The 115,343-nt window shown below is 46.8% G+C and carries 84 protein-coding genes and 2 pseudogenes (1 of these 86 running past the window's edge); 47 read left to right on the forward strand and 39 right to left on the reverse strand.

The genetic code is table 11. The annotated features are described in order from the left end of the window. The first annotated feature begins 172 nt into the window (after positions 1-172). Positions 173-1,264, forward strand: coding sequence for an IS630 family transposase (locus H6F73_RS15555; protein ID WP_190759684.1), 1,092 nt, complete (start codon positions 173-175; stop codon positions 1,262-1,264). A 152-nt stretch (positions 1,265-1,416) separates the two neighbouring features. Here the strand turns inward: H6F73_RS15555 and H6F73_RS15560 are convergent, their stop codons facing one another. From H6F73_RS15560 to H6F73_RS15590, 7 genes are all read right to left on the reverse strand, one after another. Beyond that, on the reverse strand, positions 1,417-7,623 hold the full coding sequence (locus H6F73_RS15560; protein WP_199330614.1) for a CHAT domain-containing protein: 6,207 nt from the start codon (positions 7,621-7,623) through the stop codon (positions 1,417-1,419). A 193-nt stretch (positions 7,624-7,816) separates the two neighbouring features. Further along, a complete protein-coding gene (locus H6F73_RS15565; RefSeq protein WP_190759686.1) occupies positions 7,817-9,994 on the reverse strand; it encodes a caspase family protein in 2,178 nt (725 codons plus the stop codon). A gap of 29 nt (positions 9,995-10,023) precedes the next feature. Further along, positions 10,024-12,453, reverse strand: coding sequence for a CHAT domain-containing tetratricopeptide repeat protein (locus H6F73_RS15570; protein WP_190759687.1), 2,430 nt, complete (start codon positions 12,451-12,453; stop codon positions 10,024-10,026). Between the two features lie 92 nt (positions 12,454-12,545). Next, the gene (locus H6F73_RS15575) at positions 12,546-13,292 is read right to left on the reverse strand and encodes a DUF928 domain-containing protein (protein ID WP_147682478.1); all 747 of its coding nucleotides are present in this window, start codon (positions 13,290-13,292) and stop codon (positions 12,546-12,548) included. After that, positions 13,289-15,745, reverse strand: a complete 2,457-nt coding sequence (locus tag H6F73_RS15580; RefSeq protein WP_190759688.1) for a CHASE2 domain-containing protein — start codon at positions 15,743-15,745, stop codon at positions 13,289-13,291. Before H6F73_RS15580 ends, H6F73_RS15575 begins: the two co-directional genes overlap by 4 nt. Before the next feature lie 51 nt (positions 15,746-15,796). Next, entirely contained in the window at positions 15,797-17,140 is a 1,344-nt protein-coding gene (locus H6F73_RS15585) for a DUF1822 family protein (RefSeq protein WP_190759689.1), read from the reverse strand. Continuing rightward, positions 17,137-18,579 (reverse strand): hypothetical protein, encoded by a 1,443-nt coding sequence (locus H6F73_RS15590; protein WP_190759690.1) that lies wholly within the window; start codon positions 18,577-18,579, stop codon positions 17,137-17,139. Before H6F73_RS15590 ends, H6F73_RS15585 begins: the two co-directional genes overlap by 4 nt. A gap of 529 nt (positions 18,580-19,108) precedes the next feature. Between H6F73_RS15590 and H6F73_RS15595 the strand changes: the two genes are divergently transcribed. Then, positions 19,109-21,523, forward strand: a complete 2,415-nt coding sequence (locus H6F73_RS15595) for a PAS domain S-box protein (RefSeq protein ID WP_190759691.1) — start codon at positions 19,109-19,111, stop codon at positions 21,521-21,523. 140 nt (positions 21,524-21,663) lie between these two features. Here the strand turns inward: H6F73_RS15595 and H6F73_RS15600 are convergent, their stop codons facing one another. After that, positions 21,664-21,999: a KGK domain-containing protein gene (locus H6F73_RS15600; protein ID WP_190759692.1), complete on the reverse strand. Its 336-nt coding sequence runs from the start codon at positions 21,997-21,999 to the stop codon at positions 21,664-21,666. A gap of 54 nt (positions 22,000-22,053) precedes the next feature. On the opposite strand from H6F73_RS15600, the gene H6F73_RS15605 reads away from it, so the two are divergent. The 3 genes and pseudogenes from H6F73_RS15605 to H6F73_RS15615 all read left to right on the forward strand — a co-directional run bounded on the left by H6F73_RS15605 (position 22,054) and on the right by H6F73_RS15615 (position 24,073). Beyond that, positions 22,054-22,905 (forward strand): DUF72 domain-containing protein, encoded by an 852-nt coding sequence (locus tag H6F73_RS15605; protein WP_190759693.1) that lies wholly within the window; start codon positions 22,054-22,056, stop codon positions 22,903-22,905. Positions 22,906-22,929: 24 nt separating this feature from the next. Beyond that, positions 22,930-23,121, forward strand: coding sequence for a hypothetical protein (locus H6F73_RS15610; protein ID WP_190760062.1), 192 nt, complete (start codon positions 22,930-22,932; stop codon positions 23,119-23,121). A gap of 69 nt (positions 23,122-23,190) precedes the next feature. Then, positions 23,191-24,073 (forward strand): annotated as a pseudogene (locus H6F73_RS15615) (IS982 family transposase). 127 nt (positions 24,074-24,200) lie between these two features. On the opposite strand, the gene H6F73_RS15620 reads toward H6F73_RS15615, so the two are convergent. The 8 genes from H6F73_RS15620 to H6F73_RS15655 form a co-directional block, all read right to left on the reverse strand. Beyond that, positions 24,201-25,295: a T3SS effector HopA1 family protein gene (locus H6F73_RS15620; RefSeq protein ID WP_190759694.1), complete on the reverse strand. Its 1,095-nt coding sequence runs from the start codon at positions 25,293-25,295 to the stop codon at positions 24,201-24,203. 55 nt (positions 25,296-25,350) lie between these two features. Then, positions 25,351-26,496 (reverse strand): hypothetical protein, encoded by a 1,146-nt coding sequence (locus H6F73_RS15625; protein WP_190759695.1) that lies wholly within the window; start codon positions 26,494-26,496, stop codon positions 25,351-25,353. A gap of 150 nt (positions 26,497-26,646) precedes the next feature. After that, positions 26,647-26,838: a bacteriocin gene (locus H6F73_RS15630; RefSeq protein WP_190759696.1), complete on the reverse strand. Its 192-nt coding sequence runs from the start codon at positions 26,836-26,838 to the stop codon at positions 26,647-26,649. Positions 26,839-26,928: 90 nt separating this feature from the next. Continuing rightward, a complete protein-coding gene (locus tag H6F73_RS15635; RefSeq protein ID WP_190759697.1) occupies positions 26,929-28,050 on the reverse strand; it encodes a T3SS effector HopA1 family protein in 1,122 nt (373 codons plus the stop codon). 38 nt (positions 28,051-28,088) lie between these two features. Next, positions 28,089-29,234, reverse strand: coding sequence for a phosphotransferase (locus H6F73_RS15640; RefSeq protein WP_190759698.1), 1,146 nt, complete (start codon positions 29,232-29,234; stop codon positions 28,089-28,091). A 763-nt stretch (positions 29,235-29,997) separates the two neighbouring features. Continuing rightward, positions 29,998-32,907: a glycerol-3-phosphate acyltransferase gene (locus H6F73_RS15645; RefSeq protein WP_190759699.1), complete on the reverse strand. Its 2,910-nt coding sequence runs from the start codon at positions 32,905-32,907 to the stop codon at positions 29,998-30,000. 105 nt (positions 32,908-33,012) lie between these two features. Beyond that, entirely contained in the window at positions 33,013-33,834 is an 822-nt protein-coding gene (locus H6F73_RS15650; protein WP_190759700.1) for a protein-glutamate O-methyltransferase CheR, read from the reverse strand. A 203-nt stretch (positions 33,835-34,037) separates the two neighbouring features. Then, positions 34,038-35,336: an NACHT domain-containing protein gene (locus H6F73_RS15655; protein WP_190759701.1), complete on the reverse strand. Its 1,299-nt coding sequence runs from the start codon at positions 35,334-35,336 to the stop codon at positions 34,038-34,040. A 330-nt stretch (positions 35,337-35,666) separates the two neighbouring features. Here H6F73_RS15655 and H6F73_RS15660 point away from each other — a divergent pair, with 330 nt between their 5' ends. From H6F73_RS15660 to H6F73_RS15680, 5 genes are all read left to right on the forward strand, one after another. Then, positions 35,667-36,329 carry a TIGR00266 family protein gene (locus tag H6F73_RS15660; RefSeq protein WP_190759702.1) on the forward strand — a complete coding sequence of 221 codons (663 nt, stop codon included), beginning with the start codon at positions 35,667-35,669 and terminating at the stop codon, positions 36,327-36,329. 60 nt (positions 36,330-36,389) lie between these two features. Next, entirely contained in the window at positions 36,390-37,067 is a 678-nt protein-coding gene (locus tag H6F73_RS15665; RefSeq protein WP_190759703.1) for a TIGR00266 family protein, read from the forward strand. 58 nt (positions 37,068-37,125) lie between these two features. Then, entirely contained in the window at positions 37,126-37,827 is a 702-nt protein-coding gene (locus tag H6F73_RS15670) for a TIGR00266 family protein (protein WP_190759704.1), read from the forward strand. A 107-nt stretch (positions 37,828-37,934) separates the two neighbouring features. After that, positions 37,935-38,759: a M48 family metallopeptidase gene (locus H6F73_RS15675; RefSeq protein WP_190759705.1), complete on the forward strand. Its 825-nt coding sequence runs from the start codon at positions 37,935-37,937 to the stop codon at positions 38,757-38,759. Positions 38,760-38,869: 110 nt separating this feature from the next. Beyond that, a complete protein-coding gene (locus H6F73_RS15680) occupies positions 38,870-39,643 on the forward strand; it encodes an SH3 domain-containing protein (protein ID WP_190759706.1) in 774 nt (257 codons plus the stop codon). 133 nt (positions 39,644-39,776) lie between these two features. On the opposite strand, the gene H6F73_RS15685 is transcribed toward H6F73_RS15680, so the two are convergent. Then, a complete protein-coding gene (locus H6F73_RS15685) occupies positions 39,777-40,427 on the reverse strand; it encodes a M15 family metallopeptidase (RefSeq protein ID WP_242072503.1) in 651 nt (216 codons plus the stop codon). Positions 40,428-40,693: 266 nt separating this feature from the next. Between H6F73_RS15685 and H6F73_RS15690 the strand changes: the two genes are divergently transcribed. Then, positions 40,694-41,455 (forward strand): SH3 domain-containing protein, encoded by a 762-nt coding sequence (locus tag H6F73_RS15690; RefSeq protein ID WP_190759708.1) that lies wholly within the window; start codon positions 40,694-40,696, stop codon positions 41,453-41,455. A gap of 44 nt (positions 41,456-41,499) precedes the next feature. Here H6F73_RS15690 and purB read toward each other — a convergent pair whose 3' ends face one another. Then, positions 41,500-42,795, reverse strand: coding sequence for an adenylosuccinate lyase (purB, locus tag H6F73_RS15695; protein ID WP_190760036.1), 1,296 nt, complete (start codon positions 42,793-42,795; stop codon positions 41,500-41,502). Positions 42,796-43,004: 209 nt separating this feature from the next. Between purB and H6F73_RS15700 the strand changes: the two genes are divergently transcribed. Both H6F73_RS15700 and H6F73_RS15705 read left to right on the forward strand, forming a co-directional pair. After that, positions 43,005-43,472 carry a helix-turn-helix domain-containing protein gene (locus H6F73_RS15700; RefSeq protein ID WP_190759709.1) on the forward strand — a complete coding sequence of 156 codons (468 nt, stop codon included), beginning with the start codon at positions 43,005-43,007 and terminating at the stop codon, positions 43,470-43,472. Between the two features lies 1 nt (position 43,473). Continuing rightward, positions 43,474-44,034: a PIN domain-containing protein gene (locus tag H6F73_RS15705; RefSeq protein WP_190759710.1), complete on the forward strand. Its 561-nt coding sequence runs from the start codon at positions 43,474-43,476 to the stop codon at positions 44,032-44,034. Positions 44,035-44,167: 133 nt separating this feature from the next. On the opposite strand, the gene H6F73_RS15710 is transcribed toward H6F73_RS15705, so the two are convergent. After that, the gene (locus H6F73_RS15710) at positions 44,168-45,580 is read right to left on the reverse strand and encodes an alpha/beta fold hydrolase (RefSeq protein ID WP_199330616.1); all 1,413 of its coding nucleotides are present in this window, start codon (positions 45,578-45,580) and stop codon (positions 44,168-44,170) included. A gap of 731 nt (positions 45,581-46,311) precedes the next feature. Here H6F73_RS15710 and H6F73_RS26615 point away from each other — a divergent pair. Further along, positions 46,312-50,748, forward strand: coding sequence for a PAS domain S-box protein (locus tag H6F73_RS26615; RefSeq protein WP_242072504.1), 4,437 nt, complete (start codon positions 46,312-46,314; stop codon positions 50,746-50,748). Positions 50,749-50,977: 229 nt separating this feature from the next. Here H6F73_RS26615 and H6F73_RS15740 read toward each other — a convergent pair whose 3' ends face one another. The 3 genes from H6F73_RS15740 to H6F73_RS15750 form a co-directional block, all read right to left on the reverse strand. After that, positions 50,978-51,544: a hypothetical protein gene (locus H6F73_RS15740; RefSeq protein ID WP_190759711.1), complete on the reverse strand. Its 567-nt coding sequence runs from the start codon at positions 51,542-51,544 to the stop codon at positions 50,978-50,980. Positions 51,545-51,705: 161 nt separating this feature from the next. Next, positions 51,706-52,953 carry a DUF4912 domain-containing protein gene (locus tag H6F73_RS15745; protein WP_190759712.1) on the reverse strand — a complete coding sequence of 416 codons (1,248 nt, stop codon included), beginning with the start codon at positions 52,951-52,953 and terminating at the stop codon, positions 51,706-51,708. Between the two features lie 819 nt (positions 52,954-53,772). Next, a complete protein-coding gene (locus H6F73_RS15750; RefSeq protein ID WP_190759713.1) occupies positions 53,773-56,103 on the reverse strand; it encodes an IMS domain-containing protein in 2,331 nt (776 codons plus the stop codon). A gap of 448 nt (positions 56,104-56,551) precedes the next feature. Between H6F73_RS15750 and pdhA the strand changes: the two genes are divergently transcribed. Continuing rightward, positions 56,552-57,586, forward strand: coding sequence for a pyruvate dehydrogenase (acetyl-transferring) E1 component subunit alpha (gene pdhA / locus H6F73_RS15755; RefSeq protein ID WP_190759714.1), 1,035 nt, complete (start codon positions 56,552-56,554; stop codon positions 57,584-57,586). A gap of 181 nt (positions 57,587-57,767) precedes the next feature. Here pdhA and H6F73_RS15760 read toward each other — a convergent pair whose 3' ends face one another. Continuing rightward, entirely contained in the window at positions 57,768-59,405 is a 1,638-nt protein-coding gene (locus H6F73_RS15760) for a M48 family metallopeptidase (protein ID WP_190759715.1), read from the reverse strand. Positions 59,406-59,702: 297 nt separating this feature from the next. On the opposite strand from H6F73_RS15760, the gene H6F73_RS15765 reads away from it, so the two are divergent. Continuing rightward, positions 59,703-59,858, forward strand: a complete 156-nt coding sequence (locus tag H6F73_RS15765) for a hypothetical protein (RefSeq protein WP_190665369.1) — start codon at positions 59,703-59,705, stop codon at positions 59,856-59,858. Positions 59,859-60,415: 557 nt separating this feature from the next. On the opposite strand, the gene H6F73_RS15770 is transcribed toward H6F73_RS15765, so the two are convergent. Next, the gene (locus H6F73_RS15770) at positions 60,416-60,688 is read right to left on the reverse strand and encodes a hypothetical protein (RefSeq protein WP_190759716.1); all 273 of its coding nucleotides are present in this window, start codon (positions 60,686-60,688) and stop codon (positions 60,416-60,418) included. Positions 60,689-60,806: 118 nt separating this feature from the next. Here H6F73_RS15770 and H6F73_RS15775 point away from each other — a divergent pair, with 118 nt between their 5' ends. Both H6F73_RS15775 and H6F73_RS15780 read left to right on the forward strand, forming a co-directional pair. Then, entirely contained in the window at positions 60,807-64,181 is a 3,375-nt protein-coding gene (locus H6F73_RS15775; protein ID WP_242072505.1) for a DUF1574 domain-containing protein, read from the forward strand. Positions 64,182-64,232: 51 nt separating this feature from the next. Continuing rightward, positions 64,233-65,753 carry an MBOAT family protein gene (locus H6F73_RS15780; RefSeq protein WP_190759717.1) on the forward strand — a complete coding sequence of 507 codons (1,521 nt, stop codon included), beginning with the start codon at positions 64,233-64,235 and terminating at the stop codon, positions 65,751-65,753. 381 nt (positions 65,754-66,134) lie between these two features. On the opposite strand, the gene H6F73_RS15785 is transcribed toward H6F73_RS15780, so the two are convergent. Both H6F73_RS15785 and H6F73_RS15790 read right to left on the reverse strand, forming a co-directional pair. After that, positions 66,135-66,959 carry a sulfurtransferase gene (locus H6F73_RS15785; RefSeq protein ID WP_190759718.1) on the reverse strand — a complete coding sequence of 275 codons (825 nt, stop codon included), beginning with the start codon at positions 66,957-66,959 and terminating at the stop codon, positions 66,135-66,137. Positions 66,960-67,081: 122 nt separating this feature from the next. Then, complete coding sequence (locus H6F73_RS15790; RefSeq protein ID WP_190759719.1) at positions 67,082-68,530, reverse strand: hypothetical protein; 1,449 nt, start codon at positions 68,528-68,530, stop codon at positions 67,082-67,084. Between the two features lie 341 nt (positions 68,531-68,871). On the opposite strand from H6F73_RS15790, the gene H6F73_RS15795 reads away from it, so the two are divergent. The 4 genes from H6F73_RS15795 to H6F73_RS26045 all read left to right on the forward strand — a co-directional run bounded on the left by H6F73_RS15795 (position 68,872) and on the right by H6F73_RS26045 (position 72,924). After that, a complete protein-coding gene (locus H6F73_RS15795; RefSeq protein WP_190759720.1) occupies positions 68,872-69,765 on the forward strand; it encodes an MnmC family methyltransferase in 894 nt (297 codons plus the stop codon). Positions 69,766-70,102: 337 nt separating this feature from the next. Continuing rightward, positions 70,103-71,134: an HD domain-containing phosphohydrolase gene (locus H6F73_RS27290; RefSeq protein WP_190759721.1), complete on the forward strand. Its 1,032-nt coding sequence runs from the start codon at positions 70,103-70,105 to the stop codon at positions 71,132-71,134. 158 nt (positions 71,135-71,292) lie between these two features. Beyond that, positions 71,293-72,675, forward strand: a complete 1,383-nt coding sequence (gene glmU / locus H6F73_RS15805) for a bifunctional UDP-N-acetylglucosamine diphosphorylase/glucosamine-1-phosphate N-acetyltransferase GlmU (protein WP_190759722.1) — start codon at positions 71,293-71,295, stop codon at positions 72,673-72,675. Between the two features lie 21 nt (positions 72,676-72,696). Then, complete coding sequence (locus H6F73_RS26045) at positions 72,697-72,924, forward strand: hypothetical protein (protein WP_199330617.1); 228 nt, start codon at positions 72,697-72,699, stop codon at positions 72,922-72,924. Positions 72,925-73,211: 287 nt separating this feature from the next. Here H6F73_RS26045 and H6F73_RS15815 read toward each other — a convergent pair whose 3' ends face one another. Together H6F73_RS15815 and H6F73_RS15820 are read right to left on the reverse strand one after the other, a co-directional pair. After that, positions 73,212-74,168, reverse strand: coding sequence for an isoaspartyl peptidase/L-asparaginase (locus H6F73_RS15815; protein WP_190759723.1), 957 nt, complete (start codon positions 74,166-74,168; stop codon positions 73,212-73,214). A 59-nt stretch (positions 74,169-74,227) separates the two neighbouring features. After that, positions 74,228-74,395 carry a DUF2256 domain-containing protein gene (locus H6F73_RS15820; protein WP_190760040.1) on the reverse strand — a complete coding sequence of 56 codons (168 nt, stop codon included), beginning with the start codon at positions 74,393-74,395 and terminating at the stop codon, positions 74,228-74,230. 206 nt (positions 74,396-74,601) lie between these two features. Here H6F73_RS15820 and H6F73_RS15825 point away from each other — a divergent pair, with 206 nt between their 5' ends. Together H6F73_RS15825 and H6F73_RS15830 are read left to right on the forward strand one after the other, a co-directional pair. Further along, a complete protein-coding gene (locus H6F73_RS15825; RefSeq protein ID WP_190759724.1) occupies positions 74,602-75,531 on the forward strand; it encodes an RNA methyltransferase in 930 nt (309 codons plus the stop codon). Between the two features lie 121 nt (positions 75,532-75,652). Further along, a complete protein-coding gene (locus H6F73_RS15830; RefSeq protein WP_190759725.1) occupies positions 75,653-77,335 on the forward strand; it encodes a serine hydrolase in 1,683 nt (560 codons plus the stop codon). 72 nt (positions 77,336-77,407) lie between these two features. On the opposite strand, the gene obgE is transcribed toward H6F73_RS15830, so the two are convergent. After that, the gene (obgE, locus tag H6F73_RS15835; protein ID WP_190759726.1) at positions 77,408-78,436 is read right to left on the reverse strand and encodes a GTPase ObgE; all 1,029 of its coding nucleotides are present in this window, start codon (positions 78,434-78,436) and stop codon (positions 77,408-77,410) included. Positions 78,437-78,565: 129 nt separating this feature from the next. After that, positions 78,566-79,276: a Mo-dependent nitrogenase C-terminal domain-containing protein gene (locus tag H6F73_RS15840; protein WP_190759727.1), complete on the reverse strand. Its 711-nt coding sequence runs from the start codon at positions 79,274-79,276 to the stop codon at positions 78,566-78,568. A 102-nt stretch (positions 79,277-79,378) separates the two neighbouring features. Here H6F73_RS15840 and H6F73_RS15845 point away from each other — a divergent pair, with 102 nt between their 5' ends. From H6F73_RS15845 to H6F73_RS15865, 5 genes are all read left to right on the forward strand, one after another. Continuing rightward, entirely contained in the window at positions 79,379-79,747 is a 369-nt protein-coding gene (locus H6F73_RS15845; protein ID WP_190759728.1) for an EamA family transporter, read from the forward strand. A gap of 99 nt (positions 79,748-79,846) precedes the next feature. Further along, a complete protein-coding gene (locus H6F73_RS15850) occupies positions 79,847-80,857 on the forward strand; it encodes a phytanoyl-CoA dioxygenase family protein (protein WP_190759729.1) in 1,011 nt (336 codons plus the stop codon). A 475-nt stretch (positions 80,858-81,332) separates the two neighbouring features. After that, positions 81,333-81,665, forward strand: coding sequence for a CU044_2847 family protein (locus tag H6F73_RS15855; protein WP_190759730.1), 333 nt, complete (start codon positions 81,333-81,335; stop codon positions 81,663-81,665). After that, a complete protein-coding gene (locus H6F73_RS15860) occupies positions 81,649-84,750 on the forward strand; it encodes a trypsin-like peptidase domain-containing protein (RefSeq protein WP_190759731.1) in 3,102 nt (1,033 codons plus the stop codon). Before H6F73_RS15855 ends, H6F73_RS15860 begins: the two co-directional genes overlap by 17 nt. 51 nt (positions 84,751-84,801) lie before the next feature. After that, positions 84,802-85,446, forward strand: coding sequence for a hypothetical protein (locus H6F73_RS15865; protein WP_190759732.1), 645 nt, complete (start codon positions 84,802-84,804; stop codon positions 85,444-85,446). 23 nt (positions 85,447-85,469) lie between these two features. On the opposite strand, the gene H6F73_RS15870 is transcribed toward H6F73_RS15865, so the two are convergent. Both H6F73_RS15870 and H6F73_RS15875 read right to left on the reverse strand, forming a co-directional pair. Further along, positions 85,470-85,676, reverse strand: a complete 207-nt coding sequence (locus tag H6F73_RS15870) for a type II toxin-antitoxin system RelE/ParE family toxin (protein ID WP_190759733.1) — start codon at positions 85,674-85,676, stop codon at positions 85,470-85,472. Next, complete coding sequence (locus H6F73_RS15875; RefSeq protein ID WP_347239552.1) at positions 85,673-85,954, reverse strand: type II toxin-antitoxin system ParD family antitoxin; 282 nt, start codon at positions 85,952-85,954, stop codon at positions 85,673-85,675. Before H6F73_RS15875 ends, H6F73_RS15870 begins: the two co-directional genes overlap by 4 nt. Before the next feature lie 277 nt (positions 85,955-86,231). Between H6F73_RS15875 and H6F73_RS15880 the strand changes: the two genes are divergently transcribed. Continuing rightward, a complete protein-coding gene (locus tag H6F73_RS15880) occupies positions 86,232-86,540 on the forward strand; it encodes a nucleotidyltransferase domain-containing protein (protein ID WP_347239559.1) in 309 nt (102 codons plus the stop codon). Positions 86,541-86,588: 48 nt separating this feature from the next. Here H6F73_RS15880 and H6F73_RS15885 read toward each other — a convergent pair whose 3' ends face one another. Continuing rightward, a complete protein-coding gene (locus H6F73_RS15885; protein ID WP_190759734.1) occupies positions 86,589-87,671 on the reverse strand; it encodes a class I SAM-dependent methyltransferase in 1,083 nt (360 codons plus the stop codon). Between the two features lie 175 nt (positions 87,672-87,846). Continuing rightward, a complete protein-coding gene (locus H6F73_RS15890) occupies positions 87,847-88,146 on the reverse strand; it encodes a 30S ribosomal protein PSRP-3 (RefSeq protein WP_190665385.1) in 300 nt (99 codons plus the stop codon). A 177-nt stretch (positions 88,147-88,323) separates the two neighbouring features. Here H6F73_RS15890 and H6F73_RS15895 point away from each other — a divergent pair, with 177 nt between their 5' ends. After that, positions 88,324-89,151 carry a TIGR01548 family HAD-type hydrolase gene (locus H6F73_RS15895; RefSeq protein WP_190759735.1) on the forward strand — a complete coding sequence of 276 codons (828 nt, stop codon included), beginning with the start codon at positions 88,324-88,326 and terminating at the stop codon, positions 89,149-89,151. A gap of 63 nt (positions 89,152-89,214) precedes the next feature. On the opposite strand, the gene H6F73_RS15900 is transcribed toward H6F73_RS15895, so the two are convergent. Both H6F73_RS15900 and ruvB read right to left on the reverse strand, forming a co-directional pair. Next, positions 89,215-90,015, reverse strand: coding sequence for a tetratricopeptide repeat protein (locus H6F73_RS15900; protein ID WP_190760042.1), 801 nt, complete (start codon positions 90,013-90,015; stop codon positions 89,215-89,217). A 192-nt stretch (positions 90,016-90,207) separates the two neighbouring features. Next, positions 90,208-91,320 (reverse strand): Holliday junction branch migration DNA helicase RuvB, encoded by a 1,113-nt coding sequence (gene ruvB / locus H6F73_RS15905; protein WP_190759736.1) that lies wholly within the window; start codon positions 91,318-91,320, stop codon positions 90,208-90,210. A gap of 251 nt (positions 91,321-91,571) precedes the next feature. Between ruvB and H6F73_RS15910 the strand changes: the two genes are divergently transcribed. From H6F73_RS15910 to H6F73_RS15960, 11 genes and pseudogenes are all read left to right on the forward strand, one after another. Further along, positions 91,572-92,138: a hypothetical protein gene (locus H6F73_RS15910; protein ID WP_190759737.1), complete on the forward strand. Its 567-nt coding sequence runs from the start codon at positions 91,572-91,574 to the stop codon at positions 92,136-92,138. Between the two features lie 269 nt (positions 92,139-92,407). Next, the gene (locus H6F73_RS15915; protein ID WP_190759738.1) at positions 92,408-93,253 is read left to right on the forward strand and encodes an ABC transporter permease; all 846 of its coding nucleotides are present in this window, start codon (positions 92,408-92,410) and stop codon (positions 93,251-93,253) included. Between the two features lie 54 nt (positions 93,254-93,307). Then, positions 93,308-94,708: an ABC transporter ATP-binding protein gene (locus H6F73_RS15920; protein ID WP_190759739.1), complete on the forward strand. Its 1,401-nt coding sequence runs from the start codon at positions 93,308-93,310 to the stop codon at positions 94,706-94,708. A gap of 80 nt (positions 94,709-94,788) precedes the next feature. Then, on the forward strand, positions 94,789-95,667 hold the full coding sequence (locus H6F73_RS15925) for a class I SAM-dependent methyltransferase (RefSeq protein WP_190759740.1): 879 nt from the start codon (positions 94,789-94,791) through the stop codon (positions 95,665-95,667). Positions 95,668-95,729: 62 nt separating this feature from the next. After that, positions 95,730-96,761 (forward strand): sulfotransferase, encoded by a 1,032-nt coding sequence (locus H6F73_RS15930; RefSeq protein ID WP_242072507.1) that lies wholly within the window; start codon positions 95,730-95,732, stop codon positions 96,759-96,761. Between the two features lie 37 nt (positions 96,762-96,798). After that, positions 96,799-98,061: a glycosyltransferase family A protein gene (locus H6F73_RS15935; protein ID WP_199330620.1), complete on the forward strand. Its 1,263-nt coding sequence runs from the start codon at positions 96,799-96,801 to the stop codon at positions 98,059-98,061. Between the two features lie 63 nt (positions 98,062-98,124). Continuing rightward, entirely contained in the window at positions 98,125-99,999 is a 1,875-nt protein-coding gene (locus H6F73_RS15940) for a glycosyltransferase family 2 protein (RefSeq protein WP_190759741.1), read from the forward strand. Beyond that, on the forward strand, positions 99,996-100,742 hold the full coding sequence (locus H6F73_RS15945) for a sulfotransferase domain-containing protein (RefSeq protein ID WP_347239553.1): 747 nt from the start codon (positions 99,996-99,998) through the stop codon (positions 100,740-100,742). Before H6F73_RS15940 ends, H6F73_RS15945 begins: the two co-directional genes overlap by 4 nt. A 99-nt stretch (positions 100,743-100,841) precedes the next feature. Beyond that, positions 100,842-102,143, forward strand: a complete 1,302-nt coding sequence (locus H6F73_RS15950; RefSeq protein WP_190759742.1) for a glycosyltransferase family 4 protein — start codon at positions 100,842-100,844, stop codon at positions 102,141-102,143. A 268-nt stretch (positions 102,144-102,411) separates the two neighbouring features. Beyond that, positions 102,412-102,687, forward strand: a pseudogene (locus tag H6F73_RS15955) (glycosyltransferase); the annotation flags it as partial. Positions 102,688-102,762: 75 nt separating this feature from the next. Further along, positions 102,763-103,914 (forward strand): hypothetical protein, encoded by a 1,152-nt coding sequence (locus tag H6F73_RS15960; protein ID WP_190759743.1) that lies wholly within the window; start codon positions 102,763-102,765, stop codon positions 103,912-103,914. Between the two features lie 106 nt (positions 103,915-104,020). Here the strand turns inward: H6F73_RS15960 and H6F73_RS15965 are convergent, their stop codons facing one another. Beyond that, positions 104,021-106,330, reverse strand: coding sequence for a tetratricopeptide repeat protein (locus H6F73_RS15965; protein ID WP_190759744.1), 2,310 nt, complete (start codon positions 106,328-106,330; stop codon positions 104,021-104,023). On the opposite strand from H6F73_RS15965, the gene H6F73_RS26620 reads away from it, so the two are divergent. Next, positions 106,320-106,739, forward strand: coding sequence for a hypothetical protein (locus H6F73_RS26620; protein ID WP_190759745.1), 420 nt, complete (start codon positions 106,320-106,322; stop codon positions 106,737-106,739). The genes H6F73_RS15965 and H6F73_RS26620 overlap by 11 nt on opposite strands. 429 nt (positions 106,740-107,168) lie before the next feature. Further along, positions 107,169-108,701 (forward strand): calcium-binding protein, encoded by a 1,533-nt coding sequence (locus tag H6F73_RS15975; RefSeq protein WP_190759746.1) that lies wholly within the window; start codon positions 107,169-107,171, stop codon positions 108,699-108,701. Positions 108,702-108,830: 129 nt separating this feature from the next. Here H6F73_RS15975 and H6F73_RS15980 read toward each other — a convergent pair whose 3' ends face one another. Further along, positions 108,831-109,700: a calcium-binding protein gene (locus H6F73_RS15980; RefSeq protein ID WP_190759747.1), complete on the reverse strand. Its 870-nt coding sequence runs from the start codon at positions 109,698-109,700 to the stop codon at positions 108,831-108,833. Positions 109,701-109,910: 210 nt separating this feature from the next. Between H6F73_RS15980 and H6F73_RS15985 the strand changes: the two genes are divergently transcribed. Further along, the gene (locus H6F73_RS15985; protein ID WP_190760047.1) at positions 109,911-110,663 is read left to right on the forward strand and encodes a peptidylprolyl isomerase; all 753 of its coding nucleotides are present in this window, start codon (positions 109,911-109,913) and stop codon (positions 110,661-110,663) included. 112 nt (positions 110,664-110,775) lie between these two features. Here H6F73_RS15985 and H6F73_RS15990 read toward each other — a convergent pair whose 3' ends face one another. Beyond that, positions 110,776-110,922 (reverse strand): hypothetical protein, encoded by a 147-nt coding sequence (locus H6F73_RS15990; RefSeq protein ID WP_190759748.1) that lies wholly within the window; start codon positions 110,920-110,922, stop codon positions 110,776-110,778. Positions 110,923-111,039: 117 nt separating this feature from the next. Here H6F73_RS15990 and H6F73_RS15995 point away from each other — a divergent pair, with 117 nt between their 5' ends. Both H6F73_RS15995 and H6F73_RS16000 read left to right on the forward strand, forming a co-directional pair. After that, positions 111,040-114,051: a peptidase domain-containing ABC transporter gene (locus H6F73_RS15995; RefSeq protein WP_190759749.1), complete on the forward strand. Its 3,012-nt coding sequence runs from the start codon at positions 111,040-111,042 to the stop codon at positions 114,049-114,051. Further along, on the forward strand, positions 114,048-115,343 hold the 5' portion of the coding sequence (locus tag H6F73_RS16000) for an HlyD family efflux transporter periplasmic adaptor subunit (protein ID WP_190759750.1). 357 nt of this gene lie beyond the right edge of the window; the window shows 1,296 of its 1,653 coding nt (coding positions 1-1,296); the start codon lies at positions 114,048-114,050; its stop codon lies off the right edge, out of view. The genes H6F73_RS15995 and H6F73_RS16000 overlap by 4 nt, the downstream gene beginning before the upstream one ends.

Genomic DNA, 115,343 nt, shown 5'->3' on the forward strand with positions numbered 1-115,343 from the left:
AGCTCACAAATATTCTTTTTTTCCACTTTTGCCTACTTGTGCCACGCCTAAACTTGGGATTCTCAGTCTCTTCGTTGCTTTTCTCTTGGGTTTTCGGCTGCTTGAACTATTAATACCAAATCCGTTTATGATAAGGTACTTATAATTCAGTCCGGCAAAAAAGTAAAAAGCAATGCCCAGAAAAGCGCATCTAGCCAATCATCTCAAAGAAGATGAACTGAAACAAAAGTATATAACAAGTCAAGACCCAGTGGAAGCAAGGAGATGGCACGTCATCTGGCTCGTAGCTATAGGATGGACAATCAAAAACAGTGCCCTAGCCGTAGGACTAGATTACCAATACGCCAAAAAGATGATTAAAAGATATAACGAGCTAGGAGCCGAAGGAGTTAAAAATCAGCGGAAAAAAGCCCAGAAACATCTGCGAGGAAAAGCGCCATTATTAAATGAGCAACAACTGCAAAAGTTAGTCGCCCAACTGCGCTCAAGACCCGCAGATGGAGGAATTTGGACTGGGCCAAAAGTAGCGAGGTGGATAGAAAAAGAAACCAGGCGGCCAAAAGTTGCCAATCAAAGAGGGTGGGATTATCTAAAAAAGTGCAATCACTCCTGGCAAAGGCCAAGACCGAAGCATCGACAGGGGGATGAACAAGCCCAGGAGGAATTTAAACAACAGTTGCCCCTCAAAGTTAAACAACTGCAACAGAAACATCCCCAAGCCCAAATAGAAGTCTGGTTTTTTGATGAGCATAGGGTGGGTCTCAAGCCCATACTGAGAAAGGTGTGGTCGCCCAGAGGAGAAAGACCCATAGCCCTAGTACAGCCTCGGTATGAATGGCTATATGTTTATGGATTTGTGGAGCCAAAAACAGGCCGAACTTTTTGGTATTTGATTCCCAGAGTCAATACCAAGTGGTTCAACCTTGTCTTGAAGACATTTGCCGTCGAAGCTGGGGCCTCAAACGAAAAAATTATTCTCTTAGTTGAAGATAGAGCCGGATGGCATACCAGTCCAAAAGTTCAGTTACCAACTGGTCTTATTGGAGAATTTCTGCCTCCCTATTCTCCGGAATTGCAAAGAGCCGAAAGATTATGGTCTTTAGTAGATGAACCTTTAGTGAATCAGCATTTTGAAAGTCTTGAGCAGTTAGAAGATGTATTAGCTACCAGATGTTGTGTGCTTCAACAAATGACTGAGGAAATCAAACATCTGACCCATTATCATTGGTTGAATTATAGTGACGCTATTAGTAGTCCAACATAACCGGATTTGGTATAAGTGGCTTAATCCCAAAGTGGCTAAACTTGAGCCGGCAAATTCTCAGAAATAACGATGTTTCATTATCTTTCTTCCTTCTTTTATTTTAAAATCGTCAGGAAACACCCTTGCGTTTGCCCTCTTCATCTTACGTTCAATTAATCGGCTTCTCCTATTAAGGTAAAAGCCGCCCAAGCTCTGGGGTTATTTGGGTATTTTTCTATCATTTTGAGCATGGCTTGACGTAAAGCTTGGGCTTTATCGAGTTGCTTTTGATTGAGATTGATATAAAATTCGCTCATTAATTCAGCCGTGGGTGCATCGGGAACTGCCCAGAGGGAGACAATGACACTAGGGATGCCGGCAGTAATAAATGAGCGAGATAAACCGATGACACCATCGCCCGTGATGCGCCCACTTCCGGTGTTGCAAGCACTCAGGACAACTAATGAGGCATTGAGCTTGAGTTCAAGAATTTCTTGTGCCGTGAGCAATCCGTTATCAGTGTCGGTGGGAGCAAGCGCGATCGCACTTTTCAATCCTTGGACGTTATCGAGTATTCCATGCGTTGCCAGGTGGATAATTCGGGCAGAAGGGAGCTTGGGCAAAATCGCAGCTTTTGTGGCGCTAGAGCCTGTCAGCGCTTGAGTGTTCAACAGAGTTGCTATGGCTTTTGCTTCCTTTTCTGCACCTTGTAAAGGCGGTAATTGTTGCGGTAGTTCCCCAATGGTAAGCGCCGCCTTGGGCATCGTTGGATTGCCCACCACTAATGCATCGTTGCCTCGTGTCGCTACCTGTTGGCGTTGCTGGTGGGTTAGTTGCAATACCTGAATGGAGGGGGCAGTAACAATAGTGTGTTTCTCAATCAAGTATTTGCCTGATTCATCTTGCAGTGCAGCAAAGGGAACCAGGAACAGTTCTTGATGCGGGATGAAGATAACGCGATCGTTCGCGTCGGTGGGCAGAAGATCGGCGATGGGTTTGATAACTAGGTTGTGGAGTTGCTGCAAGCGTTGAGTTTGGTCGGGTTCTGGCTTGGCAACTACTTTCATCTCAATTATGCTACTACCCCTGCTAACACCAATGGCTTCACGGCTAATGGTAACGAACTCTGTAAGCGTTAGATTCTCTTTCTGCCATAGGGGTTTAAGGTCGCTGCGACGAAATGTTATTTCACCTGTTGGTTTGATGACCCAGATATAGAGTTCTGATTCTTTGGTTTGTTCTTTACCTTGAACTTTGAAAGTATCGGAAATAATCGAATATTCAACGAGAGTAGCCTTTTGGTCTTTGGCAATTTGTTTAAGAAGCTCAATATTGGGTGGAGTAATGGGTTGCTCTTTTTGGTCAGGAGATATTCGAGAATTTAGTAATTCCACAAAAGCTCGCGCCCTTCCTCGTTCGGCAATTTCCAGAGCTTCTTTGGGTTTATTTTGAGCAATCAAAATTTCTTGCAGCAGGCGGTAAGTCCGAGCTTGCTTTTCAAAGATTGATACTTTATTGGCATCATCTAATTTAGTTCGCAGATTTTCCCAAATCTCAATGGCCCTGCGTAGGTGTTGTTCGGCTTCTGGGAGATTGCCAGCTTGACGCAGAGCATTAGCAAGATTATTTAAAGCATTGGCTTCGCCTTCTTTGTCTTCCTGTTGCCGTGCTTTTTCTAAGCTCTGCTGGTGTAATTCGATTGCCTTTGCCGTGTCGCCAAGAGCTAGGTAAGTATTTCCTAAACCTGCCAGGGCTTCAATTGGGCTAAATTCTTCAGTCTCTTTGTAGTATTGAAGGGCTTTGTTATAGTCACCCAAGGACTGGTAAATTCTGGCCAAATTTACTTTATTTTCTGTTATGCCGGAACCGTTTTTCTGGGATTCGTCAATGGCTAATGCTTGCAAGTAGTCTTTAATTGCTTCGTTAGATTTGCCTTGGGCATTGTAAGCATTGCCTCGACCTCGAAGAACCTCTGCTTGGCTTTTTGTGTCTGGGTTCTGCTCTAAGATTTTTAAGGCGTCGTTGTAGTACTGAATGGCTTTGTCATAGTCAGCTAAGGTATTGTAAACACTTCCCAGATTTGAGAGATTCTTTACCTGCCTTTCGGGGTAATTGAATTCTTTAGCGACTTGCAAAGCTTTGGAGTAGGAGTCAATGGCATTGGTATAGTCGCCGAGGCAATAGTAAGCATTACCCAGTTTTTGCAGAATATAAGCTTCGTTTTCCTTGTCGGCGATTTCTCGGTAGATTTTTAATGCTTGTTGCCAAGGTGATAATGCTGTAGAACAATTGGGGGCGTAAAATTCTAAATCTCGCAGTTTGTCTGCTTCCACTTGTGGGGAGGTAAGGGATTGTGTAACTAACTCTAGGCTGGCTATTTGCTTGCCAGATAAGTTCCACACACGGGCAGTGCCATCATCAGATGCAGTGACAATACGCTGTCCATCTGAGCTAAAACTGACACTGTTGACCCTGTCCTGATGCCCTTTGAGTTCTAGTATCAAGTTGCCAGACAAATCCCATACACGGGCTATGCCGTCATCAGATGCACTGACAAGGCGTTGTCCATCCGGGCTAAAACTAGCGACAGTCTGCTGTCTATCCGGCTCAAAAGGGGGAATGTCGATATAGGTATTACGCCCAGTAAGTGTTGTTTTGCCCGAAATATCCCAAATACGGGCGCTGCCGTCATCAGATGCAGTGACAATGTGCTTGCCATCTGGGCTAAAACTCGCACTGAAGACATGTAACTGATGCCCTCTGAGTTCCGCTAGCAACTTGCCGGAAGTATCCCACACATAGGCATTGTCATCCCAGGAAGCAGTGACAATCAGCTTGCCATCCGGGCTAAAACTCGCACTGTTGAAATCACTTCCATGCCCTTTAAGTTCCCTTAGCAGTTTACCGGAGGTATCCCACACACGGGCGGTTTTGTCCTTGGATGCAGTGACAATCAGCTTGCCATCTGGGCTAAAACTCGCGCTTCTGACAGGATCAGTATGCCCTTTGAGTTCGGAGAGCAGCTTGCCCGAAGTATCCCACACACGAGCGGTGTTGTCCCAGGATGCAGTGACAATCAGCTTGCTATCCGGGCTAAAACTGGCACTTTCGACACCGTGCTGATGCCCCTTGAGTTCGGAGAGCAACTTACCGGAAGTATCCCACACATGGGCAATTAAGCCAGAGGCGGTGACAATCAGCTTACTATCCGGGCTAAAACTGGCACTTGTGACATTGGGCGGCACCTCCTTGAATTCTGCCAGCAGTTTGCCGGAAGTATCCCACACACGAATGATGCCACCAGTGTCTGTGGTGAGAATCCGTTGTCCATCCGAACTAAAACTGGCATTGATGACACTCTCATTACCCTTGAGTTCCACCAGCAGCTTGCCGGAAGTATCCCAGATACGGGCAGTACGAGATGCAATGAGAATCCGCTGTTCATCTGGACTAAAACTGACACTCAGAACAGCGCCAGTATGCCCCTTGAATTCTGCAAGTAGCTTGCCATAGGTGTTCCACATACGAGCAGTGCCGCTGCTCCTCTTTGCGCCATTGTCTGCGGTGAGAATCCGTTGTCCATCCCGACTAAAACTGACTCTGATTACACTGCCGTCATGTCCCTTGAGTTCGGAGAGCAGCTTACCGGAAGTATCCCATACACGGGCGATTTTCCAGGAGCCAGTGACAATGCGCTGTCCATCCGGGCTAAAACTGGCACTGTTGACACGATACTGATGCCCTTTAAGTTCTGCAAGTAGCTTGCCGTTTATATCCCACACACGGGCAGTACCATCAGAGGATGCAGTGACAATCCGCTTACCATCCGGGCTGAAACTAGAACTGTCGAAGTCCAATTGCCCGTTGAGTTTTGCCAAGAGCTTGCCGGAAGTATCCCACACATAAGTAGCACCGTCAGCAGATGAGGTGGCAATATGTTGTCCATCTGGGCTAAAAGTAGCTCTCCAAACCCTATTCTGATGCCCTTTAAGTTCTGCTAGCAGCTTGCCGGAAGTATCCCACACACGAGCGGTGCCATCATCAGATGCAGTGACAATTCGCTTGCCATCCGGGCTGAAATTAGCACTATTGACACTGCTAGTATGCCCTTTGAGTTCCGCCAACATTTTGCCGTTTGTATCCCACACACGGGCTATGCCATCATCAGATGCAGTGACAATCCGTTGTCCATCTGGGCTAAAACTGGCACTGTTGACACTGTCAGTATGCTCTCTTAGCTCGACCAATACCTTGCCGTTTGTATCCCACACACGGGCTATACAATCAGAGGATGTAGTGAGAATTCGTTGTCCATCTGGGCTAAAGCTCGCTCTTTGGATAGTGCTATTCCTGTTTGTCTGAGATCGCTTTTCTTTTGTTATGGGGGAAGAAGGGGTTTCAATCGGTCTGAATTGAGCTAACAGCTCGTCTGAAACATACCACACACGGGCAGTTTTGTCAGATGATGTGGTAACAATCCGTTGTCCATCTGGGCTAAAACTGACACTTTCGACAATTCCTTGATGCCCTTTGAGTTCCGCCAGCAGCTTGCCCGAAGTATTCCACACACGGGCAGTGCCATCATAAGATGCAGTAACAATCCGTTGTCCATCTGGGCTAAAACTAGCACTTTCGCCAAGTCCCTGATTCCCAGTAAGTTTTGCTAGCAGCCTGCCTGAACTATCCCACACACGGGCTGTACCATCAGAGGATGCAGAGGATGTGGTGACAATCCGTTGTCCATCCGGACTAAAACTGGCACGGTCAACACTTCCCTGATGCCCAGTAAGTTCTGCTAGCAGCTTGCCCGAAATATCCCACACACGGGCGGTTTTGTCATAGGAGGCGGTGACAATCTGTTGTCCATCCGGGCTAAAACTGGCACTCACGACAAAGTCCTGATGTCCTTTAAGTTCTGCTAGCAGTTTTCCCGAAATATCCCATATGCGGGCGGTGCCGTCATAGGATGAGGTGACAATCCGCTTGCCATCTGGGCTAAATCTGGCAGTTGTGACGTTGTCAGTATGCCCTTTGAGTTCAAAGAGCAGCTTGCCCGAAATATCCCACACACGGGCGGTTCTGTCATAGGATGAAGTGACAATCCGCTTACCATCCGGGCTAAAACTGGCACTGTTGAGGTCTCCCTGATGTCCTTTGAGGACAGCTACCAGCTTGCCCGAAATATCCCACACACGAGCTGTGGTATCCCAGGAAGCAGTGACAACTAGCTTGCCATCTGGGCTAAAACTGACATTACTAATAAACTCCTTATGCCCAGTAAATTCTGCTAGCAAGTTACCCGAAGTGTTCCACACACGGGTTTTGTCAGCAGATGTGGTAACAATCCGCTTGCCATCCGGGCTAAAGCTAGCCCTGGATACAGAAACTTGATGCCCATGAACTTCAGTTACCAGCTTGCTTGACAAATTCCACACACGGGCTGTGCTGTCATTAGATACGGTAACAATCCGCTTGCCATCCGGGCTAAAACTGGCACTGTTAACACCGTCCTCATGCTGTTGGAGTTTGGCTAGCAGCTTGCCCGAAACGCTCCACATCAGAGCTATTCTGTCAACGGATGCAGTGACGATTCGTTGCCCATCCGCGCTAAAACTAGCACTCAAAACACTGTCAGTATGCCCCTTAAGTTTCACCAACTGCTTACCCGACAAATTCCAGACACGGGCAGTTTTATCATCCGATGCCGTAACAATCCGCTGCCCATCCGGACTAAAACTCGCACTCCAGACGGTATCAGTATGCCCAGTCAGTTCCGCTAATGGCTTGCCAGATAAGTCCCACACGCGAGCAGTTTTGTCAGCCGATGCCGTGACTATCCGCAAGCCATCTGGACTAAAACTCGCACTGTAGACACTCCCCTCATGTCCTTTGATTTCCACCAACTGCTTGCCCGAAGCATCCCATATCCGCACAATTTGGTCAGCACCGGCAGTGACAATACGCTCTCCATCGGGACTAAAACAGGCACTATATACATTACCTTGATGCCCAGTCAGTTCCAGAAGCTGTTTGCCCAACAAATCCCACACACGGGCAGTCCCGTCAAACGATGCAGTGACAATGCGCTGTCCATCCGGACTAAAACCGGCACTCCTGACACTCGCTGAATGCCCTCGTAGTTCGGCTATTGGCTTGCCTGAGATATCCCACACACGGGCTGTACCATCCGTGCCGGCGGTGACAACCAGCTTGCCATCCGGGCTAAAACTGGCGCTGTTGACACTGCCCTCATGCCCAGTCAGTTGAGCTTCCTCTGCGATGTAATCAACAAAGCTACCTGACACAGCAGAATTGGTGGCAGGATTTTGGTCTACATTCTGGTCATTGGGGGTTTGCGCGATCGCCTTTTGTGTAGTCAATAGTGTTAGCGAATTGACAGGCACAGGGATTGAGACACTTAAGGCGAACAAGGGGAGAAACAATAGACTAATTTTCTGTAGACGCATGAATCTCAACTTGGGAGAGTGTGGGCGGGATTATCTTCTGGAAACCTATATCTTCACAGCCTTGAACTTATGCACTCTTCAAGCCTACAGTTAGCACTCTGCTCCCTCAGCTCACCTCAAAAGTAATTGACAAAGTAGCCATATCAGAAGCACTCACGGGTTTTGCTGCTACTGCACCGAGGCCGCGATCGCGACTCAAATCATTGAGCAAATCGCCAATCACATCAACTGGCTCTCTCAGTTCCATCGGTCCCTCACTTCGCTTCAGTTCAGCCGCTAGAGATGCTAATGTTTTGGCAGCATTTTTTAGGGGCGAACGGCTGGCAATGACCAGTGCTTCCCCAGTTCCTTTTTGTATCGCTTTCAACTGAAGTTGTTCTGGGTCACCAATCAGCAGCGTTTGATTTGGCTCCAATCGCATCGACTCTTCAGAAGCCGGCCACTGATAGGGAAATACCACCACTAACCCTCCAGTGGAATCAATCAGTAGCGTGGTGAAGTAGAGAGCGCTATTCTCGCGGTTGGTAACCCGAAATTGAAATAGTTGGTTGAGTGGTAACTTTTTAGAATAACTTTGTCCTGACTCTCGACGATCATTCCTCGCTCGCCCTGTAGAAGTCCTGGCAAGGGGTTGATTCGGTTGCCCCACCAAGTTCATCGAAACTTCCATATCCAGTTCGGAGGCACCGGCATTGAGAGTCATCTTGATAATGCGAGCAGCCAAGAGAGCTTTGAGTTTGGATTCGAGACGCTCAACCGCCTTTGTTACGGTTTCCCCCGGTTCGCCAAAGGATTCCGGCACGGGTTCGAGTCCTTCTGTAAATAAACCGATACTGTCTGTTGCCGGCAGGTTGGCTACTTGTTGCTGCTGCAATTTTCGCTCGTAAGGAACCGTCATGCGACTGAAGATATATTGCACCCCTCCCGGATAAGGTACGTTTCCCGGTTCTGCGGGTATGGCTTCCAAGCGATTGATGCTCAAGAGCGCCTGTTTAGCGGTATTCGTCTCGCCTGCCAGGGAAGGGTCGAGTCCGATGCTTAATTTCAAAGAAGCTGGTATGATTCGACTTGCTTCTTGTAAGAGCATTCCTGGTTGTAGAGATGCGATCGCACCCTTCTCCACTAGCTTGGCTTCCCCCCTTAAGCCGGTACGGGGAGACACCAATTCCAATTGTCCCGATGGTTGCCCTTTGTCATTGATGATCGCAAACGTAGCACCAGGTTGGAAAGCTTCCAGACTTTCTTTATCTACTCCCCCCAACCACAAGGTTGCCTTATCGCCTTCTACTTTAGTAATTACGGCATCGGTGGGTGGAACGGGTTTGTTGATAAAGTAGACTGGCTGATTGAGACTGCCATCGGCTTGAGGGGCTTGAGGGGAAAGCGATTTTATGCTGTTAGTTAGCTGAGCGATTGCACTCTCCACATTATCCGTTTGCTGCCAGAGATACTGCGTCATTAGGTAGGTAAACGCACCGGCAGAAAAGTCACCCAAATTGGCATCCAAAGCTTCTTCATCGCGTTGAGCAGAAGCAAAGACAACTCCTTTAGCTACCCCCGCACAGCGCCGACGGGCGAGTTCTTCAGGAGAAAGTTGCAACTGTTCCATCCAGCGTTTTTGATAGGCAATTTCTTCAGGACTGGGTTTGAGTCCATCGCCAGGTATAGAGCGAACTCGAAAGTTACCACGAGTGCCGCCGCCAGAGTAACAACTATCCAACACTGCCGTGACATTTTCTGTTTTTAAAGCGGACATCAACAGAAACAGCGTGCGTCCCATAATATCCTGTGCGACGCCATTTTTTCCGTCATTGGCTGGCACTAAGGTGCTGTTAAAATTATCATTTCTGCACGTTTGGATGGGGTCGGGTTCGGGGAGTCGGGAACCGTGACCGGAAAAATGGAAAACAACTACATCTCCCGGTTTTGCCTGCTCAATTAAGTGTTTTTCAAAGGTAGTTAAAATGTTTTGGCGAGTAGGCTGCTTGTCTGGGGTTTCATTGCTGGTTAATTTGAGAATATCGTTGGGTTTGAAGCCAAAACAGTGAATAAGAAGTTCTTGCTGTAAGTCCACATCAGTGACGCACCCCTGTAGATTGGCGAATCTCTGGCTGTTTGGATACTGATTAATTCCTACCAAGAGTGCCAGCTTGCGAGGAGTGTTTTGTGCGAGAACTTTAGCGTAGCGATTTCCTTTGTTGATAATATCCAATTGGCTGAAACCGAGGGTCGCTAAGGTTGAGCCAGCAAATTGTAAGAAATGACGGCGAGAAATGCGGGACATAATTAACTTCTCCTCTAATGGCCAAATGCTTACTCGGCTTCACCGATGAGGGTAAAAGCTGCCCAAGCTCTAGGGTTGTTGCGGTGTTTTTCCATCATTTTGAGCATGGCTTGGCGCAAGGCTTGGGCTTTATCGAGTTTCTTTTGGTAGAGATTAGTATAAAACTCGGTCATTAACTCGGCAGTGGGAGCATCGGGAACTGCCCAGAGGGAGACAATGACGCTGGGGATGCCGGCAGTAATAAATGAACGAGATAAACCGATGACTCCATCGCCGGTGATTTTTCCTCTGCCGGTGTTACAAGCACTTAGAACTAATAATTCAGCATTGAGCCGGCGATCTAGATTGAAGATTTCTTCAGCAGTGAGCAGTCCGTTGTTTTGGCTATTATTACCGGCTGCTGCTAAGGCAATAGCACCTTCTAATGGCTGCTGTTCGTTAAAAATACCGTGGGTGGCTAGATGAATGATTCGTGCGTTCGATAGCTGTTGCAAAACAGCAGGCTCGGTAGCTCCAGAGCCAATGAGCGGTTGAGTATTCAGCAGTTGAGCAACTTGTTTTGCTTCTTTTTCTGCACCGAATAGAGGTGAAAATCCAGCCGGCATGGGACTAGGATTGCCCACGACTAGCGCTCCTTGTCCTGAACGGGAAACGTTTTGCCGTTGCTGGTGGGTTAACTCCAGCATTTGAATTGAAGGTGCGGTGAGAATTGTATGTTTTTCGACTAAATACTTGCCCTCTGAGTCCATCAGCGCTGGAAAGGGAACGCGGAACAGCTCTTGATGAGGAATAAAGATGACGTGCGAGTTGGGTTCAGTGGGCAACACGTCGGCAATCGGCTGAATTAAGAGTTGATGTAGTTCTTTTAAGGATTTAATTTGACGTTGAGGATCGGCTGTTGGATTGGCGACAGTGACTTCAAAAATGCCGTTGCGATCTTCGCCGACTCCCAAAGATTCGAGGGTTTGGGCAACGAGTTTTTGTAGTTGTGTACTCCCTCCTGTTGCTTCTAGAGATTTGAGGTCAAGCTGACGAAATGTTACTTTGCCGTTAGGCGAGATGACCCAAATATAGAGTTCTGATTTTTCTTCGTCTGTGAAATTAAAAATCGAATATTCAACGAGTGTGGTGTTTTGCTGTTGGGCATTTTTTTTAAGGTGATCAAGGCTAGGAGGCTTGATAATGGTTGGTGTATCTGGTTGCGGAGATAACCTCTTAGTTAATAATTCCACAAAGGCACGGGCGCGTCCCCGCTCGGAAATTTCCAGAGCTTTATCAGTTTTAGTCTGGGAGATGAGGACTTTTTGCAACCAGAGGTAGGTGTTACGTTGCGTCTCAAAAAACGACACTTTATTTCTATCGTCTAAATCGCGGCTTCGTTGAGATTCCTTCACATTCATTGCTGCAATTAGAGTTTGCTCTGCCGCAGCAACATTGCCTTGTTTGAAGTAAGCAATCCCTAAATTGTTCAGCGCATGGCCCTCAATTCGACGGTCATCAATTACCCGCACGATTGCCAAACTCTGCTGATAATACTCAATCGCTTTGGCATAGTCTCCCAGGAACTCGTAAGCAATACCCAGATTGCCCAGCGCTGCTCCCTGACTTTGAGAGTCTCTAATCTCATTTGCGATCACCAACAGTTGCTGATAATACTCAATCGCTCTGGTGTAATCTCCCAGGTTGTTGTAAACAAGACCTAGGTTACCCAGGACCGCGCCCTCAGTTTCACGGTCACCAATTGCTCGTGCGATGGTCAAACTCTGCTGATAATGCTTAATTGCTTGGGCATAGTCTCCCAGGGAATCGTAAGCAACACCTAGCATATTCAGCGCCTTGCCCTCAGTTTGACGGTCACGAATCGCCCGTGCGATGGTCAAACTCTGCTGATAATACTCAATCGCTTTCGGGTAGTCTCCCAGGTTATTGTAAGCAATACCCAGATTGCCTAGCGGCCCTACCTCTCTGTTACGGTCAGGAATCGCCCGCGCAATGATCAAACTCTGCTGGAGATACTCAATCGCTTTCGGGTAGTCTCCTAGGTTGTTGTAAGCAAAACCCAGAATGTTCAGCGCCCATGCCTCAGTTTGACGGTCACGAATCGCCCGCACGATGGTCAAACTTTGCTGGAGATACTCAATTGCTTTGGCGTTGTCTCTTAGCTTTAGGTAACCAAGACCCAGATTGACCAGCGCTGCCGCCTCGCCTTGACGGTTTTTGATTCCCCGGTAGATACTCAACGCCTGTTGCCATGACTGTAGTGCAGCTTCAAATTCACTTGCATTTAACTGCTCACCACCTTGGTCTAACAGGTTGTCAGCTTGCGCCTTCCGTGCCTCCGACGTTTGAGCTACTACAGGAGACGTCGCGAATCGCTCCGGAAAACCGAGTCGCAAAGTTTGTGAGGCAAGGAGAAATACAGTGGTAGAGGCACTCAGTAAAAATTTTTTCAATCGCATAGCTTTTAGGGTTCAATTGCACCGTGGAATACAATTACCGACATATATCTTTGAGCAGGGGGAACTTATGCAAAAACTCAAGCAGTCGCCTATCAAGATGCAGAGTCATTTGGCTCATTTTTTGGACAGAAGTTCTGAGATTGAATTTGCTTGATCGCTGCGGTTAGTGCCGGCGAAGGATTGGAGACTGAATAGAGTTCCTGTAGTGCATCTGCCCAAAGTTCTTGCTTTGCAAAGTAGTTAGCTTTCTCTAAGGCAATGGTTTCCTCTGAGGCACCTTGAAGTTGCTCTTGGAGTTGGGTTAACTCGGCTGAGATGCGATCGCGCTTTTGCGGTTCCATGATTTGAAATGCCGGCTGTTTAATGGGAAACGGAGCAGTTAATCGCCATTCATAGGTTTGTCCGGGTTGCAACGGTTCCCCATCATAAAGAAGGCCGGTGGCTTCTTCTGGAATGTCGCGACTCCACAATGACTCGGTACTTCCCTCAACAAATAGCTCAATTTGTTTTGGTGTTCCTCCTTGCCAGAGAAACAGGGGACGATCAGTCCAAATCTTTGGAGTTTCTTGACTTTCCTCCTGATTAGCATCAAAATTAACTAATTTTATAGGAGCAAACACACAAATTTCTCCCTCATTTCCCCGTGAACCTTTGCCCCTTCTTTTTGGTCGGATTTCGTCCACAATGTCTCCTACTGATGTAGCCAAAACATTTCTTTTGATTGCTGTGACGGATGGGTGAGGTTGTGGAATAGCAGCTTGAAGCGGTAAAGCCGGCAAACTTAGCAAAACAAGGAAGGTTTTTAAAAGAGTAAATTGGATCGAATTCAATTGATTCATGATGCTTTCTCCTGTTGGTTAGCTTTAATATACTTCCAAAATAATATCGTGGGTAAAAACCAAGGCAATAAAATTCCTGCTGAGATATAAATTTGCAAGGAAGCGATAAAATAAATGAGTGTAGCTCCTCTTAACTTCCACAACCACTGCTGCCGTTGTTGGGGACGATCTTGTAAGATTAAGGTTGTCCATTTTCCGAATAATGCTAATAGTAAAATTATCCAACTATCCGGAATCGGAATCACTAATCTTTTTGTGAGAAAATGATGCAGCATATAAGCATGGGCTTCCCCGCCGGCAAATCTTTCTTCTTGCCAGCCTCGCCAAAATCCAATCGCTAAAGGAATGGCATAATTATCTTCATTTTTTCCTTCTAAACCCGCACCTTTATATCCGCCAGGAATAATCAGAACAATTTGATTCTTAAAGGTTTCAGGAACGGTTCCTTTTCCTTCACAATCTCCTAGTAATTTACAGGCGGAAACTCTTTGATAGGCAGCAGTAGGGGGAATTGAAAAATCTAGAATTGGATAGAACCATAATTGCAGAAAATTGTGCGAAAACTCAGCCAACGGATGCAAGCGTAGTTGCTGTAAAAATTTAACGGATTGATTATTAAGATTTTTGCGCTCAAGATAGTTCATAAGGGAAGCATGAAAGAGCGTTTGATTTTTTAAACTAGGTGCCGGCATCCCAGGAGGGGGTTCTTGATTTAAACGATAAGTTAAGGCTAAAAGATAAGCAAACGGATAAATATGATTACTCTCAACGTTTGCCGGCAACAGTTCCATGTACCAATTGAATGACGAGATATCTCCTTCTAAACTCCAATTAAGGCTGGCAATCTCTCGACTGACTCGGCTTCTCCTTGTATACTCACCTTCTCCTGAAGCAAAGACAAACCAAGTCTTTTGCTTAACCGCATTTTCAATCGTTTTTTTTAATTTAAAATGATTGTTCTGTTGTTTTTTATCATCTAAAATATAATCAATTCCAATAACTTGAGCTTCTAACTGAGTGAGCCGTTCTAATAGGGCTGCTAAATAACTATAATCAAGAGGATAAACTTGATCGCTTGGATAGGTATTTGCCTGAAGCGATTCCTCATCGATTTGAATCACTTGGATAGGAGAGTTGCCTGTTGCCGGCACTTGCCAGGTAACTTGGCGATAGACAGCCTGAAGCCAAATGCGCGACTCTAATAGTAAGCTTTGAACAGGCGGTAATAAACTCAAAAACATGATGGCAGCTAGCCAGCGGGCTTCTTTTGGCGTTGGCAACCAGCGTTTTAGAGAATCAAAAAGACCAAAAGGTTTAATACAAAATAGCTCGGCTTCTGGATGAAGGAATAGGGAGGGAACGAGGTAAGCGGAAGGATAAGAAAGACGCTTTTCTTCTTTCTTTAAAAATTGACAAGCATCTCCTAAAGCTTCATGAACATCTTTGTATTCAGCCAAGCTTTTGAGAAACTGCATCAAAAATTCTTGCGCCACCTGATTGTGGATGGGTTCTCGCATCACAGCCACTTGACTTAACCCTAAGTTAATTAGGGATTCGGCAATATTAATGCCACTACAGGAGTTAAAAATTGCAAACTGAAGCCCTCGTTTTTTCGCCTGTTTGAGAGAGTCTTCAATTTCAGTTATCGAAATAGAGGTGTGAGGTGCAATGCCTAATTCTCCACCCGTTAGGGCCGTTTCATTACTGTGGCCGGCAAAAAATAAGATATCCCAACCTCGCTCATCTGTAATCGCACGAGCTATTTCATTCTTGAGTAAATTAGCCTCAAAAAATTCAGTTTCTATACGATGGATATTAAATTCAGTGTTCTCTTCATTCTTTTTCCAACCAATAATCTTTATCTCTGCAACATTATAGAGAGATCGCAGTGCTTCTTTGTCCTGTTCAAAATTTAAGCCGGTATCATCTCCTAAAATCGCTAAAATTCTGGCTTTACGGCGAATCGGACGGACAGTTTCGCTGAGAATATTGGCGGGAGTGCGAGCAATACGGATTCTTTGAGACGCACCCAAATCTGTACCAATTTTCCAAGTTTCCCACGGCAACCGCGCCAATTCTAGGGGAGTACAAGTTAGGAATATTTCAACCCAGTGAGGTGCCGGTTTATGCGTTGCTTTAGCAATTTCACCGCGAATGCTAACCAATTCAGGACTTAGCAACCAACCTTGAAATTCCTCCACCAACTGAGCTTCTGCTTCCACCAGTTCCTGACGCCAATCAATAGGGCTAGAACCCTTGCCGCTGATGACTTTTCGCCCGCGCAGCCGCTTATAATAGTTGAGGTAGGCGTTTTGCCACTTTTCGTAACTTCTCATCAATGAGGAAGGATAATTCAGGGTTACAGAGATAATCTTCCCTTTACCCCAAGACAACTCAAAGTCGCAAATTGTACCGGCTTGCCTCACCCTGATCTTAAAAACTGTTTTATCCATTATCGAATTTTGGATTTTAGATTTAAGAGCGTCCCTTTATTTCTATCTCTGTTACTCTCTGGAAAATTCAAACGGGGGCAAGGTTTGCATTTCCCCAATTTCCGAAGTGATAGTTGCTATAAATTTATCTTCATAACTCCCCACCACTTGCGTAAAAATATAATCCTGATTCCCGTCAGGTTCCAGCAATTCTTCTGCCAAAATTTCTGTCTGATCACTCACTTGCAACGTAATGCTATGGTGTGGTTGAGTGCCGGCAATTACTTTTAATATTAGTAACAACGTCCACTCATCCTCTGGAAGAGACCAAACAACAGCAAAAAGTCGCAACCGGCATCCGAAGGTTAAGTCTCTATAAGCGCGACCGGCACTTGCTGGAATTTCTAACTGATGACTACGACTAATTTCTATGAGAATTGCTTCTAAATCTTGGGCGGGGATTTCTTCAGTTCTGCTAAGAGAAACTGAGATTGACTCACTTCCGCGCAAGGGTGAGGCTGCCGGCAACACTTGCCAATACAAATTTTGCATCACTTCATTCACCCGATTGCCTAACCACTCTCTTACATTTACAGCTTGCTGAGTTAAATTTTGCAATAATTCTGATAAATGCTCGGTAACATTTATTGTATTTTCTGTTAAAAATTGGTAAAGCCAATGAAGTAAAGCCGGCGTTGTTAGCACTGCTACTCCTTGTTCCCACGTCAAAACGTCCCATAAAGGCCGGTTACGCATTTGGGGTAATAATGTTAATAGTGTTGCCTGCATCTGAGCTAAAGTAGCTTGACGATTCGCTGGCATTTCAGGTAAAGGAATTGCAGTTGGATCTAAACATTGCAAATAAAGCAACAGTTCATCAGATTCCCGATTAAACCAAGCTAAGGGAAGTTGATAAGTCCAGTCGGCTTCCGGTTGTAATTGAGATTGATAATTTATTAGTTGATCATATCTTAAGAAACCTAAAATTGAAGCCAATTCTAATTTCTCTTCAACTCCAATAATCACATAAAAATGGGAAATAAATTCCGGTAAATCTACGATGACTCTGGAAACCGTTACTTCTTCGTCAGCAAAAGAAATAGTTGGAATCAGGCAAACTTTAAATTTAGCAACTTTTAAATTGCAAATAGCATCAATCACTTGTGTGTATTGAGGTTGCCAAACTGAAGCTTGTTCGCTCTCTATGGCAATTCCTGGCTCTCTTTTCTGTAGCCATTCTTCAAAACTAAACAGAGACAAGGCTTGCAGGTAAATCGACCACTTTCTGCTGTCATTAATTGCCTGTTCGCTCAGTTCTAAAGCTTGCTCATATTGCGCCGGCTCTAGAGAAATTGTCTCAGTCAATCCTTCAAATTCCACCCAATCATCTGTTAAATCGCTCAAGTCGTTCATCATTTTTCTTCATTCCTGGTTTCAAGATATTGGCAAATTTTTTGAGCCAAGGGACTATTAATAATTCGATTTTGTCCCCTGTAGGCTTCTTTTTGAGCGCTCTCAATGATTGTGAAAACCTCTTCACCCAAAGCTGCTTGCACTTTTGAGTCTAAGTCTTGAAGTTGCATTGGGGTGGCGTAGAATTTAGCTAGCTCTAAAACGCAGTCTCGCAAACACAATAACGTTCTACGTCCGACATCGGTACGCAAGTTTTTAAGTTCTAGCAACCGGCTCACTTGCGGTTGATCTTTCAAACCCAATCTGGGAGCAATTTCTTTCATAGCAACTCCCTGACAGTGAAACAAGTGGAGTGCTAACAAGAAGTTTTGCGCTTTCTGGTCTTTTTTGCGTTGCCAATAGGTAAAGCGAGCTTGAATTACCTGTTTGACAGATTGAGCTAAACAGTTGTTAAATTGCTGACGATAGCCGGCTAAAAATTCCGACTGCTCATCAGAAGAATCATCTCTACTATTAGCCGCGCTTTGCAGAGAATTCTCAGATATTTTAAAAGATTCTGCCGGCACGCTTCCCCCCCTAGCGCGAACGCGATCAGCTCGGATTAGCTGAGCCAGATTTTGCAATTCTTCCAGAACCTTTTCAGGAGATATTGTTCGACTAGCTGATAACTGCTCAGCCATTTGATGCAATTGCGAAGCCGTTGGATCTGGATACCGGCTCTTATCTCCAGACTTGCGCTGAGAAAGAACTTGGGTGCGATAAACATTGTGATAGCTATGGAGTAATTGGAGTGCTTGGCTAATTTCCGTGGGAGTCCGGTCAAATTCCGATAAAATTCGCTTTAACCGTCCGGGGTTCATGTAGTTTAAAACCATCCAGTTCGTGAGCTGTTCAATTCCGTGTTCCAGCAGGAATCTTTTAAGCATCGAATCGCTTTTTACCATCCTGACTGTCCAAGTTGATAAGTTGCTTTTTTCTGGATCAAAAGAGTGCAACGTTCGATTAGTGACAGATGAATCGGTTGTTTGATTTTCGTCTATTTCCTGACGCGTTGAAATAAGGGTAGATTGAGCAATTTTATCTAAGCTAGGTAGAGACGATACGGATAAAGCCGTGCCTGCATCTAGTACCAATGGCAACAAATCCGCGCTGGTGAAGTCATGGTTTTCGCCAAATTTTTGTTCGAGTTGCAGGCAAAATTCCTTAATTTGATGAGAGATAAAGCAGCGCAAACAAACACCTGCCATTTGACGACGAGGATCATCACTGCGGAACCATTCTATGAGTTGGCGTTGGAGTTGCCGGTGTGGCACATCTTCTCGTTCAGCTAGGCTGGGAAATTGCTCGTGAAAAAAAGCTTTTGCCTCCTCAACTTCTTCAGTTCGGCACTTGCCGAGACGATCAATCCTCACCAAGAGCCAATATTTCGATGCCGTACCCATCGCTATTTCACCCAACTGTGCTTTGCTGACCTGAAATTTTTCCTAATTCTCTCACCGGCTGGGTTGTTATTGGCTGACTCGCTCTGCAGTTGGTTCACATACAGCAGTTAGGCTAGATCAGGCCCGATGTGAGTGGGAAACAGAACCTCTCAAATAAAGAAGTGATCTGCGCTGCGGCGGTTGGTACTGGGCAATTTGAGCTGATAAATTGGCATTTGAATGAGGGTTAGCGGCAACTTGGTTGAGACTGACTTGATTAGCAACAGTTGCAACAATGATGCCAATCCTCAGCATCCTCAGGCGCACAGAGCAGAGTGGTTAGAAATCTTTTCATTTTAATAGCCTTCCTGTGTGTTCTACTGGGCTATATCTTCAGTCAGGCTGAGGATATGTATTTTTTAATCCACAATGGGGTATCTCATATCTTGCGACAGACTGAAGTCATGTCTGTGTCAGTCATGATATGACAGAGTTATCGAGCGTATTGATCAATTTTTGAATTCGTGTCTCACCGGCAAGGAAACTTTTGATGAAGGAACTGGAGCGGCAAACAGCCTCACAAACAGCGGAGGAGGCAGCAGTTGAGCGAGGCATTGCTGAAGCCCGCGAACACTTCCTTGAGCTTGTGCGGGGACTCGATGCCATTGTGTGGGAGATGGATGCTGCTACATGGAAGTTCACCTTCGTCAGTGATCGTGCCGAAGCAATTCTTGGCTACCCTATCAGTCAGTGGGATGAGGAACCCAATTTCTGGCAACACCGGCTCCTCCATCCAGAAGATCGCAACGGGTGCGTTGAGTTGTTTATGTGCGCCATCAGTGAAGGGCTAGATCGCCAATTTCAATACCGGGCAATTGCCGCTGATGGACGCACTGTCTGGCTCAAAGATTGCCTGCAAGTTGTGCGCGACAAAAGCGGCTGCGTCAAGCTGTTGCGCGGTGTGGCAGTCGATATTACCCAAGAAAAACTCACTGAAGAAGAAAATCAGCAACTTTTGCAAGAACGCGCCGCACGAGTTGAAGTTGAGAAAGTTCAAGAAGCCCTTTGCAAAAGTGAAGAACGCTATCGCCGCCTTGTTGAAGCGATCTGTCAAATCATTTGGGACACCAAAGCTGAGGGTGAATTCGTTAACCCTCAGCCCGGTTGGAGTGCTTTCACCGGCCAAAGTTTTGACGAGTTGAAAGGCTGGGGCTGGCTCAATGCGATTCACCCTGATGATCAAGCGCACACTGCCGCCGTGTGGGGTGCTGCCCTTGCCAACCGCACCCTCTACGAGGTTGAACACCGGCTGTTGCGTTACGATGGCGAATACCGAGATATGAGCGTGCGGGCAGTGCCGGTGTTAGAAGCCGACGGCAGCGTTCGAGAGTGGGTTGGCGTTCACACCGATATTACCGACCGCAAACGCGCTGAAAATGCCCTCAAGGAAAGTGAACACCGCTACGCACAGATCCTTGATTCATTGCAAGATATGGTGTTTTGTAAAGCTGCCAACTCAGTCGTCGTCTACGCCAATAAAGCCGCTTGTAACTACTATGGAAAAACTCAGGAGGAGCTTCGCGGCATCACAGACGTACCTTTCAATGAACTCGATTATACCCAACAGTACCTTAAAGACGACTTGCAAGTTTTCACCACCGGCCAGCCGGTTGAAATATTAGAAGAACCCAACGTTCGCGCAGACGGTCAAACGCGTTTCTTTCACACAATTAAATGCCCCATCTTTGATACAAACGGCAATGTTGTTGAAATTGTAGGTGTTTCTCGCGACATCACCGACCGTAAGCAAGAGGGGGAGGTGCGAGAGCGAGCTTTAGCTGAAGCCGAAGCAGCACGTGCTGAACTGCAACGGGTATTTATGCAAGCGCCGGCAGCCATTGCAACCACGCGTGGGCCAAGCCATATTACAGAAACGTTGAACCCGCTATATATGCAGATTTTGGGTAATCGCAATATCATCGGCAAGCCGGTTCGTGAGGCATTTCCAGACTTGGAAGGGCAAGGTTTCTTTGAGTTATTAGATCAAGTTTATGCCACTGGAATCGCCTTTGTCGGCAACGAAATGCCGTCAGTTTTCGACCGTAAAGGGGATGGCGTTTTAGAAGAAAGCTTTTGGAATTTTGTCTACCAACCGTTATTCGATGTTGACAATCAAGTTTATGGCATTATGACCCACGCAGTCGAAGTCACTGACCAAGTACGAGCCAGACAAGAAATTGAGAAAAAAGCCGAGGAACTTGCTCGTTTAAGTGAAGCCTTGGAGCGCAGCAATCAAGAATTAGAGCAGTTTGCTTATGTCACTTCTCATGATTTAAAAGCACCCTTGCGAGGCATTGCAAGTTTATCGGAATGGATAGAAGAAGACATGGGAGAACACCTCACTAGAGAATCCCGCAAACACATGATTTTGCTGCGTGGGCGAGTTCACCGCATGGAAGCTTTGATTGAGGGAATTTTGCAATATTCTCGTGCCGGTCGCCTGCAAGTTACCGAGACGGTGAATGTTAAAACTTTGTTATCTGAATCAATCGATTTGCTCGCACCGCCCCCTGAAGCAAAGATTATCGTTGAGCCGGAAATGCCCATCCTAAAGACTGAGCGGGTGCCATTGCAGCAAGTATTTATGAACTTAATTAACAATGCGATCAAGCACGCACAAAAATCTGATATTTGTGTGCGAGTGGGAGGACGCAAAGTTGGAAAATATTATGAGTTCTGTGTCTCTGATAATGGCCCTGGAATTGCGCCTGAGTATCATCAAAAAATTTGGGTAATCTTTCAAAGGTTAGAATCACGAGATAAGCACGAAGGCACCGGCATTGGTCTTTCAGTGGTGAAGAAAATTATTGAAAGCCGAGGCGGCAAGGTTTGGATTGAGTCTGAAGTGGGTGCCGGCGCAGCTTTCTATTTTACATGGCCCAAAGACTTATCCGGGAAATTATAATTTATTGATATAGCAATCCTAAATTGGTTGTAATTTTTATAGCGAGCAAGATGCCGGCACTCCAGCTTTTTCGGGTGATGAGCCTTAACCAATCACAGAGAATTGCTATAGTTTATTAAAAGTAAAATACGCTTAAATTATTAGACAGAGTCTTGCTGAGGGTTATCTTTAATCATTTGCCGAATATCATCTAGCGGTGATTCGGGTTCATCTGGATAAAATTCTAAAACTAATTTAACTTTTAATCTGCCTTTCCGCCATTTTGAAGAACCTAATTTTAATAACTCGCAGGGAATCCCTTCATTTAGAAAAATTTCTCGTGAATTTAACGCACTAAGCAAATATTTATGCAAAATCTCTGAGATACTAGAAAGTTTAACTATAGGATATGGCCAGCAAGCGGTAGTATCATTCTTATTTACTAAATTCAAAAGATCTTCAGCTTTATCATTTAATACTTCAAATTCATCTGTCATGTTAACCTCCAACAGTTTTAGTTAGAATTGATAAAAATATTCTACTATAAAAGCATGAACTTCTTTATTGGGTGCGCGGTTTGGGCTTATAAAGGCTGGGTGGGAGAACTTTATCCACCGGCATCTAAACCAAAAGACTTTTTGCAACTATATAGCCGGCGATTTACAACTGTTGAAGGCAACACCACATTTTACGCGATTCCAGATAAAGAAACCGTTGCACGATGGAAAGCAGAAACACCGAAAGGTTTTGAATTTTGTCTCAAATTGCCGCGAGATTTAACCCATAACGGTTTGCTGCAATCTTCCATACCGGCAGCTTTAAAATTTTTAGAACAAATGCAAGAATTGGGCAATCGTCTCGGCCCGATCTTCGCCCAACTTCCCCCCAGCTACAGCCCAGAATTACTCGACGATCTCACCGGCTTTCTTGAAGCTTGGCCGCGAAATGCCCCCTTAGCCTTAGAAGTGCGTCATGCTGACTGGTTCAAAGAACCTCACATCGGCAAATTAAATGCAGTTTTGCAAGACTTAGGCATTGGGCGAGTATTGCTAGATACTAGACCTGTTTATAGCAGTCCAGAGGACGCCCAGTTGCATTTATACCGGCGCAAACCCCAACTGCCGGTGCAACCCACGATCACAGCACCCTTTAGCCTGATCCGCTTTATCAGCCATCCCAGCCGGCAGTACAACCAAGAATTTTTAGAGGAATGGGTTTCCTTAGTTGATGGATACTTGCGTCAAGGCATCCGGGTTTATTTCTTTGTCCACTGCCCAGTTGATGAAAAATCACCCGGAACCGCCCGTTATTTCCAACAGTTACTTGAACAGCAGAATGCGCCGGTGCCGGCACTTCCTTGGGACACGATTGAGCAGACACCGACTCAGTTAAATTTGTTTTGAAGTTGTAATAGAGGGGGATTGGGCATGGGGGATTGGGCATGGGGCATGGGGCATGGGGCATGGGGGATTGGGCAAGGCTTCGCCAACAAGAACGGTAGGGGCATGGTGCATGGGGCATGGGGGATTGGGCATGGGGCATTGAAAACTCAGAACTCCATATCCCCACTCATTCCTCAAAACTTCTCTTCCCAACTCAAAACTCACTCCTCAACCTGAGTTCGGGATAAGGAAGGGACAAGCAAGTAAGCTAGAAGTCATCACACAACAGCAATACTTGCTCGTCCCATGCCCCGTCTAGAAGAACTATTTTGCGCTGTCGATGATTTCTGTCTTCTTTTTGAACCTATGTGGCATAAACAACTGATGGGGGATGGACTCAAACACCGTCACCGCCCTCGTCGGCTATGCCTAAGTGAAATCATGACCATCATGATTGCATTTCATCAATCCCATTACCGGAACTTCAAAGCGTTTTACCTCCATCAAGTCATGGGACAGTGGCATCAAGCCTTTCCCGGCGTTGGTCAGTTATCAACGCTTTGTAGAATGGATGCCCTCCACAAGTCATGCCTTTGAGTATCTATCTCCACACTTGTTTTGGTGAGTGGAAAGGGGTGTCTGTAATGGACTCTACCAAGATTGGGGTGTGTCACAACCGACGGATTAAAAAGCACAAAGTCTTCAAGGATATCGGCAGGCGGGGCAAGACTTCTGTGGATTGGTTCAAAGGTTTTAAGCGACATCTGGTTTGTAATGACCTTGGGGAACTACTGAATATCGCTGTGACTCCTGGGAATTGCATTTGACCGTCAACCTGTCCTCAATCTGCTCAAAGGGTTATCTGGTAAGGTGGTGGCTGAGCGAGGCTATATATCTCAGAAGTTGTTTGAGCAACTGTTAACCAATGTGGGGATTCAACTGATTACCAAGCCGAAACGCAATATGAAAAATAAGCTGATCACACTGATGGATAAGCTGCTCACTCGTAAACGCTCGATGATTGAGACAATTACCCTTCCAACTGAAAAACATTTCTCAGATTGAGCATTCCAGGCATCGCAGTCCGGTCAACTTCTTGGTCAATTTGGTCTGTGGATTGATTGCCTATTGCCATCAGCCCAAGAAGCCCTCTCTCAATATCAATGCGTTTTTCCTCCCTTCGGCTTAACCCGAACTCAGGTTAAAAATAAACAGGGTTGTTTTTTAACAGAATAATGAGCAAAAAAAAACAGAATCATGCTGAAATCTTTGCTATGTAATTTTTAACCTGTCACGAATCAACTCACACCGCTGGACTAGCCCAATGGTGTGTAGATATCTTCCGAGTTAGGATTGAGATAGGGACGCTCTGGGTCAAGCCCCAAGCGCTCAAAGTGTTGGATGATATATTTCATCCGAGCTTCTTTTGATTCATCACCGTTTTGATGAGCTTCAAGCATTGCATTGGCAACAATTTCGCAGCGGTTTTCTCCAAACTGTTGTTGCAGTCCGAACTGTAGTTCAGAAGCAGGATGCTCGGCTAACCCAATACCAGGCGCGAGTGCTTTGGTAAATATGGGAACCTGCTTCTGAAAATGGCATTTATTTTCTGCATAAATCGCTTGTAAGACTGGTAAAAGAATTTCTTTGTATTGGTAAGACTCGTCTGGGTTAAAAGGAAACTTGAGGAATCCTGAGTTATACAATCTGTAGTTCAAAGGGTTGTGTAATACCTCGAAGGCGAAGGGGATTTTTACTTCATTCAATTTTGTAGTTACGCACTTCATAGCCCAAACAGCAGCTTCAGGGCTGAAGTTGAAATAAACAACTATTCCGTCACTGTAAAACTTTAGAGGGGGTACACCACCTATGCCATCGCCATTTGCTCTATACCTATTTCCATTAATAAAGCTAGAAGGTAACGATATTGCTACTGGCTCGCTTACAGTAGCTGATTGCAAGGCTAAAGGAAGATGACGCTCTCGCTGGATGTGTAGCATCACACCATCGAATTCTACGGCAAGGCTACCATCAACTTCCTGTCTTATGATGCGGTATCCTGGATGAAACCAACCTCTCCCTTTATTGTTCTTGTCCAGTTGTTCATAAAATTCCCAGTCTATTTCTCGGGAATCTATTTCTTGTATAATTTGTTCGTTCGTCTTAATTCCTGGGCTTACTTCTCTGATACGCGAACCTTCAAAGTAAATGCTATGTATAAATTTTAATAACTCCGAGTTTAAATACTTATCCTGAATTTCCCTCGGCATTTTTTGCAGTTGTGCCACAGTAGCAGCAGGAGTTTCTATAGGAAGATAGTAAGAATGACTGATGCGGAATTCGGAGGATTCTATTTGAATATTGTCAGCAATATCATGTAAAGTCTCCTGTAAAGTGGGTGGGAATTGCATGATAGATACTCCTACATCCTGTTGTAACAGGATATTGAATCAAAAATTATAAAATTTAAATTGACAGGAATTTTTCTGGTTTGCATAGTAATTGTGCAGCAATGAAAAAATAGAGGTTCTGGTGATTTAAAGCAATCTGTGGCTGAAGTTGAAACTCTGTTAAGAGTTGATAAATTAAACCAAGCCCAGCAAACTGAATAACCCGTTTGATAAATTCCGGATAATCTTCTAAAACTTTTGGGTAAGTATTGATATAAGCTTTGGTCATGGCTACAATTGAAGGACGAACGACTTCTAGAGGGATTGTGGCTAGCTGTATAGATTTTTTTATTTCAATAGCAGGATGCACAATCATACTATCTATCCATAAGAGAAAATAGCCAAGAATTGCTTTTCCTAAATCGCAAGCCGGATCGCCCCAACTATATGCTTCCCAATCACTAAGCTTAATTATGCTCTTATCAGAATGCTGAATTTCCGATACACAATTCTCCCAATTCTGGGGTATGAAAATTTTATGAAATTGAATATTATTGTGTGTTAAGCAGCAGTGGCGATGATTCAACACCAGCTCTGTAACTACTTCCCTCACAGCTTCAGATTTTTGAAAAATACCAAGAAATCTCCAACAAACAGCTTGAGTCTTCTTTAAACTCTCAGGTTCAATCCGGCTGACAAGATAGTCAGAAAGATAATCAGGATAAGGAAGTTGGTAGTGAAGTTGGCTTTCTGAAACCTCAGACACAAAAGTGTGGCACTGCTGAGAATTTATTGTTTCAGAATGGAGTTTTGCTAAAGTAGTTCCAACTAATTCGGCTAGAAAATTTGGCAAAGATTCCTGATTTTTGTAGTATTTTTTTAGCGAAATATAATCAAATGGAAATTTGTATATTAGTATCAAATTGCTTTCATCAAAATAAAGTAATTCTGGAGTTAGTGACGAGACGTAATCTAAACTCTTATCAGACTGCAAAAAGTTATAAATGTGCCACTCTTTCCAAATTCTAATATCCTTATAAAGCCCGCTATAATGAGGAGTCTGTTTAACAAATAGCTTTCCTAGATTTCTCGGCAGCTCAATGACCCAATTAGAAGCTTTGCTACTAAGGTCAATTGTTAGATACTCTAAATCATCTTTCTGACATATAGCAGCATCTACTAAGTAATGGAATAAGTTTTTATAGTTTAGATTGATAGTCACGAAAAGCTTTTTTGTGCTGAGCGGGCGAGTATACTTTATAACTTCTTAATTTCCCAAAACAAGTATAGAGCGAGTATTAACCCGCCCTATATTTATTCAGACCAAATTCAATTTATATAACAAATGTCAAGTTTTGAACAGGAAATTGAATTAACCACACAATAGTAAGCTAAGGTTGCTTGGTTGAGGAGCCGGCCCACCACAATTTCTTTGAACTCCACCTCTTACTTGCTGTAATTCATCATCGGTCAGTTCATTCAAGAAGCTTTCGGAATCGGCAAAGAAGTCAGTTCCGGCGATTGTCACGTCATTATTTTCGTCATTATTTTTGGGATTAATCATTTGAGTTTCCTTTCAATGTGTAGTTGATTGCTATTATACGGTACAGTATTCTCCCGTAGGAAGTTCTTCTGCCATAAGAGCTAATCTTCATCAAAACTTCATATTCGTAGTATATATATCAAGAGAATTAGCATTCAGGTAGGGACGCAGCAATTCAACTCCCAAAAGTGAAAATTGCTGGAGGATAGAGGTCATCCGCGCCTCTGGGGAGTCATCAAGCGAGTGCCAAGCCTCGAGCAAGCCATTGGCAACTATTTGGCAGCGGTTCATCCCAAAGCTTTCTTGGTCGGCAAATTTGTGGTCTGGTTCCTCAGCTAGACCAACGCCTGGTGCCAGGAACTTGGTGAATAAGGGGACATCTGTGTTAAAGTGCGCTTTTGTTTGTGCATAAACACTCTCAAGAACCTGCCCGATGGCTTCATAGTGACTCTTCTCGAAATAGAGGACGCCTGAGTCATAGCGCTGATAGTCACCTGGGTTGTATAGCGTCTTAAAATGAAAGGGAATCGAGATGTTGTTTAACTGCTGCGTCAGACTGTCCATGACTGCTACAGCACCTTCTGGGTTGAAATTGAAGTAAATTCGCACAATTTCTGGTTCGCGCGTAGGATGACTCTCACTCCGCAGTCCTGCATTGCCAACTGCCACGTAGAACCCGTTTTGCACTAAATTACGAGGCATCCGGATCGCTACCAAGTCACCGATAGCGGCATTTTCGGCGAGTTGCAGATGCTTCTGTGGGTTAATGTGTAAAGTCAAACCGCCCTTAGTCACAGCAAGAGTACGGTCACTTGCTTGCCTCACTACAGACCAACCTGGGTCGAAATAGCCAGTACCCCGATTGCACTCGTGCAACCGATCGTAAAATGCTATGTCTACTCCTAAGCGGGTGTTGTTTTCTAAATCCTGGTGCAGTGGCAAACGATCTGAATCGGTATCGAGTGCGAAAAGCGAGCGCATAGAGCCGTTGTAATAGATACCGTAGAGAAACGATCGCAGTTGCAGGCTCAAATACTTATTCTGAATATCCGCAGGCATTCGCTGGAACCGGACGACCACTTCATCTGGTAATTCTAAGGGTTTGTAATTGGGATGGCGAATACAGAAGTTGGAGTGGATTTGCACATTGTTAACAATGTCTTGCAAACTCTCCAGTAGCTGTTGTGAAGCAAAATCTGGCTCTTGAGTTTGTGAAAAATTTTGTAGTTGCATGATAGTTTTGTCGTGGCTAAAAATTAATAGCAGTAGGTCTAAAATTGAGTTAATTCTGTAGCTGCGGTTCCGAAAACAGTTGCTAAGGATTGTTCCGGGCGACATAACAAACTCTTGGCAACCTGAAGCATACAAATCCCCTGATTTCCAAATGATTTTTGGTACTGAATCATTGCCTGAATTCGTTGAATTAAGGCTAAACCAGCAAATTGCACGACTTGCAGCAAGAAATTGGGGCGATGCTCTAAAATATCCGGGAAGTTACAGAAATAAGCGCTAGTCAGAGCAGCAATGGAAGGTTGAAGCTGTTCCAGGGGTGTCATTGCCAGACGCAGAGATTCTTCGATAGTCAAAGACTTACTGATGACTAAGCTACTCAGCCAGATTTGCAGGTAGCTCGCAATAAGCGTTCCCAAATCAAAGGCAGGGTCTCCCCAAGCGGAACTCTCCCAATCTATCAACCGCACGATATTAAGATTTTCTTGCTCCCAATTAGTGTGTAAAAGGATGTTGTTGAGCTTGAGGTCATTGTGAGTCAGGCAACAGGGGTGGAAAGCATCGGCAAGTTCTCTCATTGCTTGCCCCAAGCTTTCGTATCGCTGATAGAGCTTAAAGAATTTCAGCCCATCGGCGGGAACGATACCAAAAATTTCAGGCCCTATCTGTTCTATACTGCGAATCCAGTTAGGCACATGAGCAGGGCTGAGATTATCATGTTTGGCTGAAAAGAATTCTTGATAGTCTTGGCGGTTAAAAGTGGAGTGATGGATGGTGGCAAGGATGGTGGTGATCGCTATAGCGATTTCACTGTTAAAACGATTTTCCTTTTGGTAAAAATCCGCTAAATTCTGATATTCATCTAAATATTTATGGACAATAATAGAATTCTCTCGATCAAAATGCAGTACATCAGGGAAAAATTGGCATAGGTAATTTAGTTCTGAAAATTCCTGTAAGAAGTCTTTGATCCGCCACTCTCCAAAAAGCTCTCCTGCTGCTTGCCCCGAATAATTATGCCGCTCTTGCTTAATTAATAGCTTACGACTATCAGGGAAAGTCACTAATAAGTTAAAGTTTTTAGCGGCAACTAGCTCTATCTTAATTAGTGCTGGTTCCAAATTATTGCCTAAGTTATGCTCGACTAAATAATTGAAAACATTATGAGAATTTAACAGAAATGGCATAAGCAACTCTTTTTAAAGATGAATTAAGCTATGTTTGCGGGGGTTATTTGCCAGACAAAGTAGCATCAAAAAATCCTCAATACATAAATCATGTCATCGTAATTTTCTGGCGACACCTCATAGTCGCGACCGGAAATACGAACACTTTACCGTCCACGAAAAGTATATTTGCATAAGTGAGATACTCCCATTTAATACTCTGCAATGGCCTTTTTTATCAATTATGCAATTTGTCTTGATTCGGAAAATTTTACAGCACACTAAATCCAATTGCCCTCGCACTCCTACAATGCAAATGGAAGCTGTAGAATATGCTGCATATGCTTTGGGAATTATTCTCAGCTATTATAACTGCATACATAAATCATCGACACAGCAAAATAGTTCTTCTAAACTAAGCATGGGACGAGCCTGTAAAGCTATGGTGTGATGACTTTTAGCTTACTCGCTTGTCCCTTCCTTATCCCGAACTCAGGTTCCTCAACACTCAAAACTCCTCATTCCTCAACACTCATTCCTCACTCAGAACTCAGCACTCAGGACTTAGGACTTAATCGCGCCGGCAGCAAAAACAAAAAAACGCCCCCAAAAGAGTGGGCGTTCCAGTTTTTTTTGTCACAATCAGGATGCATGAGATTAAATTACCATGCTGGGGGGTTAGACCCCTCACTGTTTTACAAAGTGTGACATTTCGCCATAGTCTGAAATAAAAAAAATACATTTCTAGCAGTATTTTTCTGGCCGGCAGCCCGAAAAAGCTGGTTTAAAGCAGTTCAACCAGACCCGTAGATCCGTCAATTCGCACCGGCTGCCCGTCATGCAACAGATGGGTTGCATTGTGAATATCCATCACCGCAGGAATACCATATTCACGGGCAACAATCGCACCGTGAGAAAGACGCCCCCCCACTTCAGCAATCAAGCCGCCGGCACGCGCCAAAACAGGTGCCCAACCAGAATCGGTGTAAGGCACGACTAAAATTGTCTGCCGGTTAATCTCTGGAATTGCCTGCAAACCACGCAAAACCTTGACCCTGCCCTCAATTTGCCCAGGACTAGCACCAATGCCTTGCAGCTTAGATTTAGGCTTTTGCGCGGTAAATTGTGGCTGGAGGCGGGGCGCGTTGCCATAAACCACTCGCGCCACAGTTAGTTGCCGGTGTTGTTCAAGTTGCGATCGCCGGTGGCTAATTAACTGAGACAGCCGGTTAATGATTTGCGGATTGCCGGCAATGATCTGGCGAACCTCATCAAACTCCAAAAAGAAAATATCCCCAGCTTCAGAAAGTAACCCCGACTGCAACCACAGCGCCTCCAACGCCACAAAACTCCATCGCAACTGTGCCAATAGCTGACTGTAAACTTCAGTTACCCGTCCCTTCAAATTAACGCGACGCTGTAGCGAGTTTTGAGCTTTGAGTTTTGAGTTCTGAGTTTTGAGTTCTGAATTTTGAGTTAAGAATTGGGTAAATAGTTCGCGCACCGGCACAGGGTTTTCCTGCCATCGCGGCACTGCAATATCCGTCGCCACCTCGCTTAAATAGCCGTAGCGGTTGAGTAACTGGTCAAACTCTGCCAAAATTGTCTGACCTTCGGGAATTTCTGCCAGCCTTGCCAAGAAATCTGGACTTTGAGGATTTAATTCCTCAAGATTGGGCAGTTGCCGGCGCGTCTTATCGGCTAATTCTTGAAGTGCTCGCAACGCCGCAACTTCTGGCAAATAGCTATTATCCAAATCTGTCTCACTCACCTTAAACACAGCCTGCCGCACCGCTAAACTCAGGGGTGCCAGGATGCTGTAATAAGTTGCTCGCTTCAGCGCTTCTAAAATTGAGTCTATTTGCTGTAATAAGGCTGAGGGGGAAAGCGCAACAGAGGAAGCAGGCGAAAGAGGGAGATTGGCTAAAGTTGGGGCAAAATAACGCCGGCTATCCTGCTGGAAATCTTCTTCCAATCGCCACTCACGGCCTAGCAAACGCGCTAAACCGGGTAATTGCTTCAAAGTTGAGGTAATCGGCGGTTTACTGAATTTAGCGCCCCGCGTCAAAAATTCTAAACTTTCGGGAGGAAGACCCATGCGGAGGAAAATTTCACCGAGTAGGGAAGCATTGAAATAGGCGTGAGAATAGTGAAGTGTGGCGGTTTCGTTGAAATCTAAACCGGCAGCACCGGCACCCAAAACAACGGTAAAAATCTCTCCCCAAACGCCGCAGGTAAGAGGGCGATTAATCGACCAAGTCAAGGGGCGAATTAGTCCGGGAATCACTTCAGCGGCAATTTTGCGCGTCCAAATTGGGAGTAACGTGGTAACGGGACGGGATTGTAATAGCCACAGGGTTTGGCCGTCGTAAGTCCATTCAATATCTTGCGGGATGCTGTGGAATCGGGCTTCTAGATGCCGCGCTAAGAAAGCCACTTGCCGGATTAGTTGTGGCGGCAGATCGCCGGTTTCCCCTTCAATTTCTAACTCTAAACCGGCAGGCATTACCCAGTCGGGGGCATTACTCACCTCGGCATCTGGGACAAAAACGCGATATTGTTCTGGGGTAACTTGCCCGGAAACTACCCGCGAAGCGTTTCCCGGTAAGGCTTCAATGACAACAGCATCGCCTTGTCGATCAATGGGATCGCGGCTGAAGGCAACGCCGGAGAAAACGCCCTGAATTTGCTGCTGAACGAGTACCGCCATTGACGCTTCCGGGAGGTTGCGATCTTGGCGGTAAGTTTGCGCTGCCGGCCGGTTATAGGATTCCTGACATTGGGCAATCGCATCGTACAATTGCTCTCGGCTTCTGACGTTCAAAATGCTTTGATATTGACCGGCAGCGGAGGCTTGTTCCGAGTCTTCCCCAACCGCTGAGGAACGCACCACAAGCGGCTGATTTTCGGAGGGTTGCAGGAAGTCTACCAAGATTTGAGGGTCATCGCCTGCCGGCAGCACCCACCCCACCGGCACAGGATAACCCCAGCGCTTTAATTGAGAGAGGGTTGCGGCTTTTTGACCGACTTTACCAGACTCTAGCTTTTGCTCTAGGGAAACAATCGCGCGATCTCCTCGAAAAAAGCGAAACACTTTTTGAGAATCCTCCTGTGCAGATGCCGGTGTTAAGTCTAAATCATCGGGAATTTTTTCATAGATCCAGCCTAGCAGCCCACTGAGGGTAATCGCTGCCAGGATTCGCGCCCCATTGTAGGGGTGCAGCAGTGCCAGGGTGAAGGGAAATAGCACCAAAAATGCCAGCCGTCCCAACTTGCGCTCTCGCAGGATTGTAAAGCTAATGCCGCCAATTAAAAATACGAAGCCGGCGACTCGCGGATCATGGACAACGACACCCCAAACTAAATTCGTGGTGCCGGCACCTTTGGCGATCCAGAACCTGCCGAGAATCAGGGCGATGAGGGCAATTAACTCCCACTCTGGGTTTGAGGGAAAGAAGTATCTCGCCAGTAAAACCGCTGCAATGCCTTTACCGGCTTCTGAGAGTACCGCCAGAATGCCGACTACGTTGCCCCCGTGATAGAAAGCGGCAGAGACTCCCACATTGCCGGTGCCAATTCTGGCCAATTGCCTGCCGGTGAGGGCGCGGGTAATCCAGGCAATCAAAGGCAATCCGCCTAAAAGCGGGCAAAGCGTGAAAATAAGTAGAGCTCCCAAAACCTGCGTCAGCGTCATATTAAATTTTGATGGGTGAATTTTGGATGCAATACCAATCTAGAATTTAAACTCACTTTGCCTGGTGAAAAACTGATAATTTTAATGGCTGCCCTTCAAGATGCTTCACCGGCGCAAACGGTAACACAGCGCTTTGTCGAAGTACACCGGCTCAAACGAATTATCAAGCGTGATCGTTGTCTCACTGGCACCTAGGAACAGATAGCCATCGGGACTAAGTACCTGCCGCAGTTTTGCCAAAATGGCTTTTTTGGTTGCCACGTCAAAATAAATTAAAACGTTACGCATAAAGATGATATCCATCAGAGGTAAGGTCGGCCAACCGGCAGCTAGGTTGATTTGGCGAAATTCAACCATCTGGCGGATCTGTTGTTTGAGTTGCCACTCATTATCCTGTTGCTGAAAATATCTCAGTTGTTGTGCCGCTGTGAGTCCGCGATGGATTTCTAATTGAGTGTAACGACCTTCGCGAGCGCGGGTTAAGATTTCTCCTGAGATATCACTGGCAATGAACCGCACATTCCAGCCTGCAAAAATTGGAAAATACTGGTGCAGCAGCATCGCTATACTATAAGGTTCTTGGCCGGTGGAGCAGGCGGCACTCCAAATATTGAGGCTTCGCTCGCTCAAACGCTGTTTCAAAAATTGGGGCAGTAAGACTTTTTTCAGAGCTTCAAAGGGATAATTATCGCGAAAAAACGAGGTTTCACTTAACAGCATCGCCTCGATCACTTGGATATGAAGTTCGTTAGGCTGCTGAGTTCGTAGCAGCGCCACCAATTCTTCTATTGAACTGAAACCGGCTTGCTGAGCAATTGGGGCTAACTGTCTCTCTACGCGGATCGCCTTATCCGCCTCTAGCGAAATTGCAGTTTGATCGCGAAGCAACTGGCAAATATAATTAAAATCATCACTGCTAATAGACATTTTACAATATTTTTGCGGTAAATTCTGTTACACTTAAGAAACTTTTAAAGCCTAATTTTTTAAAGGATTGGCTAATTATTCTAAAACTTATCAATGATAAAATTTTGAAAAGTCAGTATTAAATTTAGATTTAATTTAAACTGGGGTTCACTTTTTTTGCTGGCTGAGCAAATAATTGAGCCGGCTATGCGATTAAATTACAGTTAAATATCAGACATCAGCGCGAAATGCTCTTGCAACAACTTGTGGGTAAATCGATAACGTTTGCCGGCACGCTGCAAAAATAGTTGCTTTGTCGCGTAGTCGAGAAAACGAGCGTAATTCCAAGGAATATATCCATGCCTCCAAAGAATAAAACGCAGCACAAACTGCCGTACCCCAGAAAAACCTGGAATAAACCCACCCATCAGTCCCGCCCCAATTTTATAGAGTCGCTGCTGATCAGCAGTTTTTAACCAATTTGGCTGCATTTTTTCTAAGGAAAATTCTGTCTGATTTTCTTCTTCCAACCTTTTTGCCAGCCACATTAGCCAATACCGGCTTTGTTCCGGGGTGGGTTGTTTTCGCAGGTTAATGTCGCGTCCGAGTTGCTGGCGAATATAGGCATTAAACAAATACTGACGCCGTTCTTTATTGGATGTCAGGCGTTTCCAAGAATGAATGAGAATTTCTTCATAGGCTAAAGCCATCATATTCAAAAATAAAGGCGTTTTTGCCAATGCCATCAAGGGCGGATCGGTTTCAATGTTGTACCATAGCTCTCGACTTCTGGCAGCCATTAAATAATTACGGATTTGAGATGAATTAAAAGGTCGTAAAAAAATTGCTCCTTTAAGTCTCAGTCGGCAATTACACTTTTTGTAATCTTCAAAGCGCGTGCAAACAATAAATTGTGATAGGGTTGAGTTTTTTTCTACCAGTTGATTGATTGCCCTAATACAATCTTCTTGCTGGCTTAATTCTAGTTCATTTAACCCATCAAATAGCAATAATAACTGACCGATTTCTAGCCAATTTTGAGCAATTTCAACTCGAACGCCATACTTAGATTTCAGTTCGCTAACCAGCCAGCCGGCAAGGGGTTGTTGGTTATTGTTCCAACCGGATAAATTGAACAACACCGGCACCTTCGCAGCGCTATCTTGTTCAGCGAGATCGCACAATTCCTTGGCTAACTGTAGTTGAGTGGTGGTTTTGCCCGATCCAGGTGCGCCTAAAATCAGCAGTTTGCCGCCGGCTTGATCGAAGGCTGTCAGGATGCTGTCAGAAGGCTGTAGCCGGAAACGAGGCTGTTTAGCAATTTTTACATCCACATCTGGGCGAACTGGCTGGGGTTGTTGATCTTCGCCCAGGTTAACCAAAACTGCGTTGTGCAAGGACTGCTGCAGCCGCGCTGTGACTTCATTCTTAACAGCCGTCAACAACTGCTGCCGGTTCCGAAAGCTTTGCTTGTCGGCAGCAGGTGCCGGTGGGGTAGATGCCAATTCACTGTTAGATTGCATGGAACGCAGGGGAGAGGGAGAGGTAGCGAAAAGGGAAGCGTGGGAGAAGCCCAACAAGCATCAGTAATTTTGTCTTAAAAAGCAAGTCTTCTGAAAAACCCAGACCCGAACGCAGCCATAATACCAGTGCAAGGGCAAGTTTTAGCATGAAAGATGCTTGCAAGTCAGCAGAGGCTAGTTTGCCAATATACAGGTGGATTGCAACGCTGTGTAATCGTTGCCGCAATTGTCAGCAGGGACGTATTGCATTTTTTGAAGAAAACTTGACGACCGTAAAACTCCTGCCAAACTTGTAGATATTTATAGAATCTTGTTGCAGGAGTTTGGTCAGTGAAACATGAAATTCGCTACAAGCCATCGTTTGCTGCGATTTTTATTACTCTGAATCCCGGCGATAGCATTACCGCTGAAGCCGGCGCGATGACGAGTATGGATGCTCGCATTACGATGAAAACTCAATTTTCTGGGGGGTTCTTCTCCGGCTTCTTGAAAGCAATATTTGGCGGGGAATCTTGGTTTGTTAATACTTTTACAAATGAAACTCAGCAGCCTTTGCAGTTGGTTTTGACACAATCTACCATTGGCGATATTGCTTGTATTGATTTGAGAGGAAATGGGATTTGTTTTGAACCGGGTGCTTATATTGCCCACACGCCTGGGATTGGTATGGGAGTACAGTGGGCTGGGTTTTCTAGCTTTTTTGCCGGCGAGGGGCTATTTAAACTGAAATTAACCGGCACGGGTCAAGTATTTTTTGGTGCTTATGGTGGCATTACAGAAAAACGCATCAGTGGTGAATTTGTGGTTGATAGCGGTCATTTAGTGGCTTACGATCCAGGAATTCAAATGAAGGTGGGTTTAGCCGGCGGTTTAATTGGATCGGTTACATCTGGGGAAGGATTAATTAACCGGCTTTCTGGCCAAGGAGTAATTTATTTGCAGTCTCGGAGTGTTGACGGATTAGTTCGATTTTTAAGTTCAAAGGTTTTTTAAAGAGTGAGTGATATCTGTTAATCAGATATTTTAACGTTTAATTTAGGAGATTTTGAGCAGATGGATTTCAAAATTTTGCAGCAACCAGATAGTGCAGTTGCCCACATTCGTTTGAATGCCGGTGAAGAGTTAATTGCAGAAGCCGGTGCGATGATTGCAATGAGCGGTTATATTAACACCAGCACGACTTTGAGACAAGGCAAAGGCGGCGGCATTATGGGCGGACTAAAACGGATGTTAGCGGGAGAATCGCTATTTTTAAGTGTGTTTCGTTCTCCTACGGACGGCGGAGAGGTGTTTTTATCTCCGAAATTGCTAGGCGATATTTTGCATTATCAAGTATCCGATCCAGGCTTAGTTGTGCAAGCGACTTCTTACTTAGCGAGTGAGTCAGATGTTGAGATTAATTTAGGCTGGCAAGGCTTCAAGTCTATGTTTTCTGGAGAAAATATTTTTTGGGTCGATATTACCGGAAATGGTTCTTTGTTATTGAGTTCATTCGGGGCAATTTATGAAATTTCAGTGGATGGTGAATATATTGTAGATACCGGCCATATTGTTGCCTTTGAAAAAAGCCTGACCTTTGAGATAAAGAAAGCCGGTTCTAGTTGGATCGGCGCTTTTTTAGGCGGCGAGGGATTAGTGTGCCGGTTTAAAGGACGAGGCCGGATTTTTTGCCAAACTCATAATGCCAACGCTTTCGGTCAGTTGGTTGGGAGTCAGATGCCGGCGAAATAAGCATAGTTTCCGTTTCCTACCAAGGCTAATGATCAATTATTTTTAAGGAGTTAGAATCATGGATAATGAATTTGCCTACGAAATTGAACATTCTCCTTCTTACGCTTCATTGCGGTTAAATCTTCAGGCGAATCAAACCGTTTTTGTTGAATCGGGCGCAATGGCAGCGATGGACGCTTGCATCAAAATGAAATCTAAAATGCAAGGGGGTTTCATGAAAGGAATTGGTCGCATGGTTAGCGGTGAGTCGCTGTTTATTAGTGAGTTTACGGCTGAAGGAAGACCGGGAGAATTATATATTTCGCCGGCAGTCCCTGGAGAGATTACCCATTATCATCTGGCCGGCAATGGATTAATGGTTCAATCTTCCGGGTTTGTTGCCTGCAGTCCTACGGTGCAAATTGATACAAAATTTCAAGGATTTAAAGGATTTTTTAGTGGTGAATCTCTATTCTTGATCCGGGCAACAGGTCAAGGTGATTTGTGGTTCAGTTCTTATGGCGCAATTTTAGAAATTCCGGTTGCCGGTGATTATGTAGTAGATACCGGCTACATCGTTGCCTTTGAAGATACGCTCAATTACAAGGTAGAAATGTTGGGTGGCTTGTCATTTAAAGGACTCAAAACCGGCATTCTCGGCGGAGAAGGTTTAGTTTGTCGTTTTAGTGGAACAGGCCGGCTGTGGGTGCAGTCGCGCAATCTCTATCCCCTGCTGAATTTCTTAGATGCTTTTCGTCCAGTTAAGAGTAGTAATAATTAAGCCGGCTGCTTGAGTCGTACGGGCATCTTGCAGGCTGGCTGTCATCAAAATAATTGCAATTAAACCCTCGCCCATAGAAAAATTTCTCTGTTGGTACAATATTGCCCATGAACGAAGAATTTAGTTCTAGAAATCCTCCTCCAAGCAACCGGCAACTACTGATTCTCCTGGCTATTTTTGTCGGATTTATCACCGCTATTATTTACATAATTTGGCTATTGGTGAGTAATTTAGTTTGGTTAATTCCGCCACAAGTTGAACAACAACTCGCTGCCGTTGTCACACCGGCTTATGAACAACTCGCCCAACCATCGCCGGCACAAGATAGCCTCAATCAACTGCTAGATCGGCTGGAAACCAAACTGCCGGTGGCAAATAACACAAAACGGAATTACAGAGTTTTGTATATCCCACAAAATACCGTGAATGCATTAGCGCTACCCGGCGATCTCATCGTGGTTTATGCCGGCTTAATTTCCCACGTCAAGTCTGAAAATGAACTGATGATGATTTTAGGACATGAACTTGGCCATTTTACCAATCGAGATCACTTACGGGGCATCGGACAAGCGTTGCTGCTCAAATTCACCCTTGCGACTATTTTTGGGGAAAATGGCAGATTGTCAGGAATTATAGCATCAGCCGTTGAATCAGTATCTAGTGCCCAATATTCTCAAGCGCAGGAACGCAAAGCCGATGATTTTGGCTTAATGTTATTGCAGGCAACCTATGAACACGTAGCCGGCGCAACAGACTTTTTTGCGCGAATTGATCGCCAGCCTGGAATGGATTTTGCTTTTTTAGCCTCCCATCCTTCTCCCCGAAATCGTGTAGATAGATTAAACCGGCTGATTAAAGAACACCGATATCAAATGGGCAAAACTAATCCCCTGCCGGCAGCCTTAACTAACTTAGACAGTCTCACGCGTTAAAAATTTCCCCCCGCCAAAATAAGTTTATTCTCTAGTTTTATTTGGGTTAAATTGAAATCTCATAACTCCAGCTAAGTTCTAATCTTAATCTATATCAACACGAGGTAAAAATGAAAAACTCACAATGGATTGTCGTCGGCCTAACTGGAATCGCCACCGCAGTTGGAGTCGCTTATGCAGCCGTTCAAATAAAAACAGCAGCACCCGATATCGACACCTCAAATAATATCTCAAATCCCACACAACCACAACCGATTCAACCTGCCACTTCTCCCTCTCCTAAACCAACGGTTACCCCTGCACAAATACCCAACTCAGTTAATACGGCAAAACCCGATCCAATCGTTATCACCCCAGCAAAAGATGGATGCAAAATTAGCACAGCAGTTGTTGCAGATCCCAATCCGCCCTTAAACGTCCGATCCAGTCCCCAGATAACCGACGGTAATATAATTGGCCAACTTAAAAATGGCGCATTTGTTGGTGTAATTGAAGAAAAAGACGGCTGGCTTAAGATTAGTGAACCCGAAGGCTGGATCTCTAAAAATCGGACAAAAAGCACTTGTCCCGTTGTCACTGAGCAAATTAGTTTTCCGCCAAAAGGCGACTCTGCAATTGTGAAAGGCGAGATTATCGGCGGCGGCAGCCACTCTTACAAGCTTAAAGCAGCTAAGGGTCAAACAATGACCGTTAGGAAATTAAATTCTGCCGGAGTTTTCCCCACAATTATTGACCCCACAGGACAACTTTTAGCCGGCAATCCTTACACAGACGGCAACCGAACTGAGTGGACGGGGCAACTTCCCCTTGCCGGTGACTACTCCCTAGAAATGGACTCAAATTTTAAGGGATTTGTCTATGAATTTTTAGTGGAAGTGAAGTAATCAGTCGATTCGTTTGTATAGCTGCGTTAGCGTTGCGCCAGCAATTTTCAATCGCCTGGGAGTGATGGGTTGAGCGAAAGCGAAACCCATCCTACTATAATTTCTGATGGGTTTCGGTCTCGCTCTACACGTCCTACTGTAAAGGATAGTTATATTTTGGTTTAGAAATTGCGCCGAAACCAACATCGAGAATCGCAAAATTTTGCCAATCTGTTGCATCGAAATGCCACCATTCGCTAGAGATGGGAGCAAAGCCATGTTTTCGCATCACATCCTCAAGCAGTTGGCTGTTTTTCTGCGCTTGTTCACTAACATCTGTACCTTGATAATCTCTACCGGCTCGTTCTGTAAAATCATCAAAGGCAGTCGGCATTTCTAGTTCTTTTCCATCGCGATCCACTAAAGTGACATCAACAGCCGCCCCGCGATTATGACGGGAACCTCTAGCAGGATTCGCCACATAACGTGCATCAGGCAACACTTCCCACATTTGTTTTGTCACCGCTAAAGGGCGATAGCAATCAAAGACTTTCAACCCTAGTCCTCTTGCTTGCAAATCTTCTTGAACCCGCGATAGTTTTTGTGCCACACCGGCTCTCAAAATACATCTAGCTTCCGGATACAGCTTTCGCTTTAAGAAATTATTAGTTGTGGCATAGCGAATATCCAGCTTAATATTGCGATTCACGGACTGAAGATCAACCAACCGCGCCCGATTCGGCAGTTGATAAGCAACCACGTTCTGGGAGGAAATAGAGTTAGGTTCAGGGAGTGAGGATGACATAGCAACGGCGGCTGGTTGAGAAAATGTAAAATTTTGCCATATCACCGCTAGGAATACCAGCAGCATGACCGTCAAAAAATTTCTCGGACGACTTATCTTCATGAAGTTAAATTTTGGCGACAACTGAATTATTCCGCTTAATTGTCTTGCGATCAGGCTGGCGAAATAATTATATTTGGGAAAAGATGTGGTAAGCGCAAATCCGGACTAAAATCGATGCGTCCTCAGCATCTGTCATTAATAATGAAAAATAGGATGATTTTGCTATGAAAGACAATAGACGGCAGAAAATTTCATTTCAAGCTTCCTGGCTGAAGAATGTCGGCTTGGCGTGTTTCGCCGGCTTGCTGGCTGCTGCCTGCACATCCCCAACCGATTCACCACCACCCTCAACTTCTGAGGTGCCGGCGCAGACACCCGCGCAGACATCCACCCAGCCGGCTCAAACAACACCCGTAAAAGCTGCTCCTGCCAATGTACCACCGGCTGCCGGTCAACGCCCAGCCTCAACCCCAAAGTGCGAAATCTCCTACGCGAAAATTAACGATCCCAACCCACCCACAAATATCCGATCTAGTCCGGAAGTCAAACCAAACAACATTGTGGGGAAAGTTGAAAACGGCAGAGTCGTGTTTGTTCAAAGTGAGAAAAACGGCTGGTTGCAAATTGAAGAACCGATTAAAGGTTGGGTTTCTAAAACAGTTACTGAAACCGAATGTAGCGAAAAAACTCAATCAATTACCATTCCTGCCAATCGCAATTCAACCACAATTTCAGGTCGTTTTATCGGCACCGGCACCCATAAATACACCCTCAAAGCCAATCAGGGTCAAACCCTCACTGTCACCAGCCTTAAAGGTGCTTTTCCCACAATTTATGGCCCAGATGGTAAACGCCTCGGTGGCGATCCGAATATCGCAAATAGCCCTCCTTGGACAGGCAAATTGCCGGCTACTGGCGAGTACAGCCTCGTCGTAGAGTCGAATTTCAAAGGATATGACTATCAGTTTTCAGTGCAGTTAAAGTAGAGAGTTTGGTGGGTGGGCGAGTATTGCGTCCACCCAGATCAAACTCAAATACCCAGCCGTTGGTAAACTTGGTCAAGGTGCCGCAATTGGTGCTGCGGATCGAAACAAGCTTCAATTGCTTCAGGCGACAGTTGTGCCGTTACCCGCGCATCTTTGGCAATTAAATCGTGGAAATTCCCATCAGGTTGGTTCCAAGCTTGATGTGCACACGACTGAACAATTGCATAAGCTTCTTCGCGACTTAACCCCTTTTCCACCAAGGTCAGCATCACCCGCTGGCTGAAAACTACGCCCCCGTAAAGATTCATGTTCCGTTCCATGTTTTGGGGGTAGACGAGCAGGTGTTTCACCAAATCGGTGATTTCCGCCAGCATAAAATGGGTTAAAGTGCAACTATCTGGGAAAATCATCCGCTCAACGGAACTATGCGAGATGTCTCGCTCGTGCCAGAGGGCAACGTTTTCCAAGGCAGCAACGGCATGACCCCGCACAATTCTCGCCATGCCGGTTAACCGTTCCGAGCGAATCGGGTTACGCTTATGGGGCATTGCGGAAGAACCTTTTTGCCCTTTCGAGAAAAATTCTTCAACTTCTAGAACATCTGTGCGCTGCAAGTTACGGATCTCGACGGCAAACCGCTCGATGGAAGCCGCCAAGAGTGCCAGATGTTGCGCGTAATTCGCGTGGCGATCGCGTGATATCACCTGAGTTGAGGCGGTATCGGGTTCGAGTCCGAGTTTCTGACAAGCGAGCGCTTCCACACGCGGGTCAATATTGGCGTACGTGCCAACCGCGCCGGAAATCTTGCCGGTGGCAATTTCTTGACGAAGATTGCATAGGCGTTCGCGGTGCCGCAATACTTCCGCTAACCAGCCAGCAAGTTTAAAGCCAAAGGTGATCGGTTCGGCGTGAATGCCGTGAGAGCGACCGATCATGACGGTGTGCCGGTGTTGCTGAGCCTGATAGCGAATCGCCTGAATTAAATCCTCCAGGCGTTCCATCAGCACATCCAAACTCGCCACCAGTTGCAGTGCTAAAGCTGTATCCAGCACATCCGAACTCGTCAGCCCCAAGTGAATGTAGCGACCGGCTTCCCCCACATACTCGTTGACATTTGTCAAGAATGCGATCATGTCGTGGCGAACTTCAGCCTCAATTTCTAGCACCCGCTTTGGGTCAAAATTCGCCTTTGCCTTAATTTCTTCAACCGCCTCAGATGGGATATAACCCAATTCAGCCTGAGCTTCACAGACTGCGATTTCTACTTGGAGCCAGGTCTTCAGCTTATAAGTATCTGTCCACAGTTCGCCCATTTCGGGCAGAGTATACCGCTCGATCACAGTCGGCCACAAACTACAACTGTCCTATTGTACAACCGCTCGGCATCCACACCTTAAGCGATTGGGCAGATTGCAGTGCCGGCAATCCCCCTTGTTTTGAATATTTCGCTTGTTTCGGATATTTCGTTTAATCCAAAAAGCGTGTTATATTTTTATTAGTAGTTAACATAAACATCCATTTCTTAAAAAGAAATGGACATAAAAGTAAAATGTCCAAACAAAGAGCGCAACTTGAGTCAGTTGTCGTGCCACAACAAGATGCCGAAACGATCCAGCAATTGGAGCAGCTACTCAGTAAAGAAACTGCACAAGCAAAATTAGTGGGAAGCGATGGAGAAGAAGTTTTAATTCCTGAGCCGGTTTACCATCTGCTACGCGATATCGTTCACATGATGGCATCAGGTCAAGCTATACACTTGATTCCCCAAAATCACGAACTAAGCACCCAGGAAGCCGCTGATATTTTGAATGTATCACGGCCTTTTCTGGTCAAGTTATTGGAGCAAGGCGAAATTCCTCATACTAAAGTTGGAAAGCACCGGCGTATTCGTTTGGAAGATTTAATGGCTTACAAAGAACAGCGAGACATTAAGCGCCGGCAAGGACTGAAAGAACTCACCCAATTTCTTCAAGATGAGGGGTTTTACGAAGAAAAAGTATCCGAAATTGAGCAGTAGTATGGCAATTTATCCTATTATTCTAGACTCCTGTGTAATCTTCCCGATGCCTTTATGCGATACGCTGTTGCGTGCTGCTGAAGCTAACCTTTATCGTGTTTACTTTTCACAGGAAATTTTAGATGGTGCGACGCGAAATCTTGTCAAGAAGGGAAGAATGACAAAGGAGAAGGAAAAACGTTTTCAAGCCATGCTCAAAAATACCTTTCCTGAAGCAATGGTCGAAGTGCCGGCCAGGCTGGTTGAGTCCATGACAAATCATCTTGGAGATCGCCATGTTTTGGCCGCTGCAATTGTTGCAAAAGCTGAAGTCATCGTCACTTATAATCTCAAACATTTCACGGCAGATGCTTTAGCGCCTTATGGCATTGAGGTACAGCATCCTGATGTTTTTCTGACTCAGCTTTTCGATAATGACCCAGACTCAATGGTTGAGGTAATTCGGAAGCAATTCGAGGATCTAAAGCCACCCCCTCATACTGTTGACGAACTTCTTGAAAACTTAGATAAAAATAATAAAGTGCCAGAATTCGCTAGTAGAGTTCGCTTTTATAAGTCGTAAAAGCCTTGAGTAAGTGCGGAACAACGGCACCAGAAAAAAGCCAATTTCTTGAGAGAGAAAAGTATCGCCAGCTTTGCTTTAGGTTTAGATTAAATGCTGGAAACAGCCGGCTTATCTAAATCTAGTTTATAGACTATTTTTTAATCCATTCCGCAATATCATTAATAACCGGCTCCGCTACATAACCGGCACTTTGATATTCAGCCGGCACACTCTTACCCGTTCCTTCAATGAAAAGATGATTAAGTTGCGGATAACTTTTAAAGGTCACATTTTGCCGCGAAGACAAGGCTTGTTGCCAACCTTGAAAATCTTCCATCGTAACTTGATAATCTCGCTCGCCTTGCAAAATTAACATTCGCTGTGTTAATTGTTGAGCAACCGTGGGTGGATGATAACCGCGTAAATCCAGCCAGTATGAGGCCGGAATGCCAAAGAGTAATTCAGCAGCCGGCACCTTTTTGGATAGCTGCGGATCTTTCACTCTGGCAGCTTGTTGGGTTAGCGCCTCAATTTCTGCTTGTTCCTCTGGAGATATTACACCATCCAAAGCGGCAATATAATTGACTTGATCGAGAACCGTATCTTCTAAAAATCGGGTTAAACCGGCCATGACAATAAACCCAGCAATCTTAGCATCCGCTTTGCCAATTCTGGGAATTAACATTCCCCCCAAACTGTGGCCCAAAACATAAATTTTTTGCGCCTCAATTTTATCAATTTGACGTAGCAGAGAAACTGCCGCTAACGCATCATCCGTGGTTTCTTCCCTAACTGTAAAGCTGCCGGCAAATTGATTTGGATAAACTCTTGTCCGCTTTTCATAGCGCAGCACCGCAATACCCCTAGAAGCCAGCCCCCAAGCCAGATCGCGGAACGGTTTATTTGGGCCAACACTTTCATCCCGGTCATTCGGGCCAGATCCATGCACCAGCACAATGGCAGGAAAAGGACCATCACCCACCGGCAGCGTTAAAGTAGCCGGCAACGCTATTTCCCCGCTTCCCACCACCACGGCTTGCTCTTGAAAAGTATTGACATTAACATAAGCCGGTGGCTGGTATTCAGCAGCCGGTTGAGTGGGGGTCACAAATAAGCCGGCGATCTGCTGGTTACTATTAAAAATAATTTTGATATCTAAGGTTGCCTTTTCAAATTCACTCGTCACGAAGACAATGTCATACTCCCCATCTTTTTCACTACGGATGCCGGCTGTTTTCTCAAATTTTCCGACTTGGCCGGTGATGGCAGTCCAAGTTTCTCGTAACTTATCTGGAGGGAAACTGGCTTGCATCTGGCTGTCAAAATTTCCTGTAGCGCCGGCAAAATCTTCTTGAACTAATAATTCAACAAATTGCAGGGCCAATGTTTGTAAATTACTCATATCTGAAACTTCTTGATTTGATAAGGTTGAGACAACTACATAGGCATCTCTGTTAGGGGCTTGTGCGCCGAAAGCAATTGTGTCAGCTAATCCCTGATGCACAGCTAATTTAACAGAGATCCAGAAAAAAATAATTAATAACCAACTTATAGAAAAGTACATAATTACATCCTTCGTCAAGGCTTGCTGACTAGATGTTTAAGCCGTTTTCTTAAAGATTTTTTCCTAAATTCATAAATATTAACGATTTGACCAATACTGATAAAATTTATTTGAGCCGTCAGTTTGTGTTATAGTTATCACAATTTCCCCTCAATTTCAGCCATTAATCACAAAGCAAAAAATTGAAGGGAAAATAAATGATTAGCACATATCAGCCTTAGTGACCGTTAGGGCGAGAAGGTTTATGACTAGCTGTTAAGATCATATAAGCTTTGTAAAAATCGAGAGAAATGCCAACAAAGCCAGCAAACAGGTAAATACACTCGCGGAGAAATCTGTATTTCATTAGATTTTTTGCGGTCTGGCTTTGGAGAAAATCAACTTTGTGACTCAAATTAGTCATGGCCTTTGGGCCTCCAGCAAAACCCCAATCAACTGCCTTTAATTTCATTGTCGCTCTTATTATTAGCTCCAGCCATCCTGCTATCAGGTGAATCAATTGGAGGAGCGCTTAAAGCAAGACTTGTTCCAGATACCGACTTAGCCAACGATCCCTTGTGTGTTGCCGGCAGGTAAACGCATCCCTTCGTTCTCCTTGAACAAGACAAAAGCGTGCTGCACGGGGGAACCAGGCGGTGATTTTATAGGCGATAATCAAATTTAGGCCATCAAGCAATAGCGGTAGAGAGATGCCACACCCTCAAGCCGTTGAGAGGAATAGAGAACGGAATATGTTCAGAGTAACTCGCCCCCAGATTCGGCACTACACAGTAGCCGGTTTGAGTGTTGCTAGCATTACGCTACTAACCCAGCTGCTATTGCCGCTAATCAAGCCAAACATTGTCATCTTGTTTCTTGCTGCCGTGGCGTTTAGCGTCTGGTATGGGGGCTTTGAGGCAGGATTGTTGGCTACTCTCTTATCGACTTTAGCCATCGCCTACTTTTTTATCTCGCCCAACTATTCCCTCACCATTACTTGGGAAGTCATGCTGCGGCTAGGCATCTTCTGGCTAGTGGCACTACTGATCTGCTCGCTTAGTGCCGAACTGCGAACCGCCAAACAGCGAACTGAGGAAAATCTCGCCAAACTAAAAGCAAGCGAAGAACAGTACCGTCGGATTGTCGAAACAGCCAACGAAGCTATCTGGTTAGTTAACGCAGAATGGCGCACAGAATACGTCAACCAGCGCATGGCAGAGATGTTTGGTTACAGCATTGAAGAAATGCTGGGGCGCTCCATTTTCGACTTTATGGATACTTCCGCTCGCCTGGAAGCTCAGCAGCAGATTGATCGCCGGCAGGAAGGCATTAAAGAGCGATTTCACTTTTGTTACCGCCGCAAAGATGGTTCGGATCTTTGGGCATTCGTTTCTGCTAACCCAATTTTAGATGAACGCGGCAATTTTACAGGCAGACTCGCCATGCTTGTCGATGTCACAGAACACCAGCAAGCACAGAAGGAACTGCAAGAATCAGAGAAGCGCCACCGCGCTTTTGTGGAGCAAAGTTCAGAAGGAATCTGGTGTTTTGAACTCGAACAGCCGATTTCAATCGAGTCTTCGGCAGATGAGCAAATACAACTTTTTTACCAATACGGATATCTTGCAGAGTGCAACGATATCATGGCACAGATGTATGGGTTTTCTGTAGCCCAAGACATTATCGGCTTAAGACTCAACGACTTCATTCCTCGTTCAGACGACCATAATATCGAGTATTTGCGTGCTTTTATTGGTTCGGGCTATCGGCTTATTGATGCCGAATCCCATGAAGTTGACAGCAACGGAAACCCGAAACACTTCTTGAACAATCTTGTGGGAACGGTAGAAAATGGCTTTGTAGTAAGAGCTTGGGGAACTCAACGCGACATCACAGAGCGCAAGCGATTAGTAGAAGAGCTGCAAGAAAGTGAAAACCGATTTCAAATCATGGCAGATACCGCGCCGGTTTTGATTTGGATGTCGGGGCTTGACAAGCTTTATTATTACTTCAATAAAGTCTGGCTAGACTTCACCGGCAGGACAATGGAGGAAGAAGCCGGCAACGGCTGGGCTGAGGGTGTCCATCCTGACGATTTCCAGCACTGTCTCGATACCTACATGACAGCATTTGACGCCCGCCAAAGCTTCCAAATGGAATACCGGCTCAAGCGTTTTGATGGAGAATACCGCTGGCTTTTAGATACCGGCATTCCACGCCTCACACCAGACGGCAGCTTCCTTGGTTATATCGGCTCCTGTGTAGACATTACTGAGCGCAAGCAAGCTGAAGATGCCCTAAGAGAAAGCGAAGAGCAAACCCGATTGATCGCTGACTCTCTGCCGACACTTATAGCCTATATTGATTCACAAGAGCGCTATCTCTTCAATAATAAAACTTATGAAACCTGGTTTAGCAATGAACTCACAGAAATTACTGGAAAGTCAGTGAAAGATGTTTTAGGTGAGGCAGTTTATGGCGAAGTTCGCCCTTACATCGAATTAGCCTTATCCGGTCAAACTGTAAGTTATGAAACCGCGATTCCCTATAAAAATTGGGAGCGTTATGTGCGAGTTAATTACGTTCCTCATTTGGGAGGGCGAGGAGAAGTCCAAGGATTTGTTGCCTTAGTCAGCGATATCAGCGACCACCATCAAAACGAAGAAAAAATTAGAAACCTGAATAAAGAGCTACAGCGACGCATTACCGAGCTAGAAACCTTACTAAGGGTAATTCCCATTGGAATAGGGATGGCCGAAGATGCTCAATGCCAGCGGCTCAAAGTCAATCCCTATTTGGCAAAATGGTTAAGAATTTCCCACGAGACTGCATCTCTGAGCGCTCTTGTCGAACCGAAATCCAGGCAATTTAAAGCCTACAAATCTGGAAGAGAACAGGCTACAGAGCAATTGCCTATGCAGTATTGTGCCGCTAACGGCGTTGAAGTTCTCGATGAAGAAATTGAGGTCTTTCATGAAAATGGGACAATCATCAAGCTGTTAGTGTCTGCGGCTCCGCTGTTTGACGAAGATGGCAACAGCAGAGGATGCGTAGCTGCGTTTTCTGATATTACGGAACGTAAGCGCAATGAAGAGGAATTGCAAAGCTTAATTAAAGATTTATCTGACATTAAATTTGCCATAGATCAAGCAGCACTTGTGGTGGTCACTGACTCCAAGGGCGTGATCAATTATGTTAACGATAAATTTTGTGAGATTTCCCAGTATTCCCAAGAAGAATTAATCGGAAAAACCCATCGTCTGGTGAATTCAGGTTATCATCCCAAAGAATTTTTTCAGCAGCTTTGGTCAACGATTTCTAGCGGCAAGGTTTGGCAAGGAGAAATTAAAAATAAAGCGAAAGATGGGACGTACTACTGGGTCGATACCACGATTGTGCCGTTTCTAAACGATCAAGGTACGCCGTTCCAGTATTTAGCGATCCGATTTGACATCAGCCAGCGCAAACGGGTGGAGGAAGCGCAAAACTTTCTCGCCGGCGCAAGCACTGTACTGGCTTCTTCTCTGGACTACTCCACAACCCTCACCAGCGTGGCACAACTTGCAGTGCCCCACATGGCAGACTGGTGTAGTGTCCATGTCCTGAAGGAGAACGGTTCGATTGAGCCGCTGGCAGTTGCCCATGCCAATCCAGCCAAAGTAGAGTGGGCAAACGAGTTACGCTATCGGTATCCGGTTGATCCCAGCGAAGAACGTGGTGTGGCGCAGGTGCTCCGCACCGGCAAGTCAGAATTATACTCAGACATTCCAGACTATTTGTTAGTCGCATCCGCTCGCACCCCAGAACACCTGGAAATCTTGCGGCAAGTCGGCCTTGCGTCGGTGATGATCGTGCCAATGGTGGCTCGCGATAAGACGCTAGGCACAATCTCTTTTATCGCGGCTGAGTCAGGCCGGCGCTATACCCCATCTGACCTGATCTTTGCTGAGGATCTTGCCTACCGCGCCGCCTTAGCCGTGGATAACGCAAAGCTCTACTCTAGTGCGGTAGAGCATCGCACTCAGGCTGAATTAGCGAACCGGGTTAAGGATGAGTTCCTGGCAACGCTGTCCCACGAACTGCGGACGCCGCTGACTTCTATCCTGGGGTGGGCAAAGTTGTTGCGGTCGCGAACATTTGACCAAACTACCACAGAGCGAGCGCTGGAGACGATTGAGCGCAACGCGAAGTCTCAATCACAACTGATTGAGGATCTGCTGGATGTTTCCCGAATTATTACCGGCCAACTACGCCTGAATGTTCGTCAAGTCGCATTGCATACGGTGGTTGAGGCGGCGCTTGATGCGGTGCGCCCAGCGGCTGAGGCTAAGTCAATTCGACTGCAGCCGGTGCTCGATCCCTCCGCAGGGCCGGTTGCCGGCGATCCGGAGCGCTTGCAGCAGGTGATCTGGAATTTGCTTTCTAATGCGATCAAGTTTACTCCTAAGGAAGGGGTGGTTCAGATATTCCTAGAACGCATTAATTCTCACGTTGAAATTACCGTCAGCGACACCGGCATGGGCATCAAGGCCGAGTTTCTGCCATTCGTCTTTGAGCGTTTCAGTCAAGCGGATGCCTCTAGTTCGAGGGTGCATGGGGGACTAGGTTTAGGGCTGGCGATTGTGCGTCATTTGGTGGAATTACACGGAGGGACGGTATCTGTCACCAGTCCGGGTGAGCAACAGGGTTCAACGTTTACAGTCAAACTGCCGTTGATGATTATTCACAAAAAGTTCACTTCCTCACAACGGTTGCACCCCACCACTGGCGGGGAAACTTCATTGGACTCATCTGGGGTGCTTGCCGACTTGAAGGTGTTGGTGGTGGATGATGCGACAGATGCGCGTGAGTTGATCAAAATGATTTTAGAAGAATACGGGGCAAAAGTGACGGCGGTACCCTCTGCGGCTGAGGGGCTGTTAACCCTGCAACAGCTGAAGCCAGATGTGTTGGTGAGTGATATTGAGATGCCTGGTGAGGATGGTTACACGTTCATTCGCCAGGTGCGGGGGCTGGAAGCTTCGCAAGGGGGGCGCGTTCCGGCAGCTGCACTCACAGCCTATGCGCGGGTGGAAGACCGGCAGCGGGCTTTGTGGGCCGGCTTTCAGATGCACGTCACCAAGCCGGTTGAGCCGGCTGAGTTGGTGGCAGTTGTGGCTAATCTGGCCGGCAGAACTCGTAATGGCTAATTAGACAGTTTGGAGGTATTTGGTTTCCTTCCATAAATCCCCTAGGGGCAAAGCATCTGGGAATAACTGATGGTGATCACGGGCTATTTCCCTTTCCGAATGCTTTGCCTTAAGCGAGTCGATTATTTGCTGTACACAATCTTGTTTTTGTCACTACAAAGTAATCGACTGCCGCTCTAAATATCCAAGAGTTCACCACCCCCAAATGTGCCGGCAAACAAGAACGCTCCTAGGGTTCCACTTCTGGCCACAGCCGTTCCAGTTGATACCGCCAAGCGGCTAGCACGGCATCTCGTGCCTCGGCGCTTTGTTCCATATCGCCCATTAGTCCTTCTTCATAGAACCGATCTAAAGTCTGAAGCGTTGCTTCCAGAGATTGTCCCTGAAGCTTGGCTGCTAAAACAATCTGACGAATTCCCCTTTCTCTCAACTCGTTAAAGCTGTCGGTGACTCCCCGCTCGCGCAACAAAACCAGACGCTGAACCGCAGCGGAAAAGTCGGCAGGAGACAGGCTTTGCCGGCTGTGCTGGAACACGCCCCACAAAACGTTTTCGTGGAGGGCGTAGCGAGTTTCTTGGGTCGTGTCAAAGTTAGCTTCTAGCAGATGCTGGAGAAACGGCTCGGCTTCTTGAAACGGCAGGATCGGCACTAAAACCCGCAGCCAAGAGTGATCATCCGACAGGAGAACTAAAAGTCGGAACTTGTCGGTGTCAACCTGCCATGATGCCGGTGTGGGCATCTCAACGGCTTGAGGGAACTGTTGCTTCAGGATATCGGTAATTTCTTCAGGAGTCATATCAATTTTAGATTTTAGACTTTTGATTTTAGAGAGAGGGTTGCTCTAGAAACATCCACTAATTGGCTGAAAGTTTAACCCAAAAAAAATAAACCCCCGACTGATGCCGGGGGAGAAGCAATGTTAGATTTTCAATTCAACCCAAAATCAAGCCTCTAAAATTAACCAAGCCATTCAAGAACGGCTTCGTCCTTGGTATTGGTATTGCGGCTGGGGGTTTCGCGGTTGAACTTCATGTGGATCGAGCGGGTTTGCTCGCCATCTGAGGCGACTGCCATAATCGGGTAGTCGATCAGGCCATCTTGGAAGGACATCTGGAAGCGGAAGGTGCCATCGGGATTGAGCTTAATTGGACGTCCGCCGATGGTAACGGTGGCATCGGGTTCGGTTGCGCCGTAAACAATCAGCTCAGCATCGGCAATCAGCCAGAACTGGCGAGGGCGATTGGGTGGGGCGGAAGCGGAGAAACCGGCACCGGACATCGTCATCCCGACACCAGACATGGTGAGACCAGATGCGGTCGGAACGGCCCACATCCCAACGCCAGAGGGGAAGACGTAAGAACTGATGGCAGAGAGAGGGATTTGCTGCACGGAGCCGGCAACGTGCTGCATGGAACCGAAAATCGAGCCGGCGACTCTTGCGGCTTCGGCGGTTTGAGCCATGCCGAAGATTTCGTCGTAGATCGGGTTTGCGTAGGTAGGGGCCACGCGCTTGCTGGGAGGAACCAGTTCCACGAAGGTCTTACCGCGCAAGTCTTCTTCCCAGGCGACGGAGATGAATTCATCTTCGATCCAGTCGGAGGGATAAACCGGCGGAACGTGTACCTGGGCGGAACGAGCCAGAACCAACCACCGACCATCGGCGCAGCGATAGCCGATATCAACGACATAGTCACGATCGCTGACTGGGATGGGCAAGTACCACTCGCGGGCCAGCTCATCAGAGGGATATTCTTGAATGCTGTGGGGGCTTTGGTATTCAATATTAACGTCGGTGACGTCGTAGATCCGCAGCGCTAGTTGCTGACCACCTTGCCGGCGCAGCTCTTCTTTGTGGTCGTTGGGAATATCCCAGTAAGTGTAAGCCCATTGTGGATCGCGAGGCATCAGGACAATGCGGCTTTCTCCGTAGCCGGCTGGCAGATCCGCCAGTCCTTCATCTACAGATGACAGTTCACCACCCAAGCGATCTTCTTGACCGAGTTCAAATTTTGCTGCTTCCACTTCTTCTTGCGGCTCCAGTGTGCGAGATGGACTATTAGAAATTTTGGTGCGTTGAATTTCTTGAATTGAAGCCAGCAGTTGCGATTTCCGCATACGGCTGTAGCGAGAGATACCAAATTCGCTAGCAACTTTGCGAAGTTGCCGCAAGGTCATCTCTTCTAAAGGTGGGCGTTCTTTTGCCATGAATAGGTCTCCGATAGGTTAGACGGCAGGTAGGTCGCTCCTGATTTACGAACTCATTTGCTAGGACAACATTTCCCACAGGTGAGCGCTGAAACCTTCTAAGCCTTGTCTGGTGATGGCTTGGCGATCCCTCGTGCGGGGTTTGGACAGCTGGGCTGTAACTCATCCGTGTGCCTCTGAAGGTGAATTTGTCTGGTGAATCCACATTTAGCTTGGCTTTTGGCAGCCGGTGGTTCTGAGCGCGACAGACTTTGGTTGATGGCCCTTTGAGTTAAGTGTGATTGAGTCAGTCAACTTCAACCCGACACGCCGGCATTGCTTTGCCAAACTCTTTAGGCTATTTTCTTTATCCTTCGCGTCCTCGCTTTGCGAGTCGAGTTTGGCCGAGGCTACAGCCACACCACTGTCTGTAGTTCCAAACCTATCTCCGTGATGAATGCTAAAAAATAGCATTTCTTTGGGATCGCGGGGATCGCTTTGTTAACCTATATGTTGCAGAAAAGTCCTAGTCTGGTCAAGGGGCTAGACGGCTGTTTATAAGCACAATTACGGATTTACAGGAAAAATGGGGATCACTTTGTCATGAAACGATGACATTTGGAAAATCCAAGGGCCAGCTTTCAGGTTTTATGTCAAGATTTCATGACAAAGTGAGTCCAAAAAGCTTCAGCAACACGGAAAATGCCTAATAAAAAACAGAAGCGTGAAAAGCCGGCAGATCCCTCTGCTCCCTCTTCACGCTTCTGTTTTCCTTAATCCTAGTCCCTAGTCCCTAGTCCCTATGCCCAATGCCCTATGCCCTATGCCCCATGCCCCAACTTACTTCACAACCCAATCTTGGATACGCCACTGGCCATCTTTGCGAACCAAATTATACCGAACCCCAAACTTGTCATCGCGTGAGTCTATCTGCTTGCCACCCTCAAATAACTTAGCGGCTTCAGTGACTTCAGCATCAACTTTGGCTAGATTCGGATCGTTCTGGTCCATTTGCACCGATTGAACATTGAGACTTTGTTGGTACTGGTAGTAGGAATTACTTTGCTGGGTTTCCCTCGCCCATTGCTGCCATTTTGATAAAGCAGGACCCGTCAATATTTGCTCTAACTGCTCGACTTTATGCTCTGGCCCTAAAGCGTCTGCTTTCGTGGTGAACCATTTTTGAATCACTTGCTCGGCAAGGGAATCGGAAAGTGGGCCGGTGGTGGCGAGTGCGTTGCTATTAGGGTCGGGAATTGGCACCGGCGGCTGATGTAGCTCCAATAAGGGTTGCTCTCCTTGCAGTGCAGGACCAGACAAACGACCCAATTGATCAGCGATCCAACCCAAGGTTCTGGCACTGAGAAACCCAAGAACGAGCAGAGCGAGCAGTGTGAGCAACGCCAGTCCAATCAGCCGCTCTACTTTAACAGAGCGCAGTAGCTTTCCAGAGGAACGCTGCCAGCCTCTTAGAGATCGGTTGCTTCGCCGTTCTTCGGTTTCTGCTGCCGGTCGAGCGACAGTTGCCACCGGCACCCGTGCTTTTTCATCAGGCCGAAGCCGTCCCTGCCGGCGTTCCGAATTGACCTCAGTGGACGGAAGTGTTGCAGCCGGTTCACTCTGGAGGGGTTCGCCTGAGTTTGCCCCAGAGCCATTTAAGGCAGGAGAAGCACTGCGTTGTGCTTCACGCAGGGGGGGCGGTGGAGCCGGCTCCGCACTGCCGCTGACGGCACTCGACACCGTTGTCGGGCCGGTTGAGGCTGAAGACAAGGTTGCCATAGCAGTCCGCGAGGCAATTGTCGCCACCGGCTCCCATTGTGTCAGCGGTTTGGCCTCCATTTTCTTAGGCGTGGGACTTAGCTGAGTTGTCACGGGAAACCATTCATTGCTAGCTTCTTCTTCCTCAGCCGGCAGGGATTCTAAATACGCTTGAACCCGCTCATCGGCAAAATAATCTTTCAGCAATGCTTGTTGATTCGCCAAGTCTCGGAAGTGGGGAAACACTTCTTCTTGCAACCAACGCTCTCCATACAAACAAAGACCGGGCAACAAGTCTGGAGCATTCTGAGACTGTTTGCGAATAAAATCCAGGGTTTCGTACTCTTGGCTGAGTTCTAAAGCTTGAGACGCTTCTTCAGTTTGCCCCAGCAGCAGTGCACAAATCGCTTGTTCTAGATGCACATCCTGACGCTTGCCCAACCGCATCAGCATCAGTTTCGCCTGACGAATCAAAATCGGCTGTCTTTGGGCAAATCCCCGCGCAATCAGGGCGTATACTGCCAGGTAAGTCGCCACAGCGGAAGGCCGTCTTGCCTCTACTTCAAATAAACTTTGCTGTTCTGCTACGGTTAAATAAGAGCGCAATTGCTGAACAAAACGCAAGAAGTCATCAACACTTAAGCCGGACTCGTCCGTGCCGTTGCCGTCAATCCCGCCCCGCTCTTGCAGCATATCTCGCAACAGATGCAAGCCTCTGCGCCGCTCAACAACATATTCGTCGCTCAGCTCTAGCAATTCCATAATCCGGTAGGGGCGAAGCTTGTAGAGGTCAGCTTGCATTTCCCCACGCACGTTCGGAAATAAACCTTCTTTTAACAGCAGTTCTTGGCCGGTTTCCAGGGAGACGGCTGCGTTTTCATACTGACCTTGCTGCCATTGTTCCCGACCGAGTTCTAAGCAAGCCAGTGATACCGTTAATATGATGTCTGGCCCAACGAGCTGGGGTTCTCCAAACCGGCCTACCTTTAAGCCGAAGCGGCCACTACTGAGGGAGGGTTGACTGAGCTTGAGAACCAGTTCATATTCCCCCAGTTCTTGCAGGATCAGCAAAGCACCCACAAATTGCTTATCTTCAATCTCAATGCTAGGAGTATGAAGATCCGTTTGGGTGTGTGGGGAGTCTCCCCCTGCTGCCGGTGGTTCACCCAAGCCGTTAGAATCTAAATCATAGGTTTTGGCCAGAAAGCTCGCATCGTAAGCTTGACGCTGGTCTGGCTCACTGAGTATGGCATAAGCTTCGTCGATGAGTTGCTTACGAGCCAAGATCGCCACTTCAGAATACTCCCGTCGCGGTAGCTGTAGGGAGCGATCACGATGAGCCTGTTGCAACTGTTCAGCGGTTGCCTGAATCGGTAAGCCGAGAATCCGGTAATAGTCGAGTGGGATTCGCACAGTCCTCTTCCCCAGCAGTGAGCCACTAAATTGATCTATATTATCGAGGCGTTAATCATTAAAATAGCTGAGTTCCCATAATTTTTTGGAGATGGTGCCAGCGGTTTCGTCTCCACATAAGTACAAGATCCCTTTCCCTCCAAGATAATATAAGTTTTGACAATTTAGCAGATTGGTGGGTTCAATTCGCTTATCCGTAGTCTAAACTACAACTTGCCTCTGAAAAATCGCCAGAGTTTGATTGTTGGCCCATGACGTGACCCATAACTCACCGCAACGGCGGCTAGCGCACAGAAGGCAGTAATTTTTAAGCGGTTACCAGGTAAGGAGAGGGATGGATCGGGAAATTTGTCTCAATTCCGTGTGTTCAGATTCAGCTTAAGTGCTGGAATTAAGGCTATTTTGACAAAACCAGTTTTGAGTATAGTTGCCAGGGGACAAACAATCAATGATTCAGGAACGGACTTTACCGGCATTTGATACAAGTTCAGTACAAATCACCAAAGAAGAAGGTTTGGTGCTGTACGAAGACATGATTCTAGGGCGTTTTTTTGAAGACAAATGCGCCGAAATGTATTACCGGGGCAAAATGTTTGGGTTTGTCCACCTCTACAATGGCCAAGAGGCTGTTTCTAGCGGCATCATCAAGGCAATGCGCCGTGATGAGGATTATGTCAGCAGCACCTATCGCGATCACGTTCATGCGCTGAGTGCTGGGGTGCCGGCAGCCGAGGTGATGGCAGAGTTATTTGGCAAGGCGACGGGTTGCAGCAAGGGACGGGGCGGTTCCATGCATATGTTCTCTGCCGAACATCGGCTGCTGGGTGGCTACGCGTTTGTGGCTGAGGGAATCCCTGTAGCAACTGGCGTAGCGTTGCAAACCAAGTACCGGCGTGAGGCGATGGGTGATGCCAATGCCGATCAGGTAACGGCTTGCTTCTTTGGAGATGGTGCCTGCAATAACGGTCAATTTTTCGAGTGCTTAAATATGGCGGCACTGTGGAAACTGCCGATTTTATTTGTGGTGGAAAATAATAAGTGGGCGATTGGGATGTCTCACGAACGGGCAACTTCTGAACCAGAGATTTATAAGAAAGGTGCTGCGTTTGGGATGCCGGGGATTGAGGTAGACGGCATGGATGTGCTGGCAGTCTATTCAACGGCTAAAGAGGCGGTAGCCCGTGCCCGTGCCGGTGAGGGTCCAACTTTGATTGAGGCGCTGACTTATCGCTTCCGGGGTCACTCTCTAGCCGATCCGGATGAATTGCGCTCGAAGGAAGAAAAAGAATTTTGGTTTCCCCGCGATCCGATCAAACGGTTAGCGGCTTACCTAACTGAGCAAAATCTGGCAACCCAGGACGAACTCAAGGCAATTGAGAAGAAGATTCAAGGGGTTGTGGATCATTCGGTGAAGTTTGCTGAGGAAAGTCCGGAACCTGAGCCGAGTGAGCTTTACCGCTTTATTTTTGCTGAAGATGAGTAAGTAATTCAGCAGAGGTAAACCGAAGTAAATCGCTTTGCCGGCTCGCTCATACAGTTTGTTGAAAAAATAGGGGCATACGAATTGCCCCTATTTTTCTGTGAATTTATCAACAAAATTGCCGATTTCTAACTTTCTTCTTCTGCCTTTAACCAATAGCAATCAACCGGCATGAAAAGGTTCATTAATTGTTTGCTTCAGTACGTGCGGTTGGTTCTTCCTTTTTCTCTCCGTCTGGATTTCTTCCCTTTAATAGTTTTTCTACCCGCGCCTTTACTTGAGCGTGTCGCGTCACTCCCTCGTAGGCATATCGGTTATAGCCATTACGCTGAATAAGGGTTGCTAGATAATTAATCCGCTCTTTTGTACCGGGGTGCGTGGAGAGGAAACTTAGGAAATTGCTGTCGTCTCCCTTTTCTTCTTTGAGTGTCACCATTAAGTTGTATAAGCCATCAGACGCGTAGCCGGCGGCAACTAAGAGTCTAGTGCCGAGAATATCAGCCTGACGCTCTTGATCGCGGCTGTAGTCGAGCATCAGCAGATCCGTTAGTGGGCCACCGAGGGGGATAAACTGGGTAATGTTAGCGAGTAAGCTTCCTTCGGTGACGCGTTGAAATCCGTGAGAGAGGATGGCGTGGGCTAATTCATGAGTTAGCAAGCCGGCTAATTCTGCTTCAGAGTTGGTGTTTAAAATGACGCCGGCATTAACAAAAACCTTACCCCCTGGTAAAGCAAAAGCATTCAGGTCTTTGTCTTTTACAACATAAAATTCATAGTTAAAATCACGACCACTTAAATTAGCCAATTTTTGGCCAAGGTCATTAATATAACTGACAACAACTTCGTCTTCGACTAACTCTAAATCGCGTTTCGCTGAGCCGGCAATTCGCTCTCCTAAAGCCGATTCACCTTCGATTAGTAAAGCAGTTGTCTGAACAGCAGAGAAGGCGGTGAGGGGGTTGCCGGTGACTGCGAAGCTAATTGCACCTAGTAACCCATTTGCGATGGCATTGCCGGTTAATTTCTCCCGCAAATCTGAGCGAAAGCGTTTCAAGTTGGTTTCTGCAAGTTCGGTAAACTCAGTAGCTTGCGGATGATCGGGGTTGAGCAAGGCAAACTGACGCGCTGCGACGGATGCTTCTAACCATTTTCCGCTATCTGCAAGGGCGCTAATTCTACCTTTAAGCAAATCTGGATGATCGGGGTACAGCGTGTTTGCGCGTTCGAGAACTTCGAGGTATTCTTTGGCGTTGCCGTACTCTTTGAGTGCCTGGGCGTAAAGTAAATGTCCTGGGATGAATTCGGGAGATTGCTCAACTAAAAGCTTCAGGGGAACTAAAATTCGGGTTGCTAGCTTCTGCTGGAAGCCGGCTTGGGCTTCGCGCCAATAAACTCTGCCGGCAGGTGAAAGTAATTCTGGATCAGTAATTGCTTCGGGGCGCTTTTCACTGCCGAGTTCCTGTATTTCTTCAGGAAATGGACGTTTTGCTGTCCGGTATAGATTAGCAGCCGCTGAGATATCGCCGGCGAGGTAAAGTCTGTCGGCTTCTGCAAGAATCTGCAACCGGCTGCTTTTTTCGTCTGATTCTGCTGTGTCTGCCGGTTCTGGGTTGCCGGCTGCTTCTGGCGTTTCCTGAGTTTGTGAGGTGTCGGCTGCTTCTGGCGTTGGCGGTATTTGAGCTATTTTTTTGGGAATGCCTATCGTTGCCGGTTCAGGGACGCTATAAGCTTGATTTTCGGTGACTGAAGGTTGTGCTACAGCAGCGGATGGCAGCAAGACAAGGCTAAGGGCAATTAGCAGAGAATTCCAGACTGGTTTCATAACAGCTACCCGATCTGTGTTTCTAACTAATCTACTCAAATTTCCTAACTTGTGTGTCTGTGCCGGTTTTGAATTCAGTCACGTCTGACAATGATGATTCGCGCTAATTTCGCGCAATTGCGGTAGAGATCGCAACAGGCGACTTCTCCCATTTTTTTTAATAAAAATTCCCATGCCGGCATCCCCTCTTGTTCCGGACAATCCTAAAGTGAAACGTTCATAATAGAACTGGTGCCGGCCTCTCAATCATCGGGTGCGGCAACCTCAAAACATCTTAAAACTCAAAGGGTAAATATCATGAAACTCATTGGTTGCCTACTCACCAGTATTCGCAAATGCTTGGGCTTGCTATTCATCTTATGGGGAAGCATTCCCACCTTACTGATCCCTGGAATTGGGCTATTTCTCGGTTTGCCTTTCCTGCTCATCGGCGGCATCTTGCTCGCTTGTTGAAGCGAAACGATTGCGGCAAGTGCTGAGTTAACTGTAATCCCCTAAAAACGATTTGAGCCTAACCGAGGGCGGTTAGGCTCGAAAGAAAATCAGAGACAGATTGTTCAAAAATTAAACCAAAGAAGACGGAACGTTACGAGTGAAAACAGTCAATTACTAGGGTGGACAACTTTCGTAGGGATTCCAGACAGGGGACATCGGGTCTAGCCCCATCAACAACGAATTTTTTTCTCACTCCTTTGCTGCTCGATACTAACGTTTAACACTCTTTTTGATGTCCACTATTAAATTAACATAGGCTTGGCTCTTAGTAATAATGAGTTTACTAAAGTTTACATTTTCGCCTATTCCTAATAGAGTCCTGAGTCCTGAGTCCTGAGTCCTGAGTGGAAGAGGGGATGAGTTAAGGGATGAGGTATTTCTTTCTCTTCCCATGCCCCATGCCCCTACCTTTAGGTTGGCGAAGCCTTGACCCATGCCCCATGCCCTATGCCCCTACCTTTAGGTTGGCGAAGCCTTGACCCATGCCCCATGCCCCATGCCCCATGCCCTATGCCCTAATCCTCAGATTCCTCCGGAGCGGAAGTTGGGGCGGTGGGAAAATTCAGCACCGGCAACCGATCTCCTCGAAACACTTCCTCACTCGCTTGACCAAGTTCGCGCATCAATGAAGAGATCGCTTTGCCTCCCCACAAGCCAAGTAAAACCGGCACGGTTCCCAAGCTCAACAGCACATCCACGGGAGCGTTTGCCGCATCTGGAGAGGTTGGCCGATTGTTAGAGGTGTCAAATTGATGAGTTTCTGATAGGGTTTGGCTAGATAATGACATCGGTGCCTCCAAAAACGTGATGGTGGGAACAACATAAAGGCACTTACGCCTTTATCATCAACTATGCCAAAACGTAGGGCGGGTGTGCTATTTCTAGGGAGCGAGATGACGAGCAACTATGACGACGCTGATGTTGAATGTGGATGAGCGAGTCGGGGTGGGCAGCGGGCCAACCCTAGCCGAGTGGGCATCGAGCGCACTGGGGCTTCCAGATGTGCGGGTGCAAGTACGGCTGCGCGGGAATAATTTATACCTTCTGTGTGAGGGATCTCCCTGTCCGGATGTGGCAATTGCAGTGACTCGGTTCGCCCAGGCACTCGCCCATAACTCTCTAGAAACCCTCAGCCCTCCGGAGCAACCCCGGATCTATCAAGTATTTTTATCGGGTCGGGAAGTTGGCCATAACCGGCCTGATTGGACGGTGCGACTTGATCCCACTCAGCTGGATCGGCATTTAGAGCCGGCGAGTCCATCTAAAGTGCCTCAGCCTGAACCTCCAACTCTGACGCCGGCGCAACCGACTTTTAGCACCGTGCCGGTTGCAGTTCCACCGGCAGCAGAAAAGCGGGGGATCGTCGCAGCAGTGCAACCCCTCAGCGTCTCAGTGCCTCAGCGCCTCATACAAGCCCCTTCTAGCCCTGAAAGTCTGGCTAACCAGCATTTGGCACGATCTGGGAACCCAGATGCCATCGCCCGTTATCTCAGCGAAACCCTAAGTGCTTTAGGGGTTGCGGTGAAGGTTTCAGCCAGAGATATTCAAGATGCCGGGGCGGCGGAAGCAAGCGAAGGGCACAACAGAGGCAATGCCTCCGCCCAAAATACTAAGCGTCTTTGGGTGTGTTGCGAGTCTGCCTACAGTCCCGATCCCTCATTGCTTGCGGAACCGATCGCCCAGCGATTACGAAACTTATTAGAAAAGCGGGAAGGGATCTCTCTCCAAGGATTTCGAGATGCGGTAATCGTCGGTCAGGTTAGCGGTGAAGCTAGACCGGAGTGGATGCTGCGTGTGGATATGACGCCGCCAGAGGAGATGCTGAAGGCGTGGGCGTGTTGGGGTGATGTACAAGCCATCGCCTTGCTGATTGACCGCGCTTTAGCGAATCAGGGGATTGCGGTGCGGGCGGTGCTGAAGGAGGCAACGCTGCATCTGTTTTGCAGCCGGCAGCCTTCACGGGCCGGCAGCACTCAAAACGCTGGGGAAAGTGCCGCTGAGGCAAGTGGATCGACACCCGATAAACGGCAGTGTGTGGCTGCAATTAAGCCGGTTTTAGAAAGCATTGCCCCTCAAGGAATTCAGGCTGCAACGATTTATGGGGTAGACAGTTCCCAGTCTTTAAATCCTCAGTGTGCTGTTTCACCCAAAACTCAGGGTTTGGGGCTGAGTGCAGAAGAAACACCCGTTTGGATTGATTGGGTGAATTTAGCTGCCACCCAGCATCCCGCTTTAGCTGAGTCAGCTTTAGATTTAGCGAAGCGAGGAGATCGCGGGGCGCTGACGTTTGTCCTCGACCGGCTGATTCATCCTAATTTGAATGCCAAGCTGGCTACCGGCGGGATTCATCTGTCGATTTTGCACAAAGACGACTTGCTGCACGTGATCAGCGATGCCCCCGTGTGTCCGCCACAAAGTCGGGTTGGCCCTCCGATCGCTAAGTTACTACGCCAGCTGCAAATTCCGGAAATTTCCGGGGTGCGGGTGTACGGACGACGTGCCGGCCAGAAAAAGCCTTTGTGGCGCTACGGTGCTGATTTTGTGGGGCGCTACGGCGCAGCACCAGAAGCGGCACCAGAGTTTGCGGCTTCGGTTGCGGAAGGGGCGGAATTGCTGCCGCAACCAGGCGATTTAGTTTTGCGCCCTGCTTTCAAACCGAGCGAAGAGAAAGCCGGTTTGGCTGGGATGGGTCAAGGCATCGGTCACGTTCTGCAACAGCTGTTGATTCGAGCGCAACTGTTCAGCCCCAGCAACCAGTTAGCAAATCAAGCGACACCTCACGGGGCTTGGGTGGCGCTTGTTTGGGGAACACTGGGACTGCTTCTGGCGCTACAGGCAGATTGGGTGATGGGGCAGCTAGTACGGGATACAAAGCTGTCTCCGGTTCGCGAAGCGCAGTTGAACCAGGTATTTCAAGAGGCGCTGTCTAAGAAGCCGGTTGCGGATGAAGAGGGCAAAGTCCCAACAAGAGTGTCCCTGGATCTGCCCCAAGTTTCTCTGCCGAAATCGAGAAAGGACGATCAGTCCGTTTTTAACGTGTCTGGCTTTACGCAGCGGGGAAGCGAACAGCTGACGATTGCCGGCAAATGTCAGGTAGATGCCGGCGGCCTAGATCCAGAGCGCTGTATTCTGGAATCTTTGTCTTACCCCAGCTTTAATAGCCGGCAGTTAGATGAACATCTGCTGCGCTACCAGCAGTATTTGGCTGATTCGGGAACGCCAGATATTTTGATTGTGGGGAGTTCACGGGCGCTGCGGGGCATTGATCCGGCAGCCTTACAAAAAACATTAGCTGCACAAGGCTATCCAAATGTCAAGATATTTAACTTTGGCATCAACGGAGCCACCGCGCAAACGGTCGATGTTCTGATTCGCCAGATTTTGCGCCCAGACCAACTGCCCAAAATGATTTTGTGGGCGGATGGGGCGCGGGCGTTTAATAGCGGTCGGGTGGATGTGACTTACAACGCGATTGTGGCTTCCGAAGGGTATAAGCAACTGGCTGCCGGCAAACACCCGATCTCCAATGCCGATGGGGAAACCGGCTCTAGCGCATCCAATTCTGCTGCGCCGGCTTTAGACGCCGCCTCTCAAGCGTATGATAAGTTCTGGACGTCGAGTTACGACGAGATGAGTGAGTGGTTCAGCCAAAAGCTGGCTACCGTCTCTGCGACTTATCCGCAACGCGATCGGCTGAAAAGGCTGGTGCAGCAACAGCTCGCAACGAACCTTAAGCTGCAAGGCGTGACGCGTCAGCCCCTGGTTGCCTCTACCAAAGGCGCTGACTCCCCAGAGACGACAGGTGCAGATGAGATGCACTCTGTCGGCACGATTGATGCGAACGGCTTCATGCACCTGCCGGTGCGCTTCAATCCAGCAATTTACTATCTCAAACATCCCAAAGTCCCCGGCAATTATGATGCTGATTACGAATCTTTTCAGCTCACAGGCCGGCAAACTTCTGCCCTAAGAAATCTGGTGCAATTTACCCAGTCCCGCGATATTACCTTAGCCTTCGTCAACCTGCCTTTGACTGAAGATTATTTAGATCCTATTCGTAACGCTTACGAACAGGAATTTCAACAGCAAATGTTGCGTCTGTCTATGGAAGAAAAATTTATCTTCCGAGATTTATCTGGACTGTGGCCAACTCAAAACGAACACTTTTCAGATCCTAGCCACCTAAACCGTTTTGGTGCCCACGAAGTGTCACAACGCGTGGCTAAAGATCCCATGATTCCCTGGCCGATGCCTAATGAAGAATTGAGAATTCAGAATTAAAAATTCAGCACTTGATCTTCCCTGCTTTATTCTTCATCCTTCATTCGTCAGATGGAATTTCTCTCACTTCCTTACGCCTTATTTCTTCTCAGCTTCCTCGGCGTTTATTGGACGGTTCAGCAACAGCGCTGGCGTCTCTGGGTGATCTTAAGCGCTAGTTTGGTATTTTACGCCTCGCTGCAATTTCAATATATTCCATTGCTGTTGGTCAGCATTCTGATTAACTTCCGCTTTGGACGCGCACTCAACGCAAAAACATCTAAACACCGGCAGTCTTTAGATGAAAATATTTCAGATCATGAAGACTTGCAAGTTGCTCAAGCAAATTGGAGTCCCCGGCGTCTGGCAATTTTGTGGCTTGGCATTTTCTTAAATGTTTTGGTGCTGTTGAGCTTCAAGTACGTGCCTTTTTTATTAGAATCTGCCGGCACTTTGTTGAAATTGCCAGAAGCGGGGCAAAGTGCCGGTTGGTTCCGCACCCATATTTTTGCGCCCTTGGGGCTGAGTTTTTTCACATTTGAGTGTCTTGCCTATCTCATTGATGTTTATCGGGGTGCGCCGGCAAGCCAGCAATTACTGCAGTTTGCCGCCTACAAGTTTTTCTTTCCTAAACTAATTTCCGGCCCAATTACCCGATATCATCATCTAACCACCCAGCTACAAACCCTAAAGTTTCCCTCTGCTGAACGCGTGACGGAAGGACTTTGGTTAATTGCCTCTGGGGCAGTAAAAAAAGGATTACTTGCTGATCGCTTAGCGATTCTTGTTAATCTGAGTTTCGAGAATTTGCAACGCGCCGGCAGTGGTGATATCTGGTTAGCAACCCTCGCTTATGGGTTGCAACTTTATCTTGATTTTAGTGGCTATGTAGATATCGCCCGTGGCAGTGCAATGCTGATGGGATTAAACCTGCCAGAAAATTTTGACTTTCCCTACTTCAGCACTAGCATTGCGGATTTTTGGCGTCGCTGGCACATTACTTTAGGAGATTGGCTTCGCAACTACCTTTACTTTCCCCTGGGTGGCTCACGCAAAGGTTTAGACCGTACTTGTCTGAATTTATTAATTGTGATGTTAATTGCCGGCATTTGGCACGGTGCTGCCTGGGGTTTTGTTGTCTGGGGTTGGATTCACGGTGTCGCTTTGGTGATTCACCGGCTGACAGAAGCCCTATCAAATCGGTTGCCACTTCTCAAACGCTGGTGGCAAAGCATCCCCGGTGTACTAACTGCATGGTTACTGACTCAGGCAATGGTTTTTACCGCTTGGATCTGGTTCCGACTTCCCGATTTGAGATATTCAAGTTGGGCAATTCAGCATCTTTGGGGACACGCGGCTGATATCCAGTTTACCCAGAAGGTTTACCTAGAAACGATGGGTTTAGATCGCTTGCAAATCTCTATGCTCCTGGGTGCTTTAGTTGCAGCGATGGCACTCTCTTATTTAATCAATCGAACTCTCAAATTAGAGTTAAATTGGCCTGTGAAAATTTTGTTGGTGCCGCTGTGTTTCTTCGCGGTGGCGCTACTTGCCCCCGATGGCACCCCACCGTTTATTTACTTTGATTTTTAGTAAGATTTGGAGTCCGAGATCAGGGGATTTTAGGTATGCCGGCACATCCCCTCTCTTCTTTTCCCCACAGAAAGCAACCGCCTGCCGGTAGAAAATGGCCCTTAGTTCCGGCTTGAAAATCTCAAACTCCAAATCTCTATCCCAAAATTGGTATAATTTCCGAATAAACCATTTTTGGCAAGATTTTCCCTTATATTTTTGTACTATATCTTTTTTTAGAGAATATTTATACAAATGCAGTAAAGAATTTTAGACAACTGCATTACTTTGTAATAAATTCTGCGAAAATAGGCTAGGAAGAGGCAACAGAAATCATCGGCAAGAAAGATCACGCCTAAATTTCTATTCCCTAATCCCCTCATTCTCGGCCTCAACTTCCCTTCAAACTTGATAAGAACACCAGTCGCTCCAACTGCCGGCATAAAGTTTGCCTGTTGGGATGCCGGCCATTTCCAGGGAGAGCAAATTCACGCAAGCCGTGACACCGGAGCCGCAGTAGACAATAATTTCCTTCGCTTGCGTCCCCTCCACCCACCGGCGCTTTTGCTCAGAAGCCGACAGCCCCCGACCTTGATCGTCTGTAACCGCTTGCCAGGGATAGTTAACAGCGCCAGGAATGTGGCCGGCAATCGGGTCAATCGGTTCTCGCAAACCGTTGTAGCGATCCGGCTCACGGGAATCTACCAGCAAAACCCCCGGCAAATCTTTGTGGGCTTTGACATACTCAATATCCACCACCCGTTCCTGTTGGGGTACGGGCACAAACGCTGCCGGCTTGGGAACCGGCACTTCAGCCGTGACGGGATAACCAGCCGCTTGCCAGCCGGTGAAGCCCCCATCCAATACCGCAACTCGGTCGTGCCCTAAATAGCGCAGCAGCCACCACAGGCGCGAAGCAAAAGCAAATTTAGAATCATCGTAAGCAACAACAAAAGTTTCTTGAGAATTAATGCCGGTCGCTGCCAGCGTGTTTGCCAACTTGAGCGGATCGGGCAAGGGATGCCGGCCACCGTGGCGACCAACAGGGCTGGAAAGATCCCGGTTGAGATCCAAGTAAAACGCTCCGGGAATGTGATTAGCGGTGTATTGCTGTTGCCCTAGTTCTGGATCGGCGAGGGAAAAGCGACAATCGACGATCACCAGAAGTGGATCGTCTAGGTGTTCGGCTAACCACTGGGGGGAAACGAGAAAATCAGCGTCATTCATTGGCTCACAAACTGCAAAGAAGGGCTGTTGATATTTTTGCAGAGGTGGGAAAATTGCAAAAGTGCGTGAGTCAGGGCATAGCATGGCCGCAGAAAAACTCTACTTTGAGCGATGCCTCGACTTTATCGGAGGCGAGTTGCTGCTGCTTTCTGAGCGTAGGCAAGATTTTCCTGGTACTCAATTGCTTTTTGCTGTGCCACCGCATAGTTGGGACTAGATGCCGGCACTGCTTCCATCAAGGCACTTGCCTGTCGCCACTGACTGACAACTAAATTCCACTCATCCTGAGATTTAGCTGATTTAGAGAGTTTTACCGCATTCTGCGCCTTAGTCATTGCCACTGGGAAGGGATCAAGTTGAGGCATTTGCGGCGGCGCTTTCAACAGAATTTTAGAAGGTGTGGCAACTGCCGGCGCGTAGGGAACCGGCAAGGGAGTTTCACCGGGAATCGGTTTAGGCATTATCGGGTTAGAGGGCACTTGCGCCGGCTTCTGGGACACCACCGGCATCGCTTGTCTGCCTTCGGGCCATTTAGAAGATAAAGCAATTCCGGATGCCACCACCACGGCAAACAAACTCACCAGCAGTCCTTTTGCCAGTTGTTTCGGCGTAAAATATCGCCGAATCAGGCACTCAACTTGGTAAAGATAAGCCGCGATTGCAAACCAGATTACCAGCCAAGGTCTAAGTGCGAACCCATCTTTCCCCACCATGATCACGCCACGACCGCTGACATCCCAAAAGTTTTCAACACTGTCAAAAATCTCCCATGCCCTGTATCCAAATTCACGTCCAATACAACTACTGATATCCTCACTTCCCGCACCTCCTAAGCTGCACTTTAAGACAAAAAAAGCAGCAAGACTGTTTAAAATAATTAAAAAAGATAAACCGATAATAAATGTACCGTAAACTCCCTCCCACAATCCTTTAAAATAAAGAATTACTTTAGATAAATATGAAGATTTTTCTGACCGAACAACCGCATCTAAAAAATGATAAAATAAACTAAAGCATAAAGTCGGCAATAAAACCCAATATCCCGCAAAAATTACCAAAACATCATGGCTGCTAATCAGTGCAGATGAGGTAATAATATTTAACCTAAACACGATTAAACTGGTGAGAGGAAACGCAATTAAAAGTAACCCCAGCGCTCTCAACCAAGAAATTGGATAGGGAAACCATGCCGGCCATCGTCTTTTCTTAAGTTTAATCGAGTTTTGATCAACAGATTTCAGTTCTTCGCTTGTTGGCTGAAAATTTTTATCATTCTGACTTTTTAAAACGATAACTTCTGCCCAAGCTGGAGAATCATCCCCAATCTTTATTCCATAAACTTCGATAAATTCAACAAATTTAATTTCCCATTCCATCATCATTTGACGAATGAAATCTAGAGATGAATTTGGATCAGGAACTTGATCGGATTCCAGCATCACTTGCAAACAATTATCCTTCAAAACTGCCCTTGCAGTAATGCCGGTGTCGTGAAGAAGATAATTGATTAGAGAGGCGATGGCTTCTGCATTCCCCGAATCGGGAAGTTCTACAGAATTAAAATGCGTCATAGTGACTAGCAGAATTTTTCATCAAGAACATTATTAAAACTCAAAAGCACAAATATTTTTCTTTAAAAAGGCAGACAATCCGTGTAAAACTCATAAAAAGCACTTGAGTCGTTGCAAACCGGCCTTCTGGATCGGTTTTGAGTCCCTCGCCTCCAGAATGGGAACGCCGAATGAAAGTCTTCACAGAGTCCGTCCGTTCGCTGAATTGCCACTAAATAATAAAACTTAACCGGACTAACTCCACACTTCACCGGCATCCAAAGATTCTGCCGGCCACTGTTTAGAGTCAGTCATTAATGGTAAGAGGTCATAAGTCAAGAGTAAAGAATAACTGACAAACGATGCAAGACACTGAAAACTTTACCCCACAACTCACCGCTGACGGTTCCTTCACCTTTTTCTCAGCAGAATTTGGCCAAACTTTTCACTCTCATTTTGGAGCACGGCAAGAAGCTGAACTTAAATTCACGCAACCGCTACAGCTTGCCCATAAAGCCCAAGAACCCGTGTTGCGGCTGCTGGATATTTGTTACGGACTCGGCTATAACACCGCCGCTGCTTTAGCCACGATTTGGGCCGTTAATCCTAACTGTCGCATCGAATGGATCGGACTGGAATTAGACCCCGTTGCGCCCAAAGCTGCGATCTCACATGATCTGCTCAACCAGTGGCCGGCACCGATTCCTCAACTTTTAACCCAACTTGTTGCATCTTGCCAAATTGAAACAGACCGTCTGCAAGCACAATTGCTGATCGGTGATGCCCGACAAACGATTCAGCAGGTCTGCCGGTCGGGTTTCCAAGCAGATGCGGTTTTCCTTGATCCCTTCTCCCCACCCAGTTGCCCTCAGTTATGGACTGTGGAATTTTTAAGTTTAGCGGCAAACTGCCTCCACCCCCTTGGCTTAATCGCAACTTATTCGTGTTCAGCCGCCGTTCGCGCCGCTTTAATCAGCGCCGGGTTGCAAATCGCCTCAACTTCGCCCGTAGGCCGGCGCTCACCCGGTACAGTGGCAGGGAAAAATGATTTACCCCTGGCAATCGAGACTTCCGCAGATTTACTGGGTTTGTCTCAACAAGAGCGGGAACACTTGCAAACTCGTGCGGCGATCCCCTACCGTGATCCCCATCTGCATGACTGCGCGGCAACCATTATTGGGCGGCGTCAAATTGAACAGCAGGCATCTTCTTTAGAACCCACATCCCATTGGAAAAAACGCTGGTCTATTTCCTGAGTTTCTTTGAGAAACTAGAATTTATTTTGTATAAATGTAACAGAAGTTTAAAAAAACGGGCACATAAGCAGTCTCTTGTGCGAATTTAGAAGAAAGAAACTTAAACTTTAGCCGTCCTCGCCCTCAGTCGGCCATTTGTTAAACACAAAAATTCATGGGGCTGTTAAAAATAAATTAGAGAGGCAAGGGATTTACGTGGAAAGCCTGATTTCTATCCCATGACAATTCAAGATAATGTCAGAAGAGTAGAAGCGGACCTTTAGACAAACCGATCCTATTAGTTTTGCTTCTTATTTATCAAGTACGTCTGTAAGTTCCTACAGCAAGGTGTGCGAGCGTGAGCTTCCTAGATTTAGAACCGCCAAAAGTTCTCGTTGTTGACGATCATCCAGCTAGCCGCATGACAGCGGTGGCCCTACTTTCTGTGGAAGGCTATGATGTCTTTGAAGCAGAAAGTGGCCCAGCTGCGATTAAGTGCGTTAGCCAGACTAATCTCGATCTGATTCTGCTGGATGTGATGATGCCAGGGATGGACGGGTTTGAGGTGTGCCGGTATCTCAAGCAGGATGAGCAGACGCGTCTCATCCCAGTTATTTTTATCACCGCCCTCAACGACCGGCGATCCCGCATTAAAGGAATTGAAGCCGGTGGCGATGACTTCCTGACCAAACCCTTCGATCACTTAGAACTTACCGCCCGCGTCAAATCATTGGTACGCCAAAAGCGTCTTAATGAAGATTTAGACCATGCAGAACAAGTGCTTTTCTCCATCGCCCGCGCCGTGGAAAGCCGAGATCCGAACACCGGCGATCACTGCGAACGGCTGATTGATTTGGGCAAAGAGTTTGGGGAATTTCTCAACCTGTCCCGTCCTGAACTGCGGGATTTGATGTGGGGCGGGTATCTCCACGATATTGGAAAAGTGGGAATTCCTGACGCCGTGCTGCTGAAAAAGGGTCCATTTACCGATGAAGAGCGGGCGATCATGAATCAGCACGTCCTAATCGGAGAGAAAATCTGCAAGCCCTTGCGGACGATGCGCGGTGTTCTGCCCATCATTAAATACCATCATGAACGGTGGGACGGTTCCGGTTATCCAGAGGGTTTGGTGGCAGAGGAGATTCCCTTCCTATCACAGGTATTTCAACTCATTGACATTTACGACGCGCTCACAAGCGAACGCCCTTACAAACGAGCCTTCTCGCCGGCAGAAGCCCTAGAAATTATCGCCCAGGAAACGAACAAAGGGTGGCGTAATCCTGAGTTGGTTAAGCAGTTTCGGGAATTTATTCTGACACTGCCGGGAAACAGTCATCTCAAAATAGAAGCGATGGAAGTGCTTCAACCCAGCGTTTCGTCGGTGTTGTAGGGCAAAGTTCAAGCTCAAAATATAAGAGAGTGAGCCAATCTATCATCTAAAATTGAGAATCTACAATTGACTCACTCCTGCTGAAGCTGAGGGAAAAGCCGGCAGGATAGGGGCTGTTGCAGGGTATACTCCATTGGGAGAAACTGGCTCAGAAACGAATGGTAGCAGTAGCAATTTTAGCGGCTGGACGCGGAACGCGGATGAAATCTGACCTGCCTAAGGTCTTACACTCTTTGGGCGGGCGATCACTTGTCGAACGAGTTCTCAATAGCTGTTTCTCAATACAGCCATCCAGGCGCATCGTGATCGTTGGATATCGGGGAGATTTAGTAAGAGAATCCCTGCAATCATATACAGGTGGTGTGGAATTTGTTGAACAAACACAGCAGTTGGGAACCGGCCATGCTGTCCAGCAAATTCTGCCGCATTTAGAGGGATTTGAAGGCAATTTACTGGTTTTGAATGGGGATGTGCCTTTGCTGAGGCCCCAAACTATTAAAATGCTGCTACAGACGCACACAGAAAACCGCAACGCAGCAACGATTCTCACGGCTCATCTGCCGAATCCGAAGGGGTACGGGCGGGTGTTTTGTGATGGTCAAAATCTGCTTAAACAAATTGTGGAGGATCGCGACTGCACCCCAGCACAAAAGCAAAATCGCCGCATCAATGCCGGCGTTTACTGCTTCCACTGGCCCTCGTTGGCAGAAGTGCTGCCGCGTCTGAAGGCGGAAAACGACCAACAGGAATATTATCTGACAGATGCGGTCAATTATCTGGAGCCGGTGATGGCGGTGGATGTTGAAGATTATCAGGAAATTCTCGGAATTAATGACCGCAAACAGTTAGCCACGGCTTATCAGATATTGCAGATGCGGGTGAAGGATGATTGGATGGCTGCCGGTGTGACGCTGATCGACCCGGACAGCATCACGATTGACGATACGGTGCAGTTACAATCGGATGTGGTGATTGAACCGCAAACCCATCTGCGTGGCCAAACGATTATTCAAGCCGGCAGCCGCATCGGGCCTGGAAGTTTAATTGAAAACAGCCAGTTAGGTGAAAAGGTTACAGTATTTTATTCGGTTGTGACAGATAGCGTCGTAGCCGCCGGCACCCGTATTGGCCCATACTCACATCTGCGCGGTCATGTCAACGTGGGAACCGGCTGCCGGATCGGGAATTTTGTCGAGATGAAAAATACGACCCTCGGCGATAAAACCAATGTGGCTCATTTATCCTATCTAGGCGATGCCACTCTGGGAGATCGGGTGAATATCGGTGCCGGCACAATTACCGCCAACTACGACGGCGTGAACAAGCACCCAACCAACATTGGCTCGAATACCAAAGTCGGTTCTAACAGCGTTCTCGTCGCGCCGGTGACGCTTGGGGAAGATGTTACCGTGGCTGCCGGTTCTGTGGTGACGGAAGACGTTCCCAAAGATTGTTTGGTCATCGCACGTTCTCGCCAATCTGTCAAGCAAGGGTGGCGGATGAAACCCCAGAAAGATGAAACCGCAGATGAAAGCAAATAGTTTGCAGATGCAATAGAAGAATTGCTAGAACTCAAGCAACTTCTACAGCAAGGCAAAGTTAATAAAGTGCTGCTGCCGGTGGGTGAGTTAGAAGAAATCAGCCTAAATGACAAGATTAACAAAATTGACAGTTATGGCTTGATTCTTCTCATCCAATTAATGAAGCAGAACGCGAAAAATCTCTCTACTCGCGCTTGGAAAGTTTCTGTCAAAAATGTGGTTCGTGAGATTGAAAAAACCAGCAAGTAACCTAAAGCCGGTGGTTATTACTTGAATGAAGCGCAGGTGCTAGCTATTTTAGAAGATGGAGATGAAGTTGCCCTAGAGAGAGCAGCTTTACAAGTATTTGAAGGGAAATGGTTAATCGACAAGACATTTTAGCTCAGGCAGTTGAGTGGCTGAAACCTGATCAAAGGTAAACATTTTCAAGCAAAAAAGGTTGTAGACTTAACGATTTTCTCACATCTTCTTAATCGCAAAAATTTGAGTTTTGAATTTTGATTAAGCTTGAATTCAAAACTCAAATTTTAAGACATTTATAACCCGCCACTTTCAATGCCATCACTCAAATCGAGGGTGTCGCCCATTTGATTGCCGGTGTGATAAGCAGCTAACAGAACTTCGCTGGTTTTACCCCAACCGATCGCCCCATTTGCATCGAGTCCAATTGCGCCAAAATCGCGTTTGCTGGCACCGGCTTCTGTGAACGAACGCTTAAATGCTTCTACCAGGGATAAACCATCGGTGACTCGCACCACAATTCGCGGGGCTAAACACTCATCAATAATATCTTCCCCAATGCCGGTGCAGCTGATCGCCGCTTTTGCTGTGGCGTAATTGCCCGCCGGCATTGCGGAATCACTCACGCGCCCGATCCGCTCAAAACCTTTACCGCCGGTCGAAGTGCCGGCTGCCAAACACCCTTCGCTATCCAGCGCCACTACACCAATTGTCCCATAGCCGGCGTTGCTGTCCTCGACCAACTCGTTTTCAGCTACCACCCCAGCCGCTTCGCGAACAAAGTTTTCCTGACGTTCCTGCATCCACTCCTGCAACCGAATTTCAGTTAGAGGATTGTACAGAGGAACTTGCAACTCCCGCAAAAGTTCTGCTGCCCCAAAATCTGACAGCACCCGATCCGCCGAACCCTGTAAAAATTCGGCAAGCTCAATGGGATGCTGCACGCGCGACACATTGATCACACCGCTAAATCGCTGCGCCGCGCCATCCATGAGGGAAGCGCTCATGCGGATCTGACCGTCTGATTGCAGTACAGAACCCGTGCCGGCATTAAAGCGCGGATCGTCCTCTAACAAGTGGCAGCCCCGAATCACTGCGTCCTTAGCACTTGCTCCCGCCACCAGCAGCCCATAAACATCCTCTACCACTTTGTAGAGTGACTTACGCACTGCATCAGCCCCACCTTTTCCTTTCAGGGAACTGCCGGCACCACCGTGGATAATTAGCTTAGGTTGTACTTTGTGAATAGTCATTTGTCAGTTGTCAGTAATCAATTAGAAATAGAGAATTCGTCAGCAGTTTTTTCCATTCCCTATTCTTGAGTCTCCAGTCCAGCCCCAGAGCGACGCCTACGACAGCGTTCAGAGCAATATTTCACATCATCCCAGCAATCGGCCCATTTTTTACGCCATGTGAAGGGGCGTTGACATACGGGGCAAATTTTCGTCGGCAAGTCAGATTTGGAGCGTGCCCGTCCCATACTAATTTGACCATACATTTCCTTTCAATTCTACGGAAAACTAGCTTGGAGAGCAGATACTCAAGAGCGTCCAAAATTTTGAATCAATACATGAGACAAAAACCAATTAACTGGAAATAAAATTGCCTTGAATTATGCCACAATTTGGGGGGCAAGGCTAGTAAATATTTTGAAGAATCAATAACGGTCGCAATTTATTTGAATAAATGCAACTTGACAGCAGTATCTTATTATCCAGAATTCGGATTGTATTAGTAGAGCCAGCCGGCCCGCTTAACGTCGGGGCAATCGCGCGAGTGATGAAAAATATGGGGCTGCAACAGCTGGTGCTCGTCAATCCCCAATGCGATCCCCTCGGAGAAGACGCCCGCAAAATGGCCGTTCACGCCGCAGACATCTTAGAATCATCCAGGCTTGTTACCAGCCTGCCGGCAGCGCTGCAAGGATGCCAGCGAGCGATTGCTACAACCTCTCGCGATCGATCCATTGCCCCCCCAGTTATGGAACACCCCCGCAGCGGCTTGCCTTGGTTGCTAGAGACACCGGCAGCCTTAATATTTGGCCCAGAATACCGGGGTTTAAGTAACGAAGAATTAAAATATGCCCAGCGATTTGTGCGAATTCCTTCAACAGATATCTATCCCTCCTTAAACCTGGCTCAGGCAGTAGCGATTTGCTGCTACGAACTCTCCGAGAGTGCGCGATGGGAAGAAAAAAGACAACAGGGTTTCGAGGAAACACAAACGCAAAACAGCAACATCACCCAACCATCCTTCTCCCTCAATCCGACCTCCGCCCCCCTAGAGGCGCTGGAAGGGTACTATGAGCAACTAGAAGCCCTATTGCTCAAAATCGAATACCTTTACCCTCACACGGCTGCCAGCCGCATGGAAAAATTCCGGTGCCTGTTTAACCGCGCCCAGCCTTCAGGATCAGAAGTGTCGATGTTACGGGGTATCCTTAGACAGGTTGAGTGGGCCTTATCCAACCAGAGGATGGTTGATGATACGCTAAAGGCGTCGCATAGCGCTCAGGCACAAACGCTGCCCGACTGTTCTGCAGACAAGCTTAGCGATTCTCCTAAGAACCCGCTAAACTTTGGCAAAGCCGGCCCGAAGGACAGGAGCGAAGCCTAACAAGATCGTGGCTCAGCTTTTGCGGAAAAAGTCCGCAAATAGGGTAGAAGTAAAGGCTGCTGTACAAACGCAACACTGCGTGGGTGCAGCCTCTTATTGGTGAAATGTAAAGGAGTCTGGTGTGGCTCAGAGAACTCCCATTCGGTCAATTTTGTCGGCAGTGCCATCAAAACCGGCGTCAGATGAGACGTCAACAGAGTCAAGATCGCACAATCAATCAGCAGGACAATTGCGAAACGTGTCGGAAGAAAAACCACGTCGGGAGCGCCGGCGCGATAACCGCAAGCAACGCCGGCAACCGCCCCAAGAACAGCCACCCCAGGCAAGATCAGGGAGGCAACGGCAGCCCGTAGATAAAGACGGCAATGGGGAAACTGAGCTGTTTAGCCCGGATCGCGTCAATCCCCGCAACGAACCCCAGCCGGTTTCCCCACTGCCAACCAAACGCCGTGGGGCTGGATCGGCTACTGTCAATTCCCGACAGTCTCAGACAGGAAATCCCGTCCAGCCGGCTTCGCGAACCTCTTTAAATTCTGCGCGACGCACGATGGGCGATATCAAGCCATATCGGCCAAGCTCAACAACCCCGCGATCCCAGAAACGAACCGTGCCGGTGCAGCCTGTTGATCCGCGCCCGTCCCGTCAAACCCAGATCCCAGCCAGCCAGCAGTCCTCAGCCAGCCGGCAATCCGCAAAACAGCCCCCGCAAAACTCAACCAGTAAAACTCACAAACCAGCCACCCAACCACCCCGCCAGAGAAAGAAGGGCACGCCAAAGAACCAGCCGCGCCAGCAATCGACCTCTCCCCTGGTATACGGCACTCGGATGCTGATTTTAGGGGTAGGAATTGGCGTAATCGCAGGAACGCTACTATCTGTATTTGATCCAGCCAGCCGCTATCCCGCTTCAGAAACCGTTAACCACGCATCTGTAGTGGCCCAAAGCGGTCAGTCTCAGCAAAGCCTACAGAGTGGAGAGAACAATTCTGCCCAGGCAAGCCAACTGCCTGACTTACAGCTGGGTGAGGAACTCGTGCCGGTGAAAAACCAGATGCAGGCTTTGGTTGCTCAAAATGCCGAGTTGAGTGCCGGAGCATTTTTCGTTAATCTCGATACAGGCGCTTATATCGATTTGGACGGATCGGGAACGTTTGCGGCTGCTAGCACGATTAAGGTGCCCATTCTCATCGCTTTTTTCCAAGATGTGGATGAGGGCAAAATTCGTCTAGATGAGCGTCTGACGATGAGCGCTGAGCAGATCGCTGAAGGTTCTGGAGATATGCAGTTGCAGCCGCCAGGCACGAAGTACAGCGCCCTGGAAACAGCCACGAAGATGATTACGATCAGCGACAACACCGCCACCAATATGCTGATTGATCGCTTAGGTGGTGCCGTTGCCCTCAATCAGCGGTTTCTATCTTGGGGGTTAAGCACTACTGCAATCCGCAACGTCCTGCCCGATTTAGAAGGAACCAATACAACCAGTCCTAAAGATATGGCCAATTTACTGGCTTTGGTGCATCAAGGCAAGCTGGTGTCATTACGCAGCCGTGATCGCTTGCTGGCGATTATGCAAGGGACTTTAAATAATTCCTTGCTGCCCCAAGGACTAGAACCCGGAGCAACCATCGCTCACAAAACCGGCGATATTGGTTCCCTGGTGGGCGATGTTGGCATCATCGATCTGCCCACCGGCAAGCGATATATTGCGGCTGTGATGGTTAAACGCCCTCACAATGATGATCGGGGATCAGAATTGATCCAGCAGTTCTCTCGCATGGCTTACCAATCTTTCAGTAAGTAGGGAGAAGCCGGCGTTTGTTTTTTAAGGCAAAAGGACGCAGAGGGCCAGTCTTTGCGCTCCTTTTCGGGGTCGCTAAAAGGATACGGGTAAAGGCTCTACCAGGGCCATTTCATCAAGCAATTGCCAGATTTTCTGTAGCATTGGCTCTAGTCCCTCTCGCGAGACTGCGGAGATCGCAAAAACTTGGACTTGACTCATTTCAGAAAGTGTGCGTTTAAGAGCTTCTAAATCATGAGTTTCTGCGTTAACCGCATCAATTTTGTTGAGGGCGATAATTTGCGGGCGGTTTGCGAGTCCGCGTCCGTAAGCGTGCAACTCTTCCTGAATCGTTTGATAAGCGGCAATCGGGTCATCATCGGCAGCATCAATCAGGTGCAGCAGCACTTTTGTGCGCTCGATATGTCGCAAAAATTCATGGCCAAGACCGGCACCGGCATGAGCGCCGGCAATTAATCCGGGGATGTCGGCAAACACGGTTCCATCACCGCTGGGTTTGCGGACGACCCCTAAATTTGGGATCAGCGTTGTAAATGGGTAATCCGCCACTTTTGGACGCGCCGCTGAGAGAGAGGAAATTAAAGTTGATTTGCCGGCATTGGGCAATCCGATGATCCCCACCTCAGCTAACAGTTTTAATTCCAACCGCAGCAGCCGGCTTTCCCCTGGTAACCCAGGCAAAGCATACTCAGGTGCCCGGTTGCGGTTGCTGAGAAAGTGTTTGTTTCCTAAACCACCTTTACCGCCGGCTGCGGCACAAAATGTCTGGCCGGCTTCCACAAGATCCGCAAGCATTTCGCCGGTGGAAGCATCATAAACAACCGTACCGATGGGAACTTCTAGGATATTGTCACGACCGTTGGCCCCCGTGCAGTTACTTGGCCCGCCGCGTTTGCCGTCTTCCGCCTTGAATTGGTGGGCGTAACGAAAGTCCAGCAGCGTTTGGACATTCTCAACCGCCACCATAATCACAGATCCGCCCTTGCCGCCATTGCCGCCGGCAGGGCCACCCGCCGGTACATATTTTTCCCGCCGGAAGGCAACCATTCCGTCGCCCCCGTTGCCGCCGTCTACTTGAATTTCTGCTCGATCAATAAATTGCATAATTGTCCTTTGTCATTGGGTAGGGGCGAGTGTGCCTTGAGCTTTTTGGTCTGTCACTGGGGCAAAATTGCTGGAAGGCCGGCTCATCAGAGATTTCTGTTTTTTAACCGCAGATAAACGCAGATGAGGCTAGCAGTAAGAGGAGACATCCTCACCGCAATCATCAGCTAGGTAAGATAAGGCGCGGAAGCGTAGACCGACTAATTGATCGTAAAGGGGATTGAGCTTGCACAGTGGGGGAATATGCACCACCTTCTGGCCAAACAGCTTGACATCTCGCTCAAAGGGGCACTGGGAGGGAATCATTTTACACAAGAAGCGAGCCACTCTGGGGTCGTGAATTTCTAAATCATCCAGCCAGTAGCGCACGGGACGCAGCATATCTCGCTGGCGTTTTGTCAGTGCCGGTGAAGCAAGTCCTTGTCCCTGTTTGGGCGCGTTAACAGTTTCAGCATGACTGTCCTCGTGTTGATCGTAAAGCGTGTGGCGCAGCGCCTCAAGCAGCTCCACATTCAGTCCTAAAGCTTGACAAAACTCCTGCAATTGTTCGTCTTCGCTGGCAGAATACACCCCATCTGCCAAAGCCACCATCACCGCAGTTCTCATAAAATTTTCTGTGATGACAGGGTCGTTCCCAAATATCGCAGCTAGCTCTTCTGGAGAAATTGGCTCCAATGGCCCTAAGTCAATACGGGGGGCTAATTCTATTTGAGTTAACTCTCCAATCATGGCTTGTTCTTCTGGATCGAAGTGGCCGTCTGCCCAAGCAATGGTCAGCAGTCCGCGCAGCCATGCAGAAATTTGCTCGCCCGTTAGGGGGGAATTTACAACACCAGTCATAGGATGGACACCTGTATGTGTATCGACTCAAATCAATCGTAGCTCTAGCGTGAGCGCAGCTTGTACACTGAGAAACTGAGCTGCTCGTATAAGGACACCTCTGTGACCCCGCAAGAGTTTGGTTTATTCCTAATATCAATCGTAACGAGTGCGGCGGGGCAGTTTTTCCTGAAATCCGGCGCTTTAAAGATCGGGAAATCCCACCCCGGCAGTTTTTTTGGCGATATTTTAGGCATGATGGTCATCCCCGAACTTGCAGTCGGCTTAAGTTTCTATGGCGTCGGGGTGATTGCCTATATTTTGCTGCTCTCTCGCGTTAAACTCAGCGTGGCAGGGCCGGCTCTGGCTTTGGGCTATGTCTTTTCCGTGCTGTTGGGTTACTTCGTCTTTCACGAAACCCTTCCCTTACGGCGCATAGTGGGTTTAAGTTTAATCGTTGCCGGTGTTATTTTAGTGCTGTCAAAAGAATAATCTCAGGGCTAAGACTGACCAGGATTGCCGGCAGGGCAATCGTAACCAAAAGAGATTATATTCCTCTCTAGCTCAATCGCTAACAAAGGAGCAGAGCACATGAGCAGCATGACGGCATGGCTGAAGCAAATCTTTACTTCACAACAGCCAGCTTCACAAGAGCAACCCACCTCACAAGAGCAACCCAAAGAAAACCAAGCATGGCCTCAACCAGAAGCAGTCAGTCCTTGGCTTGACCGATCTAATGCCCTCAGTGAAATTCAAGCCAAGCTGGAGCGCGGTGAAATTGACAGCGACACTGCAGAAAAGTTGAGCTACTGGCACAAAAATGGCTACCTCGTCCTGCCTAAGCTGATCGACGATAGCCGGCTCGATCTCGTCATGGAAGAGTTTGAGCGGTTCTGGACTGAGGAAACCGTCATTGGTGGCCATCACCGGCCCCTGCAGCGTGACGCTAATGGCCATTTCGAGCCACCAATCAACGTCCATATGCAGTCAGATGTCATCAAGGATGTCTTTCTGGATCGGCAAATCTTGAAATGGCTCGGTCTAATTTTAGGTCGCGATGTGTATGGCTGCCAAACCATTAACTTCTTTAAAGGCACCCAGAGAGCACTGCATCACGATCACATCCACATGACCACGCGACCCTATGGATTTCTCGCCGCCGCCTGGGTTGCCTTTGAAGACATCGACGCCCGATCCGGCCCATTGCTCTACGTTCCAGGTAGTCACCGGCTGCGCTATGTCGAAGCGGCCAGTTTAACCGGCGGCAAAGATTCTGCTGATGAAGTCCAGGATCTGCTCACCGACCGAATGCGCGAAAATGGCCTACCCACAGAACGGTTCATTGCACGCAAGGGAGATGTTTTCCTGTGGCACGCCAACCTGATTCATGGCGGTGCCTTGGTAGAAGAACCCACTCTCAGCCGCAAGAGCATGGCTTGCCACTATATCGGCTTTGACGTGGACTACTATCACGATTTATCAGGCACCGTGCGAGATCCTGCTGATGTGGTGTATTACAAAGGCGCACCTTACTTACCGGAATATTACGACGAGAATGGCCATTTTGTCCCCAGCCGCAAAGCCTTGCTAGAGCGGCAATAGAAATTAATTGTTGGTTATTTGTCTGTAATACATAGACAAATAACCGCTTTATATCCATTTATATTGAATGGTTCTCTTGTCAGAGGGGTGATTAGTTAAATTCATGGGATAAACAAGCTAAGAAACGATTTCGGGAATTATCAAAAATCACTACTCTTCCTCGCATTGATAGGAGTTTATGACTTCGAGTATATTTTTTTCACTCAATGTCTTATACTCGTTTTACAAAATTTTGATGGTGGTTACGCAGTGAAGTTTTATCAAGTGTTACTTGCTTAAGTGAATTCTACGTGTGTTTTCTTTGGGCACTAACAAAGTTGATAAATTCCTGGCTAATATTGGAGGATTTCGGTGCATCTCCTCGGTATATTGTCTGTCGTGAGAACAATTCATTCCCTCACCGAAAATCTGAGATGCAAATACAGATTCTCGACACAGCTACACGTTAACTACAAAATTTTTAATGGAGGTCAAGGTGAAACGCATCGTTGAATTTCCTGTAGAGGGGGGCGATTCCATTCTTGTAGAAGTGGATCAGCCAAGCGATGATCGTATCGGTCTGGGTGACGACATCGTAGAAAAAGCCCAAAAGACCTTTGAATCTGCCCTCGATACCATCAAGCCGGTAGCCAGTACCATTATTAACAAGGTGCGGAGCTTGAATGAGCCGGCTAGTGAAGTTGAGGTTAAATTTGGCATTAAAATGACGGCTGGACTTGGAGCCGTAATCGCATCAGGGGAGGGTGAAGTTAACTACGAAATTACCTTGAAGTGGAAGCAAAATTCTCCAAATGCCGGCACCCCTTGAGTCATCGGTTGTCAGAATTTACTCAAAATCGCAAAAGGTTGTTGGTGCCGGCTTTTTAGTCTCATCCAAGTACATCCTCACCTGCGCCCATGTGGCGGCTGATGCGCTCGGTATTTCCCGCACCACTCAAGAACAGCCTGAGGGTGTCATCAATTTGGACTTCCCGCTCTTGGCTGTTAAACAGATGTTTGCAGCTAAGGTAATTTTCTGGCAACCTGTCAATCCGAATCAGGCGTTTGAAGATATTGCCGGCTTGGAGTTGGAAACTGATCTCCCAGACACCGCTCAACCGGCACAATTGGTAACGTCAGAGGACTTGTGGGGTCATCCGTTCCGAGTTTTGGGGTTTCCGGCAGGACAACCAAATGGGGTTTCCGCTTCTGGGGTGTTGCGCGGACGAATTGCCAACGGTTGGGTGCAGCTAGAGGATGTGAAACAACCCGGTTATCGCTTAGAACCTGGTTTCAGCGGTGCGCCGGTGTGGGATGAGGAACTTCAGGGTGTGGCGGGGATGGCTGTGGCGGCGGAAATGAACCGAGCAGACGTAAAAGCCGCGTTTATTATTCCTACCGGCATTCTGGTAAGCGCTTGGTCTGATTTGGGTAAACAAGCCATTCCCTCTTGTCCTTACCGGGGTTTGTTTGCGTTTCGAGAGCAGGATGCTCAGTTCTTTTTTGGACGGGAAACGTTCACCGAACAGCTAGTAGCTGCTGTACAAAGACAGCAGTTGGTGGCTGTGATTGGTTCTTCTGGCAGTGGTAAGTCCTCGGTAGTGTTTGCAGGTTGTGTGCCTCAACTGCGGGAGCAAGGGGACTGGCTAATTAACTTGTTCCGTCCAGGAGAGCGTCCTTTCCGTAATCTTGCCGCTGCGCTGGTTCCCCTGCTGGAAACCCAGATGAGCGAAACCGATCAATTGGCTGAAATTAACAAGCTGGCGAAAACGCTTCGGCTGGGAGACGTAGGGTTGCAAGATGTAGTGACGCGCATTCTGGAGAAAAACTCAAGCACCTGTTTGCTGCTGGTAGCTGATCAGTTTGAGGAACTGTATACCCTCTGTAAGGATGGATCGGAGTGCCAGCTATTTTTAGACCGATTACTGGAAGCGCTGAATGAAGCGCGGAATTTCCGCCTTGTCCTTACCCTGCGGGCAGACTTTCTGGGATACGCCCTCTCTTACCGCCCCTTTGCCGATGCCTTGCAAAATACTGATGTAAAACTAGGCCCTATGAACCGCCAGGAATTCCAAGATGTCATTGAAAAGCCAACTCAGAAACAGGGTGTGAAGATGGAGCAGGGACTAACTAAGCGGATTTTGGATGCTGTTGGCGAGGAACCGGGCAACTTACCGTTACTGGAGTTTGCACTCACTCAGCTATGGAAAAAACAGAGAGACGGCAAACTGACTCATGCTGCCTATGATGCGATTGGTGGTGTGGAGAAAGCCTTGAGCAACCATGCTGAGGAAGTGTACGCTCAGTTTAGTGTTCTCGAACACAAACAAGCCCAAAAAATCTTTATCCAATTAGTGCGTCCTGGTGAAGGAACCCCTGACATCCGCCGTCAGGCGACACGCGCTGAGGTAGGGGAAGAAAACTGGGATTTGGTCAAGCGTTTGGCTGATGAAAGGTTGGTCGTGAGCGATCGCAAAAAAACTACCGGAGAAGCCCAAGAAGAAACTGTCGAGATTGTCCATGAAGCTCTAATCCGAGAATGGCAACGCCTGCGGAAGTGGATGAAAGAGGATCGAGCCTTTCGCCTGTGGCAAGAGCGGCTGCGTACTGCGATGCGTCAATGGGAGACTACGGATAAGGATGATGGAGCATTGTTGGGAGGCTTTCTGCTATCGGAGGCAGAAGCTTGGCAGCAGCAACGTCTAGCTGAATTGAGTCAAGAGGAGCGAGTTTTCATCCAGCTTAGTTTGGCTCTGCGGGATAGGGAGAAGAATGAGCGCATACGCCTGCGGCAACATATCACACTAGGACTAGTGATCGGTTTGAGCATCACTACAGCTCTAGCAGTGTTTACTTACTGGCAATGGCGACTCGCGGAGGCAAAACTTCATGAGATAGCAGTTGAACAGGAGCATAGAAACCTTGCTAATCAAATCGCTAAGGTTAGCCTAGTTTCAGAAACTGAAGGTTTCGCTGTGACAAACCTATCCATGACTAAAGAAGCAGTATGGATGACTCTCGTCACAAGCAAGGATGAAGGCAACCAGGAAGGAAAAGGACTGATGCGCTATGACCTTCTTAAGGGTGGTACGCAAACTTACCTAGAAGGAAATTCAGTCACGGCTCTGTTAGTGGAGAAGAAAGATATTTGGGTTGGAGTATCGAAGGGGGGCGTGCGACACTTACGACATGGCAGTTTCCAAAATGGCGATTGGAAGTTCACTGATGAACTCGTGTCTGCTCCTGGGTTCGTTTCCAGTCTAGTTCGCGATCAGCAAAATCGCCTTTGGGTGGGAACTTTCAGCGGTGTTTGCTTACAAAAGTCAGGGCAGTGCCAAATCATAAACGAGATTCAGTCCCTTTGTCCGGCACTTGCAGATCCTTCTGTAAAACTACAGGTATATCAAATGATCTTTGACACGCAACGTAGCGTGCTGTGGATAGCAACTGATCGCGGCCTTGTCCGATGGTCTCTAGAGAAATTATCAGGGTGTTACTGGGACAAAAACGAGCGGCGCAGTCCAATAGATTCACTTCCTGATTCTTTAAAATCTATAACCCTTGACAATAGCGGACATCTCTGGGCTGGAACCAGCACTGGAGAGGCGAAGCGTTTTGCTAAAGGCATAGATACTCCGGCGAGGACGGATGATATATGGGATAACTATCATGTAACCTCAGAGCAAGTGACAGCTATTGCTGCACTCCCTAAAGGCTTTTTTCTGGCTGGTACACGACATAACGGTCTTTTTCTCTATAGCACTACTACAGATACTTGGCTCCAGGTTCCTTTAGATTTAAAAAAAATACAGACTCTATACAATATTGTTTTGGGGTCAGATAACCATCTCTGGTTTGCAACAGAGCGAGGACTATATCGTTCTGTTACGCCTATCCAGATTGGAGGAAATTAGGAATGTAAATGTAAAATATTATTCAATTCAATAGAGTCAAAATAAATGGCGATGTCAAGAAAAGAGGCAATGAAGAGCTTTGGGTCTTGGTTGGAGACTAGAGAAGAAAATAGTATAAGTATAAGTCCTCAACCTGGAACGACATTTATGGCAACAGGCAGACCGCGAGATAATCCACTCCTTCTAGAAGGAGCTATTACTGATGCTGAAGATTTTATGTTTAGATTGGCTTCGCTAGAAGGCATTCCAGAAGAAATCCGCGAAGTACCGGAGAAAGAAAAAGAAACCCTAAAAAGTTTCTGGAATGCACTGAGCGATAAACCTGCTTTAAGCGATCAACTTTTGACACCTCTCCAAACCCTCCGTTCTGACCCTAATCAGCTTATTCCCCAGCTTCAATTTCTTGTGGGGCAGGTACGTGAGCAAATGCCAAACCAGCTTCCCCAGAGTGCCCTGCAGAAGTTAGAGGCTGGTGTTCAGGAAATCAGGATTAGCCCTTCCTGTCCCTCTATTGAAGAAATCTTTAAGGCAATAGAAACAGAAGTGGAAAAAATCGAAAATCGGGGAGAGGTAGATATATTGCCAATAATCCACTCTCTGAGCAAAGAAAGTAAAAGCTGGTTAGGACAGTTACTTTTCCATTTAGTTCAAAATCCCGCTTTAGAAGCAAATATAACGGCTATACTAGCTCGTTAACATAAAGTGGCACTTTTAATAGTTTAAAATTGAAGTAGTGAAGAGCGATCACCTTTGAGTTGAAGTTGTACGAGTAGTGTGATCGCATCTTTCACAACTTTGATAAATTTAACGTCGAGTTTGTTCAAAAAGCGATCGCCTTGATCGAGTCCTGATTGACTAGCGATGTAGTCTGCAATTTGCTCAATATCTCGAATTGCGGGTTCGGTGAGCCGAAATTGAGCGGTCATGCTTCTGGAGAATTGTAGCGCGATCTCATATTGGTGCGGATTTGTGCCATTGCCGTTGCACCATCAACAACTTCACCGCGTTGGGATGCTTCCCAGCCCACAAGTGCATCCTGTTGAAGTTCTTGTAATCGTCCTCGGTAGATGTCTTGCTGTTGTTCAAGGAGTGTTACACCTGCAAGGATGACTTCGATCGCACTATTGTATTTGCCACTGATGAGTTGGCGCTGCACAAGGGCTTCAACTTCAGGTGGCAGGATGATTTGCATGATGTTAGTCACAGAGTAGTGTTGACTCTATTGTAAGCGATAGCGTCTTTACAGGCTGCAGGCGAAGCAATTGCTTGCACAAACTTCAGTTACTTAATGATGAGGAGTTTCGTAAAAAGCTAGGCTTGAAAAAAAAGTAAGAAGATGGGGAATTCTTTTTTCTAGTCTAAAGATAACAGCAGGCTCTCTTAGTATCTTATTAGATCTCAGGAAAAAAAAACTCTTCTTAAGAGACGCTTGGGGGTTTCGCTTTCAAGCAATCGATGAATTTTGTTAGCGCCGGCACATTATTGAATTTGCAGTATTGGGTTCCGTTCTGCGGTCAGATTTTCGGCCTAATAGCGATATTGATGTGTTAGTGACCTTTGCACCCAAAGCTAAACGAGGCTTGACTGAAACCCTACAACTGCAAGACGAATTGAAAGCGATATTCCCCTGTGAAGTTGATTTCATCGTCAAGACAGCCTTGGAGAAAAGCTTAAATAGGTTGCGATGCCAAATTATTAAGCTAACGCACATCCAACTCATCCCAAAACAAAATAGGGATTACAAATGTGTGTATGGCGGCACCGCACGCTACGCTATCATCTGTGGTTAAAAAAACTTTCACCCAAATCTACTCTTTCATCACCAAAGAGCATTCAGATTACAAGCGTCTGTAAAGCAGCCAGCGCAATTCTATCGGTGGCAATCCATCTGAAATTGGGAATAAATCTCGACCGGCAGCCCATTGAGTAAACCAGCCGGTTGGTGGCCATGCTTCAGCCGGCAAGTGTTCCTGCTCATACTCATAAACCGATTCATCTGATACCAATTCTAGGGGCAACCCTTCCAGCGCTGCCGCAAGTTCTGCCGGCGTAAATAGGGATGACCAAGCCACTTCAGACATCTGCCGAACAACAGCATCTGGCTCATAACCTTCTATGGTTAAGAACATATTAAATAGTAACAAACCACCCGGACGCAGCACCTCAGCCATTTTCGTAAGCAAGTGTTTCAACTGCTCAACACTGCGAAAATGAGAGACAACTTCGGCGACGATAGCCAGTTTGTAATTAGCCTTTGGTAGTTCAATTTTTGGATCAAGGATGTTTCCCGGTGTTACCATCACCGGCAACCCTTCTGCGTTGACAACAGCCAGGATCTGCCGCAAAAATGCCGGCACCATTTCTAATGCCTGAACAGGATAGCCAAGTCTTGCCAGTGGCAGCGTATTCCGACCTGTGCCGGCACCCACATCCAAGATCGCTGCACTAGCCGGTTCGCCTAGTTCCGCTGCAACTGCCATCACCTTAGCGTCTGGATGCTTACCAAATAACGGCGGTTCTCTGGTTTGAGTCCACATTTTGTACTCGTCTTCAACAGTGGAAACGAGGACTGAAACTGATAGCACTAAGCGCTTTGTTGGGGTGGAAGGAAACTTATCTGTCTCATACTTCACGATTATTCGGGAATGGGGAGAAGTCTCAAACGCCGTTGCTAACTTCTGGGCAAGCAACTGGCGCAATCGCTCTAATTCTTCGGGTTTCCACGGCTTGCCAATACTTTCAAAGAGCGCTTGCAATCGCTCCACGTATTTATCTAACAAAGCCGGCACACAAGGCAAGGATAGTTCACCACGAGTAACTATCCAACTATCCACTCTATTTGTGATGGATTGATCGAGCGTGGCTGAATCTGTTATGACTATATTTTGCTCAGCCGGCATCAAAGTTTCTTGAGGAGTCATGACTTAAGCGATCGCACAAGCAAGTCTTTTTGAGAAAATTATCCGCTCAAGTTTGCAATAACCAAGCCGATTGCAGCTCAGTATAGCGGCAATGTTTTGACATAGCAATAAGCGGATGCCTAGCTTCCTGATGGAGACTAGGCATCCGCTAGCAACAGATTCTATGAATTTGGGTTCAGTTGCTACCTGTAAAGGTAACTTCTGGAAACCGCGTTTGCGCTTCAGCCATAGGCCGACGCCGGCCTTCTTCTTGCCAATAATTAATGACTTCCGTTGCTTTGTTGAGCAACTCGACACGATCGCCTTCGGAAATCCAGTGTTTGGCTTCCATTTCATTTTTGAGCTGTTCCCAGGCATCGTTGCGAGGCCAGAAAAAGTAAGATGTCAAAGGGCTAGTGCCTTTGCCTACAACTTGGTCAACAGCGAGGGCGACGTTCTCTTCTAGCCAGAGAACTTTCAGAATGAACTTCGACAAAAACACCTCCAGGGCAACCCCAGGATTAAAAAAGAAAATCTACAGTCTCTCATTCTACCGCACCGGCTCGATTTTTAATTTAATCTTAGAATTTATTGGTAAAATCCATAATCTGATAGGGTTTCAGCTTTGGGCAGTTGCCTGAATCAATTGATTAATCAATCGGATGTTAGTTCTTTGGATACTGAACTTAGCACAGAAGCAACGCCGGCACCGGCTATCGTTGTGTTTGATATTGACGGCGTGATTCGGGACGTGGCCGGCTCTTACCGGCGGGCTTTAGCCGATACGGTCGAGTCTTTCACCGGCAACGCTTACCGCCCCATGCCGGTGGACATCGACCGGCTGAAATCGGAAGGCATCTGGAACAACGACTGGCTAGCCACTCAAGAATTGGTTTACCGCCACTTTGAGGGCCAGGGGCAGCCGCGAGAGCAAATTAACCTCAATTTTGATGCCATCGTCGCCTTCTTCCAATCCCGCTATCGCGGTAGTGATGAAGATGCATGGAATGGATACATTTGTCAAGAAACTTTACTGTTACATATAAGCTATCTAGAACAGTTGACAGATGGGGGGATTGCTTGGGGCTTTTTTAGCGGAGCACCAAGGGCCGAAGCCGCTTATGTTTTAGAAGGACGCCTGGGCTTAAAATCACCCGTGCTCGTAGCAATGGAAGATGCCCCAGATAAGCCCGATCCCACCGGCTTGTTCGCAGCAGTGGAACAGTTGGAACACCGGCATCAAATTGCGAGATTACAGCCGGTTGTCTATGCCGGTGACACCGTTGCAGATATGCAGACTATCCAAAAAGCGCAACAGCTACAGCCATCCCGAACTTGGATTGGCGTAGGAATTCTGCCGCCTCACGTTCAAGAAACACCGGCACATTGCAACAGCTACACCGACACCCTCAAAGCAGCCGGTGCCGCAATTGTGTTGAGCAATGTAGAAGAACTAACGCCGAAGGTAATTCAGGAATTGGTTATGGGGCATGGGGCATAGGGCATGGGGCATAGGGCATGGGGCACTCAGGACTCAGGACTCAGGACTCAGGACTCACTTTCCCTACTGAAGATGGAGAAACTTATCTAGGGCAGTTACCATTGCCGGCGGCCAGCGGCGGATACTTTTCACCCAATCAATGTCTTTATAGCGCGAATCCATACCCACGACTGAAACCCAATTACTTTCAGCTTCGCCGCGTTTTCCTTGCTCCCAAAGTGCAGCAGTTAGCGCTGCCCGGATATCGGGAAACTTGGGGTACTTGCGGACTAAATTCCGCATCGTGCGAAGCGCTTCCTCCGTTTCACCGGCTTGATAGAGGGCGAGGGCATAGTTAGCGCGGGCGAAGGCATAATCTGGGGCCAAATCAGCAGCGTACCCATAATCTGAGATCGCAGCTTTCCACTGTCCCAGGCCGGCTTCTGCGTTACCCCGGTTGTTGTAGGCTGCTGCATCTTGGGGGTCGAGTTCCAACACGTGATTATAATCAGCAATCGCCTCTGAATACCGGCCCAGTCCTTCCAGCGCAGTCCCGCGATTTAAGTAAGGATCGGGGGCGCTGGGGGCAAGTTCAATCGCTTTGTTGTAGTCCTCAAGTGCCGCTTCTAATTTGTTTTGGCTAACTCTAGAATTTCCCCGGTTGCTCCAAATTGCTGGATTATCTGGGAATTGTTCAAGAATTTGTGTCCAGTAGTTTTCTGCGGTGGCAAAGTCGCCGGTGTTGGTGGCATCAAAGGCTTGGCTGGCGAGTTCCTCAATGGGTATTTGGTCTGTAGTTTGCGCGATAGCTGGGGCATTATTCACGAAGCTGATAACTACACTGACAAGCAACACACACAGGATTTTGAGAATCGAGCGAATCATCGTGAAGTTTATAAGGGATTTGCTAATTTTAGAGGCCGGCATTCAGACATTTGGTGATTCGTGAGGCCGGCATTCAGAGATTTGTGATTTTTCTGATCACTCTTCACCCCCTCTTACACTCTCCCCTCCCATGCCCCATGCCCTATCCCCCATGCCCAATGCCCCATGCCCTATGCCCCATGCCCCAAAAAATCACCGCAGCAACGATAACTGCTGATCTGGAGGACTATAACCAAGGTGTTTCCAAGCAGCGTCAGTAGCCATGCGCCCGCGATGGGTGCGGTTGAGATAGCCGATTTGCAGCAAGTAAGGTTCGTAGACTTCTTCAATGGTTTGGGTGTCTTCGCCGGTGGCGGCAGCGATGGTTTCTAAGCCAACCGGCCCACCTTTGAAATTTTCGATGATGACGCTAAGCAGCCGGCGATCTGTCCAATCTAAGCCGCAGGGGTCTACGTTGAACAGTTCTAAGGCTTCACCGGCAACTTCGGCGGTAATGGTGCCGGCTGCTTTGACTTCGGCGTAGTCACGCACACGTTTAAGCAGCCGATTGGCAATGCGCGGGGTGCCGCGAGATCGTCGGGCGATTTCTGTTGCCCCTTCGTCAGTTAGGGGCGTTTTGAGAATTTGGCCGGTTCGCAGCACAATTTGGCTAAGTTCGTCGATTTCGTAGAAGCGCAGGCGCTGAATTAGGCCAAATCGGTCGCGCAGGGGAGAAGTTAAAGCTCCAACTCTTGTGGTTGCCCCTACAAGGGTGAAGCGTTGCAGAGGGATGCTGCGAGTTCGGGCGCTTTGGCCTTTCCCGACGGTGATGTCGAGGCGAAAATCTTCCATTGCCGGATAGAGAATTTCTTCGCTCATTTTGCTGAGGCGATGAATTTCATCAATGAAAAGAATGTCTCCGGGTTGGAGATTGACGAGCAAGCCGACAATGTCGCGCGGACGTTCTAATGCCGGCGCTGTGGTGATTTTGCAGCCGACGCCCATTTCTGAGGCGAGAATCAGGGCCATTGTAGTTTTACCTAAGCCAGGAGGGCCGTAGAGTAAGAGATGATCTAAGGATTCTTGCCGGGATTTGGCGGCTTTGATGGCAATATCGAGGACTTCTTTAAGGTCTTTTTGCCCAATGTAGTCTGCAAGTCGCTGGGGTCGAATTTTCTCTTCTTGTTTGCTGTTGCTGTCTTCCTCACCAATTGCTTGAGGTTCAAGCAGGGAGGGAGCCGGCGCGTTGTAGGCTGCCGGTTTTTCGGCGGCGCTTTTTTGCCGTTTTGGTTCTTGCGGTTGTTTGTTGGAGGAGACGATTGCCATAGGATTTTAGAGTTTAAATTTTAAATTTGGTTGGTGCTTCGCTGTGAGATTTAAATTTTTCTCAAAACCGGCCTTTTGCTGTGAACTTATCCGTCTGATTGGATTTGACAATTGTGGCCATGTTTTTATGAAAGAAACCAATTAACCGGATTTGATCGCGTCGTATAAAATATTCCCCTAGTTCAAGTTACCTTGTTTGCCGGTTGGACTTTCTTGCCGGCCAAAGTTCTGATTTAACGATTTTTTAAATTATGACTGTTCCACTGTCTTTGTCTGTCCCGGAATCTTTGACGTTTGAGCAAGCGATCTCGCTGACTCAATCTTTACTCGACCAGATCGAAGCAGGAGCGCTATCGGAGGAGGATATAGAATCGGTACTGACCCGGCTCGTTAGCAGCGAAAATGGGGCACGGGGATTTTTTGTGACTTATCTAACGGATAACCGGCCTTTGGCAGATCATCCGTCTATTGGCGTGATTAACGCATTGCGGACTTCTCCTGAGATTGTCTCAGAATTGCTGGTGAAAAATGTAGCGATGTCGGCGGCGATGGTGGTGGCGCACCGGCGCAGGCAGGATGAGGCGATGGCGGCGAATTCTGCGCGGACTTCCACCCGTTCGGCGGGTTTAATTGCCATGCTTGAGCTGCCACGGACACACGAGCTGGCTCAGCAGATGTTGGAGAGTGTGACTGCCGGTGAGGGGGTTTATGAAGCGTTTCTCAAGCGCTGGGGATATGATGCAGAGCAACGGCTGGCGATCGAGCAAGCGGTGCAGCCGGTGCTTTCTGAGAGCGGGGAAAACAAAAGTTTGGCTTAACAAGTTGAAAAATTCTGCATAAAATCTTAATCTATGGTGACGAGACACCGTTAAGGTGGGGTTAGGCTTGGCCAAACCGGCTTAACCGGCGCTTGCGGGGTGAGCGGGGAACGTTAGGAAACTCAAATTCATCACAGGCTAAAGGCGATTCTGTTCGGTGCTGTTGAGATTGATTGCTGTTTAATAGAACAGCTAACCCCAAAGCTTGGGGTGGAGTGTTTTAGGTGGTGTGTAGGTAGTAGGTAAGGAAGGTAAAATTGCTGAGGTCGATGAAAGGAGTTGTCCAAAAGGCCGGCAGAGTCAGACGTAACCCCTTGAGGGAGGCTCAGTGGTGGCTGAAGTTCGAGCTGTTGAGAACGCTGGTGCGGCGAGAGTTAGAGGCACGGTATAAAGGCTCAGTTTTGGGGAATTTATGGCCGTTAGTAACTCAGTTATCACAATTGGTGATTTACACGTATGTCTTCTCAATTGTGTTGAAAGTGAAGCTCAGCTTGAACGGAATGCCGGAGAATAATTTAACGTTTGGTTTGTGGCTGTTTGCAGGCTTGTTGCCTTGGACAGCGTTTACCGGCGGCTTTCTTCAGGCATCGGGATCGGTTGTGGCGCAGCCTAATTTGGTGAAGAAGGTGGTGTTTCCGCTGACTTTGTTACCGATGGTGCCGGTGCTTTCAGCCTTCATTGAGAGTGCTTTTGGTTTAATGGCTTTAATTGTCTTGTTAGCCATGACAACCCACTCTTTACACCCAACTTTATCGTTACTGCCGCTGGTTTGGTTGCCGCAATTACTGTTAACTGCCGGCTTTGGATATTTAGGGGCGGCGATGACGGTGTTTTTGCGAGATATTCCCCAAACTGCTTCAGTCATTTTAAATTTTTGGTTCTACTTTACGCCGATTTGCTATCCAGCAGAAATCATTCCCGAAAGTTGGCGGGCGTTGGTATTTTGGATTAATCCAATGGCGGCAATTTCTGAAGTTTATCGGGATTTAATATTAGTAGGGGAAGTCAAGCACTGGGGAGAATGGGGCGTGGCTTCTGTGGTTTCTTTAATTGTGTTTTATGGAGGATTATGGACGTATAAGCGGTTGCGTCCTGCTTTTGCGGATGTTCTCTAAATTTTCAAATTGAATTGTTAGATTATTCGTTGCCGGTTTTTACAGCAGAATCCCATGCAAGATGACGTTGCCATTTCACTAAAAAATGTCTCGAAGTGCTTTAAGCGGTACGGGCATCCTGTAGATCGATTAAAGGAAATTTTACTGCCTGGAAAGAGCAGGAGTGAGGAGTTTTGGGCGCTGCGAGATATTAACCTCGAAGTGCCAAAGGGGCAGACTTTAGGGGTGGTGGGGCGCAATGGTTCAGGAAAAAGTACGCTGTTGCAAGTCATTGTGGGAACGCTTGCGGCAACAACGGGCGAAGTCGAGGTCAAGGGTCGAGTTTCAGCTTTGTTAGAGTTGGGAAGCGGGTTTAATCCTGAGTTTACAGGCCGGCAGAATGTTTTTTTTAACGGTCAGTTATTAGGATTAAAGCATCAAGAAATTGAAGAAAAATTTGATGAAATTGCGGCTTTTGCAGATATTGGAGATTTTATCGATCAGCCGGTGAAAACTTATTCCAGCGGGATGTTTGTCAGGCTGGCGTTTGCGGTTTCAACGAGTGTTGATCCGGATATTTTGATTGTGGATGAGGCGCTTTCAGTTGGGGATGAAGCGTTTCAGCGCAAATGTTTTGTCCGCCTGCAAACGATTCAGGAAAGAGGCGGAACGGTTTTATTTGTTTCTCACTCGGCTGCGGCAGTGATAGAACTTTGCGATTCGGCGATTTTAATGGATCGCGGCGAGTTATTGTTGTTTAATACGCCCAAGTTTGTTTTAGATAAATATCACAAGTTAATTTACGCGCCGGCTGATATTGAACAGTCTTTGCGGGAGGATATTAGAGCTTTGAATAAGCCGGTAAATCCTGAGCCGGTTAATCAAAATGTCCTAGTTTGTGAAAAAACTCCTTTATTATCTGTTGTGCCGAATCAAGCAATGGAGGATAAAGGATTAGGTGAATTTTATGATCCGGAATTGGTGCCGGCGAATACGATTTCCTATGTGCCTCGCGGTGCCAAAATTATCAATCCTCAAATTACGACACTTGAGGGTAAAGTTGTCAATCACCTGATTGGGCGAAATCATTACATTTACACGTACACCGTTTCATTTTTTAAGCCGGCTTCTAAAATTCGCTTTGGGATGTTAATCAAAACGTTAAGCGGATTTGAACTGGGAGGCGCTTCCTTTTCAACCAGCAGTCATTCTATTAACCATGTTGAAGCTGAAACAACCCTAGTTGTCAAATTTCAATTTCAGTGTCTGCTGCATCCTGGTGTATACTTTTTAAATGCCGGCGTTTCAGGGATTGTTGACGGCAATTTTACTTACCTGGCTCGTTGTATTGATGTTGCCATGTTTAGAGTTCAACCTCAAATCGAGTCCTGTGGAAGTGGAATCGTTGACTTACTGATTGAGCCTAGCTTATGCGTAGTCGAAGAAACAAAAAACTTGAATTTATCAGAATTGTAGGGATATAAGTTTTAATCCTCTCCATATCTCTAACCCTAAGTTTGTAAAATTACCGCATCTTTTGTCCTATTAAAATTCAGATGAGTAACCTCGAAACTATCCAGCAGAAAAAAGCAGAAATCATTCAAAAGTTTGGAGAATGGACAAATCACAACATTCAACTGGATGGCGATCTTTACACCATTAGCCGGCAAACTATTACTGGCGCAGAAGTTAAATTAAGGCGGATCGTGCAAATGGTTGCCGATATTTCGGGTAAATCATTTGAAAACCTGCGAATTTTAGACTTGGCTTGCCTGGAAGGACTTTATGGCATGGAACTTGCCTTGCAAGGTGCAAACGTTGTCGCCATAGAAGGGAGAGAAGCGAATGTAGAAAAGGCGCGGTTTGCCAAGGATGTTTTATCAGTCAATAATATAGAAATTATCCAAGATGATGTTCGCAATCTTAGTCTAGAAAAATATGGAAAGTTTGATATTGTTCTGTGTATAGGGATTCTTTATCATTTAGATGTTCCCGATGTTTTTGAGTTTTTAGAAAAAATTTCAGAAGTTTGTCAAAGTTTTGCCATCATAGACACTCAGGTTAGTATGGTGACGGAAACTTCTGCTTTATATAAAGAAAAAGAATACTGGGGAAGATTATACACAGAACACGATCCCAATACGACTGTTGAAGAAAGAGTGAAGGTTTTGTGGTCATCATTAGATAATCTCAACAGTTTTTGGTTTACTCGTCCCTCTTTATATAACTTTCTGTCTCAGATCGGGTTTACTTCTATCTATGAATGTCACAACCCTCCCGTCAAAAAATATGAAATGATGCGACTAAAAAAGGAAACGGATCGCAGCACGTTTTTAGCCATTAAAGGAAAAAAGGTATCTTTGTTTTCATCACAGGTGATGAATGACTTGCCGCAAGAAGACTGGGAAAATTCTTTAAAACCTGAAGAATTATAAAAGCTAAAAATCTGAAACTTTAAATAATTAATTTAAACAAAACTAAGCGCAAAGTGGGGAAAATGATGTCACAGACTTTAATCATAACCGGAATGCATCGTTCTGGCACATCCCTAACTGCTTCATTTATCCAAGCTTTGGGTATTAATTTAGGAGAAAATTTCTTTGCCGCTGATATCTTTAATGCCAAGGGTTATTTTGAAGATTTGGATTTTTTAGAATTTCAGCGAACCATTCTTCAGAATTGCTGCCGGCAGGGAGAAGCCGGTTGGACTGATTGGGGTTGGACAGAAAGTGAATGGTTGGATCGCGACAATTTTCACAACTATATTGAGCCGGCAAAAGAATTAATCGCATCTCGCCATCAAAAATCAGCTTTTTGGGGTTGGAAAGATCCGCGTACCTCTCTCATGCTTGATTTTTGGGAACAATTACTTCCTGAAGCACGATTTTTATTAGTTTATCGCTTACCCTGGGATGTCGCTGATTCTATTCTTCGCCTCAATAGTGGAATATTTACCGAACACCCGGAGTATCCCTTAAAAGTTTGGGCTTTTTATAACCGGCATCTCCTAGATTTTTACGCTCGGCATTCAGATCGGTGTATTTTAGTTAATATTAATACCTTACTGCAATCTCCAACTCGGCTGGTTGAACTGCTAGAGACTAAGCTAAACTTGAAAGTTGCCAGTGATTATGAACCGGCACGCTTGAAAGAAATTTATGATTCCAGCCTTTTTAATAGTTTAGGCCGGCAGCATCCCCTTGTTCAACTTTTACAGCATATTGCGCCTCAATATTTCTCACTTCTCGCCGACTTAGATCGCGTAGCAGATATTCCCAGTGATTTTTCACAGGAACCGACATCCGGCAACATTTCTCATCCAGAATGCTTACCTTTATTACTCTACCGGCAGGCGTTTGAAAATCAGGGACAGCTTCAGAATCTTTACCGACAGATTCAGCAGGATAAAATTGAACTGGAATCTCAAATCGTTCAATTAAAACAAGAAAATGCAATTTTAAAAAGCTCCAAAGTTTGGAAATTGCATCGAGCCTTATCTAAAATTAAAAAGCTAGCTAAAATTAATTAACCGAAACACCCATGAGAAACCAGGAGAACGAAATTAAATGTCTGCCTTAAGAGAACCTAGAAGCAGCCAAATCGCTTTATCAGTAGTGATTCCTTGTTACAATCACGGCGAGTTTATACTTGAGGCTGTTTCAGGTTTGCAAAATTATAAAAATCATGATTTTGTAGAAATTCTTATTGTTAATGATGGTTCAACCGAACCCCTAACCCATAAAGTTTTAAATTATTTAAAAGAAAATGGCTATCAAGTTATTGATCAAATTAACCAAGGATTAGCTCAAGCAAGAAATACAGGAATTAGCAAAGCTTTAGGACGTTATATTTTACCTTTAGATGCAGACAATAAAGTTAGAGAAAACTATATCGTAAAAAGTATTGAAATTTTGGATAATTATCCAGAAATTGGAGTTGTTTACGGCGATGCCGAATTTTTTGGCGCGAAAACAGGAGTTTGGCAAGTTCCCGAATTTGATATTAACCGGCTGGCAATGGGAAATTATATTGATGCCTGTGCGGTTTTCCGAAAAATTGTTTGGAAAGATTGTGGCGGTTACGATCCAAAAATACCCGATAAATTAGGCTATGAGGATTGGGATTTTTGGCTAGGTGCTGCTGAACAAGGATGGAAGTTTTATCACATTCCGGAAGTGATGTTTGACTACCGGGTGCGATCAGAGTCTATGGTCAGCGCTTGCAATGTGCCAGAAAATCGCAAGCAACTTTTTCGATATATTTGTACCAAACATTTGGGACTTTATACAACAAATTTTGCTAATATATTGGCAGAAAAAGAGTTTGCCTTGCTGAGAGAAAGCGCTCATTCTCAAAGTTTGCAGGTGCAAGTAAAACAAACTCAAGCTGACTTAGAGCAAGCGCGAATGCAACTGCAACAAACGCAAGCTCAATTGCAGGCTGAACTCATACACCGGCAGACTCAGCTAGCGCAAACCCAAGGTGAGTTGGAGAACTCACAAAACCAACTACAACAAACCCAAACTCAGCTCCAACAAACCCAAACCGAACTAGGAAGCCGGCATAACGAGTTGCACCAAACCCAAACCCAGCTTGATCGCATCCAAGGCGAATTAGAAAGCCGGCATAATGAGTTGCAACAAACTCAAACCCAGCTTGATCGCATTCAAGATGAACTCTTCCATTCTCAAAACCATTTGCAACAAACCCAACTGGCATTGGAGTCCTCACAAGCAACCGTTGCTGCGATGGAAACCAGTAAATTTTGGAAGTTACGCGGCCAATGGTTTAAGCTTAAAAAAGTCATAGGCTTAAAACATGAACCCTAACCAGTTGCTTTCATTCCCTCAATTCTTCAACCCAAACTAGCAAGTTCACAAGCTGATAGATCGATGTTTAAAAGTGCACTCTCACGTCCTCGACATATTTTGTCACGTCTAAAGCATCTATCTATTATTTGGAAAACCAAAGGCACACGGCATACCTTATCAAAAGTATTTAAGAAACTTTATCTTAAGCTTGATACCACGCCGCCGGCAGTGATTGAAGCAGCGCCGGCAATGGCAACGAATGACGATCCTTACGCACGTTGGCTCAACAAACATTATCCCAGAAAAGCCGATCTTCGCAAAATGGCTGAAACCTTGGAAATTTTTCCTTATAAGCCGGTGATCAGCGTCATTATGCCGGTTTTTAACACACCTGAACGTTTCTTAAAAGAAGCAATTGAATCAGTTATTCATCAGGTTTATCCCTATTGGGAACTGTGCATTGCAGATGATGCTTCAACAGAATTGTATGTAAAATCGATTTTAAAGGAATACGCGGAAAAAGATAGCCGCATAAAAGTTCTTTTTAGAAGCGAAAATGGCCATATTGCTCGCGCTTCTAATTCAGCTTTAGAAATTGCTACCGGCGAATTTGTGGCACTGCTTGATCATGATGATTTACTAACGCCGGATGCCTTATATGAAGTCGCGTTGCTGTTAAACCGGCATCCCGAAGCCGACATGATCTATTCAGATGAAGATAAAATTGATGAGGGTAATTGCCTCAAAGATCCCTTCTTCAAGCCTGACTGGTGTCCCGACTCTTTCCTATCCCGAATGTACACTTGCCATTTGGGAACCTACCGACGCTCAATTTTAAATGAAATTGGCGGATTTCGAGCCGGCTATGAAGGCAGCCAAGATTACGATCTCGTTCTTCGCTTCACAGAAAAAACCGAACAAATCTTCCACATTTCCAAAATTCTCTACCACTGGCGAGTTCATCCAGAATCAACCGCAACCGGCACCGCTAGCGTCAAATCTTACGCTTACGAAGCCGCCGAAAAAGCGATTGCAGAAGCCATTCATAGACGCGGCGAAAAAGGACGAATCGCAGGCGTTACTGACTATCTTGGACACTATACGGTGCGCTACGAAATCTCCGATTATAAATTAGTCAGCATCATCATTCCTACCAAAGATTTGGCGGGAATGCTGAATCAATGTCTGGAATCGATCTTTAAAAAGAGCGTGTATCCAAATTATGAAGTTATTGTCATAGACAACGGCAGCACCGAAGCCGCAACCGCTAAACTTTTTGCTGACTGGAGTGCCAAAGAACCGAGCCGGTTTAAATGTTACCCGCTTGATATTCCCTTTAACTATCCTAAACTTAATAACTATGCCGTAACCAAAGCCAAAGGCGACTATTTGCTCTTTTTAAATAACGACACAGAAATCGTTACACCCGATTGGATAGACGCAATGGTTGAGCAAGCGCAGAGACCCTCAATCGGAGCCGTCGGGGCACTTTTGTTATATGACAACGATACCATCCAACACGCTGGCGTTGTGATGGGAATTGGCGACGTCGCAGGGCATAGTCACCGGCATTTCCCCTCCACCACTCCCGGCTACGTTTGTCAGGTGAAAACTATCAGTAATTATTCAGCCGTCACCGGCGCTTGTTTAATGTGCCGGCGCGATGTTTTTGACAGCATTGGAGGATTTACTGAAGAATTAGCAGTTGCCTACAATGATGTCGATTTGTGCTTAAAAATGGTTGCCAAAGGATATCGAAATATCTATCTTCCCCACGTCGTTCTCTATCACTATGAATCGAAAAGCCGAGGGTACGAAGATACCCCAGAAAAAGAACTACGACGCCTCCGCGAAGCAGCAATTCTCAAGAGCCGGTGGCAATACATGATCGATCATGATCCTTGTTACAGCCCTCATTTAACCAGAGGACGTGAGGACTACAGTATTAATATATGATGCCAGACTTTTTAATTATTGGTGGTCAAAAATGTGGCACAACTTCCCTGTACCAGTATTTGATTCAGCATCCTCAAATTCTGCCGGCAGCCCAAAAGGAAGTACACTTTTTTGACTTAAACTTTTCTCAAGGAATTGAGTGGTATCAGCAGCAATTTCCCCTTCCAACTAGCGAACAGCAAATCACCGGAGAATCAAGCCCCTACTATCTCTTTCATCCCTGCGTTCCGCAGCGAGTCTATCAACTCTTTCCCAATATTAAATTAATCGTTTTGCTCAGAGAGCCGGTTGCTAGAGCTTGGTCACATTACCATCATGAAGTTAGACTGGGGTTTGAGTCCCTCTCCTTTGACGAAGCTATCGCACAGGAAGCGGAAAGGCTCAACGGAGAAACCGAAAAGCTTTTAGCCGATGAAACTTACTATAGTTTCAATCACCAGCACTACTCTTACCTATCACGCGGCATCTACATCAAGCAACTCGAAACCTGGATGGATCTGTTCCCCAAAAAACAGTTCTTAGTTATCAAAAGTGAAGACTTTTACACAAATCCTGGGAAAACTCTTGATCAGGTATTTGAATTTTTAGAGTTGCCGGCTTATCAACTTGACCACTACAGCAAGTACAATGTAGGGGATTACCCCCCACTTACGGATTCAACCCAACGTTACTTAAGCGACTATTTCCAACCCCACAATCGCAAATTACAGGAATATTTAGGCATGACATTCTTTCCCCACTAAATCTTCCAAAGCCCAGCTAGCTGCCGGCTCTCTCATCCAGTCGAGTTCGGTAAATTTCCATTAATTGCGTAGTCTTATTCTATATTTTTGGCCAATCCAATGCGAGTTTTATTTCTTCATCCCAACTTCCCCGCTCAGTACCGCCATATTGTAACCGCCCTCGGCAGCGATCCCAATCATGAAGTAGTTTTCGGGACTAAAAATGAGCGTCCTGAGTGGAACATACCGGGCGTTAAAAAAGTCGTCTTCACACCCAGTCGAGATCCGCGTCCAGAAACTCACCACTATGTTCGTCCCTTAGAAAGTGCGGTTCTCTACGGACAAGCGGTATTTCGCATCGCTGAACAGCTGAAAAAGGAAGGATTTGTACCGGATATTGTTTGCGGTCATTCGGGCTGGGGACCAACACTTTTTGTGAAGGATGCCTTTCCCAAAAGCCGCCTCCTTTGTTATTTTGAATGGTTTTATCACGCCTACGGTTCAGATGCAAACTTTGACCCAGCAGACCCTCTGAGCCTTGATGATTTTCCCCGTATTCGTGTTAAAAATTCTCCCATTCTGATTGATTTATATTCTTGCGATTGGGGCGTCTCTCCCACAAATTGGCAGCGCTCACAATTTCCCAAAGAATTCCACAGCAAAATCAGTGTCCTGCACGATGGCGTTGATACCGATTACTTTAAGCCAAACCCAGGCGCAAAATTGATTTTGCCTAACCTGGATTTGTCCGGTGTTGATGAAATTGTCACCTATGTCGCACGCGGCATGGAACCTTATCGCGGCTTTCCAGAATTTATTGAATCAATAGCTTATATTCAAGAGCGCCGGCCTAATTGTCATGTTGTAGTTGTTGGCTCAGATAGAGTTTGTTACGGTAAATCTTTGCCGAATAACGAAACTTATAAAGAGCATATGCTCAAGAAGGTGTCGCTCGATTTATCACGCGTTCATTTTGTCGGTTCTCTTCCCTACGGTTTGTACCTCAAAGTGATTCAGGCATCGTCAGCGCACGTCTATTTAACCAGACCATTTGTGTTGTCTTGGTCGATGATTGAATCGATGTCAACCGGCTGCTTAGTTATAGGTTCTGACACTGCGCCGGTGAAAGAAGTTATCCGTGATGGAGAAAATGGGTTGCTGGTTGATTTCTTTTCACCCAAGCAAATTGCAGATCGAATTGATGAAGTCATGGATCACCCCACCCGCATGGCTGAGCTTCGCGTGAAAGCTCGTCAAACAGCTCTGGAACGATATGCTTTGAAAGATATGCTACCCCGTCAACTTCAACTAATCAAAGACGTTGCCAGCGGTTCTATGACCCCACAAACAAATGAAAAACCTCGAAAACAAAAAACGAGTAAAGGCTTTGAAGTTGCCAAACGCGGCTCTAATAGAGGTTAATTTATTTGGCGTGAACAAGCTAATAGTTTGCTCAGTAACACTGCAGTAATTTGACAATTTTAGGCCGGCTTCAGTTTAATCAACTCAACAAGCGAGATTCAAAAATAGTAATTTACGCCCCAATTTCTTTTTTCAATTATCATCCCAACTCGGCAGAGACACGACACCCTTAAATATTCCATTCAGAGCGTCATCAATCAAACAAACTTATAAAGAGTTTGAACTAATCGTTATGGATAACTTTAGCCCTCCATAAACGGCTGAAGTTGTCGCTTCATTTAACGATTCAAGAATTAAATATTATCGCGCAACTGAAAGACTCTCAATGTCGGACAATTGGGAGCTAGGTTTATCTTACCCAACGGGAGACTATATCTTTGTTTTAGGAGATGATGATGCTTTAATGCCCAACGGCATTGAAATTGCTTTCAACCTGATCAATGATTCCAACCTTTCAATTATTTCTTGGAACCGCTTTTTATATTGGTGGCCTAGCGCTATTGTTCCTTGGCGGCGCAACAGACTAATAATGGGCTTTTCCTAGGAAGCTGGAATTGTTAATGCACATCAAAAATTGCTGCAATATTGTAATTATCATCTAAATTATGAATTTTTGCCGATGGTTTATAACTCTTTTACTCATCAAGATTTGATTACAAAAATCAAATCTATCCACGGTAAATATTTTATGTCCTACTGTCCGGATGTCGCCTCTGGCATCCTTAATGCCTATTTTTCCGAGAAATACTTGTACTCTTTCCGTCCCCTTTCAGTTATTGGAGTTTCAGGACACAGTACACGAACCTCTACCAACTACCAAAGCTTAAACTCAAAACCTTTTAACGATTACATAGAAGAAGAAAAGAGAGATATTTCTGCTGAATTGCACCCTCGCTTAATTCCTTCAAAAGATCAATATATAATACTTGCTGATGTTCTTCTTAAAACTAAAGAGCTATATTTTCCAGAAAACCAGGATTGCGATGTTAATATAGAAGAATTATTAAAACGGATGTCTTTACGCCTTAATGTAGATCCAGGAAGTTATGAAAACACTCTAAACGACATTAAATTATTAGCTCAAAAGTATGAAATTCCTCTTTCAAGGTTAAATATTCCTCCGAAAAGAATGGAGGAACACGAACCCCCTCAAGACCCTTTTGCCGAACCAAATGGTGCAATATCATCATTAATTATTAACTGTGAGCAAGCCAGGATATCTGATGTTGCTCAAGCCGCCCTGCTAGCTCAAGGAATTTTGCCACCCAAACACGCTTTTATTCTGAAGATAAAGAGCGCTTATCCAGTTATTTTCCAGGGAAGAAAGATAGAACAAACTTTCTCTGTTCAACAAACTGTTTCTTCTGGGCGATTCTTAAATGAGCTAATTGGATGTGTGAATCTTTATCAAATTGAGCCATCCGATTTATTAGTGCTAGCAGATTTACAAAAGTTTCGCAAACATATAGCTGATTTTTGGCAGAATGTGCCAACGGAGGCGTTAGAAAGTTTCTACGCAGGTGATGTTGGTAAGGCAGATCGCACACTTTTAAGCAGTGAAATGAAAGATGAGCCTCTGACTGCAAATGAACAAGCTTTTGTAGGCGAGTTAACAGCCAATATCGATAAAAAAGTTAATCAATCAAAAGCCATTCATTACCTGCTAGCAGCGTCGCTTTACTACTCTACCGACCGGCTGCCGGTGCCGGCTGACGTTTCTCACCTTCCCAAATGGTTCCTCAGCGACTACCAAACATTCGCTAAAGTTTAATGTTTCACCCCTTGCTGCAACAGTCAAATCAGCAAGGGTGAGTTTTTTGGGTTTTTCTTTCAACCTTTTTGACAGATAAACGAATACTGAAAACTCTCTGACTCTACTAACCGCTTTGTTTGGCGAGAAGTTCTTCAAAAACTGAATACATATCTTCCGCAAACTTCTTGGGATTCCACACCGGCGCTAAACCTTCTGGTTGTTTAGCTCGCTCCAAATGCTCCCGAATTTCATTCCTTAAATCAGCATCAAGACAAAATCGAATTCCCCATTCTATATACTCTTCCCAAGAGTAGCTAACACCCGCCTCAATGTTTAAGCTTTTTAAAAATGAGTAACCCTTTCTAGCAACGCCTTGCTCACCTGTTGTCGTCACCACCGGCACATTAAACCACAATGCCTCTAGCGTTTGAATCCCACCATTATAAGGATAGGAATCTAGCAGCACATCAGCACTTTTATAAATAGACCTGTGTTCTTTCTCAGTTTGTGTTGGAGGTAAAAATTTAACTCGGTGAAAACCAACTCCTTGAGCTTTACAGGCTTGCTGATAAGCGGGTACAGTTACCTGTTCGTCTGCTAAACCTTTATAGAGCAGCACTCCATTAGGGACCTGCTTGAGAATTTTAATCTGCGCTTCTATCATTTCATCGCTCAGCTTGGAAGCCGGGGATACGCATAGGTAAACAACCTGATCCAAGCCAATCCTTAAGGATTTACGAACAGCATTGCGATCTATTGGGGTACTGTCAAAACCAGAAACCGCCAAAAAGGAATTAGGCATTCTGATTAACTGTTCGGTGTAATGCTGCTCAGTGCCGGCTGGGTGCGTTTGCCAATCGCAAAGAAAGTAATTTTTATCAGAGATAAACGGCGCTTCACATCCTAACCCAGATATACAAACACGAGCCGGTTGGCAATCGAGGATCTCTGCATGGCCCGAACCCGTTATAGAGTCCAAATCCACCAAGATATCTAGCTCATCTTCTAATATTTGTTTAACTATTTCCTGATCATAAAGCGAAAACTCTTCAGAAGGCTTTTTAAACTGATAAAACTTGGCCGCTACTTGTTCAAATTTCCGGCTCGTCTCATCAGATTTCGTCCAATCTGTCGCATATAAATGAATGTGGGGGCTTAGCTTGGCTAGCTCCCGAATCACATCGATGCTGCCCCCTGCCACTGACTGTTTTGTAAAATCTTTTGAAAGCAACCCAATTTTTAACTTTCCCTCTCGCGTCTTAAACGGTAAAGATTCATTGATGTTTCCGAGCTGGTAAGGATTTACCCTCAAATTATTGGATGTGCGGTACTGTTCTCCAACTAATTTAAAAAGGTTAGTATTTGCCTCTAGATCATCTCGTAAGTGAGGGGCAGCCAGCAGCATACCACTGTACAATATCGCTCTATTATCTTGATTTAAAGTCTCGCTGCTCTGAATAATCTGCGTTTCTACTTCTTTAAACTTCTCTTTAGCTAACTGATGCAATCCTGATTTAAAATAGGTCACAGCAAAAGCCATCTTCGCTATAATTTTTCCCTTTTCCCCAGAGATTTCAAGATACTTATCAGCCGCTTTTCTTAAATAACTCAATTCATTCGGATCTGTCCCTGATGCGATGAGAGCGTTACCCAAACCTTGTTGGGCTGCCATCAAATCCGGTTTAGTGGCAATCGCTCTCAAAAGACAGCCAACGGCCTCGGAGAAATTCTGTAAATTGAACTGATCCTGCCGCTGATTCAATCGCCAAAGTGCTAACCCTAGCTGGCAATGAGCTTCGGCCCAATCGGGTTTGAGCCTCAGTGCGCTTTGATAGCGACCAATTGCCTCTTGCCACTTGTCCTGCTTGACCAAAGCATTTCCCAGATTAACTAGGAACTCGGCCCCACCCAATTCTGGCTTAAGTTGTAAAGCCCTTTGCAAACAGGCATTCCCCTCATTGAGCTGGCCCAGTTGCTTTAATAAATTCCCTAAATTCCAGTAGACCCCGGCTATATCGGGGTTGATGGTAACCGCTTTTTGATAGTAAGGCAGCGCCTCCTCAAGCCGACCTTGCTTGTAGAACATACTGCCCAGGTTCGCTAAGGCTTCCGCAAAGTCTGGCTTGATATCGATGGCCTTTGAGTAAGCTCGCATTGCCGGCTCTAGCTTACCTTGAGCTTGTAGCACATTCCCCAACGTCTTATACGCTTGTGCAAAATTAGGCTGGATCTTCAGCGCTTTTTGGCAAACCGCAAAAGCCTCGGCTAAACGGTTCAGGGCATAATAGACCTCAGCCAGGTGATTGAGAACCTCAACCTCATCAGGTTCGATTTCCAAAGCTTTTTGGTAGTGGCCAATGGCCTCATCAAACTTGCCGGACTCTTTGAGCTGCTTGCCGGTGTTGAAATGAAGTTGAGCTGACTTGAAATTCACCAAAGAACCCTCACTCAAAATAGGCAATGGGCGACAGGTAAAAGAGGTAGCTTTGCCAGGAAGCGAGAAATGCCAAAGCATTGCTCTGCATCCTTCCCTCAAACCCATCGCTGGCATTATACGATTTTCCCTTGAGCGATCAAACTACAGCCGCCAAGCTTCGCCGATCCCCAGCTACTCTCGTGAACGTACGCTCTTAATCAAAGATAAAAGTTCTACACCCAGTCGCTATAATGCTTTCACGATCAACAAACACCCGAATGGGACAAGGCCAACCCAGCTCAAGCCGCCACTGTCACCATCACTTATGAGCTTGGGAATCGATACTCATGTTAATCACAATCAGGTGGCGTACCGCATCGCTTGTTCTCACACCACCAACAAACCCTTTTCCCCAGGCGCGAATTGATCCTTCTTTTCCAAGCGCTTAGCGCTAAAATCGAGAAACTTTTGCGACTGACTAAAATTTTGGGAACTTAAGGAGGCAGCAATCTGTCTTCAACGATACACAATCAATGGGAACTCAGCCCATAAAGTCGGTGTGACAAGCGCAGCATTAACCTGTAAATTTTCTAAATTGAGACAGCAGCGGGATAATCTTGTAGCCAAGGCAACTGAACTTGTCAAGACAGCAATGAGCAACACAAATATTGAAAGAGGCAAGCAATCAAGAGTTTTCAAGGCGAACAGGCTAGACACTGCGCTGTAATCTAAGATAGACTTGCTGCGGATTGATAGACTAGACGACTGCCAATTTAACGTCAAGGGTTTCAGGCGTTAGCCGATTTGGCAAGTATGACAACTACTACGACGCGCAACAGAGGAGCGAGACCAGGAAATGACACAGATACTCGACGATAACAGCAACGTATACCAGTTGATCCAAGGCCCAGATACCATCATTGCCCTGGGAGGCAATGACCTTGTCCAGAGTTTTAGCGGCGGGGGGAGTTTAATATTCGGTAACGCCGATGCCGACCTTCTCTTCGCTCAAGGCACCAACGATACCTTAGATGGCGGTCAGGATATTGATCAGCTGACCAGTTCCAAGGGAAGTAGTTTATTATTTGGACGAGAAGGCGACGACATCTTAAATAGCTCAACTGCCGGCAGGGATACCTTGATAGGCGACGGCGATACCTTGGGAGGTGGCGATGATTCCCTCGTCGGTGCGGCTGCTTCAGAAGCGCCATTAAGTCCCGTGGAGTCGTTGTTGGGGGGAGCTGCAGGAGGACTGATTGCCACCAACAACTACTACTTTGGTAACCAAGGAAATGACACTATCAGCGGCAGCGGTAGTGGGGAGACCATGTTTGGTGGCCAAGGCAACGACGTGCTGACTGCAACGGCAACTTCGACCAGGAATTTCTTGTCAGGTGACGTTGGTAATGACACAATCATTGGCGGCGGCGCGAATGATACCCTTCTAGGTGATTTCGACCCAGCGGGCGGTGGCAATGACAGTGTTGTGGGTGGAGAAGGCAATAAAGTCTATATCAACGGCAATATCGGCAATGACACCCTAGAGGTTGGTGCAGGAGCTCAATCTACAGTGAATGGTGGCCAAGGCGACGACTCTATTGATGCCGCCGATGCCGGCACAGGCGACGATGCTGGAGAATTCTATTTGTCTGGGGACAGGGGCAATGACACTATTCTTGCCGGCTCCGTTTCTGACAGCGTGTACGGTGGCGACGACAACGATTATCTATCGGGTGTAGAGGGGACTAGTGAAATAGAGCAAGGAACCGTCTTATTTGGTGGCAACGGTAGCGATGTTATACTCGGTGCCGGCTATCAGAAGCTAATTGGTGAGGCTGGCAATGACTACCTGTTCTCGGCAACTGGAACCGATTTCTTTGATGCTGGAGATGGTAATGACACCTTAGACGCAAGCCAGGGCATATCCACAACTGGCATAGTCTGGGTGGCCGGTAATGGCAACGACCTGCTCATAGGTAGTTCCCTAGTAGATCAGATGAATGGTGGTGCCGGCAATGACATCCTGTCCGGCGCTGAGGGTGCAGACCTGATGACTGGCGGTGATGGTCAAGATCGCTTCCAATACTTGACCCTTGGTGACTTTGGTGATCAAATCGGCGACTTTGTCAGTGGCACAGACAAATTTATATTCCAAGGTGCCAACATTGGAGGTTTCCCAGCAGCATCCGGTCTCAACGACGCCCAGCTCGTGATCGTATCTACTTACAACGGCACAACCGGCGCGTCCGGCACTGCGCCTCTGTTTGCGTTTGAAACCGCCACCAAGAACTTAGTCCTTGACACCAATGGTACTACAGAGGGCGGCACATTCGTCGTCGCAACAGTTTTCGGTGGGACCGTCACAGAGAATGACATTCAGATCATCTAAATGCTCTGAGTAAGAGAAGTGCCGGCTTTAAATTAAGCGCAGAGCTGTAATTAAATGAAGCTGGGGAGGCAATCCCCAGCTTTTTTGTGGATTTTCGAGCGCAGCTATTTAGCCGGCCCCTTGGGAAGTCTATTCTGTAGCCGGAAAGCGCACTTTCCCCCCAATCAAACCGAGGAAAGCCGTACCGAAATGCTGAATTTCTAGAAATGCCGCTTGAGGTGGAGCCGGCTTGTAAATCCTGAAAGTCTTCATGATTCCTAGAGTGGCCGCACTTTCCAGCGGGCCAACAAAGCTAGTATCCCGGTCTAAAAAATAAGGCTGCTTTGTCCAGTGGGCCATTTGGCCGGCATTTAGAAAATAGCAACCCGAATGAGGATTTAGCGCACGGCGGAACAGCACCGGCGTTTCCATAATCTTGCCCTTCAATTCCGCCTGTTCCCCCACATTCTGGAATTTTGCCGTCACCCTAGGTCGTAAGTCACCATCAACATAAGCTTTGTGAACTTTGCCGTGAAGCGATACCTCATAGCGATTAGGCTGGAGCAGGTTCAACTCCCCCGATATCTTGCTAAACCACTGTAATTTCACAAAAAACCAAGGGTCATGCAAAATCAGGTCGTCTTCTAAAAAACAGTAGTAGTCATACTTACCCAAACAATCCCGCAGTACAGCTTGGCACTCAAAGCCCAACAGCATTGGCTCCGCACTCGTGGCATGATGAGTGTATAAGTGAGACGGCAACGGAACCTGGGACAAAATATGACAGTCTTGAGTTGTACAGACGATAATATCAATATCGTGAGATTGCGATTGATTGGCCGGCAAGGCTAAAAGCTGGGCAATGTCAATAATGCTCTGAGACTTGCCAAATAACTGGTGCAAGGCAGTAATGCCGGCACTCAAAGCTTGGATACGGGGTTGCGGGTCTTTTTTTTGAGAACCGTGAGAACCCCCACCAGCGGGATTGAAAAAATGGGCAATTGTGAACAGAATACGCATAGAGGATGCCAAATTGAATTAGCGCCGACGCACTCATAGCATTAACATTATGTAGCAGTTGCGAGGCGAGTGAAATTGGCACATTTTACTACCTTAAAGCAGACAAATTCATCGGCAGCCCTGAAATTAAGGTAAGGCCGGCAAGCAAGTGATTGGCCTCCTTTTGATGGCTATACAGAAAACCTCATGAGCACAGGTGAACCGGAAAACATGGCAGAACTTTTCCAAGTAGGCAACACAGTCATCCAAGCGCATGAAATCCCCTCGCTCTTGAATCGCTATCAGTTAATGCCCCAACTTTTGCGAGGCATTATCATTGACCAAGCGATCACCGGCATCACTTGCACTGACGAAGAGCGTCAAGCAATCCTTGAACAGTTTTACCAGCAACACCAGCTCAGTTCTGCCCAAGCCCGGGACGCTTGGCTGCAAAATCAGGGGATGACTCAGGCGCAAATGGAAGAGTTCGTAGTCCGCCCCCTATTGTTAGAAAAATTTAAAACAGCGACCTGGGGAGCCAAAGTAGAATCCTATTTTCTCACCCGCAAGGGCAGCTTAGATCAAGTCGTTTATTCCCTGATCCGTACCCAAGATCCGGGAATGGCTCAAGAAATTTATTTTCGCATCTCAGAAGGCGAACAGTCTTTTGCTGAGCTAGCCAAAGAATACTCTCTAGGCCCAGAAGCCCGCACAGGTGGTTTATTAGGGCCGGTTCCCCTTTCTCAGCCCCACCCAGCCATCAGTAAACTTCTCTCAGTCAGTAAACCCGGTCAGCTCTGGCCCCCACGCGTTCTGGCAGAATGGTTTGTGATTATTCGATTAGAAAAATTCCTACCGGCTCGCCTAGATGAATCGATGCGCCGGCACCTGATTGATGAAATGTTTGACAACTGGATCAAAGAGCAGATCCAGCAAGTCAGACCGTTGCAATCTCTTTTGTCAGCAACTCCAACTTCGGCGTGATTAAAACAGTTAATTGTGGCGATCCCAATTACTACCGACCGCGACAAGTATTTAGAACCAAGCCAATACAAATCTTTTTGAGTCAATCGGTTTCAAGCAATTCCAATCTCCTCTAAATTTGCCAGCAATCATAAAATTCCACAAATTCCACACCCAACACAAAAGCGCTTTCATTAACGCTAAAATGCTTGAGGGGGGATGGCTGATTGTGAGAGCTGTATTTTGCCAAGCCGGCAAAATTACTGAAATGGGGCATCATAACGAGAATCGGCTTGGAATTAGTTGAGATTTGTTGACATAGAGAGCAACAAATAATGGCTTAAAGTTACCATCGGATGAAAGCGACCCACCCGAAGCCAAGTTCAAAACTTCCGGTATGACCCAAACAGTTTCCCCGTCTCAAATTCCTGCTTTTTTGGCGCAAACGGCCCCGTTCGATCGGCTGGGAGTAAATGCTTTACAAGCGATTGCAGCCAAATGCCAACTCCTGCGTTACCGCACGGGGCAACCAATCTTTGAACGCGAAAAAATGCCCACTCAGGTGGTCATGATTTATCAGGGGCAAGCCCGATTGTTAGGTTATGACCAGCGCATCCAGATGCCCGTCAGCTTAAAATTAGTCGGTCAAGGAGAAATTTTAGGCTGGGCCGGTTTGGTGCGAAACGTGCCATGCGAAACAGCGATCGCCTCTACAGAAGTCGTATGTATTAGCCTTTCAGCCGCTGACTTTTTAGCCTCCCTAGACGCAGAACCAGTCCTGCGCCAAGCCTTTCGTGAGCGCCCCGCCCTTAGCGAAGTTTTTGAACTCTTAAGTGCAGAACTCCAGCGCAGAGCCGATGGAGTCGCAAATCTCAAAGACTTAGCATTCCGAATTTGGGAAGATTCCGTTGTCTTAAACTTACCACCCGGCCAGCTGAATCTCGCCAAATTAGACCCCAATCGGGTTTGGCTCGTCAGCAGTGGCGAAGTCGGAGATTTCCCCACAGAAAGCCGGCTGTCTCTTGACGGCTCACAGCGCGTCTTATCTGTGCAGGGAAAAAGAGGAGCCAGATTGCTGGGCTTGCAGTTTCAAACTGAAATGACCAGCCAAGCGGCTCAAGAAGTAACCATTATCCAGGACTCAGCCCCATCCGACGGCAGCACCGCCGGCCTAGAACGGTTACCCCCAGCCCCCACCTACCAAATTACCGACGCTCCGCCACGTCCTCCAGAGCCGGAACCAGACCCTTTCGCACCACGAGCCAAATACCCGTTTGTCAAGGGCAACGGACCCATTAATGCGCCCTTAGCTTGCTTTCAAATGTTAAGCAAGCATACCGGCGTCACATTTCGTAAGGACATCATTCGCCGGGTACTCGATGGCCAGCTGAAAACCAAAGGGCAAATTTCTTTACAAACCTGCGGTGCTGTAGTAGAGATGATGGGGCTGCGTGCCCAACTGGTGCAAGTTCCCGCTACAGCAGTAAATCGGCTCAAAGCACCTGCCCTGATTAGCTGGAAAGATAGCTTTGCCATCCTCTACAGCATCACTGAAAAAGAGCTGGTCATGGCCGTGCCAGAAACCGGCATTATCAAGAAGGTGCCCAAGGAATTTGCAGAAACTTGGGGAGAAGTCGGGCAGATACTGCTGCTACAAGTTCCTCAAGGTGAGCGAAAGGAAAAGTTCAGCCTTAACTGGTTTATTCCAGCAGTTATTAAATATCGCGGCGTCTTAAGCCAAGTCTTCATTGCTTCATTCTTTGTCCAGCTGTTCGGGTTGGCCAACCCGCTGATCACCCAGGTCATTATCGATAAAGTGCTGGTACAGCGCAGTATCGAAACCTTAGATGTTTTGGGGTTCTTTTTGCTGGGTGTAGCGCTGTTTGAAGCCTTGCTGACCGCTTTGCGGACTTATTTGTTTGTTGATACTACAAACCGGATTGACCTAAGTTTGGGTTCGGAGGTGATTAACCATTTAGTCCGCCTGCCACTGAACTACTTTGACAACCGGCGCGTCGGCGAACTGGCCGGTCGGATGAATGAATTAGAAAGAATTCGGCAATTTCTCACCGGCACAGCCCTGACGGTGGTACTCGACGCCGTTTTTTCAGTGGTCTACATCGTCGTCATGTTCATTTACAGTTGGATACTGTCAATTGTGGCATTGGCGACGGTGCCCTTATTTGCAGCCTTAACCCTGCTCGTATCTCCCATCATCCGCCAGCAGTTACGCAGAAGGGCTGAACGCTACGCAGATGCAGAATCCTATCTCGTTGAAGTCCTCAACGGGATTCAAACCGTCAAAGCGCAAAACATTGAACTGCTAGCCCGCTGGCAATGGCAAGAGCGTTATGCGCGATATGTCAGTGCCGGCTTTAAATCCGTCTTAACCTCTAGTACCGCCGGCTCAGTTAGCGGCTTCTTACAAAAACTCTCAGGCTTACTCATTCTGTGGGCTGGGGCGCATTTGGTCTTAAACAATGAACTGAGTTTGGGTCAATTAATCGCATTCCGGATTATCTCAGGCTACGTCACCAGCCCCCTCCTGCGCTTAGTACAGTTGTGGCAGAATTTCCAAGAAACAGCTCTGTCCATTGAACGACTCAGTGATATTCTGGATGCGCCTTTAGAAGCTGACGAAGATAATAGGAATAATATTCCCCTACCGGAGATTCAAGGAAACGTTAAATATGACGGCGTTTCGTTCCGCTTTGCCGCCGCCGGAGCACTGCAACTGGTTAATATCAACTTAGATTTCCCAGCCGGCAAATTTGTGGGTATTGTCGGTCAGAGTGGCTCCGGTAAAAGTACCTTGATGAAGTTGCTACAGCGCCTTTATGACCCACTCTCCGGTCGCATTCAAATTGATGGGTACGATATCACGAAAGTAGAACTCTATTCCTTGCGCCGACAGATTGGCATGGTTCTTCAAGACACCCTGCTATTCAATGGCTCAGTGCAAGAAAATATCGCCCTCAACAACCCAGAAGCCACCACAGAAGAAATTATTGAGGCCGCAAAAATTGCATTCGCCCATGAGTTCATTATGTCTCTCCCAAATGGCTATAACTCAGTCGTAGGAGAGCGGGGTTCAGGTCTATCTGGGGGTCAAAGACAGCGAATTGCCATCGCCCGGACGGTACTGCAAAACCCGAAACTGCTCATTTTAGATGAAGCAACCAGTGCCCTCGATTACGAGTCAGAACGACAAGTGTGTGAAAACTTGAGAGTAGCCTTTAAAGGGCGTACCGTCTTTTTCATTACTCACCGGCTCTCCACTGTCAGGAGTGCTGATGAAATATTAATGATGGCTCAAGGTTCTGTCGTCGAGCAAGGAACCCACGACGAATTAATGGCCCTGAAAGGTCTTTACTATTGCCTCTATCAGCAACAGGAGTCACAGCTGTGAAATCTGATTCAGTATTTGATCAACCCGTCATTTTAGAACAGCCAGCGATCTGGTCACAAGTCTTCGTTTGGCTGATTGTCGGTGTAACAGCATCGGGTCTGATTTGGGCAGCGGTTGCGAATGTTGAGCAAGCCATTCCCGCCACAGGCAAATTAGAACCCAAAGAAGCCCCGAAAGAAATCAAAGCGCCCGTTGGCGGAGTTGTCCGTGAGGTTCTCGTTGACGACGGAGACTTTGTCAAACAAGGAGAAATCTTACTAACCTTTGACCCCACCTCACCGGAAGCGGATGTAGAGTCTTTGAGAAATCTCAAAGAATCTCTGATTCGCGAAAATCAGTTTTATTCCTCAGTCGATGGCACTAAGCCCAGCGGCAAAGGTTCCGATTTAGAATCCCTCACCAAACTGCGTGAGAACTTAATCACGCAAAATCAATATTACCAAGCGCTGGTGAATGAACCTGATGGGTCAGTCGGGGGCAGCGGCGCGTTTGATGCCACCCAAGAGCGGCTTTTAGGAGCCAGCCGTGCCGAGTATCAGTCTCGCGTCCAGGCCGCCCGTTTGCAAGTTCAGGAATTGGAAAAACAGCTTTCCCAAACTCAAGGGCAATTATCAGCAGCCCAGGAGCGATTAGCATCGGCTAGGCAACAAATCCCTAAAGCTCAAATCCAATTAGCAACGGCTCAAAGACGAATTGAAACGCTCCAGCAACAAAAAGCAAAGTCTGAAGAGGTGCTAGAGCTGAATCGACAGATTCTTTCCCAAGTATCGCCCTTGGTGGAAGAAGGGGCGCTTTCTAAGCTGCAACGGCAACGTCAAGAGCAAGAAGTGTTGACTCGCCAAGCTGCCGTTCTCTCAGGAGAATCTGATTTGCTGACAAGCCTCAATGATATCGAAACGCGGCAGCGGGAACTGTTAACCAGTCAGGATGAAATCACAGCACGCCAAGCTGAAGTAAATCGGCTTAGCGATGAAGCGCAGCGGATCGCTGTGCAAATTGAACGGGCGAAGCAAGAATTGCAAAATACACAAGAGTTGTCGAGAAAAGACGTTCTCACGAAAATTTCAGACAATGAAAAGCAAATTGCAGAAATTGATTCCCAGTTAGGAAAGTCTAAGCTGGAAAATCAAAAAACGATGGCCCGAATAGAAGGCGAGTTGACGAAGGCTCAACAAGCCCTTCAATATCAAGAATTGCGGGCACCCGTGAGCGGTTACGTGTTTGATCTAAAAGCATCGTCTGGGAGTGTGGCGCGGGAAACTGATCAAGAGCCGATTCTGAAGCTGATTCCC

It is taken from the genome of Microcoleus sp. FACHB-68, from assembly GCF_014695715.1.
Lineage (GTDB): Bacteria > Cyanobacteriota > Cyanobacteriia > Cyanobacteriales > Oscillatoriaceae > FACHB-68.

Coding starts and splice junctions, on each gene's coding strand:
- H6F73_RS15555 (WP_190759684.1), top strand. CDS start 173: ATGCCCAGAAAAGCGCATCTAGCCAATCATCTCAAAGAAGATGAACTG.
- H6F73_RS15565 (WP_190759686.1), bottom strand. CDS start 9,994: ATGTCCCGCATTTCTCGCCGTCATTTCTTACAATTTGCTGGCTCAACC.
- H6F73_RS15570 (WP_190759687.1), bottom strand. CDS start 12,453: ATGCGATTGAAAAAATTTTTACTGAGTGCCTCTACCACTGTATTTCTC.
- H6F73_RS15575 (WP_147682478.1), bottom strand. CDS start 13,292: ATGAATCAATTGAATTCGATCCAATTTACTCTTTTAAAAACCTTCCTT.
- H6F73_RS15580 (WP_190759688.1), bottom strand. CDS start 15,745: ATGGATAAAACAGTTTTTAAGATCAGGGTGAGGCAAGCCGGTACAATT.
- H6F73_RS15585 (WP_190759689.1), bottom strand. CDS start 17,140: ATGATGAACGACTTGAGCGATTTAACAGATGATTGGGTGGAATTTGAA.
- H6F73_RS15590 (WP_190759690.1), bottom strand. CDS start 18,579: ATGGGTACGGCATCGAAATATTGGCTCTTGGTGAGGATTGATCGTCTC.
- H6F73_RS15595 (WP_190759691.1), top strand. CDS start 19,109: ATGAAGGAACTGGAGCGGCAAACAGCCTCACAAACAGCGGAGGAGGCA.
- H6F73_RS15600 (WP_190759692.1), bottom strand. CDS start 21,999: ATGACAGATGAATTTGAAGTATTAAATGATAAAGCTGAAGATCTTTTG.
- H6F73_RS15605 (WP_190759693.1), top strand. CDS start 22,054: ATGAACTTCTTTATTGGGTGCGCGGTTTGGGCTTATAAAGGCTGGGTG.
- H6F73_RS15610 (WP_190760062.1), top strand. CDS start 22,930: ATGGGGGATTGGGCATGGGGCATGGGGCATGGGGCATGGGGGATTGGG.
- H6F73_RS15620 (WP_190759694.1), bottom strand. CDS start 25,295: ATGCAATTCCCACCCACTTTACAGGAGACTTTACATGATATTGCTGAC.
- H6F73_RS15630 (WP_190759696.1), bottom strand. CDS start 26,838: ATGATTAATCCCAAAAATAATGACGAAAATAATGACGTGACAATCGCC.
- H6F73_RS15635 (WP_190759697.1), bottom strand. CDS start 28,050: ATGCAACTACAAAATTTTTCACAAACTCAAGAGCCAGATTTTGCTTCA.
- H6F73_RS15640 (WP_190759698.1), bottom strand. CDS start 29,234: ATGCCATTTCTGTTAAATTCTCATAATGTTTTCAATTATTTAGTCGAG.
- H6F73_RS15645 (WP_190759699.1), bottom strand. CDS start 32,907: ATGACGCTGACGCAGGTTTTGGGAGCTCTACTTATTTTCACGCTTTGC.
- H6F73_RS15650 (WP_190759700.1), bottom strand. CDS start 33,834: ATGTCTATTAGCAGTGATGATTTTAATTATATTTGCCAGTTGCTTCGC.
- H6F73_RS15655 (WP_190759701.1), bottom strand. CDS start 35,336: ATGCAATCTAACAGTGAATTGGCATCTACCCCACCGGCACCTGCTGCC.
- H6F73_RS15665 (WP_190759703.1), top strand. CDS start 36,390: ATGGATTTCAAAATTTTGCAGCAACCAGATAGTGCAGTTGCCCACATT.
- H6F73_RS15670 (WP_190759704.1), top strand. CDS start 37,126: ATGGATAATGAATTTGCCTACGAAATTGAACATTCTCCTTCTTACGCT.
- H6F73_RS15675 (WP_190759705.1), top strand. CDS start 37,935: ATGAACGAAGAATTTAGTTCTAGAAATCCTCCTCCAAGCAACCGGCAA.
- H6F73_RS15680 (WP_190759706.1), top strand. CDS start 38,870: ATGAAAAACTCACAATGGATTGTCGTCGGCCTAACTGGAATCGCCACC.
- H6F73_RS15685 (WP_242072503.1), bottom strand. CDS start 40,427: ATGTCATCCTCACTCCCTGAACCTAACTCTATTTCCTCCCAGAACGTG.
- H6F73_RS15690 (WP_190759708.1), top strand. CDS start 40,694: ATGAAAGACAATAGACGGCAGAAAATTTCATTTCAAGCTTCCTGGCTG.
- H6F73_RS15700 (WP_190759709.1), top strand. CDS start 43,005: ATGTCCAAACAAAGAGCGCAACTTGAGTCAGTTGTCGTGCCACAACAA.
- H6F73_RS15705 (WP_190759710.1), top strand. CDS start 43,474: ATGGCAATTTATCCTATTATTCTAGACTCCTGTGTAATCTTCCCGATG.
- H6F73_RS15710 (WP_199330616.1), bottom strand. CDS start 45,580: ATGTACTTTTCTATAAGTTGGTTATTAATTATTTTTTTCTGGATCTCT.
- H6F73_RS26615 (WP_242072504.1), top strand. CDS start 46,312: ATGTTCAGAGTAACTCGCCCCCAGATTCGGCACTACACAGTAGCCGGT.
- H6F73_RS15740 (WP_190759711.1), bottom strand. CDS start 51,544: ATGACTCCTGAAGAAATTACCGATATCCTGAAGCAACAGTTCCCTCAA.
- H6F73_RS15745 (WP_190759712.1), bottom strand. CDS start 52,953: ATGGCAAAAGAACGCCCACCTTTAGAAGAGATGACCTTGCGGCAACTT.
- pdhA (WP_190759714.1), top strand. CDS start 56,552: ATGATTCAGGAACGGACTTTACCGGCATTTGATACAAGTTCAGTACAA.
- H6F73_RS15760 (WP_190759715.1), bottom strand. CDS start 59,405: ATGAAACCAGTCTGGAATTCTCTGCTAATTGCCCTTAGCCTTGTCTTG.
- H6F73_RS15765 (WP_190665369.1), top strand. CDS start 59,703: ATGAAACTCATTGGTTGCCTACTCACCAGTATTCGCAAATGCTTGGGC.
- H6F73_RS15770 (WP_190759716.1), bottom strand. CDS start 60,688: ATGTCATTATCTAGCCAAACCCTATCAGAAACTCATCAATTTGACACC.
- H6F73_RS15775 (WP_242072505.1), top strand. CDS start 60,807: ATGACGACGCTGATGTTGAATGTGGATGAGCGAGTCGGGGTGGGCAGC.
- H6F73_RS15780 (WP_190759717.1), top strand. CDS start 64,233: ATGGAATTTCTCTCACTTCCTTACGCCTTATTTCTTCTCAGCTTCCTC.
- H6F73_RS15785 (WP_190759718.1), bottom strand. CDS start 66,959: ATGAATGACGCTGATTTTCTCGTTTCCCCCCAGTGGTTAGCCGAACAC.
- H6F73_RS15790 (WP_190759719.1), bottom strand. CDS start 68,530: ATGACGCATTTTAATTCTGTAGAACTTCCCGATTCGGGGAATGCAGAA.
- H6F73_RS15795 (WP_190759720.1), top strand. CDS start 68,872: ATGCAAGACACTGAAAACTTTACCCCACAACTCACCGCTGACGGTTCC.
- glmU (WP_190759722.1), top strand. CDS start 71,293: ATGGTAGCAGTAGCAATTTTAGCGGCTGGACGCGGAACGCGGATGAAA.
- H6F73_RS15815 (WP_190759723.1), bottom strand. CDS start 74,168: ATGACTATTCACAAAGTACAACCTAAGCTAATTATCCACGGTGGTGCC.
- H6F73_RS15820 (WP_190760040.1), bottom strand. CDS start 74,395: ATGGGACGGGCACGCTCCAAATCTGACTTGCCGACGAAAATTTGCCCC.
- H6F73_RS15825 (WP_190759724.1), top strand. CDS start 74,602: ATGCAACTTGACAGCAGTATCTTATTATCCAGAATTCGGATTGTATTA.
- obgE (WP_190759726.1), bottom strand. CDS start 78,436: ATGCAATTTATTGATCGAGCAGAAATTCAAGTAGACGGCGGCAACGGG.
- H6F73_RS15840 (WP_190759727.1), bottom strand. CDS start 79,276: ATGACTGGTGTTGTAAATTCCCCCCTAACGGGCGAGCAAATTTCTGCA.
- H6F73_RS15850 (WP_190759729.1), top strand. CDS start 79,847: ATGAGCAGCATGACGGCATGGCTGAAGCAAATCTTTACTTCACAACAG.
- H6F73_RS15860 (WP_190759731.1), top strand. CDS start 81,649: ATGCCGGCACCCCTTGAGTCATCGGTTGTCAGAATTTACTCAAAATCG.
- H6F73_RS15865 (WP_190759732.1), top strand. CDS start 84,802: ATGTCAAGAAAAGAGGCAATGAAGAGCTTTGGGTCTTGGTTGGAGACT.
- H6F73_RS15870 (WP_190759733.1), bottom strand. CDS start 85,676: ATGACCGCTCAATTTCGGCTCACCGAACCCGCAATTCGAGATATTGAG.
- H6F73_RS15885 (WP_190759734.1), bottom strand. CDS start 87,671: ATGACTCCTCAAGAAACTTTGATGCCGGCTGAGCAAAATATAGTCATA.
- H6F73_RS15900 (WP_190760042.1), bottom strand. CDS start 90,015: ATGATTCGCTCGATTCTCAAAATCCTGTGTGTGTTGCTTGTCAGTGTA.
- ruvB (WP_190759736.1), bottom strand. CDS start 91,320: ATGGCAATCGTCTCCTCCAACAAACAACCGCAAGAACCAAAACGGCAA.
- H6F73_RS15910 (WP_190759737.1), top strand. CDS start 91,572: ATGACTGTTCCACTGTCTTTGTCTGTCCCGGAATCTTTGACGTTTGAG.
- H6F73_RS15915 (WP_190759738.1), top strand. CDS start 92,408: ATGAAAGGAGTTGTCCAAAAGGCCGGCAGAGTCAGACGTAACCCCTTG.
- H6F73_RS15920 (WP_190759739.1), top strand. CDS start 93,308: ATGCAAGATGACGTTGCCATTTCACTAAAAAATGTCTCGAAGTGCTTT.
- H6F73_RS15925 (WP_190759740.1), top strand. CDS start 94,789: ATGAGTAACCTCGAAACTATCCAGCAGAAAAAAGCAGAAATCATTCAA.
- H6F73_RS15930 (WP_242072507.1), top strand. CDS start 95,730: ATGATGTCACAGACTTTAATCATAACCGGAATGCATCGTTCTGGCACA.
- H6F73_RS15935 (WP_199330620.1), top strand. CDS start 96,799: ATGTCTGCCTTAAGAGAACCTAGAAGCAGCCAAATCGCTTTATCAGTA.
- H6F73_RS15940 (WP_190759741.1), top strand. CDS start 98,125: ATGTTTAAAAGTGCACTCTCACGTCCTCGACATATTTTGTCACGTCTA.
- H6F73_RS15945 (WP_347239553.1), top strand. CDS start 99,996: ATGATGCCAGACTTTTTAATTATTGGTGGTCAAAAATGTGGCACAACT.
- H6F73_RS15950 (WP_190759742.1), top strand. CDS start 100,842: ATGCGAGTTTTATTTCTTCATCCCAACTTCCCCGCTCAGTACCGCCAT.
- H6F73_RS15960 (WP_190759743.1), top strand. CDS start 102,763: ATGGTTTATAACTCTTTTACTCATCAAGATTTGATTACAAAAATCAAA.
- H6F73_RS15975 (WP_190759746.1), top strand. CDS start 107,169: ATGACACAGATACTCGACGATAACAGCAACGTATACCAGTTGATCCAA.
- H6F73_RS15980 (WP_190759747.1), bottom strand. CDS start 109,700: ATGCGTATTCTGTTCACAATTGCCCATTTTTTCAATCCCGCTGGTGGG.
- H6F73_RS15985 (WP_190760047.1), top strand. CDS start 109,911: ATGGCAGAACTTTTCCAAGTAGGCAACACAGTCATCCAAGCGCATGAA.
- H6F73_RS15990 (WP_190759748.1), bottom strand. CDS start 110,922: ATGATGCCCCATTTCAGTAATTTTGCCGGCTTGGCAAAATACAGCTCT.
- H6F73_RS15995 (WP_190759749.1), top strand. CDS start 111,040: ATGACCCAAACAGTTTCCCCGTCTCAAATTCCTGCTTTTTTGGCGCAA.